The organism is uncultured Litoreibacter sp. (assembly GCF_947501785.1).
In the GTDB taxonomy this organism is placed as follows: Bacteria; Pseudomonadota; Alphaproteobacteria; order Rhodobacterales; family Rhodobacteraceae; genus Litoreibacter.
Genome location: NZ_CANMXB010000001.1, coordinates 333,252 through 447,765, shown reverse-complemented (window position 1 = coordinate 447,765; position 114,514 = coordinate 333,252). Strand labels below are relative to the sequence as shown.

Annotated in this window: 106 protein-coding genes, 2 tRNA genes and 1 pseudogene (2 of these 109 only partly in view); 53 read left to right on the top strand and 56 right to left on the bottom strand. The window is 59.6% G+C overall.

The features are described 5' to 3' along the window. Positions 1–286 carry the 3' end of a type I glutamate--ammonia ligase gene (glnA, locus tag Q0899_RS02245; RefSeq protein ID WP_299190995.1) on the top strand. 1,121 nt of this gene lie to the left of the window's left edge, so 286 of the gene's 1,407 nt are visible here — the last part of the coding sequence; its start codon lies beyond the left edge, outside the window; it ends in the stop codon at positions 284–286. A 99-nt stretch (positions 287–385) separates the two neighbouring features. On the opposite strand, the gene Q0899_RS02240 is transcribed toward glnA, so the two are convergent. From Q0899_RS02240 to Q0899_RS02220, 5 genes are all read right to left on the bottom strand, one after another. After that, on the bottom strand, positions 386–1,321 hold the full coding sequence (locus Q0899_RS02240; protein ID WP_299190994.1) for a FliM/FliN family flagellar motor C-terminal domain-containing protein: 936 nt from the start codon (positions 1,319–1,321) through the stop codon (positions 386–388). A gap of 129 nt (positions 1,322–1,450) precedes the next feature. Beyond that, on the bottom strand, positions 1,451–4,114 hold the full coding sequence (locus Q0899_RS02235; protein WP_299190993.1) for an ATP-binding protein: 2,664 nt from the start codon (positions 4,112–4,114) through the stop codon (positions 1,451–1,453). A gap of 3 nt (positions 4,115–4,117) precedes the next feature. After that, positions 4,118–4,378: a hypothetical protein gene (locus tag Q0899_RS02230; RefSeq protein ID WP_298292128.1), complete on the bottom strand. Its 261-nt coding sequence runs from the start codon at positions 4,376–4,378 to the stop codon at positions 4,118–4,120. Beyond that, positions 4,375–4,761 (bottom strand): response regulator, encoded by a 387-nt coding sequence (locus Q0899_RS02225; protein ID WP_298292131.1) that lies wholly within the window; start codon positions 4,759–4,761, stop codon positions 4,375–4,377. Before Q0899_RS02225 ends, Q0899_RS02230 begins: the two co-directional genes overlap by 4 nt. A 93-nt stretch (positions 4,762–4,854) precedes the next feature. Further along, on the bottom strand, positions 4,855–6,144 hold the full coding sequence (locus Q0899_RS02220) for a helix-turn-helix domain-containing protein (protein ID WP_299190992.1): 1,290 nt from the start codon (positions 6,142–6,144) through the stop codon (positions 4,855–4,857). Positions 6,145–6,363: 219 nt separating this feature from the next. Between Q0899_RS02220 and Q0899_RS02215 the strand changes: the two genes are divergently transcribed. From Q0899_RS02215 to aat, 10 genes are all read left to right on the top strand, one after another. Next, on the top strand, positions 6,364–7,713 hold the full coding sequence (locus tag Q0899_RS02215; RefSeq protein WP_298292134.1) for a substrate-binding protein: 1,350 nt from the start codon (positions 6,364–6,366) through the stop codon (positions 7,711–7,713). Between the two features lie 125 nt (positions 7,714–7,838). Next, complete coding sequence (locus Q0899_RS02210; protein ID WP_298292135.1) at positions 7,839–8,870, top strand: branched-chain amino acid ABC transporter permease; 1,032 nt, start codon at positions 7,839–7,841, stop codon at positions 8,868–8,870. A gap of 4 nt (positions 8,871–8,874) precedes the next feature. Then, positions 8,875–10,074, top strand: coding sequence for a branched-chain amino acid ABC transporter permease (locus Q0899_RS02205; protein WP_298292138.1), 1,200 nt, complete (start codon positions 8,875–8,877; stop codon positions 10,072–10,074). A gap of 12 nt (positions 10,075–10,086) precedes the next feature. Further along, positions 10,087–10,845: an ABC transporter ATP-binding protein gene (locus tag Q0899_RS02200; RefSeq protein WP_298292140.1), complete on the top strand. Its 759-nt coding sequence runs from the start codon at positions 10,087–10,089 to the stop codon at positions 10,843–10,845. A gap of 12 nt (positions 10,846–10,857) precedes the next feature. Further along, positions 10,858–11,613, top strand: coding sequence for an ABC transporter ATP-binding protein (locus Q0899_RS02195; protein WP_298292142.1), 756 nt, complete (start codon positions 10,858–10,860; stop codon positions 11,611–11,613). 52 nt (positions 11,614–11,665) lie between these two features. Continuing rightward, positions 11,666–13,615 carry an acetate--CoA ligase gene (acs, locus tag Q0899_RS02190; protein WP_299190991.1) on the top strand — a complete coding sequence of 650 codons (1,950 nt, stop codon included), beginning with the start codon at positions 11,666–11,668 and terminating at the stop codon, positions 13,613–13,615. A 144-nt stretch (positions 13,616–13,759) separates the two neighbouring features. Next, positions 13,760–14,077 (top strand): hypothetical protein, encoded by a 318-nt coding sequence (locus Q0899_RS02185; RefSeq protein WP_299190990.1) that lies wholly within the window; start codon positions 13,760–13,762, stop codon positions 14,075–14,077. 114 nt (positions 14,078–14,191) lie between these two features. Beyond that, positions 14,192–14,695 carry an acetyl-CoA carboxylase biotin carboxyl carrier protein gene (accB, locus tag Q0899_RS02180; RefSeq protein WP_298293307.1) on the top strand — a complete coding sequence of 168 codons (504 nt, stop codon included), beginning with the start codon at positions 14,192–14,194 and terminating at the stop codon, positions 14,693–14,695. Positions 14,696–14,698: 3 nt separating this feature from the next. Then, positions 14,699–16,042: an acetyl-CoA carboxylase biotin carboxylase subunit gene (accC, locus tag Q0899_RS02175; protein WP_298292148.1), complete on the top strand. Its 1,344-nt coding sequence runs from the start codon at positions 14,699–14,701 to the stop codon at positions 16,040–16,042. 73 nt (positions 16,043–16,115) lie between these two features. Then, entirely contained in the window at positions 16,116–16,742 is a 627-nt protein-coding gene (gene aat / locus Q0899_RS02170; RefSeq protein ID WP_299190989.1) for a leucyl/phenylalanyl-tRNA--protein transferase, read from the top strand. On the opposite strand, the gene Q0899_RS02165 is transcribed toward aat, so the two are convergent. The 7 genes from Q0899_RS02165 to Q0899_RS02135 form a co-directional block, all read right to left on the bottom strand. Further along, complete coding sequence (locus Q0899_RS02165) at positions 16,645–17,115, bottom strand: DUF2155 domain-containing protein (protein WP_298292151.1); 471 nt, start codon at positions 17,113–17,115, stop codon at positions 16,645–16,647. The genes aat and Q0899_RS02165 overlap by 98 nt on opposite strands. A 29-nt stretch (positions 17,116–17,144) precedes the next feature. Next, positions 17,145–17,594 (bottom strand): outer membrane lipid asymmetry maintenance protein MlaD, encoded by a 450-nt coding sequence (gene mlaD / locus Q0899_RS02160; RefSeq protein ID WP_299190988.1) that lies wholly within the window; start codon positions 17,592–17,594, stop codon positions 17,145–17,147. Between the two features lie 23 nt (positions 17,595–17,617). Continuing rightward, positions 17,618–18,004, bottom strand: coding sequence for an NADH:ubiquinone oxidoreductase subunit NDUFA12 (locus Q0899_RS02155; RefSeq protein WP_299190987.1), 387 nt, complete (start codon positions 18,002–18,004; stop codon positions 17,618–17,620). Positions 18,005–18,087: 83 nt separating this feature from the next. Continuing rightward, positions 18,088–18,471 (bottom strand): RidA family protein, encoded by a 384-nt coding sequence (locus tag Q0899_RS02150; RefSeq protein ID WP_298292157.1) that lies wholly within the window; start codon positions 18,469–18,471, stop codon positions 18,088–18,090. Between the two features lie 11 nt (positions 18,472–18,482). Next, positions 18,483–19,016, bottom strand: a complete 534-nt coding sequence (locus Q0899_RS02145; protein ID WP_299190986.1) for a hypothetical protein — start codon at positions 19,014–19,016, stop codon at positions 18,483–18,485. Between the two features lie 10 nt (positions 19,017–19,026). Continuing rightward, positions 19,027–20,292 carry an ATP-dependent Clp protease ATP-binding subunit ClpX gene (gene clpX, locus Q0899_RS02140; RefSeq protein WP_298292161.1) on the bottom strand — a complete coding sequence of 422 codons (1,266 nt, stop codon included), beginning with the start codon at positions 20,290–20,292 and terminating at the stop codon, positions 19,027–19,029. A gap of 180 nt (positions 20,293–20,472) precedes the next feature. After that, entirely contained in the window at positions 20,473–21,099 is a 627-nt protein-coding gene (locus Q0899_RS02135) for an ATP-dependent Clp protease proteolytic subunit (RefSeq protein WP_298292163.1), read from the bottom strand. A gap of 393 nt (positions 21,100–21,492) precedes the next feature. On the opposite strand from Q0899_RS02135, the gene Q0899_RS02130 reads away from it, so the two are divergent. Next, on the top strand, positions 21,493–22,806 hold the full coding sequence (locus Q0899_RS02130) for a cytochrome c peroxidase (RefSeq protein WP_298292165.1): 1,314 nt from the start codon (positions 21,493–21,495) through the stop codon (positions 22,804–22,806). 9 nt (positions 22,807–22,815) lie between these two features. Here Q0899_RS02130 and Q0899_RS02125 read toward each other — a convergent pair whose 3' ends face one another. Then, the gene (locus Q0899_RS02125) at positions 22,816–24,303 is read right to left on the bottom strand and encodes a CRTAC1 family protein (protein WP_298292167.1); all 1,488 of its coding nucleotides are present in this window, start codon (positions 24,301–24,303) and stop codon (positions 22,816–22,818) included. After that, a complete protein-coding gene (locus tag Q0899_RS02120; protein WP_299195185.1) occupies positions 24,300–25,559 on the bottom strand; it encodes an ROK family protein in 1,260 nt (419 codons plus the stop codon). The genes Q0899_RS02125 and Q0899_RS02120 overlap by 4 nt, the downstream gene beginning before the upstream one ends. A gap of 263 nt (positions 25,560–25,822) precedes the next feature. On the opposite strand from Q0899_RS02120, the gene Q0899_RS02115 reads away from it, so the two are divergent. The 6 genes from Q0899_RS02115 to Q0899_RS02090 all read left to right on the top strand — a co-directional run bounded on the left by Q0899_RS02115 (position 25,823) and on the right by Q0899_RS02090 (position 33,076). Further along, positions 25,823–26,854 (top strand): substrate-binding domain-containing protein, encoded by a 1,032-nt coding sequence (locus Q0899_RS02115; RefSeq protein WP_298292170.1) that lies wholly within the window; start codon positions 25,823–25,825, stop codon positions 26,852–26,854. 138 nt (positions 26,855–26,992) lie between these two features. Further along, positions 26,993–28,306, top strand: a complete 1,314-nt coding sequence (locus Q0899_RS02110; RefSeq protein ID WP_298292172.1) for a sugar ABC transporter permease — start codon at positions 26,993–26,995, stop codon at positions 28,304–28,306. Continuing rightward, positions 28,303–29,055, top strand: coding sequence for an ATP-binding cassette domain-containing protein (locus tag Q0899_RS02105; RefSeq protein WP_298292174.1), 753 nt, complete (start codon positions 28,303–28,305; stop codon positions 29,053–29,055). The genes Q0899_RS02110 and Q0899_RS02105 overlap by 4 nt, the downstream gene beginning before the upstream one ends. A 1-nt stretch (position 29,056) precedes the next feature. Further along, a complete protein-coding gene (xylB, locus tag Q0899_RS02100; protein ID WP_299190985.1) occupies positions 29,057–30,493 on the top strand; it encodes a xylulokinase in 1,437 nt (478 codons plus the stop codon). Next, positions 30,490–31,782, top strand: coding sequence for a xylose isomerase (xylA, locus tag Q0899_RS02095; RefSeq protein WP_298292178.1), 1,293 nt, complete (start codon positions 30,490–30,492; stop codon positions 31,780–31,782). The genes xylB and xylA overlap by 4 nt, the downstream gene beginning before the upstream one ends. 76 nt (positions 31,783–31,858) lie before the next feature. Beyond that, on the top strand, positions 31,859–33,076 hold the full coding sequence (locus tag Q0899_RS02090) for a DUF4147 domain-containing protein (protein WP_298292180.1): 1,218 nt from the start codon (positions 31,859–31,861) through the stop codon (positions 33,074–33,076). A 108-nt stretch (positions 33,077–33,184) separates the two neighbouring features. Here the strand turns inward: Q0899_RS02090 and Q0899_RS02085 are convergent, their stop codons facing one another. From Q0899_RS02085 to Q0899_RS02040, 10 genes are all read right to left on the bottom strand, one after another. Continuing rightward, complete coding sequence (locus tag Q0899_RS02085) at positions 33,185–34,354, bottom strand: HlyD family efflux transporter periplasmic adaptor subunit (RefSeq protein ID WP_299190984.1); 1,170 nt, start codon at positions 34,352–34,354, stop codon at positions 33,185–33,187. Then, the gene (locus Q0899_RS02080) at positions 34,354–36,789 is read right to left on the bottom strand and encodes an ATP-binding cassette domain-containing protein (protein ID WP_299190983.1); all 2,436 of its coding nucleotides are present in this window, start codon (positions 36,787–36,789) and stop codon (positions 34,354–34,356) included. Before Q0899_RS02080 ends, Q0899_RS02085 begins: the two co-directional genes overlap by 1 nt. Then, positions 36,786–38,096 carry a TolC family protein gene (locus tag Q0899_RS02075; RefSeq protein ID WP_299190982.1) on the bottom strand — a complete coding sequence of 437 codons (1,311 nt, stop codon included), beginning with the start codon at positions 38,094–38,096 and terminating at the stop codon, positions 36,786–36,788. The genes Q0899_RS02080 and Q0899_RS02075 overlap by 4 nt, the downstream gene beginning before the upstream one ends. 127 nt (positions 38,097–38,223) lie before the next feature. After that, entirely contained in the window at positions 38,224–41,484 is a 3,261-nt protein-coding gene (locus Q0899_RS02070) for an Ig-like domain-containing protein (RefSeq protein ID WP_299190981.1), read from the bottom strand. Between the two features lie 204 nt (positions 41,485–41,688). Further along, on the bottom strand, positions 41,689–42,660 hold the full coding sequence (locus tag Q0899_RS02065; protein WP_299190980.1) for a cupin domain-containing protein: 972 nt from the start codon (positions 42,658–42,660) through the stop codon (positions 41,689–41,691). Positions 42,661–42,744: 84 nt separating this feature from the next. Continuing rightward, on the bottom strand, positions 42,745–43,251 hold the full coding sequence (locus Q0899_RS02060; RefSeq protein ID WP_299190979.1) for a GNAT family N-acetyltransferase: 507 nt from the start codon (positions 43,249–43,251) through the stop codon (positions 42,745–42,747). A 13-nt stretch (positions 43,252–43,264) separates the two neighbouring features. Continuing rightward, positions 43,265–44,860, bottom strand: coding sequence for a dipeptide ABC transporter ATP-binding protein (locus Q0899_RS02055; RefSeq protein ID WP_299190978.1), 1,596 nt, complete (start codon positions 44,858–44,860; stop codon positions 43,265–43,267). Next, on the bottom strand, positions 44,857–45,669 hold the full coding sequence (locus tag Q0899_RS02050) for an ABC transporter permease (RefSeq protein WP_298292196.1): 813 nt from the start codon (positions 45,667–45,669) through the stop codon (positions 44,857–44,859). Before Q0899_RS02050 ends, Q0899_RS02055 begins: the two co-directional genes overlap by 4 nt. Continuing rightward, positions 45,666–46,613, bottom strand: coding sequence for an ABC transporter permease (locus Q0899_RS02045; protein WP_298292198.1), 948 nt, complete (start codon positions 46,611–46,613; stop codon positions 45,666–45,668). The genes Q0899_RS02050 and Q0899_RS02045 overlap by 4 nt, the downstream gene beginning before the upstream one ends. A 21-nt stretch (positions 46,614–46,634) precedes the next feature. Then, entirely contained in the window at positions 46,635–48,107 is a 1,473-nt protein-coding gene (locus Q0899_RS02040; protein WP_299190977.1) for an ABC transporter substrate-binding protein, read from the bottom strand. A 149-nt stretch (positions 48,108–48,256) separates the two neighbouring features. On the opposite strand from Q0899_RS02040, the gene panB reads away from it, so the two are divergent. The 3 genes from panB (at position 48,257) to Q0899_RS02025 (ending at position 50,176) form a co-directional block, all read left to right on the top strand. Further along, positions 48,257–49,093, top strand: a complete 837-nt coding sequence (gene panB / locus Q0899_RS02035; protein WP_299190976.1) for a 3-methyl-2-oxobutanoate hydroxymethyltransferase — start codon at positions 48,257–48,259, stop codon at positions 49,091–49,093. Further along, entirely contained in the window at positions 49,093–49,938 is an 846-nt protein-coding gene (panC, locus tag Q0899_RS02030) for a pantoate--beta-alanine ligase (protein ID WP_298292204.1), read from the top strand. Before panB ends, panC begins: the two co-directional genes overlap by 1 nt. A gap of 61 nt (positions 49,939–49,999) precedes the next feature. Next, the gene (locus Q0899_RS02025; protein ID WP_298292206.1) at positions 50,000–50,176 is read left to right on the top strand and encodes a hypothetical protein; all 177 of its coding nucleotides are present in this window, start codon (positions 50,000–50,002) and stop codon (positions 50,174–50,176) included. Positions 50,177–50,279: 103 nt separating this feature from the next. Here the strand turns inward: Q0899_RS02025 and Q0899_RS02020 are convergent, their stop codons facing one another. Further along, positions 50,280–51,569 carry an acetylornithine deacetylase/succinyl-diaminopimelate desuccinylase family protein gene (locus Q0899_RS02020; protein WP_299190975.1) on the bottom strand — a complete coding sequence of 430 codons (1,290 nt, stop codon included), beginning with the start codon at positions 51,567–51,569 and terminating at the stop codon, positions 50,280–50,282. A 124-nt stretch (positions 51,570–51,693) separates the two neighbouring features. Between Q0899_RS02020 and Q0899_RS02015 the strand changes: the two genes are divergently transcribed. From Q0899_RS02015 to Q0899_RS01995, 5 genes are read left to right on the top strand one after another with little or no spacing between them, the layout of a single operon-like run. Beyond that, positions 51,694–52,290 carry a TetR/AcrR family transcriptional regulator gene (locus Q0899_RS02015; RefSeq protein WP_299190974.1) on the top strand — a complete coding sequence of 199 codons (597 nt, stop codon included), beginning with the start codon at positions 51,694–51,696 and terminating at the stop codon, positions 52,288–52,290. A 32-nt stretch (positions 52,291–52,322) separates the two neighbouring features. Then, positions 52,323–52,958, top strand: coding sequence for a paraquat-inducible protein A (locus Q0899_RS02010; protein WP_299190973.1), 636 nt, complete (start codon positions 52,323–52,325; stop codon positions 52,956–52,958). After that, positions 52,955–53,599 carry a paraquat-inducible protein A gene (locus Q0899_RS02005; RefSeq protein ID WP_299190972.1) on the top strand — a complete coding sequence of 215 codons (645 nt, stop codon included), beginning with the start codon at positions 52,955–52,957 and terminating at the stop codon, positions 53,597–53,599. Before Q0899_RS02010 ends, Q0899_RS02005 begins: the two co-directional genes overlap by 4 nt. Beyond that, a complete protein-coding gene (locus Q0899_RS02000) occupies positions 53,600–56,014 on the top strand; it encodes an MlaD family protein (protein WP_299190971.1) in 2,415 nt (804 codons plus the stop codon). A gap of 4 nt (positions 56,015–56,018) precedes the next feature. Continuing rightward, the gene (locus Q0899_RS01995) at positions 56,019–56,576 is read left to right on the top strand and encodes an ABC-type transport auxiliary lipoprotein family protein (protein WP_299190970.1); all 558 of its coding nucleotides are present in this window, start codon (positions 56,019–56,021) and stop codon (positions 56,574–56,576) included. 265 nt (positions 56,577–56,841) lie between these two features. Here the strand turns inward: Q0899_RS01995 and Q0899_RS01990 are convergent, their stop codons facing one another. Next, positions 56,842–58,413: a hypothetical protein gene (locus Q0899_RS01990; protein ID WP_299190969.1), complete on the bottom strand. Its 1,572-nt coding sequence runs from the start codon at positions 58,411–58,413 to the stop codon at positions 56,842–56,844. 155 nt (positions 58,414–58,568) lie between these two features. Between Q0899_RS01990 and Q0899_RS01985 the strand changes: the two genes are divergently transcribed. From Q0899_RS01985 to Q0899_RS01975, 3 genes are read left to right on the top strand one after another with little or no spacing between them, the layout of a single operon-like run. After that, entirely contained in the window at positions 58,569–59,801 is a 1,233-nt protein-coding gene (locus tag Q0899_RS01985) for a phosphatase PAP2 family protein (protein WP_299190968.1), read from the top strand. Continuing rightward, complete coding sequence (locus Q0899_RS01980; RefSeq protein ID WP_299190967.1) at positions 59,798–59,998, top strand: hypothetical protein; 201 nt, start codon at positions 59,798–59,800, stop codon at positions 59,996–59,998. Before Q0899_RS01985 ends, Q0899_RS01980 begins: the two co-directional genes overlap by 4 nt. Beyond that, a complete protein-coding gene (locus Q0899_RS01975; protein WP_299190966.1) occupies positions 59,995–61,716 on the top strand; it encodes a hypothetical protein in 1,722 nt (573 codons plus the stop codon). Before Q0899_RS01980 ends, Q0899_RS01975 begins: the two co-directional genes overlap by 4 nt. 68 nt (positions 61,717–61,784) lie before the next feature. Here Q0899_RS01975 and Q0899_RS01970 read toward each other — a convergent pair whose 3' ends face one another. The 8 genes from Q0899_RS01970 to Q0899_RS01935 form a co-directional block, all read right to left on the bottom strand. Then, on the bottom strand, positions 61,785–63,266 hold the full coding sequence (locus Q0899_RS01970; protein ID WP_299190965.1) for a mannitol dehydrogenase family protein: 1,482 nt from the start codon (positions 63,264–63,266) through the stop codon (positions 61,785–61,787). Beyond that, a complete protein-coding gene (locus tag Q0899_RS01965) occupies positions 63,266–64,030 on the bottom strand; it encodes an L-iditol 2-dehydrogenase (RefSeq protein ID WP_299190964.1) in 765 nt (254 codons plus the stop codon). Before Q0899_RS01965 ends, Q0899_RS01970 begins: the two co-directional genes overlap by 1 nt. Then, entirely contained in the window at positions 64,027–65,031 is a 1,005-nt protein-coding gene (locus Q0899_RS01960) for an ABC transporter ATP-binding protein (RefSeq protein WP_298358628.1), read from the bottom strand. The genes Q0899_RS01965 and Q0899_RS01960 overlap by 4 nt, the downstream gene beginning before the upstream one ends. An 11-nt stretch (positions 65,032–65,042) precedes the next feature. Beyond that, the gene (locus tag Q0899_RS01955) at positions 65,043–65,879 is read right to left on the bottom strand and encodes a carbohydrate ABC transporter permease (RefSeq protein ID WP_298292237.1); all 837 of its coding nucleotides are present in this window, start codon (positions 65,877–65,879) and stop codon (positions 65,043–65,045) included. 11 nt (positions 65,880–65,890) lie between these two features. After that, positions 65,891–66,829, bottom strand: a complete 939-nt coding sequence (locus Q0899_RS01950) for a carbohydrate ABC transporter permease (RefSeq protein WP_298292239.1) — start codon at positions 66,827–66,829, stop codon at positions 65,891–65,893. A gap of 146 nt (positions 66,830–66,975) precedes the next feature. Then, a complete protein-coding gene (locus Q0899_RS01945; protein ID WP_298292242.1) occupies positions 66,976–68,277 on the bottom strand; it encodes a sugar ABC transporter substrate-binding protein in 1,302 nt (433 codons plus the stop codon). Between the two features lie 107 nt (positions 68,278–68,384). Next, complete coding sequence (locus tag Q0899_RS01940) at positions 68,385–69,428, bottom strand: LacI family DNA-binding transcriptional regulator (protein ID WP_298358634.1); 1,044 nt, start codon at positions 69,426–69,428, stop codon at positions 68,385–68,387. A 219-nt stretch (positions 69,429–69,647) separates the two neighbouring features. Further along, a tRNA-Ser gene (locus Q0899_RS01935) sits at positions 69,648–69,737 on the bottom strand. A 234-nt stretch (positions 69,738–69,971) separates the two neighbouring features. Here Q0899_RS01935 and Q0899_RS01930 point away from each other — a divergent pair. Genes Q0899_RS01930 through Q0899_RS01900 form a run of 7 tightly spaced genes read left to right on the top strand, consistent with a single transcriptional unit; the run spans position 69,972 to position 76,320 of the window. Beyond that, complete coding sequence (locus tag Q0899_RS01930; protein WP_298292246.1) at positions 69,972–70,877, top strand: SPOR domain-containing protein; 906 nt, start codon at positions 69,972–69,974, stop codon at positions 70,875–70,877. Positions 70,878–70,902: 25 nt separating this feature from the next. Next, positions 70,903–72,072, top strand: coding sequence for a D-alanyl-D-alanine carboxypeptidase family protein (locus Q0899_RS01925; protein ID WP_298292249.1), 1,170 nt, complete (start codon positions 70,903–70,905; stop codon positions 72,070–72,072). Continuing rightward, positions 72,073–72,684 (top strand): dTMP kinase, encoded by a 612-nt coding sequence (gene tmk, locus Q0899_RS01920; protein ID WP_299190963.1) that lies wholly within the window; start codon positions 72,073–72,075, stop codon positions 72,682–72,684. It begins immediately after the preceding gene. Continuing rightward, positions 72,681–73,802, top strand: a complete 1,122-nt coding sequence (locus Q0899_RS01915; protein WP_299190962.1) for a DNA polymerase III subunit delta' — start codon at positions 72,681–72,683, stop codon at positions 73,800–73,802. Before tmk ends, Q0899_RS01915 begins: the two co-directional genes overlap by 4 nt. A 9-nt stretch (positions 73,803–73,811) precedes the next feature. Then, on the top strand, positions 73,812–74,603 hold the full coding sequence (locus Q0899_RS01910; RefSeq protein ID WP_299190961.1) for a TatD family hydrolase: 792 nt from the start codon (positions 73,812–73,814) through the stop codon (positions 74,601–74,603). Then, positions 74,600–75,394 carry an MBL fold metallo-hydrolase gene (locus Q0899_RS01905; RefSeq protein ID WP_299190960.1) on the top strand — a complete coding sequence of 265 codons (795 nt, stop codon included), beginning with the start codon at positions 74,600–74,602 and terminating at the stop codon, positions 75,392–75,394. The genes Q0899_RS01910 and Q0899_RS01905 overlap by 4 nt, the downstream gene beginning before the upstream one ends. Continuing rightward, entirely contained in the window at positions 75,391–76,320 is a 930-nt protein-coding gene (locus tag Q0899_RS01900; RefSeq protein WP_299190959.1) for an AEC family transporter, read from the top strand. Before Q0899_RS01905 ends, Q0899_RS01900 begins: the two co-directional genes overlap by 4 nt. Here the strand turns inward: Q0899_RS01900 and Q0899_RS01895 are convergent. The 6 genes from Q0899_RS01895 to Q0899_RS01870 form a co-directional block, all read right to left on the bottom strand. Next, the gene (locus tag Q0899_RS01895; RefSeq protein ID WP_299190958.1) at positions 76,317–77,357 is read right to left on the bottom strand and encodes a Hint domain-containing protein; all 1,041 of its coding nucleotides are present in this window, start codon (positions 77,355–77,357) and stop codon (positions 76,317–76,319) included. The genes Q0899_RS01900 and Q0899_RS01895 overlap by 4 nt on opposite strands. 144 nt (positions 77,358–77,501) lie before the next feature. After that, the gene (locus Q0899_RS01890; RefSeq protein ID WP_298292262.1) at positions 77,502–78,413 is read right to left on the bottom strand and encodes an ABC transporter permease; all 912 of its coding nucleotides are present in this window, start codon (positions 78,411–78,413) and stop codon (positions 77,502–77,504) included. A gap of 4 nt (positions 78,414–78,417) precedes the next feature. Continuing rightward, entirely contained in the window at positions 78,418–79,734 is a 1,317-nt protein-coding gene (locus Q0899_RS01885; RefSeq protein WP_299190957.1) for an ABC transporter permease, read from the bottom strand. Further along, the gene (locus Q0899_RS01880) at positions 79,735–80,022 is read right to left on the bottom strand and encodes a DUF1330 domain-containing protein (RefSeq protein WP_298292267.1); all 288 of its coding nucleotides are present in this window, start codon (positions 80,020–80,022) and stop codon (positions 79,735–79,737) included. A gap of 67 nt (positions 80,023–80,089) precedes the next feature. Continuing rightward, on the bottom strand, positions 80,090–81,160 hold the full coding sequence (locus Q0899_RS01875; RefSeq protein WP_299190956.1) for an ABC transporter substrate-binding protein: 1,071 nt from the start codon (positions 81,158–81,160) through the stop codon (positions 80,090–80,092). A 63-nt stretch (positions 81,161–81,223) separates the two neighbouring features. Beyond that, the gene (locus Q0899_RS01870) at positions 81,224–82,300 is read right to left on the bottom strand and encodes an ABC transporter ATP-binding protein (RefSeq protein WP_298292271.1); all 1,077 of its coding nucleotides are present in this window, start codon (positions 82,298–82,300) and stop codon (positions 81,224–81,226) included. A gap of 239 nt (positions 82,301–82,539) precedes the next feature. Here Q0899_RS01870 and Q0899_RS01865 point away from each other — a divergent pair, with 239 nt between their 5' ends. Further along, positions 82,540–83,430 carry a fatty acid desaturase gene (locus tag Q0899_RS01865; protein WP_299190955.1) on the top strand — a complete coding sequence of 297 codons (891 nt, stop codon included), beginning with the start codon at positions 82,540–82,542 and terminating at the stop codon, positions 83,428–83,430. A 70-nt stretch (positions 83,431–83,500) separates the two neighbouring features. Further along, positions 83,501–85,588 carry a hypothetical protein gene (locus Q0899_RS01860; protein ID WP_299190954.1) on the top strand — a complete coding sequence of 696 codons (2,088 nt, stop codon included), beginning with the start codon at positions 83,501–83,503 and terminating at the stop codon, positions 85,586–85,588. A gap of 95 nt (positions 85,589–85,683) precedes the next feature. Here the strand turns inward: Q0899_RS01860 and Q0899_RS01855 are convergent. Both Q0899_RS01855 and Q0899_RS01850 read right to left on the bottom strand, forming a co-directional pair. Then, positions 85,684–85,770 (bottom strand) — tRNA-Leu (locus Q0899_RS01855). A 118-nt stretch (positions 85,771–85,888) separates the two neighbouring features. After that, on the bottom strand, positions 85,889–87,256 hold the full coding sequence (locus Q0899_RS01850; RefSeq protein ID WP_299190953.1) for a peptidoglycan-binding protein: 1,368 nt from the start codon (positions 87,254–87,256) through the stop codon (positions 85,889–85,891). A gap of 71 nt (positions 87,257–87,327) precedes the next feature. Between Q0899_RS01850 and lipB the strand changes: the two genes are divergently transcribed. Beyond that, positions 87,328–87,981, top strand: coding sequence for a lipoyl(octanoyl) transferase LipB (lipB, locus tag Q0899_RS01845; RefSeq protein WP_299190952.1), 654 nt, complete (start codon positions 87,328–87,330; stop codon positions 87,979–87,981). A 75-nt stretch (positions 87,982–88,056) separates the two neighbouring features. On the opposite strand, the gene Q0899_RS01840 is transcribed toward lipB, so the two are convergent. Next, positions 88,057–88,467 carry a hypothetical protein gene (locus Q0899_RS01840; protein WP_299190951.1) on the bottom strand — a complete coding sequence of 137 codons (411 nt, stop codon included), beginning with the start codon at positions 88,465–88,467 and terminating at the stop codon, positions 88,057–88,059. A 265-nt stretch (positions 88,468–88,732) separates the two neighbouring features. Here Q0899_RS01840 and Q0899_RS01835 point away from each other — a divergent pair, with 265 nt between their 5' ends. Together Q0899_RS01835 and Q0899_RS01830 are read left to right on the top strand one after the other, a co-directional pair. Further along, positions 88,733–89,275: a sigma-70 family RNA polymerase sigma factor gene (locus Q0899_RS01835; RefSeq protein WP_299190950.1), complete on the top strand. Its 543-nt coding sequence runs from the start codon at positions 88,733–88,735 to the stop codon at positions 89,273–89,275. Continuing rightward, entirely contained in the window at positions 89,272–89,985 is a 714-nt protein-coding gene (locus Q0899_RS01830; RefSeq protein WP_298292285.1) for an anti-sigma factor, read from the top strand. The genes Q0899_RS01835 and Q0899_RS01830 overlap by 4 nt, the downstream gene beginning before the upstream one ends. A gap of 81 nt (positions 89,986–90,066) precedes the next feature. On the opposite strand, the gene Q0899_RS01825 is transcribed toward Q0899_RS01830, so the two are convergent. Together Q0899_RS01825 and Q0899_RS01820 are read right to left on the bottom strand one after the other, a co-directional pair. Continuing rightward, the gene (locus Q0899_RS01825; RefSeq protein ID WP_299190949.1) at positions 90,067–91,077 is read right to left on the bottom strand and encodes a glutathione S-transferase C-terminal domain-containing protein; all 1,011 of its coding nucleotides are present in this window, start codon (positions 91,075–91,077) and stop codon (positions 90,067–90,069) included. Further along, on the bottom strand, positions 91,074–91,712 hold the full coding sequence (locus Q0899_RS01820; RefSeq protein WP_299190948.1) for a TetR/AcrR family transcriptional regulator: 639 nt from the start codon (positions 91,710–91,712) through the stop codon (positions 91,074–91,076). Before Q0899_RS01820 ends, Q0899_RS01825 begins: the two co-directional genes overlap by 4 nt. A gap of 87 nt (positions 91,713–91,799) precedes the next feature. Between Q0899_RS01820 and Q0899_RS01815 the strand changes: the two genes are divergently transcribed. Both Q0899_RS01815 and Q0899_RS01810 read left to right on the top strand, forming a co-directional pair. Then, complete coding sequence (locus Q0899_RS01815; RefSeq protein WP_299190947.1) at positions 91,800–92,558, top strand: SDR family oxidoreductase; 759 nt, start codon at positions 91,800–91,802, stop codon at positions 92,556–92,558. Further along, positions 92,555–93,196, top strand: a complete 642-nt coding sequence (locus tag Q0899_RS01810) for an NAD(P)H-dependent oxidoreductase (protein WP_299190946.1) — start codon at positions 92,555–92,557, stop codon at positions 93,194–93,196. The genes Q0899_RS01815 and Q0899_RS01810 overlap by 4 nt, the downstream gene beginning before the upstream one ends. Positions 93,197–93,235: 39 nt before the next feature. On the opposite strand, the gene Q0899_RS01805 is transcribed toward Q0899_RS01810, so the two are convergent. Next, entirely contained in the window at positions 93,236–94,444 is a 1,209-nt protein-coding gene (locus Q0899_RS01805) for a multidrug effflux MFS transporter (RefSeq protein ID WP_299190945.1), read from the bottom strand. Between the two features lie 61 nt (positions 94,445–94,505). Here Q0899_RS01805 and Q0899_RS01800 point away from each other — a divergent pair, with 61 nt between their 5' ends. Then, positions 94,506–95,153: a TetR/AcrR family transcriptional regulator gene (locus Q0899_RS01800; RefSeq protein WP_298358699.1), complete on the top strand. Its 648-nt coding sequence runs from the start codon at positions 94,506–94,508 to the stop codon at positions 95,151–95,153. Between the two features lie 638 nt (positions 95,154–95,791). Here the strand turns inward: Q0899_RS01800 and Q0899_RS01795 are convergent. Beyond that, complete coding sequence (locus Q0899_RS01795; RefSeq protein ID WP_299190944.1) at positions 95,792–96,745, bottom strand: DMT family transporter; 954 nt, start codon at positions 96,743–96,745, stop codon at positions 95,792–95,794. A 459-nt stretch (positions 96,746–97,204) separates the two neighbouring features. Between Q0899_RS01795 and ctaD the strand changes: the two genes are divergently transcribed. Both ctaD and Q0899_RS01785 read left to right on the top strand, forming a co-directional pair. Then, the gene (gene ctaD, locus Q0899_RS01790) at positions 97,205–98,872 is read left to right on the top strand and encodes a cytochrome c oxidase subunit I (RefSeq protein ID WP_298292300.1); all 1,668 of its coding nucleotides are present in this window, start codon (positions 97,205–97,207) and stop codon (positions 98,870–98,872) included. After that, positions 98,873–99,403 (top strand): DUF2244 domain-containing protein, encoded by a 531-nt coding sequence (locus Q0899_RS01785; RefSeq protein WP_299190943.1) that lies wholly within the window; start codon positions 98,873–98,875, stop codon positions 99,401–99,403. 416 nt (positions 99,404–99,819) lie between these two features. On the opposite strand, the gene Q0899_RS01780 is transcribed toward Q0899_RS01785, so the two are convergent. After that, entirely contained in the window at positions 99,820–100,278 is a 459-nt protein-coding gene (locus Q0899_RS01780) for a GatB/YqeY domain-containing protein (protein ID WP_298292304.1), read from the bottom strand. 182 nt (positions 100,279–100,460) lie between these two features. On the opposite strand from Q0899_RS01780, the gene carA reads away from it, so the two are divergent. Together carA and Q0899_RS01770 are read left to right on the top strand one after the other, a co-directional pair. Continuing rightward, positions 100,461–101,615, top strand: coding sequence for a glutamine-hydrolyzing carbamoyl-phosphate synthase small subunit (carA, locus tag Q0899_RS01775; RefSeq protein WP_298292306.1), 1,155 nt, complete (start codon positions 100,461–100,463; stop codon positions 101,613–101,615). 45 nt (positions 101,616–101,660) lie between these two features. Then, positions 101,661–103,274 (top strand): annotated as a pseudogene (locus Q0899_RS01770) (glycosyltransferase family 2 protein); the annotation flags it as partial. Positions 103,275–103,550: 276 nt separating this feature from the next. On the opposite strand, the gene Q0899_RS01765 reads toward Q0899_RS01770, so the two are convergent. Then, entirely contained in the window at positions 103,551–104,189 is a 639-nt protein-coding gene (locus Q0899_RS01765) for a GntR family transcriptional regulator (protein WP_298292308.1), read from the bottom strand. 108 nt (positions 104,190–104,297) lie between these two features. Here Q0899_RS01765 and Q0899_RS01760 point away from each other — a divergent pair, with 108 nt between their 5' ends. Together Q0899_RS01760 and Q0899_RS01755 are read left to right on the top strand one after the other, a co-directional pair. Further along, positions 104,298–104,942: a pyrimidine 5'-nucleotidase gene (locus tag Q0899_RS01760; protein WP_299190942.1), complete on the top strand. Its 645-nt coding sequence runs from the start codon at positions 104,298–104,300 to the stop codon at positions 104,940–104,942. 37 nt (positions 104,943–104,979) lie between these two features. Then, positions 104,980–106,167: a UbiH/UbiF family hydroxylase gene (locus tag Q0899_RS01755; RefSeq protein ID WP_299190941.1), complete on the top strand. Its 1,188-nt coding sequence runs from the start codon at positions 104,980–104,982 to the stop codon at positions 106,165–106,167. A gap of 58 nt (positions 106,168–106,225) precedes the next feature. Here Q0899_RS01755 and Q0899_RS01750 read toward each other — a convergent pair whose 3' ends face one another. From Q0899_RS01750 to Q0899_RS01735, 4 genes are all read right to left on the bottom strand, one after another. Further along, positions 106,226–107,350: an aminotransferase class V-fold PLP-dependent enzyme gene (locus tag Q0899_RS01750; protein ID WP_299190940.1), complete on the bottom strand. Its 1,125-nt coding sequence runs from the start codon at positions 107,348–107,350 to the stop codon at positions 106,226–106,228. A 132-nt stretch (positions 107,351–107,482) separates the two neighbouring features. Continuing rightward, positions 107,483–107,851: a hypothetical protein gene (locus Q0899_RS01745; RefSeq protein WP_298358712.1), complete on the bottom strand. Its 369-nt coding sequence runs from the start codon at positions 107,849–107,851 to the stop codon at positions 107,483–107,485. Beyond that, positions 107,848–108,306 (bottom strand): Lrp/AsnC family transcriptional regulator, encoded by a 459-nt coding sequence (locus tag Q0899_RS01740; RefSeq protein WP_298292316.1) that lies wholly within the window; start codon positions 108,304–108,306, stop codon positions 107,848–107,850. The genes Q0899_RS01745 and Q0899_RS01740 overlap by 4 nt, the downstream gene beginning before the upstream one ends. Beyond that, positions 108,303–108,758: an Lrp/AsnC family transcriptional regulator gene (locus Q0899_RS01735; RefSeq protein WP_298292318.1), complete on the bottom strand. Its 456-nt coding sequence runs from the start codon at positions 108,756–108,758 to the stop codon at positions 108,303–108,305. Before Q0899_RS01735 ends, Q0899_RS01740 begins: the two co-directional genes overlap by 4 nt. A gap of 136 nt (positions 108,759–108,894) precedes the next feature. Between Q0899_RS01735 and ilvC the strand changes: the two genes are divergently transcribed. From ilvC to Q0899_RS01720, 3 genes are all read left to right on the top strand, one after another. Continuing rightward, positions 108,895–109,917 (top strand): ketol-acid reductoisomerase, encoded by a 1,023-nt coding sequence (gene ilvC, locus Q0899_RS01730; protein ID WP_299190939.1) that lies wholly within the window; start codon positions 108,895–108,897, stop codon positions 109,915–109,917. Between the two features lie 81 nt (positions 109,918–109,998). Next, on the top strand, positions 109,999–110,913 hold the full coding sequence (locus tag Q0899_RS01725) for a DMT family transporter (RefSeq protein WP_299190938.1): 915 nt from the start codon (positions 109,999–110,001) through the stop codon (positions 110,911–110,913). 71 nt (positions 110,914–110,984) lie between these two features. Beyond that, the gene (locus Q0899_RS01720; protein ID WP_299190937.1) at positions 110,985–111,905 is read left to right on the top strand and encodes a DMT family transporter; all 921 of its coding nucleotides are present in this window, start codon (positions 110,985–110,987) and stop codon (positions 111,903–111,905) included. On the opposite strand, the gene glmM is transcribed toward Q0899_RS01720, so the two are convergent. The 3 genes in view from glmM to Q0899_RS01705 are tightly spaced (at most 4 nt apart) and all read right to left on the bottom strand, a layout consistent with a single transcriptional unit that may run on beyond the window. Continuing rightward, the gene (glmM, locus tag Q0899_RS01715; protein ID WP_299190936.1) at positions 111,902–113,242 is read right to left on the bottom strand and encodes a phosphoglucosamine mutase; all 1,341 of its coding nucleotides are present in this window, start codon (positions 113,240–113,242) and stop codon (positions 111,902–111,904) included. The two genes, Q0899_RS01720 and glmM, sit on opposite strands and share 4 nt — an antisense overlap. Before the next feature lie 4 nt (positions 113,243–113,246). Beyond that, positions 113,247–114,266 carry a dihydropteroate synthase gene (gene folP, locus Q0899_RS01710; RefSeq protein ID WP_299190935.1) on the bottom strand — a complete coding sequence of 340 codons (1,020 nt, stop codon included), beginning with the start codon at positions 114,264–114,266 and terminating at the stop codon, positions 113,247–113,249. Positions 114,267–114,270: 4 nt separating this feature from the next. Next, on the bottom strand, positions 114,271–114,514 hold the 3' end of the coding sequence (locus tag Q0899_RS01705; RefSeq protein WP_299190934.1) for a dihydroneopterin aldolase. The gene runs 674 nt beyond the window's last position; 244 of the gene's 918 nt are visible here — the last part of the coding sequence; its start codon lies off the right edge, out of view; its stop codon occupies positions 114,271–114,273.

The window sequence follows — 114,514 nt, the reverse complement described above, 5'->3', positions numbered from 1 at the left end:
GCTGATGGCTGGCCTTGACGGTATCAAGAACAAGATCGACCCGGGCCCATCCTCCGACAAGGACCTGTACGACCTGCCGCCAGAAGAGCTGGCAGAGATCCCAACGGTCTGTGGCTCATTGCGCGAAGCTCTGGAAGCCTTGGAAGCTGACCACGAGTTCCTGACAGCGGGTGACGTGTTCACCAAGTCGCAGCTGGAAGGCTACATGGATCTGAAGTGGGAAGAGGTTTACGCCTACGAGCACACGCCGCACCCAATGGAATACAAAATGTATTACAGCTGCTAAGCGGTCCAAAAAATTTCGGAAAGAGGCGCTCCTTCGGGGCGCCTTTTTTTGTCCGCCCCTTTGAATTGGCCCGATCCCCGCCAATCGCCAGGCTTGGGGTCAGCTTGCCGCGCTTTCGTCAACGATTGCGGCTGCACGCTCTGTTGGCGCGGCATCAGTCTTTTCGGGCGCAACACGGCCTTGGTCCGTGGCGGCCAGTGCGGCGGTTTCCACCAACGCAATTGACGCCGGCTGCGGCGCAGGGGGCAAAGAGGCGGGCGCGTGGCTTAACGAGGTCAGCCGCACCGCGCGCGCGCCGTCAAGCTGACCAAGCCGGCCTTTGCCAAAGACCTGCCCGCTGCAATCGGTGAGCTCAACATCGGTTAGCGCGGCCTTCGGCAATGACAAAACGCTGCCGACATCCAGCGACATCAACTCCTTGCCCGTGGGCGCGCATCCGTGCAGATAGGCGGTCAGTTCGACCTCGCAATCCTGCAGCATGGCGACCATATCGGCATTCCGCTCCCCTTTGGCCTTCGGCTTGGTTTCAACCGCCGCGGCTGGCACCCATATCTCGAACCGGCCTGTCTTTACGCCCGGCCCCATGTCCATTTCGGCGCTTAGGATATCGTAGGCCCCTTCCCCCAAGGCCAAACGTAGCGCGGCGCGATCCTGTTCGGGACCTGCGACCGACAAACCGGCCAGCTGACCATGCGCCTCCGCGCAGATCGCGGCGATTGCGGCCACGACGAACCCTTCGCTCAACCCCGCATCAATCTTTGTGACCGGACGGTCAATGCGTTCCATGGGCATGACTTTCCCCAGGATTTGCTGTTCGATCAGACCATCAATCAAGGTACCGTCCAACACAAAAAGAGCGGCCTCACCACCCGCCTTTCGGAGAAGAAAAGGCAACGCAATTTTGGGCATTTCATCTAGCGCCGCAGGGGCATGCGCCTGCCTGCCCACTAGGCCGGACAGTTTCACATCGAGGTCAAACTGCTGTTTGCAGGCTTTTCGCACAACGCGGTCAACATCCCCTTGCCACCAAGCCAAGCATGGCCCCACCACGCCCGCGCGTGGTCGCATTTTCTTGCGGAGGATGTCGCCGGTGCTGCTCAAAATTCTGGGTGTTTTCTGTCGCTTTGGTCCCGGCCAACATCGCCCAGATTGGTTTACAATTGGTTATGCCGCCGCCGCGAGCCGCTCAATTGGGAGGCTGACGCGGAATGCAGCGCCGCCTTGCCCCGGCAGATAGGTTATCGTACCGCCCAACCTAGACATGACCTCTCGGCAAATGGCCAATCCCAGGCCGGCGCTGCCGGCTGAGGAATGGTCGCTAAGTCGCGCAAATTTCTCAAAAATAATCGATTGCTGGTCGCGGGGGATGCCGGTGCCGTTGTCGACGAAATCAATCTCGACCTGATCCGGCTTCTGCGAGACCGATATGGTCAGGCTTGGAGACGCCGCATCACAGTATTTCTGCGCATTGGAGATAAGATTGATAAACACCTGACTGAGCCTGTCCGTGTCGGTCCGCAGCGTAACCTGTTCGTCGGCCTGCGTGCGTTTGACCGCCATCCCGTCTTTTACGGCCCCAGCCGAGGACAGCGCGCGGTCCAGTATGTCTTGCAACGACGCCAGCTGATCATTCAAAACCACCTGCCCGCTTTCCAGAAAGCTGAGGTCCAGAAGGTCGTCCAACAACCGCGTCAGGCGAATGCTCTCGTCATGAATAATCTTGGAATAGCGCACCCTATCCGCGGATTTCATCCCCTCTTCCATCAGGAACTCCGAGAAGGAACGGATCGAGGTCATCGGGGTGCGCAGCTCATGGCTGACCTGACTGAGAAATGCGTCTTTCTGGACGGACAATGCAGTCAGCTTTTCATTGGCGTCTCGTAGCTGACGCGCGGTTTGTTCGAGCTCGCGGGATTTGTCCTCCAGCTGACTGGAATATTCCAGCATCTGCGCAGATTCGTCGGCCACGGCCAAAAGGTCCTGAACCGACACCGCCGCGTTTCCGTCAATCTGGCGGACCATCGCATGAGCGGTTGCCGCGCCCACCGAACCTGCCAGCTCGCGTTCGAGCGTGGAAACAAACTCAGGGGTCGGGTCAGGAAGATAGCCAGTTTTGCCCTGCAACTCGGCGCTTTTCTGGAACAGGGTTTGCGCTTCACGCGGGCCCAGCAACCGCTGCGCCATGACCAGCAGATCTTCGCTTTCCGCAACGCCGCCCAGATACCCAGCGCCACTTTCGCCGCGGTTGAAAACGTTGACAAAGGCCGACCCTTGCAGCCGCTCAATGGGACTGGGGAAGGTGATCAAAGACAGCGCCAGAAACACCACCGAGTTCAACGCGATTGACCAGAATATGGAATGCACCAGCGGATCAAGCCCCGCCAACCCGAACAGCGCCTGCGGACGCAACCAGTCGAGCCCAAACAGCCCGTCTTGCATGATGGTATCAGGCAACAAGCCGATCGCCGGCACAAACAACGTGTAGCCCCATACGACAAAACCCACGACCAACCCGCCCAGCGCCCCACGCCGGGTGGCACCGCGCCAATATATCGCTCCCAGCAACGCCGGCACAATCTGGGCCACACCCGCGAAACTGACCAACCCGATGGACGACAGCGCCGCCGTGCCGCCGGTAATTCTGAAATACGCGTAGCCCAACGCCAGAACCGCCCCGATGGAGATGCGGCGCGACAAGATCATGACGTCGCGCACATCGCCCGAAATGCTGGCTTTGGGCCCTTGCAGGGACAGCCAGATTGGCAGCACGATGTGGTTTGACACCATCGTGCTAAGCGCAATCGCCGCCACGATCACCATCGAGGTCGCCGAGGAAAACCCGCCCAAAAACGCCAACATGGCAAGCAATTCCTGATCCAGCGCCAGTGGCAGGGTTAGCACGAAAAGGTCGGGGTTCGCGCCGTCCGGCAGCACCGCAAGGCCCACGACGGCGATGGGCAGGACGAACAGGCTCATCGCCATGAGGTAGAGCGGGAAGGCCCAGCTGGCGATGGTCAGGTGGCGCTCATCCTCGTTCTCGACGACCATGACCTGAAACATGCGCGGCAGGCAGATGATGGCGGCCGCGGACAGGAAGGTCATGCCGATCCAACGCCCCGCGTCGGGGCGCCATTCGGCGACGGGGCTGGCCTCGATGATTTGCAACGTGTCAGACAGCCCGCCGGAGACGCCCCAGACCACGAAGATACCCACGGCAAGCAAGGCAATCAGCTTTACAATTGCCTCGACCGCAATGGCGGTGACCACGCCATGATGGCGCTCGTTCGCATCCAGATTTCTGGTGCCGAAAAGGATGGTGAAAATTGCCAGCCCTGCGGCGACCCAAAGCGCCGTTGCGTTCAGGTCGGTGCTGCCGCCTTCCGGTACGAAGGCCGCAAAGCTGAGCGTCACGGATTGCAGCTGAAGTGCGATATAGGGGGTCGTTCCGGTGACCGCGAGGCATGTCACCAACACCGCAAGCGCACCGGATTTGCCGTAGCGCGACGAGATAAGGTCCGCAATTGAGGTGATCCGTTCAGCGCGGCCAATGCGCACCAATTTGCGCAGCAGAACCCAGAAGCCAAGAAAGACCAGCGTGGGGCCCAGGTAGATGGTGAGGTACTCCAACCCTGAGCGCGCCGCGTTGCCAACCGCACCATAAAACGTCCATGCCGTGCAGTAGACGCTCAGCGACAGGGTGTAGGTCAGCGGAGAGCGCAGCCATTTGGTCCCACCCCGCTCGGCGCTGCGATCCGCATAAAAGGCAATCGCAAACAGGGCAGCAACGTAGACCAGAGCAACGGCCACCAGGATGTTGAAGGTCACCATGCGTTACCCCTCCTCATCGCTACGTGACAACGCCCGCACCAAAACGGCGCAAATCATGATCAACACCACCCAAGTAAAGAAGAAATAGACCAATCGCATGGCCGTCGACCCGGCCCCGTCCCCGAGGATCAATGCCGGCAGCAGAAACAGGCATCCGCCGAGGACAGGCAACAACTTTATTGCGTCGATCAACCTGCGCCTGCGGTAGACGCTCTGCTCCAGAAACTCTGGTGGCTTGCGGTTGGATGCCGGCCCGTCTTTCATGCGGCGGATGGGTCACGGCCTTCGGCCAGGTCGCGCACCGTTTGCAACATCTCCGCGTTGGAGAATGGCTTGGTCATGAAGCAGCTGACGCCGTAGCTTTCTGCCAGCTCGCGATCCTTTGTCTGCCCGCGCGCGGTGAGCATCAGGACTGGCAGATCAGCGCGGGCCGCGCCTTGGCGCAGCTCGCGCAATATGTCGAAACCGCTCCGCCCCGGCAGCATGACGTCCAAGACCACCACATCCGGATCGGCGGTCGTTACCGCCTCAACCGCGCCTTCCCCCTGCGTGTGCAGACGCACCGTCCAGCCGTCGCGTTCCAGCAAAAAGCTGATAGCCTCGATGATATTGGGTTCATCTTCTATAAGAAGAACAGAATTTCCCATTTTGCCTCTCCTCCCCAAGAGTGGCCCGCAATCAGACGGGCCGGCAAAGGTTGCAAAACAGTAATGACCAGAAACGCCGCGCTGTCAAAAGCCTTAGGCTTTGCGTGACAAGATTGATGGCTCGCGCCGCGCTTGGCAATTGCGGCGTGGGCAGACCCGGCAGGTGGAGCCAATGGGCGCAGCCGGCTCTTCTTCGGTGGCAACCAACAGCATGGCCGCGCGGATCACGGGCACCGCGTCGAAGTTGGATTGGGACACCGGCCCCGCAACGCTATATGCGATGAAAGAAGCCCCCTCGCTGCTTTGCACCACCTGACGCGTCGGCAGGCCCGGAGTGCGCAACGCCGCAAAGAGCGGCCAAAGCGGACACGCGGCCCCAAAGCGCGGCAGCGAAAACCCGGCGGGCGGTTTGCGCAACAAGATGGCGCCTGCCGCATCGCAGGTCACCAACCCGATCTCGGGCGCATCAGGTTGGCGTGGCAAGGTTGCTAACCTTCGAAATACCGATTGCAAATCAACGCCGTACCGTTGAGCAAGCGCAGCAGGGTCATAGTTCAGGTATGCGGCGGCTTCCGCGAATGCCTTCAATGGCAAGGCGCGGGCGTCGTCAGCATAGAGCGACAGGACTGCCCGCGCCATTTGCCGCGCAGAGGTCCCGGAGATCTCGGACGCGGCGCGGATCAAGGGCTCGATTGCCGCCGCCCCTTTCTGCTCAATTTCTTCAACATGAAATCCGCGCCGCTCGAAAAAGGCCGAGATCGCTTCTAGAGGGGTCGTAAAACCGGCGTCATCGCGCGTCAGCCGATCAAAATGTGCTGCCATAGCTGCCGAGGTCTCAGCCAGGCGGCGGCTTTCTGTGTCGATATTGGCATGAAACCGGGCCCGCCAGTCCGCGTCGATATTTGGTGTTTCCACCAGGATGGAGGATGTAGACCTGATGGCGGCAACCGCGCCTAACACTTCGTGCATTTTTTCCGACAGGACAGGGTCATGGGTCAGCCGGTCATTTAACCCCCTTAACGTCTGCTCCAAGGCCTCAATGCGGTCACCCTGCTCCGCCAGTTTCGCGGCCCACCCCGGAAACCGGCCAACCAGTTCTTCGACGCGGTCTGCCTCCACCCTAACGTCGCCTGCCTGCTCTGCGACCGCTTCTAGGGCCTCTAGCATTGCGCTGTCCGCCCCTTGGCTCAGGGTCGTCGGCTCCGTGTCAAGCGTGGACGCTATCTGGACCAACAGTTTGCCCCCGATTCTGCGGCGGTTATGCTCGATCAGGTTGAGATAGCTGGCCGAAATCCCGGCCTTCGCGGCGAGATCAGCCTGTTTCATGCCTACCGACAGCCTGCGATCGCGAATTCGGCTGCCTGTCAAAATTGCGCGCGACATGTTGATTCCTAACCTAAATTCCCGCCCCCGCTGCGGCGCTTAGAAAATTACTTTACTATTTCTGCGCCCGCAAAGTCCATAAATTTACAGAAAAAATGCGATAATCCAGTGCTTTGTTGCCAGTTTTGCTAATCTGCCGCGATAGTAGCGCATCTCGAAAAATCGAGGCGGGGGTGTCCTGAGGAGGTCCACCCCCAAAACCACCTAGGGAGGATATTAATGTCCAAGTCTAACTTCACACGCCGTGGGCTGCTGAAGACGTCTGCCGTTGCCGGCGGCGCCGCACTGGCCGCACCACAGTTTTTCAGCCCATCCTGGGCCGATGGCCACGCAGGCTATCTGAACGCGCCACAGGGTGACACCGTTACTCTGGGCTTCAACGTGCCACAGTCTGGCCCCTACGCTGATGAGGGCGCTGACGAGCTGCGCGCATATGAGCTTGCGGTTGAGCACCTGAACGGTGGCGGCGACGGCGGCATGATGAGCACGTTCTCATCGAAAGCCCTGACCGGCGCCGGCATCCTCGGCAAAAAAGTCGAGTACGTCACAGGCGATACGCAGACCAAGCCTGATGCCGCACGCGCATCCGCGAAGTCGATGATCGAAAAAGACGGCGCAATCATGATCACTGGCGGCTCGTCCTCCGGTGTGGCTGTTGCTGTGCAAGCGCTTTGCCAAGAAGCTGGTATCATCTTCATGGCGGGCCTGACCCACTCCAACGACACGACAGGTAAGGACAAGAAGGCCAACGGTTTCCGTCACTTCTTCAACTCCTACATGTCCGGTGCGGCGCTCGCGCCGATCTTGGGTGACAACTACGGCAAAGACCGTAAAGCTTACCACCTGACGGCCGACTACAACTGGGGCTACACAACTGAGGAAGCCGTTCGGACGTCCACAGAAGCCATGGGTTGGGAAACTGTTGCAGCTGTTAAGACACCGCTAGCACAGACCGACTTCAAAGACTACGTGGCACCCGTGCTGCAGTCCGGCGCTGACGTTCTGGTTCTGAACCACTACGGCGGCAACATGGTGAACTCCCTGACCTCGGCAGTTCAGTTCGGCCTGCGTGAAGCGCAAGCCAACGGCAAGAACTTCGAGATCATCGTTCCGCTCTACTCCCGCCTGATGGCGAAGGGTGCTGGCGAAAACGTTAAGGGCATCTTCGGGTCCACCAACTGGCACTGGTCGCTGACAGACGAAGGCTCCAAAGCGTTCGTTAAGTCCTTCGGCGAAAAGTACGGCTTCCCACCCTCGCAGGCGGCGCACACATGCTACGTGCAAACGCTGCTCTATGCGGATGCTGCTGAGCGTGCTGGCACGTTCAACCCATGCGGCATTGCAGAAGCCTTGGAAGGCTTCGAGTTCGACGGCATGGGCAACGGCAAGACGCTGTACCGCGCCGAGGACCACCAGTGCTTCAAAGACGTGCTGGTTGTGAAGGGTAAAGAGAACCCGACATCCGAGTTCGACCTTCTCGAAATCGTGGAAGTCACACCTGCGGCGCAGGTCACCTACGATGCCTCCATCTTTGGCGGCGAGCTGGGCACCTGCAACCCAGGCGCCTAAGAGGCACCACTCACGACGTGCGGCCCCCTCTCGCAGGGGGCTGCACACCTTAAACTTCATCCGGACTACGCGAATACCCTGCTCTTCCAGAGCCACGGACGCGTCACATCTTTGGGGTCGGCAAGATGGAAGCAATTGTTCTTCAACTTCTCAGTGGATTAGACGGGGGCTCCGCATATGCGTTGATTGCCCTTGGCCTGACGCTGATCTTCGGCACGCTCGGCGTGGTCAATTTTGCGCATGGCGCGCTGTTCATGATCGGGGCGTTCTGCACCGTGACGCTGCAACGCATCCTGACGCTCAGCCACACCGTCATTGACGACACCCAAAAAGACTTTCTGGGCAACCCGCTGAAGGTGCAGGTGCCCTATATTCAGGACTGGCTTGGCGAAAGTGCGGCCGCTACAATCATCGACTGGTCCGTCCCCCTTGCCATTCTTTTCGCCATTCCCGTCATGCTGGTCATTGGCATCGTGATGGAGCGCGGGCTGATCAAGCACTTCTACAAGCGCCCCCATGCGGACCAAATTCTGGTGACCTTCGGGCTGGCCATCGTGCTGCAAGAGATCATCAAATACTACTTTGGCGCCAACCCAATCCCGGCCCCTGCCCCAGACGCGTTCAAGGGCAGCTTTGATTTCGGTGTTCTGCTCGGGTTTGAGCCGAACCGGATCATCTACCCCTACTGGCGCTTGGTGTATTTCGGCTTCGCGGCCTTCATCATCGCGGGGGTGTTTGCCTTCCTGCAATTCACCACCTTCGGGATGGTAGTGCGCGCCGGGATGGCCGACCGCGAAACCGTGGGCCTGTTGGGCATCGACATCGACAAGCGCTTCACCATGATGTTCGGGCTCGCGGCGGTGGTCGCGGGGTTGGCCGGGGTGATGTACACCCCCATCAACTCACCCAATTACCATATGGGCATGGACTTCCTCGTGATATCCTTCGTGGTGGTGGTTGTGGGCGGCATGGGATCGCTCCCCGGAGCGGTGTTGGCAGGCTTCGTCCTAGGCATCCTGCAGAGCTTTGCCTCCATGCGCGAGGTGATCGAGTTCCTGCCCGGCATCAACCAGGTCGTCATCTATCTGGCAGCCATCGTAATTCTACTAACCCGTCCACGCGGCCTTCTGGGTAAGCGCGGCGTGATGGAGGACTAAGCGTATGTTAGGCCTAAGCGCAAAGAACACCCGGCTTCTTTTCTTCGTCGTCTTTTTGGTCGCCTTCGCGCCCTTCTTGATGAACCCCTTCCCCACGGACAGCGCCATGGCGCAGTTCAACGCGGGCTATCCTGACCTGATGCAACGCTTCGTCATCTTTGGCATCTTCGCCATCGGGTTCAACATCCTGTTCGGCCTCACCGGCTATCTCAGCTTCGGCCACGCCGCCTTCCTGGGTGTGGGCTCCTACGCGGGGGTCTGGATGTTCAAGCTTCTGGGCATGAACATCATCCCGGCAATCATGGCCTCCGTCGTGGTGGCAGGGCTCTTGTCGGTGATCATCGGCTTCGTGTGCCTGCGCCGGTCGGGCATCTACTTCTCTATCCTGACGCTGGCTTTTGCGCAGATGATGTTCTCGCTGGCGGCCTCCGTGCTGACGCCCATCACGGGCGGCGAAACCGGGTTAACGCTGTCTTTGAGCGATCCGCGCATCTTTGGTGCAGGCGCAGTTGACGGCAACATCCCTGTCCCCGGCTTCTTCGGGTTGGAGATGCGCAGCACCTATGAGCTGGTCCTGGGCAGCTGGTCCTTCAGCTTCAACGTGGGCTACTATTTCTGCGCCCTAATCATGGTGTTGGCCTTCTACGCCTCTATCCGCATCTTTCAGTCGCCTTTCGGGCTGATGCTGCGGGCGATCAAGACCAACCAGACGCGTTTGAACTACACCGGGTTGAACTCGCGCCCCTACACGTTGGCGGCCTTCGTGATCTCCGGCATGTATGCCGGTCTCGCAGGCGGCTTGATGGTGGCAATGGACCCGCTGGCCGGTGCGGAGCGGATGTTCTGGACGGCCTCAGGCGAGGTGGTCATCATGACCATTCTGGGTGGTGCAGGCACGATGATCGGTCCGGTGCTGGGCGCAGGCGCGATCAAATACATGGAAAACATCGTCTCCAAAATCAACAAAGCGATCTTGGAGCAGTGGTTCGCCTTCATGCCCGATGGGATGCAGGACGTGTTCGTTACGTTGGTCTACCCCTTCATCGGCAAGGGCTGGCACCTGACGCTTGGCGTGGTGTTCATGCTGGTCATCATCTTCCTGCCCGGCGGGCTGGTTGAAGGCGGGCAGCGCATCAGGTCGATTTTCTCGCGCAAGAAAACCGAAGACACGCCCGCTGACGGCGCCAAGACACCTGCAGAATAAGGAGCATCAGACATGGGTATCCTAGAGATCAAAAATGTCGGCAAACGCTTCGGCGGGTTGCAGGCGCTGGGCGACGTCAACCTCAGCATCGAGGAAAACACCGTCCACGCCATCATCGGGCCGAACGGGGCGGGCAAATCCACGCTGCTCAACTGCCTCGTCGGCAAGCTGATCCCCGACACAGGGTCGGTGACTTTCCAAGGCCAAAGCCTTCTGGGCCGCAAACCGCATGAGATCAACCAGATGGGGGTCTCCCGCGTGTTTCAAACGCCCGAAATCTTTGCCGATCTCACCGTGCTGGAAAACATCATGATCCCCTGCTTTGCGCACCGCGACGGGGCCTTCAAGATGAACGCCTTCGCCACCCTGCGCGGCCAAAGCGACATCACCACCCAAGCCGAGCAAATCCTCGACGACGTCAACATGCTGGAGAAAAGCCACATGCACGCGGCCTCGCTGTCGCGCGGTGACAAGCGGCGGCTGGAAATGGCGATGTGTCTGGTGCAGGAACCCAAGCTGCTGCTTCTGGACGAGCCAACAGCGGGCATGGCGCGGGCCGACACGAACAACACGATCGACCTGCTGAAAGAGATCAAGGAAAAGCGCGACATCACCATGGCGATCATCGAGCATGACATGCACGTCGTCTTCTCGATGGCAGAGCGGATCACCGTGCTGGCCCAAGGCACGCCGCTGGTCGAAGACACGCCGGAAAATATCAAGGGCCACCCGAAGGTACGCGAAGCGTATCTCGGTGAAGCTCAGGTTTAAGGAGGCGCTCTGATGACCGTCAAACCCGACTTCAACAAGAACGCCAACAACGCGGCCACCCAACCGGCCTTTCTAAGCTTGTGGGATGTCGAGGCCTACTACGGCGAAAGCTTCATCGTACAAGGCATCAGCTTCAACGTGCATGAGGGCGAAATCCTCGCCCTTCTGGGCCGCAACGGGGCGGGCAAAACGTCTACCCTCCGCGCGATTGCGCGGATGGACGACCCACAGGTCAACCATGGCGAGATCTGGCTGGATCACGAACCGCTGCACAAGATGAAATCCTTTCAGGCCGCACAAGCGGGCATTGCGTTGGTGCCGGAAGATCGTCGCATCATCCAAGGCCTGACTGTTGAGGAAAACCTGAAGCTTGCACAAATTGCGCCGCCAATCGGCTGGTCGCTGGAGCGCGTCTACGAGCTGTTTCCGCGCCTCGAAGAGCGTCGCAAGCAAGACGGCTCTACCCTATCGGGCGGCGAACAACAGATGTTGGCAATCGCGCGCGCGCTTTGTCGGGACATTAAAGTGCTGCTTCTCGACGAGCCTTATGAAGGCCTCGCACCGGTTATCGTGCAAGAGATTGCCAAGACGCTTGGTATCATTCGTGACCAAGGCATCACCACCATCATCGTTGAACAGAACGCCGTCGCCGCGCTCAAGCTTGCCGACCGGGCGGTGATCCTCGATACCGGCTCCGTCGTCTATGACGGCTCGGCCCAAGAGGTTCTGGACGACGAAAAACTCAGGGCGGAGTATCTGGCGATCTAGCGCGCCCTGCCCTAACCTACCCAAAAGACCTATAAAATCCCGAGGGACTGACATGACCGACAAGACCTACGCACCTTCGAAAGAATTTGCGGCGAACGCGCATGCCGACAAGGCAACCTATGACAAGATGTATGCAGACAGCATCGCGGACCCGGTGGCGTTCTGGGGCGAGCATGGCAAGCGCATCGACTGGATGACGCCGTATACGAAAGTCAAAGACTCTACTTACGAGCACGGCAAGGTCGATATAAAATGGTACGAAGACGGCACGCTCAACGTCTCTGCCAACTGCATCGACCGCCATCTGGCGACCCGCGGCGATCAGACCGCCATCATCTGGGAGCCCGACAGCCCCACCGACGACGCGCTGCACATCACCTATAACGAGCTGCACGCCCGCACCTGCAAATTTGCCAACGTGCTGAAAGCCATGGGCGTGGGCAAAGGCGACCGCGCGGTCATCTACATGCCGATGATCCCCGAGGCCGCCGTTGCAATGCTCGCCTGCACGCGGATCGGGGCTATCCATTCCATCGTCTTCGCGGGTTTCTCCGCCGACGCTTTGGCAGCCCGTGTGAACGGGTCCGAGGCGAAGGTGGTTATCACGGCAGACGAGGCCCCGCGCGGCGGCAAGAACACCCCGCTCAAGGTCAATTGCGACAAGGCGTTCGAGGGCGTGACCCATGACGCCCAAATGCTAGTCGTCCGCCGCACTGGTGGCGACGTCCCCATGACCAAAGGCCGCGACCACTGGCTGCACGAGATGGAGGCCACCGTCCCCGCCGACTGCCCGCCCGAGGAAATGGGGGCCGAGGACCCGCTGTTCATCCTCTACACATCTGGATCAACCGGCATGCCCAAAGGCGTGGTCCACACCACCGGCGGCTACATCGTCTACGCGTCGATGACGCATCAATACACGTTCGACTACCATGACGGCGACGTCTTCTGGTGCACCGCGGATGTGGGCTGGGTCACCGGCCATAGCTACATCGTCTACGGGCCCTTGGCCAACGGCGCGACCACGCTGATGTTCGAGGGCGTGCCCACCTACCCCGACGCAGGTCGGTTCTGGGCCGTCTGCGAAAAGCACAAGGTCAACCAATTCTACACCGCCCCCACCGCCATCCGCGCGCTGATGGGTCAGGGTGACAGCTTTGTCGAACCTTACGACCTGTCCTCCATCAAGGTCCTGGGCACCGTGGGCGAGCCTATCAATCCCGAAGCCTGGAACTGGTACAATGACGTGGTTGGCAAAGGCACTTGCCCGATCGTCGATACATGGTGGCAGACGGAAACCGGCGGCCACCTTTTGACGCCCCTGCCCGGGGCCACCACCACCAAGCCCGGCTCCGCCACCACCCCGTTCTTCGGCATCGAGCCCGTGATCCTGGAACCCACCTCTGGCGAAGAAATCACATCCATGGAGGCCGAAGGTGTGCTTTGCATCAAAGACAGCTGGCCCGCGCAGATGCGCACCGTCTTTGGCGACCATGACCGCTTCATGAAAACCTATTTCGACGACTACAAGGGCTACTACTTCACCGGTGACGGCTGCAAACGCGACGCCGACGGGTATTACTGGATCACGGGCCGGGTCGACGATGTTATCAACGTGTCAGGGCACCGGATGGGCACGGCCGAGGTCGAATCCTCGCTGGTCGCGCACCCCAAAGTCTCTGAGTCTGCGGTGGTCGGCTACCCGCACGATATCAAGGGCCAGGGCATCTATGCATACGTTACTCTGATGAGCGGCGAAGTTCCTTCCGAGGAGTTGCGCAAGGAGTTGGAAGTCTGGGTCCGCAAGGATATCGGCCCTATCGCCAAGCCCGACCTGATACAGTGGGCGCCTGGCCTGCCCAAGACCAGGTCTGGCAAGATTATGCGCCGTATTCTTCGCAAAATTGCTGAGAATGATTACGGCGCGCTTGGGGATACCTCTACATTGGCAGATCCCTCGGTGGTCGACGACCTTATCGACAACCGAATGAACCGAGCATAGCCGGGCAACAGGCTGGCGCGGTCAAACTTGCCGCGTCATTTTAAGAAAACTGCTGCCATCCAAGCCTGACGCCTTAACCATTTGATAACCTCTGGACGAGAATCTCGGCTCCGGTGGGGGCCTTGTTTCTAGGGGTTATTTACAATGCTCACCAACCAACTGATAGGCGCCGCCCACAACATAGCCACCCACACGCCGCGCTACGGCGTTGCGGAAACTGCCGACGCCCAGACATCGCCCGTGTCCGCGGAAGTGACTTCGGGCGACCAATTGACCACGCTAGCCGTGACCCAAAAATCCAACGCAAATGGGGCCGACCTCCCCAACGAGGAAAGGCCTCCACTGGAGGTCCCGAAGCGCGCAGAATTGTCAGTTGCGGTGCCAGATTCGATTCCAGATGCGCAGCCGGAAAGCATCTATCATGCCAATGCGGCTGAACCCATCGAGACGCCGCAACCTTAGGCCAGATGTAAATCCGACAATGCTCACTTTTCACCCTGCCGCGCTTGGCCTATAAGCGTTGCAATGACAGATCCCGGTCAGCCGGGGCGCGAAAAGGGTGAGGAGTATTCCCTGATGGCAAAGACGCCACACGACACCGACGTCGCCTTCATCAAGGCACTTGCAGAGCTTCTAAACGAAAATGACCTGACCGAATTGCGCGTGAAGCGCGAATACGCGTCAGATGACAGCCTTGATGTCCGGGTGTCCAAAGGTGGGCAAGCCGTTCAAATGGTGGCAGCGGCTGCGCCCGCGGCGGCTGCGCCTGCCCCAGCAGCGGCTCCTGCCGCGGTGCCCACAGCTGCGCCCGCTGCAGCATCCGACACGGATGATCCGGCACAACACCCCGGCGCGGTAACTTCGCCAATGGTCGGCACCTGCTACCTGCAGGCAGAGCCCGGCACGCCCGCCTTCGTCAGCCAAGGCGACAAGGTCAAAGAGGGTCAAACCATCCTGATCATCGAGGCGATGAAAACGATGAACCAAATCCCCGCGCCGAAATCGGGCACGGTGAAGCGCATTCTTGTCGAAGACGGCTCTCCGGTCGAATTCGGCGCTCCCCTGATGATTATCGAATAAGCCATGTTCAACAAAATCCTGATCGCCAACAGGGGCGAGATCGCCCTTCGCGTTATCCGCGCAGCGCGGGAAATGGGCATCGGTTCGGTCGCCGTTCATTCGACCGCTGACGCTGACGCCATGCATGTGCGTATGGCCGATGAAGCCATCTGCATCGGCCCCGCCCCCGGCACGCAAAGCTATCTGAACGTGGCGGCCATTATTTCGGCCGCCGAGATCACTGGGGCAGAAGCCATTCACCCCGGCTACGGGTTCCTGTCCGAGAACGCGAATTTCGTGCAAGCCCTGCAAGATCACGGCATCACCTTCATCGGCCCCACAGCCGAGCATATCCGCGTCATGGGTGACAAGATCACCGCCAAGGACACGATGAAAAAGTTGGGGGTGCCTTGCGTGCCCGGCTCTGACGGGGGTGTGCCTGACCTGGAAGCCGCTCTGAAGGTCGGTGAAGAGATCGGATATCCGGTCATCATCAAGGCCACGGCAGGCGGCGGCGGCAAAGGCATGAAGCTCGCCAATTCGGCGGCAGAGATGGAAAACGCGTTCCGCACCGCGCGCTCTGAAGGCAAATCGAACTTCGGCAATGACGAGGTCTATATCGAGAAATATCTCGGTCGCCCGCGTCACATCGAAATTCAGGTCTTCGGCGACGGCAAGGGCCGCGCGGTTCACTTGGGGGAACGCGATTGTTCCTTGCAACGTCGCCACCAGAAGGTCTTTGAAGAGGCCCCCGGCCCCGCCATCGACGAAGCCACCCGCGCCAAGATCGGCAAAGTCTGCGCTGACGCGGTTGCCACGATTGACTACGCTGGCGCCGGCACGGTCGAATTCCTGTATGAAGACGGCGAGTTCTATTTCATTGAGATGAACACCCGCCTGCAGGTCGAACACCCCGTAACGGAGGCCATCTTCGGCGTCGATCTTGTGCGCGAACAGATCAACGTCGCCGCCGGCCTTGGGATGTCGTTCGAGCAGGACGATCTGCAAATCAACGGCCACGCCATCGAGGTGCGGATTAACGCCGAGAAGGTGCCGCAATTCACGCCATGCCCCGGAAAAATCACACAATACCACGCCCCCGGCGGTTTGGGTGTGCGGATGGACAGCGCGCTTTATGACGGCTACTCGATCCCGCCCTATTACGACTCGCTGATCGCCAAGCTGATCGTGCATGGCCCTGATCGCCCTGCCGCCCTTGCGCGGCTGAAACGCGCCTTGGGCGAATTGATCGTTGACGGCATCGACACCACGACGCCGCTCTTCCATGCGCTGCTGGAAGAGGACGCGGTGCTGACCGGCGAATACAATATCCATTGGTTGGAAAAATGGCTGGACGAAAACACCTGACCCAGCCCGGCACTTTATGATTGGAGGCTTTGCCACTAGATTGTGGCAAAGCCTTTTCTAGTTTCTGGACAACATGCCCAAAGACCTGAGCCCAAACTTGATCCTCAACGCTTACGCGCGCGGCATCTTTCCAATGTCGGAGGCGCGTGATGATGAGGGTGTGTTCTGGGTCGATCCCGAGCGACGCGGCATCATCCCGCTGGACGCATTCCGCATGTCACGATCCTTGCGAAAAACCATTTTGCGCGAACCATATGATATCCGCATCGACACAAATTTTGCTGGCGTCATTGAGGGGTGCGCGGACCGCGACGAGACATGGATCAACGATGAGATCGTCGCAATCTACATGGACCTTTTCGACGCGGGCCATGCACATTCGGTGGAAGTCTGGGACGGTGACGCATTAGTGGGCGGCGTTTATGGCGTGACGCTACGGGCGGCCTATTTCGGGGAAAGCATGTTTTCGCACCACCGCGACGCGTCCAAAATCGCACTTGCCTATTTGGTCAGCCGATTGAAATTCGGGGGCTATCAGCTGTTTGACACCCAATTCCTGACGGACCATCTGGCGAGCCTCGGCGGCATCGAGATAAGCCGCGCTAGTTACCACCAAGCCCTTCAGGCCGCATTATCGGGCGAGGCGAGCTTTCTCCGGCAACCACAGACGGTGTCCGGTCGTCAAGTTTGCAGCGAATAACCCAAACATCATAACGCGGGTGGTCCAGTGCGCTGAGCGCCGGACTGGACGCGACCATCCACCCATCAAACACTGGCTTTTCGAGACCCCGGTCCAAAATTGTCAAACGCACATAGGCATCCCCGGATGGGTTGTCCTTGGGGTACCGGCAATCATGCATCGTAATTTCAAGCGCGCCGAATTCCACAGGTTTGAGGTTGGTTGATTGTAGATCGACACTCGCCCCTGACAGTTTATCCAGCCCCCGCAGCTGCGCGGCGGGCGCACTGGAGACCTGCGCCCGTGTCTGCGTGGTAATATCTTCGGTGTTGCCCAGCTGGATCGTGGTGTTGTCCCCCTCGATCGTGGTCTGCGCAGAAAGCGGCGATGCCATCACCGCCAGAAGGATCAAAGCCGAAAGCCTCACTCGTCGCTGCCCGACACGAATTTCAGCAACAAGGTCACCAAGCTAACGGAGCTTTGGGTGTCTTCTATCTCACCATCGGGGTCGATGTTGAATGGCGATCCGCCCGGAATAATCTCGACAAAGTTGCCGCCCAGAAGCCCTTCGGAGGAGATTGAGATCGCGCTGTCATCAGGGATCTCAATGCCTTGATTCATGGTGAAGGTCGTGTCGGCACGAAACGTTTCAGCGTTGAGGTCCAGCCCGGTAACAGTGCCCACCTTGACCCCGGCCATACGCACCTCGGTGCCGACCCCGACCCCTTCGGCCGAGCGGAAGCTGGCATTCAGATTGTAGCTGTCCGGTGTGGTTGCCGCAAAACCGGTTAGTCCCGCTGCGTAAATCAAAAAGCCTGCAGCGACCGCAAGAACGCCGGTGCCGACAAGTACCTCTGTAGTGTTCTGTGCCATTGTGCCCAGCCCCGCAGCCTGCCCTAACCTTCCGGCGACCACGCCTCATAGTCGCGCTTCTCATTGCCACCCGATTTGCGGATAGACCCAGATGGCGCATAGGCCATGGCCGTGCCGGTCAGGTTCTCGTGATGCGGCTTTTCCCAGGACTTGTGGGCCAGCGGCGCGTCGGTTGGCGCGTCCTTGTATGTGTGATGCAACCAGCCGTGCCAATCAGGGCTCACGCGCGACGCCTCGGCCTCGCCGTTGTAGATAACCCAACGCCGCTTGGCGTCCTTGGACTGGTAAAAGATATTGCCTTCGGCATCCTCCCCCACTTTCACGCCATTGCGCCATGTGAAGAATTGCGTGTTCAGCGTCTGCCCATCCCACCAGGTCGCAGCGCGCAGGATAGAGTTAAGAATGCCCATGAGGTGCCTCCGAATGCGTTGGGTTAGATATGGCCCATGGGCGCGACAAGGTCCAGTGGCAAGCCGTACGAAAGCTGCGGAGATCAGCCGCCGATATAGGCCGTTACCTCAATTTCGATGCGGTATTTGGGGTCAATCAGCCCGCATTCAAGCATTGTGGCGGCTGGCGGGTTGTCACCGAAGGCAGCGCGAAGTGCGGGCCAGCATTGTTCAAACTCTTCGGCGGCCGGCAACATGTAACTCACGCGGACAACTTTTGAGAAGTCCGCGCCTGCCTCCTCCAATGCACTGGAGATGATGTTGAGCGCGCTGTCACATTGTGCCGCGGCTCCCATTGGCGGTTCGCCATCCGGTCCCGGCGCGGCAACTGTCCCGGCAACATGGACCCAGTCGCCCGCAACCACTGCCCGGCAATAGCCGACTTTGGGTTCAAAAGCGCCACCAGAATGGATGCGTTTGATGGTCATGTGGTCTCTCCTCAATCGCCAAATCGGACCCGCGCCGCGATTTTGTAGGGTTTTGAATACAAATGGACGGATTCGCCACTCGGCCCGATGATGACAAAAGACCCCGGCTGCGCAAGCGCCTTTCCGATGCGATCAGCGACAAGCGGAGCCCAGTTATGCGCGCATGATCCAATGGCATCGCGGGTATTTGTAGGAAGTGGTGCGGCAGGTGTCGGGCGCCAATCGTTTCCACCCCACTCTAGTTGCCAACTCGTCCAGGTGTCCGCTCGTTTGCGTTGTGGCGGGCTATCCGGGACCGTCTCAGGCAGGCCCACGATTGCGAAGGTGCAATCCCATCGAAATTGTCCACCTATCGGGTGCCAGCGTCGGCTTTCGAGAACAGCAAACTCGTCAAGGAACTGCTCAAAGACTTCTGCGGCATAACGAGGGTTCGCGAACAAGACGTTGTTAATGTGCCAAGCGAAGAGAAGAACGAACGGCAGGGCGGCCACCATCAATACAAAAAGGCCGACCCGAAGGGCCGACCTTTTCAAATCCTTAAGCATTTTGCCCGCCTTAGCTGGCTTCGGCTTCCGCCTCTTTCTTCTGCTCGCCGTAGATGACCAATGGCTTGGCCTCGCGGCCAACGGCCTCTTCATTGACCACAACCTCGTCGACACCATCCAGCCCCGGCAGGTCGAACATCGTGTCCAGCAGGATGTCTTCCAAGATCGACCGCAGCCCGCGTGCACCGGTCTTGCGCTCGATCGCCCGCTTCGAGATAGCCGACAGGGCGTCTTCGGTGAAGTTAAGCTTGGCGTCTTCAAGTTCAAACAGGCGTTGATACTGTTTGACCAACGCGTTCTTCGGCTGCGTCAAGATCGTGACAAGCGCTTCTTCATCGAGGTCTTCAAGTGTCGCGATAACCGGCAGACGGCCCACAAATTCGGGGATCAGACCAAATTTCAGCAGGTCTTCAGGTTCCAGATCCTGGAAGAACTCACCGACGCCTTTGTTGTCTTCGTCACGCACGTCGGCACCAAAGCCCATGGCAGAGCCCTTGCCCCGCTGTGCGATAATCTTTTCAAGACCGGCAAAGGCCCCACCGCAGATAAACAAGATGTTTGTGGTGTCGACCTGCAGGAATTCTTGCTGCGGATGCTTGCGTCCGCCTTGCGGCGGCACGGAGGCCACGGTGCCTTCCATAATTTTCAGCAACGCCTGCTGCACGCCTTCGCCCGACACATCGCGGGTTATGGACGGGTTGTCGGACTTGCGTGTGATCTTGTCGACCTCATCAATATAGACGATGCCACGCTGCGCGCGTTCCACATTGTACTCGGAAGCCTGCAATAGCTTCAGAATAATGTTTTCAACGTCTTCGCCCACGTAACCGGCTTCGGTCAGCGTCGTGGCATCTGCCATGGTAAACGGAACATCCAAAATCCGTGCGAGAGTTTGTGCCAACAATGTCTTACCGCAGCCCGTCGGACCGATCAGCATGATGTTTGATTTGGCGAGTTCGATATCGCCGGACTTCGCCGCATGGTTCAGCCGTTTGTAATGGTTGTGAACGGCGACAGACAGAACCCGCTTCGCGTGCCCCTGCCCGATCACATAGTCATCCAACACATCACAAATTTCCTGCGGTGTCGGAACCCCGTCCGAGGACTTCAGACCAGCGGTCTTCGTTTCCTCGCGAATGATATCCATGCAGAGCTCGACGCATTCATCACAAATGAAAACGGTCGGGCCCGCGATCAGCTTGCGCACCTCGTGCTGCGACTTACCGCAGAATGAGCAGTAGAGGGTGTTTTTGCTATCACCGGAATTATTCGCCATCACACCACCTCATCTGGGGTATCGCCAGTATTTGCACGCAAATTCATGCGCCCGCTTCGTCGTTGAGATTCAGGTTAGGCCAGCCGCTAGGGAGGTACAATCCGAAAAACAACCTTGCGGGCGGCCCAGAGTCTTTACCGCAACGCCCGCAAGAAACAATGAACGCCCAGCGCTCAAATTTTACGACTTCTCGTCTTCTTTCGTCCGATTGGTCACGATCTCGTCAATGTGGCCCCATTCGAGCGCTTCTTCTGGCGACATGAAGTTGTCCCGCTCAAGCGCCTTCTCGATTGCCTTAACCGTTTGACCCGTGTGCTTTGCATAGATTTCGTTCAATTTCTGCTTCAGCTTTTTGGTCTCTTCTGCGTGGATCAGAATGTCCGTTGCCTGACCCTGATAGCCGCCGGACGGCTGGTGCACCATGATCCGCGCGTTTGGCAATGAGAAACGCATCCCGGCCTCGCCGGCGACCGCCAGCAGCGACCCGGCCGACGCCGCCTGACCCACGATCAACGTGGACACTTTCGGCCGGATGTATTGCATCGTGTCGTAAATGGACAGTCCAGCCGTCACCACACCGCCAGGCGAGTTGATGTACATTGAAATATCCTTGGTCGGATTTTCTGCTTCCAGATGAAGCAATTGCGCAACGATGAGCTGGCTCATGCCATCATGTATCGGCCCGTTCAGAAAGATGATCCGCTCCTTCAACAGGCGCGAGAAAATGTCGTAAGCGCGTTCGCCGCGGCTTGTCTGTTCGACCACCATCGGGACGAGGTTCATGTAGGTTTCAACTGGATCGGTCATAGCGCTGCCTGCCTGTATATGTGTCTGCACCGGGTGCGGTTATGGCGCGTGATACGCGCGAATTGTGAAGATGACGTTAGTTGCGGAAGAATCCGGCTGCAAGGGGGGCAAACCGCCCTCACCGATGAGCCAGACGCCTACCTTGAATTGGGGGGTGCCGCCGCTACCGTCAAGAGCAATTGAAAATTGAGAGACCGAACCCCACAGTGTTTTAACCAACCCGCGCCGCCGCGCGCACCACGCTGGCAGAATTCGTGCCAGATGCGGGACAGGAATCCACAATCGGTCGCAGCCCTATTTTCTGAGTGAAATCTGATAGTTTCGCGGCTTTCCTCTTGTCGTTTTCAAGACGTTAGGTAAGCTTCCTTTTGAGTTATTCGGAGAGCCAGTGTGATGAAATTTGAAGCCTTCGCAATCGCCTCTCTTGTGGCGTTTCCGTTGTCGGCGGCGGACCTTCCGTCGCCTGCCCTGGACACCGACTATAGGCCAGTAGACCGCACCGAAGCCGAATTGGGGCAATTGCTCTTTTATGATCCGATACTATCGGGCAACCGCAATATTTCTTGCGCGATATGCCACCATCCGAATTTTGCCACGGGTGACGGAGTGTCCCTGTCGCTGGGCGAAGGTGGGGTTGGTCTGGGGCCCGAACGCCGGTCCGACCCGAAGAACATGCCGGAACAACGCATCCCGCGCCACGCCCAGGCCCTTTTCAACCTTGGGGCACGGGAATTCACCGTGATGTTCCATGACGGCAGGATCGAAGAGGATCCGACGAAGCCTGGCGGCATTCGCACGCCGATGGATGAGGACATGACGCAGGGTTTCGCGTCGCTGCTGTCGGCCCAGACCATGTTTCCGGTCCTCAGTCCGGACGAAATGGCCGGCCATTACAGCGAAAATGACGTCTCCAAAGCTGTACGTTCCGGACGCATCACTGGGGATGGCGGGGCATGGGACATCATCTCGAAGCGGGTGTCCTCGATTGAGGAATACCGAAATAAATTCAAGGCAGTATACCCCGATATTGAAGGTGGTCATCCAATTGCGTTTACCGATATTTCCAACGCGATCGCAGCATTCATTGAGCTTGAGTGGCGTTCCGACGACAGTCCGTTTGACGCGTTCCTGCGTGGCGGCACGCTGCCGGCAGATGCGACGGCCGGGATGGAACTGTTTTATGGTGACGCCGAATGCGCGACCTGCCATTCCGGCACGTTCCAGACGGATCACGGATTTCACGCGACTGGCGTTCCCCAGTTCGGTCCCGGCAAAGCCGCGCGCTTTGAGAGCCATAGCCGCGACATTGGCCGGATGCGGGTAACCGGCAAAGACGGTGACGCCTACAAGTTTCGTACACCATCCTTGAGAAACGTGACCAAAACCGCGCCCTATGGGCATACGGGGGCCTATGCTGATCTTGGCGACTTTATCCGGGCGCATGTTGATCCCTATTTCGCACTCGCCAATTTTGCGCGCGACACCGCCATTCTGCCGCCTCTGGACACAGATGATTGGTGGGTCATGGACCGGCCAGCGGAAGTCGCGGCCATTCGAGACGCCGCAACGATCTTCACAAGTCATCTGAACGATCTGGAAGTTGCGCAGCTGGTGGCCTTCCTCCACACATTGGAAGACCGCGTTGCGTTAGAGGGGCGTCTGGGCATCCCGCAATCGGTTCCAAGTGGATTGAAAGTAGACCGATAAGGTCGGCCTCTATCTGTCGAAATTGATCACCTGGCCGGATGTCGCGTCTATCCAATCTGATGTTTCCCCATCAGGCCAAAGAACGCGAAGGGAGGCTGATGTTTGCGTTCCGAGCCCAAAGTGAAGCATCCCGGATTGGCCTCCGGCGTGGCCCCCGCCAACGGTCACTTCCTGAGTCTGGGTCACCCCGCCGGAAGACATCTCAACCCAGGCCCCAACGGCTTGTGTGTTGGACCCCCTTTGACGAAGGGCAACCCCGACCCAGCCTCCGGCATTAGGCGTTAGGTTTTGGTACAGCTCGGCCGGTGCCCTTCGGTTTACCACCACGATGTCCAGCAGACCGTCGCGGTTGAGATCACTCAGCGCCGCGCCGCGCGACCTCACCACGCTGGCGACACCTGCGATGTCGCCCCGCTCGACAAATGTCCCGTCCTCTCCTTGGATCAGCAGATTGTTGGGGTCCTTCGTTGCCATGCCGGGCATTTGATCCACGTTGCCCTTCGCTATGAACAGGTCGGCCCGAGCATCGTTGTTCACATCGGCGAACTGTGCGTGCCACCCGGTCGAAGGTCGCCCCTCGTCGCCGATGTAGGGACGCTGGGCATAAGTTCCGATGCTGAACGGTGCAGCAGAATAACCGGACTCACCGGAAATCTGCATCAGTTGGTCGCCCATCGATGTCAGGACCACCTCCGGCCGCCCATCGCCTGTGAAATCACGCGACGCAATGCCCATTCCCCAAATGCTAATCGGCTCCCAGCCGTCGCCGTTCATAAGCGTCAGCCCGGGCATCGCCCACATCTGCTCTGACCCGCCACTGACATAGTAATGGCGATCGTTTGAGACACGCAAATCCTGGGTGCCATCTCTGTTCCAATCCGAAAAGAGCATGGAAAGGGCGCAAAATCCGGGCTGCAAGACGGTCTTGACGAAAGTCGATCCGTCGTGGCGGAACAAGGCGTTGCTGTCGCAGGCCTCGAAAGGGCCGTCCGGATCATCACGATCCACGTAATTGCCGAACGCCAGTGTCGGCCAATCCTGTCCAGCCTCCCAGGTTGCAGAAAATGCCGTGGTCCAGCGGTCGCCCCCATCCAACCCCCATTTTTCATTGGCTCTGGAAAAGCCGCATGCGCCGTCGTTTTCCAAGATGATGTTCTCGCCTACACGCAACACCATCAAATCCAGGGTGCCGTCACTATCAAAGTCCAACGGGTACGCGCCGGTCACCCCGGAGCGCAGCGACACAGGATGCTGCCGAAAGGTGATATCGGCACCCTGCGTCTTTGTAGTGTTGATCAACAATGAAGACTGCGCCGCCCCCCCGGCCATGAAGAGGTCGTCGAACCCGTCACCATTGCAATCCAGAACCGCAACACCGCCGCCAACGAAATGTTCCCAGCCGCCAGAATACACATGTTCGATCGGCAACGGTCGGGGCTCAAACGCAGGGTCCGCCAAGGCGACCCCGGGCACGAGGCAAAGAAAAAGAGCCCTCACGCTTCTGCCCAGCCGTCGCCAAGAAGCTCATCAGTCGTGGCCGAAAGCGCCAGAGCTGCCGCGCCGCGGGCCCAAACGAAGCCACCCCAGACATTGATGTCAATTTCCGGCCCGTCGCGGCCTTTGTCCAACGTCAGGGCCTTCATTTCCGACAGCACGTCTTCGGCATAGAGGTAGTCATACTGCATCCGCTCACCCGACAGAATAATCAGGCTGGGATCAAACAAATGAGCCACATTGCTCAAGGCCACCGACAGGTACCGACCAGCCCGCCTGAATATGGTGCGCGCCCTTTCATTTCCGGCCTTGGCCTGATCGTAAAGGGTTTCCAGCATGACTTGTACCGGACCGAATTGTTCTGCCTTCATGTCAAGCGCGATGCGGGCCTCCCGGACCAAGGCATAGTCCGCCACATAGGCCTCCAAGCAACCTCGGTTTCCGCACCTGCACAACGCACCATCCAGTTGAACCTTCGTATGCCCCAGCTCCATCCCCAGCCCGCCCGAGCCGCGGTACAGCCTGTTGTCCAGCACCAACCCCATGCCGACACCATATTCGATGGTCACAACCGCAAAGGACTGCTTGTTACGCCCCGCCCCGAACCAAAGCTCGGCAAGGGTCAGCATATTGGCGTCATTGTCTATGTAGACGGGAAGTCCCAGCCGCTCTGTCAAAAGATCGCGCAACGGAACATTGCGTGACGACAGCAATGGCGACCAGGGGACAAGGCCGGCATCATGGTCCACCATCCCGGCAAGGCCGACGCCAACTCCCGAAATCTGGTCATGGGTCATGTCAGCGGACTTGATTAACCGAGCCAACAGCGTCTCCGCTTCAACAAGCAGTCCGTCCACTTCGTGTTTTTGGGCCGCTGCGGCACAGTCGAGCTCGGCAACCTGCTTGCCTGCGAAATCAACAATGACGGCGGAGTGATTGAAGTCGCCCAGCTTGATACCGACGACGTACCCCGCGTCCGGAGCAACCTCCAGAGCCACTGGCGGGCGTCCGCGCGTGCTCGTTTCGTGAGACGTTTCAGCTTCCACCACCAGGTTGTGGGCTATCAATTCTGAAGTCAGTTGGGTCACCGAGCCGGGTGAAATTCCCAAATCCTTCGACACATCTATGCGTGGGGTTTGCCCTGCTGCGCGCACACGCTCAAATATTTGCTGGCGTAGCGGCTTCGGAGCGCGCCCGCCGGACGGCAGAACTGGGCCGCATCCCTCCAGCGCGGAGCCATGCTGTGTTGCGGCATTCATGCTGCGTTGCGGCTTTTCTTTCACGTCCAAAACTATTTCCTATTCGATTCTCTGAAATCTGGCTTCTCTCTTGCCGAAATGAACCCAAAAATCGGAAACTCCCGAGCGCCTCCGATGTCAAACCTGCGCGATTTGCGGTTTGCGGTCAAATTAATTTTGACAGCTGAATTAATTATGTCCATGTTGATACTGCCTCGATTCGAGTCGGGGCTGTCAGGTCCGTGCAGGAGGCACCCCTGACAAGAAACTTTGGGAGGATATTCATGCGCAAGGCATTGACCGTAGCCGCGATTGCATTCGCCGGCTTCACAACAACAGCAGCATTGGCCGACGGCCATGCGAAAACCATCGGCGTCAGCTGGTCCAACTTTCAAGAAGAGCGTTGGAAAACTGATGAAGCAGCGATCAAAGCCGCTTTGGACGCTGCTGGCGCGAAATACATTTCCGCTGACGCGCAATCTTCTGCGTCCAAGCAGTTGACAGACATCGAAGCGCTGATCGCACAAGGCGCAGACGCTCTGATTATTCTGGCGCAAGACAAGGACGCCATCGGCCCGGCACTGGATATCGCCGAAGCTGAAGGCATCCCAATGATCGGCTATGACCGCCTGATTGAAGATCAACGCACCTTCTACCTGACATTCGACAACAAAGGCGTGGGCCGCATCATCGCGGAAACCGTTTTTGCTGAAGTGCCAAAGGGCAACTACGCAGTGATCAAGGGGGACAAGGGCGATCCAAACGCAGGCTTCCTGCTGGAAGGCATGATGGAAGTCATCCAGCCTGCAATCGACAGCGGCGACATCACAATCGTGGGTGAGGCCTTCACCGATGGTTGGAAGCCAGACAACGCCCAGAAAAACATGGAACAGATCCTGACTGCCAACAACAACAACGTTGACGCGGTTCTGTCCCAGAACGACGGCATGGCTGGCGGCTCGATCGCTGCACTGGAAGCTCAGGGTCTGAACATCCCAATCGGCGGCCAAGACGGTGACCACGCGGCGCTGAACCGCGTTGCACGTGGCACGCAGTCCGTGTCGGTTTGGAAAAACAGCATCGATCTGGGCACAGCCGCTGGCGAGATCGCTGTGGCACTGGCCAATGGCACAGCCATGGACGCCATTGAAGGCGCAGGCAAGTTCTCCGGCGGCGCAAAAGGCGTCGAGATGAACGCAATCCTGCTGGACCCAACTCCGATCACTCAGTCCAATATCAACCTGGTGATCGAAGCGGGCCACATCGCGAAAGACAAAGTCTGCGAAGGCGCACAGGACGGCGTAGCCGGCTGCTAGGCTTTCACTGACCACAAGGGCACCGGCGGGCTTCCTCTCGCCGGTGCCACCCTACCCTTCTAACCTTTTTTCTGCGCATCTGGCCCCGCCTCACCTAGAGACGGCTCTCGACGCGCAAACTGTTTCGAGGCCAAGTCAATGTCTGACACATCCAATGCCAGCGACCAAAAACCCGACGGAGCGGTGACGCGCTTCTTGCGCGAGACCGAGGTCGACACGCGCCTTCTGGGCATGCTCGCGGCGCTTGCCTTGATCTGGGTCGGCTTTCACGTCTACGGTCAGGTCGTCAACGGCTTCGGCGCATTCCTGACACCGCGCAACTTGTGGAACTTGTCGGTGCAGACCTCGTCCATCGGCATCATGGCCACGGGCATGGTGCTCGTCATTGTCACCCGTCACATTGACCTGTCGGTCGGGTCAATGCTTGGCTTCATCGCCATCGTCATGGGGACCCTGCAGGTCAACATCCTGCCCCAATACTTAGGCCTCGGGCACCCGATGATCTGGGTCATCGCCATTTTGGCTGGCTTGGTCGTCGGCACGATCATCGGTGGTTTTCAAGGCTACATGATTGCCTACGGCACTATCCCGGCCTTCATCGTTACACTTGGCGGCCTGCTTGTCTGGCGTGGTGTCGGCTTCCTCGTGGCGCGTGGCGAGACCATCTCGCCGGTGGATGCGACGTTCAAATTGCTGGGCGGCGGACCCTATGGGGCCATTGGATATGCCGGAAGCTGGATCGTTTGCGCCCTGGCATGCGCCGCGGTTCTCGGGCTGATCGTCATGGGCCGACGCAAGCGCAAGCATTTTGAGCTTCATCAGCGCCCCGCATGGGCCGAGGTTTTTCTGGCCATTGTCGGGTGCGGCGCAGTCATCGGAGCCACGCTTCTGGTCAACGCCTACCCATGGCCAAAAGGTATCGTCAAAAGATACGTAGAGGCCAATGGCATCACGACCCCGGTCGAGGAGATATTTATCTCGCACGGCTACGCGATCCCGGTGCTGATATTGGTGGGCGTCGCGATTGCAATGACCATCTTGATGTCGCGCACCAAGTTTGGTCGCTACGTCTACGCGATTGGCGGCAATCCCGAAGCCGCCGAGCTGGCGGGCATCAACACCCGCTGGATGACGGTCAAAATCTTCGCGCTGATGGGATTCTTGACGGGCCTGTCGGCGGTCGTGGCCTCTGCCCGCCTCGGCTCGGCGACGGCAGCACTTGGAACGCTGGATGAGCTGTACGTCATCGCAGCCGCGGTCATCGGTGGCACATCACTGGCTGGCGGCGTCGGCACGATCTACGGCGCAATTCTCGGGGCAATCGTGATGCAAAGTCTGCAAACGGGGATGGTGCTGATCGGCTTTGATGCAGCTATTCAACAGGTCGTCGTGGGCTCAGTGCTGGTCATCGCCGTCTTCCTCGACATTCTATACCGGAGGAACTCGAAATGAGTGAAACCCCGCTCGTTCAACTCAAAGACATCTCGATTTCGTTCGGCGGTATCCGTGCGGTGGATCATGTCAGTCTTGATCTGTATCCAGGTGAAGTCGTTGGACTGCTCGGCCATAACGGTGCCGGTAAATCGACGCTGATCAAGATCTTGTCGGGGGCCTATCAAAAGGACGGCGGCGAAATCTTGATCAACGGCAAGCACGCCGAGATCAATTCGCCCCGCGATGCCCGCGACCACAATATTGAGACAATCTACCAAACGCTGGCTCTGGCCGACAATCTTGATGCCGCTTCAAACCTTTTTCTGGGGCGCGAACTGACCTCACCTATTGGCTTTGTGGATGACGCCAAGATGGCGGCAGAAACCGCCAAGATCATGGCGCGCCTGAACCCCAACTTCAAGAAACTGAAGGAGCCGGTCAGCGCATTGTCGGGCGGGCAGCGCCAATCCGTCGCCATTGCACGCGCAGTGTATTTCAACGCCAAAATCCTGATCATGGATGAACCGACGGCTGCCTTAGGTGTGCATGAGACCAAAATGGTGGCCGACCTGATCCAAGAGCTCAAAGCGCAAGGGCTGGGGATCTTTCTAATCAGCCACGACACCCGCGAAATGCTGGAGCTGTGCGACCGTGTGTCGGTGATGAAAAACGGCGCGTTGATCGGGACAGAACGGGTTGAGGACGTGACCGAGGATGACATCCTGTCGATGATCATCATGGGCAAAAACCCCAAACGGGCGGCGTGATATGTATCTCGGCCTCGACCTGGGGACATCTTCGGTAAAGGGGCTGCTGATCGGCGCGGATCAAGAGCCCATTGCCGAGGCCAAAGCGTCCCTGACCGTTTCCCGCCCCCATCCCGGCTGGTCAGAACAAGCCCCCGCAGACTGGCTGGCGGCGACCTCTGCGGTTATGGCCGAATTGCAGGGCAAGGCTGACCTGTCGGCAATCAAGGGCATAGGCTTGTCGGGCCATATGCATGGGGCCACCCTGATCGACAAGTCAGGCGACGTGCTGCGCCCCTGTATTTTGTGGAACGACACGCGCAGCCATTCCGAGGCCGCCGAAATGGATGCGGACCGGCATTTCCGCGAGGTCACGGGCAACATCGTCTTCCCCGGTTTCACGGCGCCCAAGCTCGCTTGGGTGCATAACAACGAACGAAAAATTTTTGACCGTACAGCGAAAGTGCTGCTGCCCAAGGACTACTTGCGACTTTGGTTCACCGGCGACGCCGTTTCAGAGATGTCGGATGCCGCTGGCACATCTTGGCTCGATGTCGGCGCGCGCGATTGGTCGGATGTGTTGCTGTCAGCCACCGGCTTGTCACGCGACCACATGCCCAGCCTGGTCGAAGGCTCCGCCCCCTCCGGAGGTCTGAGACAGGCCCTGGCCGACAACTGGGGCATCCCAGCCGGAACACCTGTTGCAGGCGGCGGCGGAGACAATGCGGCAACCGCAGTCGGCTGCGGCGTGACCCGGCCCGGGCAGGCATTCCTGTCGCTGGGGACTTCCGGCGTGCTCTTTGCGGCCACGCCGTCATACAGCCCCGACGCGGCGAGCGCAGTTCACACGTTCTGCCACGCACTCCCCGGGACCTGGCATCAGATGGGTGTCGTCCTTTCCGCCGCGGATAGCCTCGAATGGTACGCGCGGCTGACCCGGTCAAACGCCGCTGACCTGACTTCAGCGCTCACGGGTATTGAGGCCCCCGGCCGTGCCTGCTTCCTCCCCTATCTCGGCGGGGAGCGCACGCCACATAATGACGCCCAAATCCGAGGTGCACTGATCGGGTTGGAACACGAAACTGACCTTAAGGCAGGAACCCGCGCGGTTCTGGAGGGGGTTGCTTTTGCTCTGAAGGACTCTGCCGACGCCCTTGCACAAACCGGCACCCAAATCGACACGCTCATTGCCGTTGGCGGCGGCTCCGCGTCCCGCGTCTGGTTGGAGATCATGGCAACGGTTCTGGGTCAGCCGATCCAAATCCCCGTCTCGGGCGATTTCGGCGCCGCTTTCGGGGCTGCACGTCTCGGCATGATGGGCGCGACAGGCGACACCACACTGGCAACTGCACCGAAAGTCGCGGCAACGATTGAGCCGGATGCGTCTTTGCAGGATGCTTTCTCCGCCGCGCACCAACGCTACAGACAAACCTACAACGCCTTAAGGACCCTTTCATGACCGACTTTTTCCAAGGCATCGACAAAGCAACCTTTGAGGGCGCAGACAGCACCAACCCGATGGCCTTCCGCCACTACAACCCGGACGAAATGGTGATGGGCAAACGGATGGAAGACCACCTGCGTTTCGCCTGCGCGTGGTGGCATTCCTTCGCGTGGCCCGGCGGCGACCCCTTCGGCGGGCAAACCTTCGAACGCCCGTGGTTCGGCGACACAATGGAGCTGGCCAAGCTCAAGGCTGACGAGGCCTTCGAGATGTTCGATATCCTTGGCGTCCCCTTCTACTGCTTCCATGACGCCGACATCCGTCCCGAAGGTGCCAATTTCGCCGAGAACACCAAGAACCTAGAAGAAATGGTCGACTACCTCGGCGAGAAGATGGCCGCCGGAGGACCAAAGCTGCTTTGGGGGACCGCCAATCTGTTTTCGCACCGCCGCTACATGGCGGGTGCGGCCACCAACCCGGACCCGGATGTGTTCGCGTTTTCGGCGGCCACTGTGAAAACCTGTATAGATGCGACCCATAAGCTGGGCGGCGAAAATTACGTGCTCTGGGGCGGTCGCGAGGGGTATGAAACACTGCTCAATACCGACCTGAAACGCGAACGCGAACAGGCTGGCCGGTTCCTGCAGATGGTCGTCGACTACAAACACAAAATTGGCTTCAAAGGCGCAATCCTGATCGAGCCCAAGCCGCAAGAGCCAACCAAGCATCAGTATGATTACGACGTTGCCACGGTCTACGGCTTCCTCAAACAGTTCGGGTTGGAAAACGAGGTTCAGATGAACATCGAACAAGGGCACGCCATCCTCGCCGGCCATAGCTTTGAGCACGAGCTGGCCATGGCCTCCTCGCTTGGCATTTTTGGATCCATCGACATGAACCGCAACGACTACCAATCGGGGTGGGACACGGATCAATTCCCCAACAACACGCCCGAGGTTGCATTGGCCTACTACGAGGTTTTGAAAGCGGGCGGGTTTATCACCGGCGGGACAAATTTCGACGCCAAACTGCGCCGCCAGTCGCTCGATCCGCAGGATCTGATCGCCGCCCATATCGGCGGCATGGATATCTGCGCGCGTGGTCTGAAAGCCGCCGCTGCACTGCTGGAAGACGGTCAGCTCGAAGCCAAGCGTGCGGCGCGATATGCTGGGTGGGACAGCTCGGACCATCTCGATGGCACGCTCGAAGGCATTGCCTCCAAGGTCGCAGCTGATGACATCAACCCGTCCCCCCGCTCCGGCCAGCAGGAAATTCTGGAAAACCTCGTCAATCGCTTCACCTGACCGTCGCTCCCCAGCTTTGGGTATTTCAGCCCGCACCAGTCTTTGCCATAACATGCCCCATCACAAGGGAGGGGCAATGAGCGACACAATCAAAGACCTGCGCGCCGAGGCCTTGCGCCTTTTCGACGTCGCAATCGAAGCTGCTGACCCGGCCAAAGCGCTCGCCGCGCAAGTCACTTCTCCCTTCAGCGCGCCCGAGAATGGCCGCCTGATCCTCATCGCCGTCGGCAAGGCGGCCTGCCCCATGATGGAGCAAGCCTTGGCCATGACGGAAGGACCCGCCGAAGCACTGGTGGTCACCAATTACGAAAACGCGCGCGACATCGAAGGCGCAACGGTCTTGGCTGCGGGCCACCCAGTGCCTGATGAGAACGGGCTGGCTGGCGCGACTGCAATGGCGGAGTTGCTCAAAAGCACCTCGGCAAGAGACCGTATTGTCGCGCTGATTTCAGGTGGCGGGTCGGCTCTGCTTCCTCTGCCAGTCGAAGGTGTCTCGCTTGCCGACAAAGCCAGGACGTCTGAAGTCCTGCTCGGTGCGGGTTTCGACATCACCGAGATGAACCTTGTCCGTCAGCAACTGAGCCAACTCAAAGGCGGCGGCATGGCGTGCATGGCGGCCCCGGCCAAGGTTGAGGCCTACATCCTCTCTGACGTCGTCGGCGACGACCTGCGGGTGATCGCCAGCGGCCCAACCGTGGCCCCGATCGGCACCAAAAGCGATGCGCGAAAACTGCTCGCATCGCTCTGGGAACAACTGCCCGCCTCGGTGCAAAGCCATCTTGATACGGACAGCAACGACGACGGACCGCCCGAAGCTGAAAACATGCTGATCTGCTCCAACCGCAAAAGCTTAGAAGCGATGCGGGACGCTCATGCGGGCGCGGTCATCGTCGATGACCGCCTTGAAGGCAACGTGGCCGATGTCGCCCCACGCCTCGCACAGATCGCCCATGAGACAGAGGGCCCCGCAGCGCTGTTGTTCGGCGGCGAGACCACGGTCACGCTAACCGGCACCGGCAAAGGCGGCCGCAATCAGGATCTCGCCCTGCGTATGGCTCTTGCGGGCATCGGAGGCGACTGGGTGTTCCTGTCCGGTGGTACCGATGGGCGCGACGGGCCAACGGATGCGGCAGGCGGTCTGGTCGACGCATCAAGCGCGGCCCGCATGACGGACCCCCACGCGCGGCTGGCCAACAATGACGCATATGCCGCGCTCGCATCCTCTGGCGATCTGGTCATCACAGGTGGCACAGGTACCAACGTGGCAGACGTTCAAATCCTGCTCAAACGCTAAGCCTCTTTCCATGTTCTAAAATATCCCGGGGTTTGGGGCAGAGCCCCAAGAGAAACGGGGTGTGGGGCGGAGCCCCACCATCGCGACGCGCAATGCGCGGCGCAAACCCTATCTTTCGCGCAGCGCCTCGCGGGATTTGTAGAGCGGCTTGGTCAAATACTGCAAAACCGTTTTCTCACCAGTATGCAACTCGACGGAGGCCTGCATCCCGGGCCGCAGGGCCACGTTGCGCTGCCGGTGGGTCATCGCATCCGTGTCCAGCTTCAACGTCACCTTGTAATGGGGGTCACCATCCGCAACGCGTTCGTCTTTGAACGTGTCGGCAGAGATCACCATGACCTCCCCCACTAGTGAGCCGTAGATCGTGTAGTCGTAGGCCGACAGCTTCACTGTGGCGGCCTGCCCCAGGCGGATACTGCCAATGTCTTGCGGTTTGACCTTGGCCTCGACAAACAGCTCCTCGTCCAGCGGGATGATCTGAAAAATCTCTTCGCCAGGGCGGATCACGCCGCCAATGGTGGAGACGGAGACGTTGTTCACAATCCCCGCCATCGGAGAGCGGATCACGGTGCGTTCCAACTGGTCGCGCGAAATCTTCTGGTTTTGCCGCAGTGTCGCCAATTCCTTCAACGTGTCGGAATACTCCCCCGCCCGGTCCAACTCGGCCTTGGTCACGATGTCGTTAAATTTAGCCTCGGCGTCGCCATGCGTTTTGCGGGCGCGGGTCACCTCGATCAGAGATACGATTTCTTCGTCCAGCAGCCGTTCCAGCAAGGCAAGCTCCTTGGCGGCCTGCTGCAGGACGTTTCGTGCACCGGATGTGCGGCTCTCAAAATCGGACTGGCGTGCATGCAGCAACGCCATCTCGGACGCCACCATGTTGGGCTGGCGTTGCGCCAGATGCGACGGAACGTTGAAGTCAAACCGCCCTTCCAGCTCTGCTTCCAGCCGGATCTGACGCACCTCCAACGTGTCAATCTGGTCCTGCAGGTCATCCACGGCGGTCGAGAATTGCGTGCCATGCAACCGTGCCAGCACGTCGCCGGGCTTGACCGTGTCGCCTTCGCTGACCAGCATCTCGGACAGAATGCCGCCTTCGAGGTTCTGAATGATCTGCGGGCGCGACGAAGATACCATCTCGCCATCCCCGCGCACGATTTCGTCGAGGGAGGCAAACGCCGCCCAAACCACAAACAACGCGACGGTTAGGATCACCATGCGGATCGTCCAGCTTGGCGCACGCATCTGCGCGCTGAACCCTGCATCGATGACAGCCATTATGCGGTCTCCTTCTTGCCTTGCGCCTCGGCGCGCGCCGATTTCATGTGTGACAGCACCGCGTCGCGCGGGCCGTCTACCGCCAGCTTGCCGTTTTGCAAGATCAGCACCCGGTCGGTCAGTGACAAGATCGGCATCCGGTGGGTCGCGATCACGGCCGTGCGTCCTGCCAGCCATGTTTCCAGCCGTGACACCAGTGTGGTCTCCAGCGTCTGGTCCAAGGCTGCCGTCGGCTCGTCCAGCAACACAACACGCGGATCCGCCAGCCAGAGGCGTGCCCAGCCGATGGATTGACGCTGGCCAATCGACAGCCCTGCCCCGCCGTCATGGACCGGCAGGTCCAGACCTTTGGGATGGTTCTGCACAAACGAGCCAAGACCGGCAAAGAACAGCGCATCCATTAATCTGGTGTCGTCCCGCTCCAGCTGGCTAAGGTTCAGGTTGTCGCGCAACGTGCCCTGGAACAGGCGCACGTCTTGGGCGAGATAACCGATGCCGCGCCGCAGGTCGCGATTGTGCAACTGTCCCATATCAATGCCGTCAATCGTCACGCGTCCGGCATCCGGCGACACAAGACCGGTCAGCAGTTTCAGCATTGTTGATTTTCCGGACCCGTTGGCCCCAAGCACCGCAACCCGCTGGCCCGGCTCAATCGCCACCCCGGAGATATCAAGCACCGGCGCGCTGTCATCGTCATAGCGATGGATCAGGTCGCGCATTTCAAAGCGGCCATCCAATGTCTCCCGGCGCATATAGGTCCGCGTGGCGTCATGGTCCTGCTCGGATACGGCGACCGCTTCCAGACCGGTCAAAGCCGTCTTCACATTCGACCAACGCGCCATGGTGCCCGCCAGTTGGGTAAGCGGCGCCAATGTCCGCGACGTCAGGATACCGACGGCAATGATGGAACCGACAGTGAATTCACCCGCAAACACCAGGAATGTTCCAACTACGACCGCGGTCACATAGGTGGCCTGCTGCACGCCTTGCGACCAGAAGGTCAGTGTTGCCGCCAGTTTGCGTTGTTCAGAGGACTTGACCGCCGACAGTGTGGTCAGCTCTTCCCAAATGCGGGCGAAACGGTCTTCGCCACGGTTGGCTTTTACCGTGTCGGCCTCGTAAATCGCCTCCTGCAGCAACCGGCTGGCCTTGACCGAGGCACCTTGGGTTTCTTCAGTCAGGCGTGTCATCTTCCTTTGCAGAAAGAACCCTGGCAGAACCATCAGGATGCCGCCAAGAACCAGCACCCAAACAAGGTTGCCAGCGATAGACCCCACCAGCAGCAGGAATACGAATATGAACGGGATGTCAGTCAGCGACCCGATGGTCGAAGCCGTAAAGAACTCCCGTACAGACGAGAACTCGCGCATGGCTGAGAACGTGCCCGACGGCGTCATGTTCTTCTGTCCGCCGCGCATACCAAGCAAACGGCTCATCAGGGTTTTCTGCACCGCCAGTTCGACCTGACGGCCTGCCCCATCCATAAGCCGGGACCGGGCGATTTTGATGGCAGCTTCCATCACCAGCGCGCCGACAGCACCGATGGCCAGCACCCACAGGGTGGCTTGAGATTGGTGCGGGATCACACGGTCATAGACCTGCAGGGAGAACAGCGCCACGGCGACCGCCAGGATGTTCGCCACGAAAGAGCCAAGCGCAATCTCGGCGATATAGCGGCGGTACTTGGTGAACTCGCCCCAGAACCAATGTGACTTGACGTTGGCGATCTGATAGCGGTCTTCAACCTGCTCAATCGTTGTCACCGCGCAGAGTATTTTTGCGGTCGCAACTTTGGCGAATTCCGCGATGTCGACCTCAGTGCGTTTGTCGGGAGTGGTGGCGTCCAGCAGCGTCAACATTGTGCCGTCTTGGCTGATCACCAGAACCATTTGGCCTGTCGTCATTTCCACCATGGCCGGCCAAAGGTCGGGGGCCGGTTTTGACTTGCTGACCCGTGCCGTCAACCCAAGGGCCGTCAATGCCTCTGCCAAAACGTCCGTGGTCAGCTCGGCGGCGCCAGCCCCGGTGTCGGCCGCCGCATCAAGGATGTCAGCAGCCAGCAAATCGACGCCCAGCAGGCCGGCATATGTCGCGGCCAGATCAGCCCGGGCGCGCTGCCGCTTTGGCGGATTGGTGTCTCTTGGTGCGGCATCATTCGCAGCCTGAATGTCCGGCAGAACAATTGGCGAAGGTGCCTTTGGCGCAGGTTTTACCTTGGTGGCGGGTGACGGCATCACAATGACGGGCGGTTTGCCGCTCTGCGCGTCTGGCGTCACCTCAAACCCCGGCTTGGGATCGGTCAGTTTCGGCGGTTCAAACCGGATGACCGGCACCTTCTTGTGCTGGGTCTGCGTTGCCTCGGACTTGTCCAATGGCGCCGGTGCAGCGGCGGCTTTGGCCCGCGCCATGTCAAACGCAACTACAGGAGCGCTCATATGTCCGCTCCATCCACAAGAACACCTAGCTCAGCGGCGACCTTCAACCGCACAGCCGCAGCTTTGAAAGCGTAACCAATCTGCTCGCGCTCTACCCGCACCTTGGTTTCATATACCCGCACAACGTCCATCACCGGGCGGACGCCCGCCTTATATTGCCGCTCAAACAGAGCGAGGTTTTCATTGGCCTGCGAGACCAGCAGTTCAGAGCTGGCCTGCTTCTGCTCAAGGGCGATAAGCTGCTGTTCCAGTCGGCGCAGTACCCGCGCGCTGTCTTCATCGGCCTGATCAACCTTCCGGCTGGCCGCTTCGCGAGCGGCCTCAATGGCCTTCAGGCTGGCTCCGGTGCCAAACCCGATGGGATTTTCGGCGGCCACGTCAATGCTGGCTGACGAACCGCCCTTCGCAACATTGCCGCGCGCCGAGACGGTGGGCAGGAAGCCAGAGCGGTCGATCGTGGCCTGCGCTACGGCGCGTTCTCGCTCCGCCTCTGCTTTCAACACAGCCAGGGGCTTCGCCGTCGCCGACGGCGTCTTGATGGCGGCAAGGCCACGCACCCCGTCCAGCGGGGTCAGCGACATAGCGTTCAATTCTGCAACGGCGGTCGCTGCAGCTTGGGCATCCGACGCCCGGTTGCTTTCGATCTCAGCCAGCTTCTGGCGGGTGACCTGAAGGTCAGCCCGGTCGGATACGCCACCTTCAACGCGACGCTGCATGATGTAGGCAAAGCGTTCCATCTGCGTCAGAACGTCATCGCCTGCCCGCGCCTTTGCTCGCGCCTCTTCAGCTGAAATGTAAAGATCCAAGGCGGTCAGCACCCTGTCATTGGTGTCCTCAGCCAGCACGACGGCGGCCACCTCGACATCGGCCTTTGCGAATTGGCGCTCGGCCTTCTTGCGCCCGTTGGCAAACAGCACTTGATCTATCAACATGCCCGCAACCACCTCCCCAAGGGAGGTCAAAGACAGGTTCGGCCCTATCGTCGGCAACCAGTTCTTGGACGCGGCCTGCGCGCGCAGTTTCGCGCTGCGCAGTTCAGCCTCGGCCGCGCGGGAGTTGGCCGCCAGGACGGCGCCCGCGACCTTCGAGTAACTGTTGCCCGAGCCCAAGACAGACTGACGGTCCAACAGACCGTCGATGATGAGAGAGCTGGCATTCTCGCCCGTACCACCCGTGCCTCCAGCTAATGCCGGTTGGGCCTTCGCTGCGTCCGATGTCGCTTGCTTGTCTGGTGACGCGCCCGAAAAAGCGTTGCGCGTCGTTTCTGCGAGATCGGTCCCCATGCAGCCTGCAAGGATTGCAGACACGCCGACACTCAGCATTATGTTCTTTGTTAACCGCCCCGTATTCACACCACTTACCCAGATTATTCTGTTGTTTTTTGTTGGTGGTTCGCCCGCCAAATCAGAGACTTGGCGGGCGATCTTCGTGTTTTTAGATGACTGGGTTGACCGTGATCTCGCTGTCAATGATCAGGCTGCCCTCGCCAAGCGAGTAGACGTTATAAACCTGATTGCCGATCACTTCGGTCGCCCCGGTAAAGGTTGCACCGGCCGCGTTAACCACATCGTCTGTGCCGCCATGGACAATCAATGTGTCGCTGACGCCAGACATAGCCAGAAGATCGCTTTCCGAGATGGTGAGACTGCTGTCTTCCGCAATGCTGAGGTCAATCGCGCCGATGTCGAACTGATCCAGCGCGGGAGACGAAATGTTCACGGTGTTCGTCCCCGCATCCTCCAGAACAAGCAATGTGTCATTCTGGTTGCCGACAGAGTCTTCCGCCTGGATAACCAGGCTCGCGCCGTTCGGGATGGTGTTGTCAAACTCGAAGTCCAAACGACCGCCGCCAAACGCGGATGTCTGCGACTGGTAGCCGACGTTGGACACTTGACCAGCAGCGTTGATCTGGCTGATGCCGCTGATGTCGTCCGTCAGCTCCGTGGAAATGCCTTGCAAGCCATCGTTGATGCCGTTCGTCGATTCGACGTAGCGAATGACGATTGGCGCCTCTGGCACCTCGGTATCAACACGAACCGGGCTGGTGACACTGTCGACGTTGTCGTTGATATCAACCGTCGTAACGGTGATGTCGGTGTCGTACTCCCCTTCGGGAATGTCGCCCGGGGCGAATGTGATCGACCAGTTGCCCGCCGCATCCACAACCGCATTGCGCGGCTGACCTGACCCGAAGGCGACCGTTACGCTTTGTGCGCCCTGCTCAGTTGTGCCGGTCAGGGTAAAGCCTGCGCCTGCCTCCTGCGCGTCAATGACGCCGTCGCCGGTCGCTGCTGACACACCTAGATTGCGCACGATCGTGTCTACGCCGACCGTGCCGGTCGCCGTGGCAGTATTGCCTGCTGCGTCCGTGAAGCTGGCGGTGATTGGCAAGGTCGTCTCCACACCCATCGGGATATCGGAGGACGAGAACGTCGCCGCCCAATTGCCTGAACCATCGGATTGCACCGTCCGCATGCTGCCCGCAAAGTTCACGCTGACAACTGAGTTCGGATCGGTTGAGCCGGTCAGGGTCACACCGTTGCCTGCCTCGACAATATTGATGACACCGCCATCGTCGCGGGAGCCGTCATTGACAGAGATATCGGCAACCGTGTCGACCTGGAATGTCGATGTGTCAGTCGCGGTATTTCCTGCTGCATCAGTGGCTTGCGCAGAGACATTCACGCCGTATTCACCACCAGGCAAACTGCCCGCAGAGAAGTTGGCCGCCCATTGCCCAGCACCGTTTGCAACGACCGTTGTGGTTCCAAGGAACGCGCCGGTGTCACTGGTCAGCGTTACCTCGACAGAGGCATTTGGTTGCGCGGTGCCATTCAACGTGACCGTGCGCCCGGCCTCGGTGTTGTTATAGACACCGTCTGTGCCAGCATTGTTGCCAGTGATATCAACGGTGGTCACGGTATCGATGACCATGTTCTGGGTTGAAGAGGCGGTATTGCCCGCCGCATCGGTGATACTGACACTTACAGGGACAGTGGTTTCGCCCGCCGGGATATCGCCCGCCGCGAAGTTCACAGACCACTGGCCGTTGCTGCCAACGGTGGTCGTGGCCGTGCCGCCGCCTGGAACCGTAACGACAACCGCACCGCCCGGCTCGCCAGTGCCCGACATGGACACGCCGTCGGCCCGCTCCGCCGCGTTGATGACTGCGCCAGAATTCACCAGATCGCCGTCAATCGCGGATAGCTCAACATTTGTCAGGGTGTCGATCGGCAATGTCGCCGAAGTGGAAGAGCTGTTACCCGCGCCATCGGTTGCGACAGCGGTAATGCTGACATCATACTCGCCGCCCGGGAAGGTGCCCGCCGCATAGCTGGCCTGCCATTCACCTGAAGAATTTGCGGTAACTGTTTGAGTACCCAGCACATTTCCATTTGGTCCCGTTACCGTTACAACCACGCTGGATCCGGCCTGCGCCGCCCCCACGATGGCCGTTGCCGCGGTGTTCTCGACAGAGTTGACCACCCCATCCGCACCTGCAGAATTACCGGTGATCGATACATTGCTGATCGTGTCGACAACCATCGTCTGCGTTGTGGTTGCAGAATTGCCTGCCAGATCAATTGCGGTGACTGTAACGCCCGCCTCGTATTCGCCAGTCGCGATCTCGCCCGGCGTAAAGTTGATAGCCCAAGTGCCATCATCCGCAACTGTCGTGGTTGCTGACGGCCCGCCAGCCACTTCAACTGTGATTGACGCGCCGGGCTCACCAGCCCCGCTCATCGTGACGCCGTTGGCATGACCTTCGGCGTTGATCACCGTGTTGCTGGATGCAACAGCGCCATCAATCTCGCTCAGCTCAACCGTGGTGATGGTGTCCAGCCGGATTGTGTCCGTCAGCATCGTGTAGTTGCCGGTTGCGTCCGTCGCCGTAACCGTAATTTCCTGATCGCGCTCACCGCCGGCCACATCCGCCGTTGGGAACACGACAGACCAAGACCCATCGTCAGCGACGACCGTTTCCTGCTCGGCATCGCCGATAACCACGACAATTGCCGCGCCGGGCTCGCCCGTACCGGCAATCTCAACACCGTCGCCATGGTCTTCACCATTGAAGACGTGATTTACGGAGATGGTGCCTTCAGTCACGGCCACATCAGGGGGCGTGGTGTCGCCAAGGCCGCCGCCTCCGCCGCCGCCTCCACCACCGCCGCCGGTGCCAACAAGGCCAACACCGACAAGCGCGGCGCCTGCGGCAAGACCGCCGCCACCCAAACCGCCTAGACCAGCGAGAATTGGGGCTGCAAGCATCGTCGGCTGTTCGTTCACCGCTGCGGCATCTGCCGCAATGATCGTGTCGACATCAGGCCCGCCTGTGAAAAACAGCGCGTCGTCCGGGCTCCACTTACCGAAGGCTTGCGCCTCTTGATACACAGCATCAATGCCACCGGCATGTTCGGACAAGGCCACCTCTGTCAGTTGACCATCTGCCGAAATATAGAGCTCGTTATTGCCCTCGAAAAATCCATTCAGCCGCAGGCTGCGGCCGTCAGCAAGAGCAACCACCAAAGTGTTGCCCTCTCGCGTGTAGCCCACTGCTTGATACCGACGAATGTTAAGCGAGACATCCTCGCCCACACCGACGTTCATTGCAGATTGGCCATCAATGTCTTGAAAAACGCCGCGACGGATGTTGCCATCCTGTCCGCGGACTACGAACTCAATCGCATCCATTACTACTACTCCGCCTCAATGGCCGCGCATTTTTACGCGTGCCTTATTATGATTGAAGGGACAGTAACCTGACGTGAGGTCAGAAACCAAGCAAAAAATGGCCTATCTAGTGGTGGCAGTGCGGGGAAAACACAGTTACTGACGTCCCCCACTACTTTGATACCGCGCGGTGAGTCTTTAATGTTACGGTTTGTGATGCTGGCCCTAGGTTGAAAGCGTCATCGTGGCGCCCGCAGGGTCGTCTGTTCCCAAAATGCGGAAACAGGATGCCTCGCCGGTCATTGACGGTGTCAGGCTGTGGGGCAGATCAGCAGGCACCGCGCAGGTATCGCCTGGGTTCAGCACGGCCTCCCCCTGCTCCCAGGTCAGTTTCCAGTGTCCGCGCATCGGCATCAGCACCTCATTGGTTGGCACGCTATAGCGATCTGCCCCCAATGAACCGCGCGACAGCAATTCGACGTCAAACCCGGGTCGGTCACGCAACATGGCATCGGGCCCGATGACCTTGGCTGGCTGGCGGTCGGACAGCGCCATCATGTCGTAATACCGCGCGACGTAATGTGGGACGACGTCGAGGGTCGTTGGCTCGGGATAGTCTTTCAGCTGGGCGTCCGACAGTAACGGCATGGGCGACACACCGTCGGGCAGCGCCACACCTTGCTTTGTATCGTACAGCTTGCCGTTCTCACCCAGAACAAGGCCGTGATCCTGCGCGTCTTCGATCACCTGCGGCGCCCAAATCACACCGCCGCCGGCATCATCCCCGCCGAGAATGGCCATAATCATCCCGTAATCCGTGCCGATATTTTCGAACCCACGGAAAATGCCGGTGGGGATGTTGATGATGTCACCCTCTTCAAGCGTGACCTCACCCGCATCCCCCCAACGCCCCCAGAAAAAGTGCCAGCGACCCTTTAGGACGAAGAACACCTCTGCCGTGCGATGGGAATGCAGCGAATTGCGGCATTTGGGCGGCTGTCCGGCCGCGCCGATATTGAACCCAATCTTGTCTGCTATGTGAACGTGCTGATCTGGGCTCTCTGACACGCCCCCGCCGATTATGGTAAAATTCTCTTTCTGGTCGCTGCCGGGCGTGTGCGCGTCAATGAACGCCGTCTTGCATGGAATCAGATCGCCATAGCGGACGATGCGGGCATTCATTTCATCAGGCGTCATAACAGTTCTTCCTTGAGCGCAAGCAGCAGATTACAGGTACCCTACGCTCACAGAATACGTATTCAAGCCAATTCTTCTGGCAAATCAGAGCCGACGCTGCAGAACAACCCGGTCATGGCCATCACCCTGTCCGTCATCGGGTGCGTCCCGCAGGTGTTCGAACCCGTGCCGTTCCCAAAACCGTAGGCCTGCCGCGTTCTTTGTCAGCACCGCAACTTTCAGGGTTTGAGCACCTGACGCTTTTGCAAGTGCCACGACTTCCTTCAAAACGGTCGCGCCAAGGCCGTTGCCCCGCTCCGATTCTGCCACCAACAGCAGACCGATATACCACTCGGATTGTGTCTCATATCCCGGTGCCATGCCAAGCAGCCCGGTAAGCGAGCCGTCTACCTGTTCGATCCCGAGAACCAAAATATCCTCTTTGGTTCGACCTGGCGGGATATCGTTGAAATATCCGGTAACCCAGGTTGCATCTGGCTCCCGTCCGGCCTCAAGCAAGATGTAGTCGCGTGCGCGCTGCGCACAATCTAGGACCCGTGCGCCGTCCGCAGCTTCGTTCAGAAGCGCCAATTGCCAATTATCTGCCACCATTAACCTCAGTATTTCAGGGTGTTACACCTTGCATATCATCCATATCCGGCAATCTTGGTGCCGCCGCAATCAACGACTTGGTATAGGGATGTGCAGGGTTTTCAAAGACCGTTTCCGTAGACCCTTCCTCCACAAATTTGCCGGACTTCATGACCAGCACCCGGTCTGTGATGGACCGGACAACAGACAGATCATGGCTAATGAACAAATAGGTCAGTCCAAACTGCGTAGAAAGATCTGCGAGCAGATCCAAAATTTGCGCGCGGATAGAGACATCCAGGGCTGAAACAGCCTCGTCCAAAATGATCAATTCGGGTTTGATGATAAGCGCGCGGGCTATCGCAATTCTCTGCCGCTGCCCGCCCGAAAACTCATGTATATACTTATGCTTATCGTGCGGAGCTAAACCAACTGACACAAGCGCTTCGTCGATTTCGACAGCACTTGCCTTGCGTCCGTGCAGAAAGAAAGGTTCGCTCACCAACCGGCCGACCCGGTGACGAGGATTGAAGGAGCCGTATGGATCTTGAAAGACGACCTGCATCTTGCGTCGCACCGAAGTTTGCACCCGCCCACCAGAGAGAACCGGCACACCTTCCATGAAAATCTTGCCCGCCTGCACTCTTTCAAGGCCCAAAATGGCACGCGTCAACGTCGACTTGCCGCATCCGCTTTCGCCCACAAGGCCAAGACTCTCGCCCTTCTTGACCTCGAAGCTGACGTCATCAACCGCCTCGAAGCTCTGCGCGGGGCCAAAGAGCGATTTGCGCGGCAAAGAGTATCTGCGCACAAGCCCCTCCACTTGCAACAAAGGCGCCTCACCGGGCCGTTCGTTGCGATCGGGCTGATGAGCGGACGCGGCAAATAACGCTTTCGTATAGGGGTGGGTCATGTCGCGATGCAGGGTGGCAGCCGCGCCCTGCTCAACCACGCAACCATCTTTCATGATGCTGATACGGTCCGCCAAACCGGTGACCACGGCCAGATCGTGGGTGATCAACATCACCCCCATGCCGTCTTCATCCACCAGTTTGCGAATGAGGTCGAGAATTTCGGCCTGCGTCGTGACATCCAGTGCCGTGGTGGGTTCATCGGCGATCAGCAACTTCGGGCGCAGCGCAATTGCCATGGCAATCACGACGCGCTGCCGTTGACCTCCCGACAGCTCGTGGGGGAAGCGAGCCATGGGGAACTTGTGAGCAGGCAGCTCGCACCGCTCCAATGCAGCCTGAGCGCGTGCCATAGCATCAGCCTTCGAGACGTCTTCATGGATCAAGATGGTCTCTGCCACCTGATCACCAATGGACATGACCGGGTTTAGCGCGGTCATCGGTTCCTGAAAGACCATGCCAACGGCATCGCCGCGCATCGCACAAAGATCGGCCTCGCCAGCATCGAGCACGGACACATCGTCCAACAGGATTTGCCCGGAGCATGCCGCCCCATCCGGCAGCAGCTGCATGACGGAGAACGCCGTCATCGACTTGCCGGAGCCACTTTCACCAATCACGCCATGGATTTCGCCTGCTGCGATCTCCAATGAGACATCTTTCAGGATCGGGGTCCCGTGGATTGCCATACTCAGCTTGCGGATTTGTAGAAGGCTCATCTGGCAACCTTCCGCAGTTTCGGGTCGATCAAGTCACGCAGTCCGTCGCCCGCCAGGTTCAAACCCAGCACCGTCAGCAAGATCGCAAAGCCAGGGAACAGGGTGATATGCGGGGCCAGCATGAATAGCGTTTGGCTATCTGCCAGCATACGCCCCCAACTGGGCGTCGGCGGCTGAGCGCCAAGGCCGACATAGGACAGCGCCGCTTCTGCCAGTATGCCCAGCGAGAACTGAATGGTCCCTTGCACGATCAGCAGGTTCATGACGTTTGGCAGAATGTGCTCTACCGAGATACGCGCGCCGTTCTTGCCTGCGACCCGTGCGGCCAAAATGTAGTCACGCGTCCAAAGCGACAATGCCGCGCCACGTGTGACCCGCGCGAAGACCGGGACATTGAAGATGCCGATCGCGATGATGGCATTGGTGGCAGAAGGCCCCCAAACGGCTGTGATCATGATGGCGATCAAGAGCGACGGAAAGGCGAAGATCAAATCGTTGGACCGCATGATGATCTCGTCAAGGATGCTGCCCCGCCACGCCGCCGCCGTCAGCCCCAACGGCACGCCAAGCCCCATACCGATACCCACTGCCACAAGTGCGACAGCAATAGATGTGCGCGCGCCGACCATAATCATCGACAGGATGTCACGCCCCAGATGGTCCGTACCAAACAGATGCGCCGCCGTCGGGGATTTCAGCTTGTTGGTGATCTCAAGCGCGGTGTGGTCATATGGCGTCCAGAAAAAGGACACCAAAGCTGCAACCACAAAAACGGCCGTGATGCCAAGGCCTAAGACGAGAGTCTTCATGTTCTCCCCCGCAACCTTGGGTCCACCCAGACATAGGCCAGATCAACCAGGAAATTGACGACGATCACCGCAAATACCAGCAACATCACCACGCTTTCGACGACAATTAGGTCGCGCTGGGAAATGGCCTGAAACACCAGCCTCCCCAGCCCCGGAAGGAAAAACACGTTTTCAATGATGATCGCGCCCGCCAGCAGGAAGGAGAACTGCAGCCCGATGATCGTCAGCACCGGGATAAGCGCGTTGCGCAGCGCGTGCCGGCGCAAGGCCTGCCGCTTCGTCAGCCCCTTGGCGCGGGAGGTGCGGATGTAATCTTCTGACAAAGTATCCAGCAGCGAGGACCGCATCACCCGCGCCAGGATCGATGCCTGCGGCAATGCCAATGAAATGGCTGGCAAGGTCAGCGCCTTCATGGCCGGAAAGAACCCAGCCTCCCACCCTGGAAAGCCGCCCGCCGAAAACCAACGCAGATTGATCGCGAAGATCAGCACCATGATCATGGCAAACCAGAAGTTTGGAACCGCCACGCCCAGCTGGGTGCCACCCATCACCGACATGTCGGTCAGCGAGCCGCGTTTCGTTGCGGCGATGATCCCTACCGGAAACGCAATCAACACTGTCAGGCTGAGCGCATAGAGCGCCAAAGGCAATGAAATCACCAACCGCTCGGCCACAATCTCGGACACAGGCGAGCGGTATGTGTAGGAGGTGCCAAGATCGCCGGTAAGCAAACCGCCGACCCAGCTGGTATACCGCTGCCACCGTCCTTCGTTCAGTCCCAGCTCGTCGCGCAGGGCATCCAACGTTTCCGGCTGCGCATTGATCCCAAGCATGAAGGAGGCCGGGTCCCCGGGCACCACCTCAAGCGTGAAGAATATGACAAGGCTCGCCACGATCAATGACACGCAAAGCGAGACCAGCCTTATCAATGCGTAGCGCAGCACCTGGTGCAGCCACGCCCGCCTCTAGTCGGACCAACTCACAGCGGTCAGGTCAACCGCTTGCGTGGGCGCATCGACCCAGATGCCGTTCAGCTTTGCGTTCACCACTGACGTTTGCGCCAGCTGGAACAGATAGGCGTTCACGTAATCCTCGGAAATGATAGTCTGCGCCATATGCAGCATTTCTGTGCGCTTGGCCGGGTCATTCTCGGCATCCAAATCTGCAATCAGCTTCTGAAAGTCAGCGTTGTCATACTGGAAATAATATTCCGGCCGCGCATAGATGCCGATATCCATGGGCTCCGTGTGGCTGACTATGGTCAAGCCGTAATCGTAGCCTTTGAATGCCTGCTCAAGCCACTGCGCCCATTCCAGGTTGCTGATCTCTGTCTCGATCCCCACCTCACGAAGCTGGGCGGCGATGATCTCTCCGCCGCGGCGCGCGTATGACGGCGGGGGCAGCTTCAACGTCGTGGAGAACCCATCCGGGAACCCGGCCTCTGCCAGCAAAGCCTTTGCTTTCTCGGGGTCGTATTCCGAATTGCCGGTCAGGTCCAAATAGGCCGGGTTATGCGGCGCAAAATGCGTCCCGATGGGAGTGCCATAGCCAAACATCGCTCCATCGATAATAGCGGATCGGTCGATGGCGTGGCTCACCGCTTGGCGCACCAGCTTATTGTCGAAGGGCGGCAATTTGTTGTTCATCGCCATAATCGTTTCGCCCTCGGTGTTGCCAGCAAGAACGGTGAACCGCGGGTCCGCCTCAAACTGCACCAGGTTTTCCGGCGCCGGGTAGACGTAGAAGGCGTCAATGTCTTCGGCCATCATTGCAGCGAAGGCGGCGGTTGGGTCAGAGATGAATTTGAATGTTGCGTTATCCAGCTTGGCGGGTTCGCCCCAATAGTCAGCATTCTTCTCGAGGGAAATTGAATCTCCCTGCTTCCAATCCCCGAATTTGAATGCGCCGGTGCCGACCGGGTTCGATTTGATGGTGTCGATGCTTTCCGGCGCCACGATAACGGCGTCGCCCCACGCCATATTGAACAGGAAATTCCCCTGTGGCTTGGCAAGCGTGACTTTGACCGTTGTTGCATCCACGGCATCGACGCCGGCAATATTGGCAAACAACGCTTTTTGCGCATTGGTCGAATCCTCCGCCCGCGCGCGATCAAGCGAGAACACCACGTCCCCCGCATCCAGATCAGAACCGTCGTGGAACTTCACCCCCTCATGCAGCTTGAACGTATATTCCAGCCCATCATCTGATATGATCCAGCTCTCGGCCAGCCCGGGGTTCACCGACCCGTCAGAGCCAAACCGCGTAAGCCCTTCGAAAACATTGGAATAAAGCACTTGGTCAATTGCGCCCGCAGCGGCAGATGTTGGGTCGAGATGGGGCGGCTCCAGTTGCAACCCGACTGTCACATCAGCCGCCTGCGCGGCAAACCCGACCAGCAATGCCGCAGCCGCAGCGCTTCCAAACAATGAACGGTTCATGACAATTCTCCCAGGCAATCAGCGCGCAGCCCCGCGCCACGGGTTCAAGACTGACGGGGAAACGGACCGTAATCAAGGCAGTTAAGCTGGCATCCCGCGCCCGCAATTGCTAACCGCTGCGTGTTATCAAACCTGACGGAGCCCCCGAGATGAGCGCAACCGCCCGAAAAACGGCCCCAATGCCCCAAGATATCAAGGCCAGAAAGGGAGGCACGCCGATCGTCAGCCTCACGGCATACACCACGCCAATGGCCCAATTGATGGATGGGGTGTGCGACTTTGTGTTGGTGGGTGACTCGGTGGGCATGGTGCTGCATGGCCTAAGTTCCACTCTCGACGTGACGATGGAGATGATGATCCTGCATGGCCAAGCGGTGCGTCGGGGGCTGAACAGCTCAATGTTGGTGATCGACATGCCATTTGGTTCCTACGAGGAAAGCCCCGAGCAGGCCTTTCGCAACGCCGCCCGCCTGATGAGCGAGACCGGGGCCGGCGCCGTCAAACTGGAAGGCGGGAGCACCATGGCGCAAACCATTGAATTCTTGAGCAAACGCGGGATACCAGTGATGGCCCATATCGGGCTGACCCCCCAATCCATCCACACCCTGGGCGGCTACAAGGTCCAGGGACGCGGACCTGCGGCGGATCAGATGATGGTTGATGCAAAGGCCGTTGCGGCCGCAGGTGCGTTCGCCGTGGTTTTGGAAAAAGTGCCCGAAACGCTCGCCGACCGGATCACCCAGGCAATTGATATCCCCACCATCGGCATCGGGGCCTCCGCCTCCTGCGACGGGCAAATTCTGGTCGTTGACGACATGTTGGGCCTGTTTACCGCTTTCAAAGCCAAATTTGTCAAACGTTACAGCCATTTGGGTGACGACGCTAAATCTGCAATCGATACCTACGCACGGGAGGTTCAGGCACGCACGTTCCCTGCGCCCGAACATGTCTTCGCGGACGAGGCTCCAAAACAGAAGGCCCCATAATGACCCCACCTATCATCCGGAAACGGTCCGCGCTGCGCGACCTTGCGACACGCTGGAAACGAAGCGGCGAAACAGTCGGAGTTGTGCCAACGATGGGCGCGCTGCATCAAGGGCATCTCAGCCTCGTGCGAGCCGCGAAAAAGGAGTGCGACAGGGTGATTGTCACCGTGTTCGTCAATCCCAAGCAGTTCAACTCCCCCGAGGACTACGAAAACTACCCACGGACCGAAGAAGAAGACGCCCGCAAACTGACCCCTTTCGAAGTCGACGCGGTCTATGCCCCGGATGGCGCGGAAATCTACCCTGATGGATTTGCAACGACTGTTTCTGTCTCCGGGCTTACCGATGCGCTCTGTGGGGCCCATCGGCCGGGCCACTTTGACGGGGTCGCGACGGTTGTCACCAAGCTCTTCACACAATCGATGGCCGACCGCGCCTATTTCGGGGAGAAAGACTACCAACAGCTGCAGGTCGTCACTCGGCTGTCGGCGGATCTGGATTTGGGCACTGCCGTTGTTCCGTGCCCCACTATCCGCGAGGAAGACGGCCTGGCCATGTCATCGCGCAACCTGTTGCTGTCCGACCGCGCCCGGACATGGGCGCCCGAGCTGAACCGTGCAATGGAAGAAATGGCTGACGGCCTCCTGAGAGGAGGAGATTTTGAAACCCTGAAAACAGAGGCTATTTCCCGCATCGACCGTGCCGGCTTCACAGAGGTCGAGTATCTCGAATTGCGCTCCGCTGACACGCTGGAACTGTTGCAGACAGCTGATCGCCCGGCCCGCCTGCTGGCCGCGGCCTGGCTGGCCGGGGTCAGGCTGATCGACAATATTGCGGTTGGTTAGCGTTTGGCGCACAGATCACGGCGCATTGCGCATTCTATTTTCAATGCCTAAGCTCGCTCCCATGAAACATGTCCCAAAACCCACCACAGATGATGCGCTTATTCAGGAATTTCTGAACAAGGGAGGCGAGGTCAAAGTTGGAAAGACCAAACCGCTCAAGCCTGAATTGGGCCTCAGCAACAACGTGTGGAACAATAAGCTGACCAAGGAAGAGAAAGCCGCGCGCGATAAGAAATAAGCCTGCGCCCAGCTTCTTTCTGCCCGAAATATGCGCGGGGTTTTGCCCGCGTGGCGAAGGGGTGAAACCCCTTCAAGAACGCAAAATTGTCGTGCGCGTTAGCTCAATCAGGTAACAGCAAGTCCATCAGGCAATGGCCCATGACTTTGGCGCTGTCCAACATGTCGTCCACGCCCACATATTCATCCGGCTTATGCGCAAGCTCCAGCAGCCCCGGACCATAAGCGATACAGTTCTTTAGCCGCCCTATCCGATCGATATGCTTTTGATCATAGGTCCCCGGGCTGACCACATATTCCGCTTGCTTGCCAAGCACAGCTTGTACAGCCGATTGCACTGACGCGACCACAGGGGCGTCCTTTTCGGTCATTGTCGGGGCGACGCTCCACAATTCGTTGATAGCGTAGCTGAAATTCGGTCGTTCTTCTTTCAGCTTGTCCAGCAGTCCCACGACTTCAGCCCTAACCTCCTCTTCGCTTTCCTCAATCAAGTAGCGCCGGTCGATGATCATCTTGGCCCTGTCCGGTACGCAAGCCGATGGCAATCCGGTGAAATCAGGTTCCGGCTCGGCCTGCCCGCCATGGAATGAGTTGATGTTCATCGTCGATTGTTTTGCGCCCTCCGGCACAACCGGCATGTCCGTACGTTTGGAGGCCAGAAGTGGGTAAAGGCTCTCTTCCATCTCGGCAAGCACAGCCCCCATATGGCGCACGGCACAATCGCCCAGAAACGGCATCGAGCCATGCGCGATCTCGCCATGGGTTTCGATCTCTGCCCACCACACGCCGCGATGCCCCAGGCAGATGCGGTCTTTTTGCAGTGGCTCGGGAATGATGACGTGGTCCACGTGTTTGTAATGGCCCTTCTCGGCCAGGTAGGCGACACCGCCATAGCCGCCCGTTTCCTCGTCAGCCGTGCCCGAAATCTCGATAGATCCGCTGTAATCTGGAAATGCCTCTACAAACGCCTCCACTGCGATGATCGAGGCCGCAAGACCACCTTTCATATCGCAGGTCCCGCGCCCGTATATCTTGCCGTCAATCAATGCAGCGCCGAATGGATCGGTGGTCCAACCCTGCCCCACCTCGACAACATCCGTATGGGAATTGAAATGCACACATTCGCCGGGATGCGCACCGTCGCGGCGCGCAACGACGTTCCAGCGCGGATATTTCTTCGAATCTCCTGGCGTTCCCTCGGCGCGGATCAGCGCGACCTCAAACCCGGACTTGGCCATTCGCTCAGCCAAATATCCGCAAATCTCACGATAATTTTCCCCAGGTGGGTTCAACGTAGGAATGCGCACCAAATCCTGGGTCAACGCAATGAGATCATCGCGTTTGCCCTCAATTCGAGCGGCCAGACTGTCAAACTGCGAGGGGGAAACTGCCATGAATACGCCTGTGTTGGATGCCGTCGAAACGCTAGACCGCTTTGCCCCGTGCGACAATAGGGAGACCCCGGTTGTCGCTCAGGCAATTTGGCGTATTCATCCCCATTGCAGACCCTTACACGACATGCCTAATATCGATGTCATGACCAAGCCGATTGATACCAAAACCGCCCTCTTGGACGCCGCCGAGCAGGTGGCCCGCGCACGCGGGCATGACGGCTTTAGCTATGCCGATCTGAGCGAAGTCGTAGGCATCCGCAAAGCCTCCATCCACCACCATTTCGCTTCCAAGGCGGATCTGATCGCCGCACTGATGAAGCGCTACCGCGAACGGGTCGAGGCGCATTATGCGACAATAGACGCACAATCCGCATCCGGTGGAGAGCGGCTAGAAGGGTTTTTGGACATGCACCGCGACGCGGTAAACGGCTCTAAAACGTTGTGCCTTTGCGTGGCCTTGGCAATGGGGCGAGACGGCCTGACCCCAGATGTTCAACGCGACATCGCGGCGTTCCGCGCGATGACATTCGACTGGCTGGCCTCCGTATTTGAGGCCGGCGCCGCCGATGGGACAATTGCTGCTCCAAACGACCCCGCGCAAGAAGGTCCGGCAACGCTTGCCTTGGCAGAGGGCGCACAAGTCAGCGCGCGGGCAGAGGGTGACATGTCCCGCTTCGAGGCCGCGGTCGCCGGCCTCCGGGCGCGGATCAAACCCCTATAGATCATTACGACCGGCTGAATTAGTCTTGCCCAATGACCAGCCTGCCGCCGCCACAGCCAATCACCGACCTTATCGTCTGCCCGCATTGCGATGCAGCCTATAAGCTTGAGCGGCCTCGTACTGGGGAACGGGCGGTGTGTGTGCGTTGTCACACCGTGCTGATCGCCCCGCGCGCCAAGGCCGGACTGCAAATCATAGCGGTCTCGCTGGCGATTGTGGTGCTGGTCATCGCGGCGACAGTTTTCCCATTTCTGACACTCAGGGCGGCGGGAAACTCCAACTCGGTTTCAATTCTTGATGCGGCCCTCGCCTTTAGTGATGGGCCACTGGTGGCGCTTGCGCTGTCAACTGCGGCGCTGATCATTTTCATACCGCTGCTTCGCGTGCTGTTGGCGCTTTATGTCTTGGTTCCTGTTGTGTTGGATCGGATGCCTGCAAGGGGATCGCGTCAAGCGTTTCGCCTGGCCGAGGCGCTGCGGCCCTGGTCCATGGCCGAGATTTTCGCCATTGGCTGTGCCGTGGCATTGGTCAAACTGACCGATTTGGCGGATGTCACTTTTGGCCCGGCGTTTTGGATGTTCGCGCTGCTTGTGTTGCTGGTCGTTGCCCAGGACCGGTTCATGTGTCGCTGGACTGTCTGGAAGTCGCTGGACGGGCTGCGAAAATGAGCCTTGCACCAGACATGTTCGACGTGGCCACGGCGCGCGAGCTGGGCGTGGTGGGGTGCCGTCGCTGCACTCAGGTTTGGCCCACAGGGACAACCACCTGCGGCCGCTGCGGCAAAACACTCATCTCGCGTGACCATAAGAGCCTTCAGCGGGTCTGGGCGTGGTGGTTTGTCGGCTTCATGTGCTACATCCCTGCCAACCTGTTTCCGATGCTGCGCACCCGCACCCTGTTTCAGGTTCAAGAGGATACGATCGTAGGCGGCGCGGTCGAACTTTTGACCCATGACGCGGTCGGTGTGGCGCTGATCATTTTGTTTGCCAGCGTGGTCATCCCGCTTGGGAAGTTCTTCGCAATCGCCTATCTGGCCATCAGCGTCAAACGGGTCGATACCGCAACCCGCCGCCAGCGTCAGATACTGTACGAGGTTGTGGAGTATATCGGTCGCTGGTCGATGATTGACATCTTTGTGGTTGCGATCATGTCCTCGCTTGTGCAACTCAACACGCTCGCGTCGGTCACCCCCGGTCCGGCGAGCCTGTTCTTTGCGCTCTCGGTGATTTTCACCATGTTGTCTGCGCAGAGCTTTGACTCGCGCCTGATTTGGGATGCTCAAAAGGCTGATGTCGAGGGGGAGGAATAGATGGCAAAGACGCCCACAGAGGTGAAGATCGAGCCTGCCCGCAGCGGCGGCGTCTTTTCGCAGGTCTCTTTTGTCTGGTTCATCCCGCTGATCGCCCTCGCCATTGCCCTGGGCGTGGCATGGCAAAGCTATTCCAACCGCGGACCGGTGATCACGATCGAGTTCGAGAATGGGGCCGGGATTTCAAAGGATGAGACCTTACTGAAATACCGCGACATTGCCGTGGGCGTTGTCGAAGATGTTAGCTTCACCGACGGGTTGGGCACAGTTCTGGCGACAGTGCGGTTGGACAAGAACGTCGCGCCTTACGTCGACAACGGGTCCACATTCTGGGTGGTCCGTCCCGAACTGACAGCGCGCGGGGTCAGCGGGCTGGACACTGTTCTTTCAGGTGTCTTCATCGAAGGCTCGTGGGACAGCGAGATTGGCGAGGCCGCATCTGAATTCCGCGGGCTTGAAGATGCACCGCTGTTTCGGCCCAGCAAACCGGGCCTTGAGATCGCTTTGCGGGCCACTGCCAACGGTCAGTTGACCGAAAACGCCCCGATTTTCTTTCGCGGCATCGAAGTTGGGCGCGTCGGCAAGGCGCGTATCTCACCGCGCACCAACTATGCCATTGCCGAGGCCATCATCTATGAGCCGCACGGGCGGTTGATCACCGCATCGACCCGTTTCTGGGAAACGTCCGGCTTCAGCGTATCCATTGGTGCCTCCGGCGCGGAGATCGACTTTACCTCGTTGGCCACGCTCATCTCTGGCGGCATTTCATTTGATACGTTTGTGTCCGGTGGGGAGCGGGTCCCCGATGGCGAAACTTTCTTGATCAACGTTGACGAGGAAACCGCGCGAAATTCTGTCTTCAACGCCTCTGAGGTGGAAACGCTGCAGGTCAACGCGATCTTTGATGACAACGTGTCGGGTCTGGCCGTGGGCGCCGCCGTAGAGCTCAGCGGGCTGAAGATCGGCGAAGTGCAAAGCGTGTCGGGCATTGTCGACCGGGCGCAGTTTGGCGACGGGCGCGTGCGCTTGAACGCGACACTGGCCATTCAGCCGGCCAAGCTTGGCTTGGAATCGACCCCATCCCCCGCCGCGGCGCTGAACTTCCTTGCCGGGCGGGTGCGGGAAGGCTTCCGCGCACGGTTGACCTCTGCCAGCCTGTTGACCGGCGGGCTGAAGGTAGAGTTTCTTCAGATCGAGGATGCGGCAGATGCGGAATTCGACATGAACGCGGAGATCCCGCAGCTACCTACGACGGCCGGGCAGATCACAGACGCGGCAGGTACCGTCGAGGGCGTCATCACGCGCATTAACAATCTGCCAATCGAAGAATTGTTGGACTCCGCCATTGGTTTTCTGAATGCGGCGCGAACATTCGTTGGCAATGAAGACCTGCAAGACGCGCCTGCCGAAGTTGTGGGTCTGTTGGGCGATGTCCGCGGCCTCGTGACCTCGGACGAAATTCAAAACGTGCCTGTCGTGTTAAACGCCACTTTGGAACGGATCGAAAAAATCGTCGCCCAATTGGAGCAGGAGCAGCTGGTCACCCGCCTTGGCAAGGCGGTAGACGCTGCTACAGTGGCCGCGGAAGGCGTTGATACAGCCATTGTTGGTCTGCCCGCGCTGCTGACTTCGGTCACCGCGCTCGCTGACAAGGCCACAGCCCTGCCAGCGGAAGAATTGATGGCGGAACTGGCGCGCGTTGCCGCAAGCGCGGACACGCTTCTCAAAAGCGAAGCCACGCAAGCATTGCCCGGTGACCTCAGTGCCGCCCTTGGCGAAGTTGAAAGCACCCTTCAAGCATTACGCCAGAACGGCGGATTGCTCGAGAATGCCAACAAGCTGCTCACCAGCATCGAGGAAGAGCAGCTCGTTCAACGCCTGCGTGACGCCGTGGACCAGGCTGGCAACGCTGCAAAAGGCGTCACCAGCGCGGCAGAAGGCGTGCCGGAGTTGCTCGCGTCATTCCAAGCAGTCGCTGACAAGGCCGAAGCCCTGCCCGTCGATACGCTGGTTCAGGAACTGACCGACCTAGCCGCAACGGCTGATACGGTCATTGGCACCGATGCGTTCAAGGCCTTGCCAGCTGATCTGAGCGCCGCATTGTTGGAGATCGAGGCAACCCTGAAAGCGATCCGCGAAGGCGGCGTTATCGAAAATGCCAATGCCACGTTGGCCTCCGCCCGCTCTGCCGCCGATGCTGTCGCCGTTGCGGCAGACGACCTGCCGGCGCTTATGACGCGGATGTCCAGTGTGCTCAATCAGGCCAGCACCACGATACGCGGTTTCGACAAGGGCGAGGAGATCAGCCGCGATGTTGAAGCCGCATTGCGCGATATCCAAAAAGCCGCCAAGGCGCTTGCGTCTCTGGCCAAAACAATTGAGCGTAACCCAAGCTCGTTGGTCAGAGGACGCTAGTTTCATGTTTAGGACCCGATTTGCTCTAGCCGCCGTCATGGCCCTTGGTGCGTGCGGCGGAGATGCTGACCGCTACACAGCGGCGCCGCCCGCCGTCACGGAAACCATACGTATCGGGTTTGGGTCGGTGGAAATTCGCGATGTGACCCTACCCAGCTATGCCGCAGCCGATGAGATCACCCTCGAAGGCGAAGGTGGCGTGCTGAAGAGTTCAACAAGCGTGTTGTGGGCGGATGCGCCCGAGCGTGCAATCGCGCTGGATATGACCCGCAACCTGTCAAAATTGACCGGTGCCCGCATTGCGTCGGACCCGTGGCCATTTGAAGCCTTCCCCGACGCACGTTTGGAAATCCGGTTTGAGGAACTGTTGGCCGGGTCAGACGGGATATTCCGCGCCTCAGGTCAATATTTCGTTGCGGTCGAAGAAGGTCGGGAAAGATCAGGCTTGTTTGAACAGTCGGCGCCCTTCGATTTGGAAGGCGGTCCTGCCGCCATAGCAGCAGCCCGCGGGCAGGTTGTTCTCGACTTGGCAAAATTCATCGCACGTAACGGCCTCAAATAAGCTGCAATCCGCCTAAAATGGGCAAACCCGCCAATCGTAATGCGATTGACGGGTTTTCTGGGAATTATGGCCGACGACACGGGGATAAATTGCTAGGTAATAAAATACTCGTACCGAAGTACTGGGTAACAAAAGTGTCGTCGGCCTCATCAACCGTAATTGCTGACAAGACCAGCATCTCTCATCGCCGTGAATGGGTTGTGAATTTACCTTGGGTAAACCGTTAAAAATCCGTAAATGGAAAATTAAATTACCCCATATCGCGTCAAATCAGCCCTGATGTGGTCACTTGGAGCAGTCCAGCGGCCCGGAGAGAGGGTACAGGGTACGAATCGGTCGCCATCAGTTTTAGCGAAAAATCGGGTTCGAGCTGCTGCAGACGGGTTAAGGCTCTCACAGTCGCCTCCTCATCACCGTTTCTAAAATGCAATGCCGCCATGGCGCGCAGCGCTGGTCGGAACTCTGGCGCATAGCCATGCGCTGTCGTGGCATATCGCAGCGCCTCTTCCAGTCGGTCGGCGCGGACGGCGGAAACAGAACATCCCATAAGCCAGATTGCGGGGTTGAGCGCGGTGAGCGGGCTGGACAATGCAAGTTTTGCTTCCTGAAAAGCGGTTTCATGCTCTCCATTGCCGGTATAGGCGCTCGCCATGCTGTAGCGGCTCAGTGGGTTTGCAGGGTTGGCTCGTACCGCTTGGGTGGCAAGGTCAAAGGCCAGCTCCAACTGCTTTGTTCTAAATGCGAGAAGAGAGCTAACCGCCAGAACCACTGAATTTTGCGGCTCCAGATCGTAAGCCTCGCGGCAAAACGCGGTCGCTTCATCCAGAAGGCTTTGCCCGTCATCGGTCAAACGTTCGAAATAGATGGTGTTGTGTACAAACGCGCGGAGGGCCAGCCGGGTGGCCCGGCTACGCGGGTCGCCCTCGTCGATGCGCAATGCGCGTTCGGCGCGGAACAACCGGTCCGGCTCGAATGAGAAGATGTCGCGCAGTGAGGCGCGGTCCTCATGGGCTCCCCCTGCCCCGAATTCGTAATTCAACAGCGCCAAAGTCAGTTCTGCTGACAGTTTCTGCCGCTGATCGACTGCGTCGCTGGCATCAATGTTGATGCTTCTTCCCCAAATTTGGCGCCCCGTCGCCAGGTGGCTGACATCCACCTGCATGGAAAGCACATCGCCAAAACCTATCGCCTTGCACGACAGGCGCAGCGCTTGTTGGGTTGTCCCCGTGTATTGTGCTTCATCATATATCAGTGCCGACAAAAACTCCGCGGCCTGCTGCGCGCCGTCGCGCACCACCATGTCGCTCATCGCGTCCAGCTCGGGGCGCCCCGTTGCCGTTGGCGCGATGATGAAGACGGGCACAGGGACATCGTCCAACACAATCTCAGAGCCGAGATTTGGCGGCGCCGATGTCTGCTGGCTGGTAAATTGCAGCCGCGCCTGCCGCAGCCAGTCCTCAAATTCCGGGTCCCGGATATCAAGATCTTCGGCAAACTCGCTGGCGCCGATTTGGTCGGCCTCGACCGGGCGTAACACAACGTCAATCAGATCGGGGTCGAGCCAGGCAAGCCCCCCGGATGACTGCAACGCATCACGATGTATGCCGAAGGAGCGCCGAATTTCAGTCAAACATTGACGCAGGCTGTTGCCGCCTTGTTCTGGCGGGCTGGCGCTCCACAAGCGGTCTTGCAGCTTCGAGCGGTTCATCCGCATATGGCGCGACGTTCCGAGCGACGCCAGCAAACCACGCGCTTTCATACTGCCCGGGGTCAAATCCGCGCCGTCAGGTCCCCTGACCGTAACGGGACCGACCAGATCAAGTGTAATTTTGGCCATAATAGTCCCAATATATCACAAAACAGGGCAAATGGCCCGTACCGTGCACTCTACATCCACGATTGATTTGTTTTCCAAAACAGCGCTACGCTCGCGGCATTGACGGTAATACCGACAAATTGACTTATAAAGTAATTTTAAGTGGGGGACGAAAAGTGTCGTTTTTTAACACCGGGAATACCGGCAACACAGGCAATACGGGTAACACAGGCAATACGGGTAACACCGGTAACACCGGTAACACCGGTAACACCGGAAATACGGGAAACACCGGTAACACGGGCAATACTGGGAATACGGGAAACACCGGTAACACAGGCAATACCGGAAGCAGCCATGCCGGCAGCTTTGCCTCACCCCTCTTGTCGACAGCCCTGTCGCGCGCCCGCGAAGGCATCATCGGGACAGAGACAATTGCTGGCATCGGCGGTTCGTTCACACCGCTCTCCAAGTTCGAGCGTTATGCCCGACTGACCGGGGACCACAAACGCGCCGTTATGGCGTCCGAACTTCTCAATGATCTGAAATTCGTCAAAGACCCGGACTGGCCTAAGGGCGATTTGGCGTCCTCAACCCTATATTGCGCCACGAAGTCCAAAAAGAAGAAGGATGACTTTGAGATTACCTTCTCAAGGCTGGTGGGGCTGTCGCGCCCGTCGGATGATGACTTCAAACGGGATCTTTCGATGGTGGCCAACTACGCCGAGTTGCGCGGCGACCGCTTGCCGGAAATTCACACCCAACTGGACGACATCATGTCCTACTTCGGGGCGATATCACAGCTACACCCCAACCGGTCGTCGGCGACGATGGAATTGCTGTTCACCGGCATTTATCTTGCCTCCGTTGTCGCAATGGAAATGAAGCTGACCTTGGGCTGCCCGCGCCCAGTGGCGTTTTCAGACCGGCTGCAGCCAATGATCCAGACGCCGGATCATGCCACCTTCCCCAGCGGGCACTCGACGCAATCTTTCCTGGTGGCGACGCTGATGACCGAGCTGGCGGCGGGCGACACAAGCCCTGCTGAGATCGACCCGGAAAGCCAATACTACCGGATGGCAGCGCGCATTGCGGCGAACCGGACAGTCGCGGGCGTGCACTTCCCATCTGACAGCGCCGCGGGCGCTGTTCTTGGCATCACTTTGGGCCAATACCTGGCGTCGCGCGCACGCGACGGGGCGCAGACCGTCACCCCACGTAGCTTTGGGGGCCATGACTACCATGACGGCAAAAACACACGCGACTTCCATTTTGGCGAGCTGCACAAGTTGATGGGCGGCAACGACAAAAGCGTCGCCGAGCTGAAACCTATCACTGTCACCCCTGCCCCTATGCTGCAAAACATCTGGGACGGCGCCGTCAAAGAGTGGGACAGCAGATGGACGTGAGTTGGAAAGACCCCGCCCCCGCTGACCGTAAGAGCTTTGACAATGACACGTCGCCCTATGCGCATTACTGGCTCGATGATCAGGAGGGGACTTGCCCCGCCTGCGGACATGAGGTCAGCCGCAAATGCCTGATCGAGGTCACAACGGCCCTGAGCACCAATGTGGATGAGCTTGTGGAACGGGCGTTCAAACGATGAGCGCCAGATCCATGGCAGGTGCGTTTGGCGATATGCTGAAACATCTGGACGGGATCGCGGTCAGCGACACGCTGAACCTCGCCCCCAAAGCCTATGACCCGACGTCCGAGTCCACTGATGAGTTCGCATATCTCAGCGATGACGCCATTCCAAAGAAGCTCGGCAAAGCGGTGGTGATTGGCGTGATTGATGACGCCATGCCATTCGCGCATCAACGGCTGACCCTGAAGGGCAAAACCGCGCGCGTCGCTTCTATCTGGATGCAAGGGGCTGCAACGGACCCGTCGCCACCCGGCAGCGTCGGGGCGGACCTCCCCTTCGGGCGAGAGCTGCGCGGCGCGCAGATTTCGAACCTCCTGGGCAAGTTGAACACGTCCGAATTGCCAGATGAAGACAGCCTCTATCGCGCGACAGGCGCAATAGACTTCGGCCGCGGCAGCATTCAAAGCGGCGCTTTTTCTGCAAACCACGGCTCGGGCGTGGTCGATCTTGCCGCCGGATTTGAGCCTGACGACAAAGACGCGCCCAACTTTCCTGTGATGGCCGTCAGCCTGCCGCCAGAGGTGACCCGCGATACCCTCGGCACATTCTCCCCCATCTACATCATCATGGGCGTCCTGCATCTGGTGCATCGCACCCGCAGGCTCTGCCGTTGGCTGGAGAAGAAGCAAAAGCTGGCGGAAGGGTCTGTCAAACTGCCGTTGGTGATCAACCTCAGCTATGGGCTGAGCGCCGGTCCCAAAGACGGCTCCGGTGCGATCGAGGCATTCATGGACGCGGTCTCCGCCCAAACCGGCACGGATATCGGGCCGGTGACCTTTGTGCTGCCGATGGGCAACCAGCGGCTCAATCAGCTGCACGGGGTCCTTGATCCCGGCACAGACGCCACCTTGGGATGGCAGCTGCAACCAGACGACCCGACTCCCAGCTTTGTTGAATTCTGGGGCTCGCATCTGGACGCGCAGCCAAAGGACCCGATGCAGCTAGTGGTGGATCTCCCCAATGCCCCCCGCCCGGAACGGACCGATTTCGAAAGCCACGGCAGTTATCAGGTTCTTCAAATCGACGGACAGGAGGTTGGCCGGGCCTATCTGCAATGGCACCCCTCTGACGCAGGCGGGAGAGAACTGATCACCTTGGTTGTGCCGCCCACAGTCCCTCAAGAGGTCGGTGCGCCCTATATCAGCGCCGGGACCTGGCAGGTATCAGTCGACACGGCGGATCGAGGGTTGGTGCATACATATGTCCAGCGCGATGACGCCGTGCGTGGCTTTGGCGGCGGCGGGCGGCAGTCCAATCTCCGCGACGATGCATATCGGGTCTATGACGAAACCGGCCGAAAGATATTGCATGATCCTCCCGGAACGGCAACGGGCGTGCAGCGCACCGGCTCGGTCAATGCCTTTGCCAATGGCGGGCTTCAGATCAGGGTTGGCGGCAGCTATGACAATGCCGATCAGCCCCCTGCCCCCTATTCCAGTTTGGGCCGGCCTGATCAGGGCAGACCGCTGGAGGGCGACAAGGTTGCGCCCTCGGACCGCAGCCCCGAGTTGCCGGGCATGGTCTGCATGGGTTCGTTGTCAGGAAGCCGGCAGGCCCTGGATGGCACCAGCGTCGCCTGCCCGCAAGTCACGCGAGAGATTGCCATGTTGCTATCGAAGGGCAAATTGCCGGCGACCAGTCCCAAGGATCTCAGGGATGCATATCTGAACCTGTGAAGCAAAACGCCCCGTGTCTTGATGGCCGCGGGCGTTTTCATTTCACAACGATTCCGCCGGGCGTTCCGTCATCCGTCAAGATACGCGCGCAGCGTCGCCTCAAGCCCGATTGACCAAATCTGCGACAGCCAATGGTTGAACCGATCCTGGAACACCGAATTCTCTGCCAGATCGCCATAGAGTTCCCGCTGCTCAAGCCATGCTTGCGGATCAGACTTGGCCAAGCTGGCAGCAAGGGTGAGTTTGTCCCAGATTGGGTCGTTTGGCGCTATGGTTGATCCGTCCTCGCGGGTCCCGGCGCACATCCGCGCCCAGATGGCCTGGGACAGAATAAGCCCCTCCACAGGGTCGCCCTTCGCCAATGCATCCCGCAAAGTAGGCAGGATGAATCCAGTCTGCCGAGACGAGCCGTCGAAGGCCACGCGGCGCACCGTGTCGATGATCTCCGGGTTGGAAAATCTTTGATCAACCAGATCAGCGTAGGCATCCGGCGTCATGCCCGGAACGGCGTCAACCTGATCGGCGATTTCGGTCTTGGCCACCTTGCGGAAAAAGTCGCCAATCAACGGATGCTCCATACAGTCCGAGATCGTTTCCACCGAGAGGACCTCCCCCGCATCTGCGATCAACTGGTGGCCGCCGTTCAGGATACGAATTTTCATTGCCTCAAAGGGATGCACATCCTCCGTGAAGGTCGCGCCGACCTTGTTCCAATCAGGGCGACCTGCGCAGAAATCATCCTCGATGACCCATTGGCGGAAGTTTTCATGGGTAACCGGCGCGGCGTCTGCAATGCCAATGCTTTCCACAAGCTTCAGCTCCTTTGGCCCCGTTGCGGGAACAATGCAATCGACCATGGAGTCAGGGAATGCGCAGTTGTCGTCTATCCATTCCGCCAGATCGGGATCGGACAGCCGGGCCAGCGAGACCAGCGTTTGGCGCAGGATAGAACCATTGCCCTGCAAGTTGTCGCAGCTTTGCGCCGTAAACGGGCCGGTCCCTTTCGCCCGCCGTATCTTCAGCGCCGCAATCATTGCGCCAAAAGCGGTGCGCGGGCTATCTGGCCGCGCCGCGTCGTGCTGAATGTCGGCATGTGCCACGTCAAAGGCCTGCGTGACCGGATCAATGTAGTACCCCCCCTCGGTCACCGTCAGTGACACGATCCGTATCGCGGGGTCTGCCATCTGGGCGATCAGGGCGGCGTTGTTATCCTCGACGGGGACAAATCCGATCATCGATCCAATGATTTCGGCCGATTGGCCCGCCGGGTCCAGTTCGATCAGGGTCGTCAGGTAATCCTGGGCCTCAAGCCTTTGCCGCTGCGCCTCATCCGGAGCCCGCACCCCGGCGCCGATAATGCCCCAGTCCAACGCCTCTCCCTGCTGCATCAGGCGATGCAGGTACCAGGCCTGATGGGCGCGGTGAAAATTGCCCAAACCGATATGTACAATCCCGGGTGTGATCGCCATGCGGTCGTAGACGGGACCGCGCACGCCCTTGGGCAAATCGCCCAGCATCGCATTCGAGAGTTTCTGCAGTGTGTTCAGCATCAGCTCATCCAATTGCCGCCATCGACGTTAAGGGTTTGCGCCGTGATGTAGCGCGCCGCATCCGAAGCGAGGAACACGCAAGGGTCAGCCACGTCACGCGGATCCCCCATGCGTCCCAATGGCACGGCCTCGCCGACCTCACGCTTTTTTTTGCCCTTTGGTTTGTTTTCATATTCCGCAAACTGCGCGTCCACGCTGTCCCACATTGGCGTGTCGATCACCCCGGGGGCCACGGCATTGACGCGGATGTTGTCACTCGCCAACTCCAGCGCCAATGACTGGGTCACGGAAATCACCGCGGCCTTGGTGGAGCAATAGATGGAAATGTTGGGTTCACCCCTACGGCCGGCTTGGGACGAGAAGTTGATGATCGACCCGCTGCCGCGCCTTTTCATAGCCGGAACAACGGCTTGGCAGGCAAAGATCGTGCCGCCGACATTGACGTCATACTGGCGGCGGTAGTCTTCGGGGGTCACCTTGTCTATCGAAGCCATGTTGAAGATACCGGCGTTGTTGACGAGGATATCAACCCCGCCCAATGCGTCCTCGACCTGCGCGACGCAGCGCGCGGCATCTTCAAAATGCGCGACATTCATCACGACAGCCATGCCGCCAATCGCCTCTGCGGTTTCGATCGCATCGGCTTCGTTCAGGTCGGCAACAGCCACCTTGGCGCCGGCCTGGGCCATGGCCTCGCAAATCGCGCGGCCAATGCCGCGCCCCCCGCCCGTCACCAGTGCAACTTTGCCAGCAAGCGCCGTCATGACATCCGCAACCCATCGGGGCCGAATTTGTGGATTTGGGCGGCGTCAGGTGTCAGGAAAACCGTGTCCCCATGCTTGACGTCAATGTCGCCACCGGCGCGCACGGTGAACGGATCACAGCCTGCGATGCCGTGAACATGGATAAATGTGTCCGACCCCAGCCGCTCGGCGACGCCAACGGTGCCCTGCCACTGGCCTTTGGTGGTGGACACGGCGACATGTTCTGGCCGAATGCCAATTGTCTTCGCGCCCAACTTGTCGGCCTCCGGTCCCTCGATGAAATTCATCGTGGGGCTGCCAATAAAGCCCGCCACAAAGAGGTTACGCGGTGTGCGGTACAGATCCAGCGGGCTGCCAACCTGTTCAATCACGCCTGCCTGCAACACAACGATCTTGTCGGCCATGGTCATGGCTTCGACTTGGTCATGCGTCACGTAGACCATGGTGGTTTTCAGTTTGTTATGCAGTTCGCCAATTTCCATGCGCATGCCAACCCGCAAGGCCGCGTCAAGGTTGGACAAAGGTTCATCAAACAGAAATGCCGCCGGCTCGCGGACAATGGCGCGGCCGATGGCAACCCGTTGGCGTTGCCCGCCGGATAACTGCCCCGGCTTGCGGTCCAGGTAGTCGGTCAGGTTCAACGAAGCCGCCGCGGAAGCCACGCGCTTGTTCTGCTCTTCTTCGCTCATTTTGGCCATCCGCAAAGGGAAGGCGATGTTCTTGCGAACGGTCATGTGCGGGTAAAGCGCGTAGGACTGGAACACCATCGCCAGCCCCCGTTTCGACGGTGGCACCTGCGTGGCGTCTTCACCGTCAATTTCAATCGCGCCGGATGTGGTGTCCTCGAGACCCGCGATCAGTCGCAGCAAGGTTGACTTGCCGCAGCCCGACGGGCCGACAAAGACAACAAACTCGCCGTCTTCAATCTCGAGATCCAGCGGAGGAATAACTTCCGTATCGCCGAATTTTTTCTGAACCTGCTTAAGTTGAATGCGTCCCATATCCCTATTCCTTACTTCACGGCGCCGAAGGTGAGGCCCTGGACCAGTTGTTTTTGACAGAACCAGCCGAGCACCACGATAGGTCCAACAGCTGCCGTAGAGACCGCCGAAAGGCGCCCGAAGAATAGCCCCTCAGGGGCGCGGTTGCCTTCGATCAACTTGGACAATGTTGCCGCGTCCGTCGTCGTCAGGCGCACAGTCCAGTAGGCTTCGTTCCAGCAGAAAATGAAGGTCAGCAACGCAGTGGATGCGATGCCGCCCCATGCCAGCGGTATCAGGATTTCCTTGATCTCGCCCCATGTGTTGACCCCATCCATCTTGCCCGCCTCGATGATCTCCTTGGGGATTTCTTTGAAGTAGGTGAACAGCATCCAGATCGCGATAGGCAGGTTGATGAGGCACAGGACCAGGATCAGCAGGAAATGGGTGTCGAACACCCCCAACAGGTTCTTGGTCAGGAAGGTCATCGGATAGAGCACTGCCGCTGCAGGCAACATCTTGGTCGACAACATCCACATCAGGATGTCTTTGGTCCGCCGCGTGGGGTTAAAGGCCATGGCGTAAGCCGATGGAATACCGACGAAAAGCGCGAATATCGTGGCAAAGACCGATGTGATGACCGAGTTCGTGGCGAACCGCCAGTAGTCGTAATTCTCGGTCATGTTGAGGTAGTTCTCCAGCGTCGGCGTGAAGAAGATCAGATATTCCGGCTTCACCGCGTCGGCGTCCGTCTTGAAACTGGTCAAGACCATCCAGAAGATCGGAAAGAAGAAGATCAGCCCAACGATCCACGCCAAAACGGGGCGAGCGTAGGTTTTGAATTTTGAGGATTCCGCGACAATTGCCATGATGATGTCCTCTATTCCATGAGTGTCTTGCCGACGATCCGCAGCAGGAAGATCGCGACAATGTTGGCGAGAATGACGGCGAAGATGCCAGTGGCACTGGCCGCGCCAATGTTGTTATTGGCGAATTCGCCAATCAGATACGGCAGGTTCTTGTTGCCGTTGCCACGGCTTACAATCTCGATCTCCGCGTATAGCGATAGATGGAAGATGGCCTGGATCATCACGACAATCGCGATGGATCGGCCCAGATGCGGCAAGGTCAGGAACCGGAATTGCGACCAAGCGCTTGCGCCATCCAGAATGGCCGCTTCTTTTTGCTGCTGATCCTCAGATTGCAGCGACGTCATGAAGATCAGCACCGCAAAGGGCGTCCACTGCCAGGTGACCATCATGATCACGGCATATGATGAGGTCTGCGTCGCTCGGAAAGATATCGGTTCGAACTCGGGCCACAGCGAGAAGAAGCCCCCGATTATCGGTGCGCCCCGCAGGCCTGCAATCATCTCGTTGATACCGCCCACGGCAACGCCCTGAAGCCCCAGCACCGGATCAAGGATCATGTTGATCCACAACACAGCGTTCACGGCGGGCATCACAAAGAAGGGGGAGATCAGCAAGACCCGCACAATCCCCTGCCCCGGGAAGGACTTATTGATGAGGACGGCGATCAGAATGCCCAATGTGACCGTGAGAAACAGGATACCGCCGACAATGAAGAGGCTATTTTGTACGGCGAACCAGAAATCCTTGGAGTTCAGAACGAACTCGTAATTCCCAAAGCCGCGCCAGTTGCTGGGCAAAGGCTTGGTCCATTCCGGCCTGCGCAAGTTATTCAGCACGTAGCGGATGAACGAGAAATACAGCGTCATGCTGAGCGGAACCAACATCCAGACCAAGAGCAGCAGGACCGCCGGGGTCTGTAGAAGACGAGGAATTGTTCTGTCGGACATAGCTGTAGAACCCTTGCAAAGCGAGACTTGCGAAGTGCGATAGTGTGGCGGTGGTCGAACTCTAGTGTAGCGGCCGAAGAAAATCAGGCGCTAGGGTAAGAGGCCCGACACTGCGCCGGACCTCTTTGATTTTTCAGCAAAGCGGCTTAGTAGCCTGCTTCATCCATAACCGAGACAGCTGCCGCTTGGGCTGCTGCCAGAGCGTCTTCGACCGATTTGGCGCCGGACAATGCCGCTGCCATTTCCTGACCGAAAGCAGAACCGATCTCTGGGAATTCAGGGATCGCAACAAACTGAACACCTACATATGGCTTCAGCTCTGTGGCTTCTGGCGCTGCGGAGTTGATCGCAGCCAGTTCGGCATCAGCGAATTTCGCTGCGGCTTGGAACTCAGGGATCGCGTAGGTGGACGCACGCTGACCGGTTGGTACTTTGCCCCAACCGAACTCTGGGTGGTTACCAACGGCTTGGACGTACTCTTTCGAAGTTGCCCATTCGATGAACGCCTTGGCTTCTGCAGCGTTCTCGGTGCCGGCTGGAACAGCCATGGCCCAAGCCCACAGCCAGTTCGCACCCACTGGGTTACCAGCGTTTGGCGACTGAGCGTATGCAACATTCTCGTTCTCAAGGAAGGAGGCCGCGATTGTCGCGTCGATCCACAGACCGCACTTGTCCTCGTTGTACAGAGCGAGGATCTCGTTGAAGGAGTTCCCTTCCGAGCCTGGAGGGCCGTAGGACTGCAGCAGGTCTACGTAGAAGGTGACTGCAGCGTTCCATTCAGCGGAGTCGAGCTGTGGTTTGTAGTCTGCGTCGAACCAAGCCGCGCCAAAGGAGTTCGCCACAGTTGTGATGAACGCACCATTGTCGCCCCAGCCGGGCTTGCCGCGCAGACATGCGCCGTAAACGCCGTTATCGGGGTCGTGCATTGCAGCGGCAGCCGCTTTCACATTTTCCCAGCTGTCATTGTCAGCGATGGTTACGCCAGCAGCGTCTGCCAGGTCCTTGCGGTACATGACCATGGACGATTCACCGTAGAACGGTGCAGCGTACAGGGTGCCTTCGTGGGACAGACCAGCGCGCATAGCGGGCAGGATGTCTTCAACGTCGTAGTCAGCGCCGAATTCCAGTGGCTCGATCCAGCCAGCAGCGCCCCAGATGGGTGCTTCTTGCATGCCGATGTTGATGATGTCGTACTGGCCGCCGCCGGTTGCGGTGTCAGATGTGACCTGCTCGCGCAGGACGCCTTCTTCCAGCGAAACCCAGTTCAGCTTCACACCGGTTTCTTCGGTGTAAGCTTCAGCAACTTTTTGCATGTTGATCATGTGACCGTTGTTCACGATCGCGATTGTCAGTTCTTTCGCGTGGCCGTCAGCCAGAGCGGTCGTTGCGATACCAGCCGCAAAACCGAGGCCAACTGCTGTGCTCAGCAGTGTGCGTTTCATAGACATGACTGTCCTCCCATTTTTTACACGTGTAAAGATTGCCAATAAGATGTCGCCGCGTCAACAAAAAAAGATTCAACCAAAAAAATGCTACATTGCGGCGTACCGCAACCTCAGGCAGATTCACGCAATTTGAGCGCGCCAGGAAGCAGTGTTACTTCCGGCTTTTGCGGCTCGCCTTTGCTGGAGATCAGTTGAAGCAACCGAAAAACTGACTTCTTTCCAATGGCTTCAAAGTCCTGCGCGACTGTGGTCAAGGCTGGGTAGGTGAATGGGCAAAGCGGGTAATCGTCATGGCCCGCAATGCGCAAACCACCCTCTGATTGCCCCCCTGGCTTGACGCCATGCCGCGCCGCAGCGCGCAATGCGCCAATAGCAACGCGGTCATTTGCACAGAGAATCGATCTGTCCAAATACTCGCCTCGCGCAAAGTGATGATCGATCACAGCCTCGCCATGCGCCTCATAATGCCACTCAGGTTCGAGCGCTTCTGTCCCAATCACCTCCGGCTCGAAACCAAGATCGGTGACTGCGTTCACATAGGCACGCTCACGCTCCACAGCGTTGAAATTCACGCGTGGCATGGCAAGAAACACAGGTGGCCGGCCCAAACGACACAAGTATTCCGTAATTAATCCAGTGCTTTGCGCGTGGTCGGTGCCAACAAAATCAACATCCGGCATTGTCGCCGGGCGGGAATCCACAAGCACATATGGGAGCTGAGATTGCAATCGCTGGTGCGCGGCCTGATCACTTTGGTTCCCAAGGGGCGCTACAAGCGCGCCATCAACGCTCATCGACATAAAGGTTTCCACTGCCCGCGCCTCAATCCGGGGATCCGAATGGGAACATTGGGTGATGACGGTGTACCCCGCCTCCATCGCCGCGATCTCAATCGCTTCCAGCAGCTTGGTGAAGAACAAATCGTTTAGATATGGGATGATAACGCCAATCATCCCCGTCGCCTTGCGGTTCATCCGTGTCGCAAAGAAATTGGGAACATAGTCAACCGTCTCCAGCAATCGCTGGATTTTTTGCGATGTCGCGGGCCGGACGAGCGCGGGATCCTGGAAATAGCGCGACAGGGTCGGTCGGGAGATGCCTATTGTATCGGACAGCTCCTTCATCGTGGCGACTTTACGTTTGCTGCTTGCCATGACCCAGCATCCTTTCCTTGCGACTGCGGCGCCTATCAGTCGGCACCCGCAACATCCTCGTCAAACTTTGACACATGTAAAAGATTTGTCCACACCTTCCTCTATGCAGCAAAAAATCTTCGCAACAATTTACCTGCTGCGGCGCGCGGTGAAACCCCGATGAATCGCTCCACTTGAATTGTCCGGAAAGGCAGTGCCATCGGCCGCTTTGGGGCCAAGTGGCGGAGGAGGTGGGATTCGAACCCACGGTAGACTTTCACCTACGTCGGTTTTCAAGACCGGTGCATTCAACCACTCTGCCACTCCTCCGACGAGCGCGGTCTAACCGCAGCATCGCGATTCTGGAAGCCACAAAGCGCTTGTCACATTCGTATTATCAGCGCGCTAAATATTGCCGAAACCGCGCCGCAGGCTTTGCAAAACGGCCACGATTCCCTAGAGTGCCCCCGAGGGTAAGGGCCGCAGGGCCTTCCGGGAACGGGCAAACCGCAAAAATGGCGGAACAAGATGCGTCGAGAACGCACGTTGAGAGGGGCGAAACAAATGACAAATGCAGGTAAACTGCTCTATGCAAAACGCTCGGCGTTGATGCTGGGTGTCGCACTGATTGTCGCAGGCTGCGAAGAGGGCAAAGGCCCCAAATTTGATTTCCTGAAGAAAAAGCCAAGCGCTGAGGCATCCTCAAGCGCAGATGCAGGGGCCGCCGTGACCGCCGGAGAGCGGGACGTCGAAGCGCCAGAGGTGTTTTCTGCAAACGAAGATGCGCTTTGGGACGGCAGACCGTCACTGGGCGGCGTCTGGGTCGCCTACCCTGGCATCAAAGATCCGGAGCGGGTCATCATCCGCAACGAGTCCAACGGGAAGTTCGTCATTGGCGCGCTCTTCCGCCGCGAACGCGACAACCCCGGACCGAAACTGCAAATGAGCTCGGACGCTGCAGGTGAACTCGGCATGCTGGCCGGCCAACCAGTCAAAGTCAGCGTGGTTGCGCTGCGCAAGGAAGCTATCGTGGTTGAGCCTGACGTGCCGCTGCCGGCACCTGGGGACGCCATCGACGCAACGCTTCCCCCTGCCACAGATATTGAGGCCAGCACATTGGATCCGGTCGAAGCCGCCTCCGCCGCCATTGATCGCGCCGCCGACCCAGCGCCTGCCGCCGCCGCACCGGCGCCCGCTCCGAAACCTGCCGCGCCCAAGCCGCAGCAGACATCGAGCCTGAGCAAGCCGTTCATTCAGATCGGCATCTTCTCGGTCAAATCTAACGCAGACAACACTGCGACATCGCTCAGAGGAGTGGGCGTGCTGCCGATCGTCAAAGAGCAGACCAGCCAGGGCAAGAAATTCTACCGCGTCCTTGTGGGGCCAGCCGGCACCAGCGGGGAGCGGGCAACATTGTTGAAAAAGGTAAAAGGCTTGGGCTTCAACGACGCCTATTTCGTGACCAACTAAACCCTCAAAAGGAGCACTTTGTCCCGTGATCCGCGCTGCCTCGTTTCTCGCCGCCCTTCTGGTCGCCGCCCTGCCCGCTTGGGCGTTCGACACGCCCGCCAAGTCGGCCATCGTCTTTGACGTCAACACCGACCAGACCCTGATGGAAAAGAACGCGGATATGGCCCTGCCGCCTGCGTCCATGTCCAAGCTGATGACGCTGAACATGGTGTTTGAGGCGTTGGAAGACGGACGGCTCAGCTTGGATGAGCCCGTGCCCGTCTCCACCCATGCTGCTTCCTACGGCGGCTCAACGATGTTTCTGGAAACCAAGGACCGCCCAACCGTGGAACAGCTGATCCGCGGGGTGATCGTGTTGTCCGGCAATGATGCCTCGACCGCTTTGGGGGAGCGCCTGTCACCCGATGGATCGGAAGCAGGGTTTGCGCGCCTGATGACCCAACGCGCGATTGAGTTGGGGATGACCAATTCCACCTTTGCCAATGCCAATGGCTGGCCAGCCGCCGGGCACCGCATGTCGATGCGCGACCTGGCGATCCTGGGGAAGCGGTTGGTCACCAAGTTCCCGAAATATTATGGCTACTTCGCCGAAAGGGAATTTCAGTACGATGACAGCCCCGTTGCCAACCGGTTCAACCGCAACCCGCTGCTGAAGCTCAATATCGGCGCGGATGGCCTCAAGACCGGCCACACGCAGGAAGCAGGCTACGGCCTCGTCGGATCGGCTATTCAAAATGGCCGCCGCATCATCTTTGTGTTTTCCGGGCTCAACTCCGAAGAGCAGCGCGCGCAAGAGGCCGAGCGCATCACCAACTGGGCGTTCAACCAGTTCGTGGAAAAGCAGCTCTTTGAGAAAGGCGTGCCGCTCACCAAGGCTGAGGTCTGGATGGGTGAAGCCGCCAGCGTGAACATGGCCACCACACAAGACGTCAAGGCGCTTATCCCGGTACTGGGCCGCGACGGCGTCTCTGCCAAGATCAACTATGTAGGACCTCTGGACGCGCCCATCGAGAAGGGGCAGGAAATTGCGACCTTGATCGTGACCGTCCCGGGCTTCGCCGATGTCGAACACCCTTTGGTGGCCACTGAAACCGTCCCCGCGGGCGGCTTCGTGGTCAAGGTGCGCACGGCGGCCACCGTTTTGTTCCGCCAGTTGACGGGCCGTTTGCAAAGCCAAGCCGGCACGCTGTTCTAGGTGTTCATTTCGTTTGAGGGCATTGACGGGTCGGGCAAATCGACCCAATCGCGCTTGCTTGCGGGCAAGCTGGAGGCGGACGGCCACACAGTAGTGCTGACCCGCGAACCCGGCGGCTCTCCTGGCGCAGAGGACATCCGTCGCTTGCTGGTTGAGGGCGAGCCGGACCGGTGGTCGGCGGAAACAGAAATCCTGCTCTTCACCGCCGCGCGCCGAGACCATCTGGAACGCCGCATTGCGCCCGCCTTGAAAGGCGGCAAGATCGTGGTGTGCGACCGCTTCGCCGACAGCACCCGCGTCTATCAAGGGGCCACCCGCGGCGAAAATCGCGCGATGGTCGACAGTCTTCACGCGCAGATGATCGGCACGGAACCAGACCTGACGCTGATCATCGACATGGACCCTGACACGGCGCTCGAACGCGGGCTTGCCCGCGACAGCGGCGAGGACCGGTTCGAGGAGTTCGGCGCGGATTTTCAACACAAGTTGCGAGGGGGGTTTCTGGCCTTGGCCGAAGAATACCCCGACCGCTGCGTGGTAATCGACGGCGGGCGCAGCGCGGATGAAGTGGGTGCAGACGTGCTGAAGGTTGTGCTAGACCGCCTTGCATGAGCGATATTGACGACATCCCCCAACCTGACCAGATCGACGGCGCCCCACACCCGCGGGAGACCGCGCGCCTGATCGGCCAAAGCCCGGCGGAGTCCGCATTTCTTGATGCGTTCAACGGCGACCGGCTGCATCACGCATGGCTGATCACCGGGCCCAAAGGCGTGGGCAAGGCCACGCTGGCTTGGCGGCTTGCAAAGTTTCTGATCGCAACGCCCAAGGATGATGCCGGCATGTTTGCGACCCCTGCCCCTGAAACGCTGGATATCTCTGAGGACCACCCTGTCACATCGCGCATCGCAGCGCTGTCGGAACCCGGGTTGTTCCTTCTCAGACGGGGTTGGGACGAGAAAACCAAGAAACTGAAATCCGTCATCACCGTTGACGAGGTGCGCAAGCTCAAAGGCTTCTTCTCCATGTCCAACCCAGATGGCGGCAAGCGTGTGGTGATCGTGGACGCGGCGGACGAGATGAACGTCTCCGCCGCCAATGCGCTGCTCAAAGTGCTCGAAGAGCCGCCTGCCGATTGCATCCTCTTGCTGATCTCTCACCAGCCGTCCCGTTTGTTGCCCACCATCCGGTCACGCTGCCGCGAATTGCGCTGCCAGCAGTTGAACGCCGATGATATGGCTGTCGCGCTGAATGCCGCTGGCGCAGACGCCAACCAACACGCTGTCGCCTTGTCGGAGCTTTCCGGCGGATCCGTCGGCGAGGCGCTCCGCCTCCTCAACCTCGATGGCCTGACTCTTTACAAAGAGCTGATGTCGGTCATCGACACTTTCCCCCGCCTCGACCGCGCCCGCGCGATTGCGCTGGGCGAAAAGGCCGCTGCACGCAATGTGGACGGGCGGTTAGACCTGATGCTGCGACTTTTCGACGTGGCGCTCTCACGTCTGTCCCGCGCAGGCCTCGGCATGGTCGAAAACCAAGCCGCATCGGGTGAACTCCTTACACTCGCTCGCTTGTCCCCCAACGAGGACGCGGCCCGCCGATGGGCCACGCTGTCCGCCTCCAGTTCCGCTCGCGCGCGGCATGGTCAGGCGGTGAACCTTGACCCCTCCTCGCTGATCCTTGATATGGTTCTGACGATGAACGAAGTGGCGGGCAAAACCGCAGCGTAAGAGGCGGGAATGACTCCAGAAATTCCAGAGATCACAGACAGCCATTGCCACCTCGACTTTCCCGATTTTGACGAGGATCGCGACGGCATCGTCGCCAGCGCGCATGAGGCAGGCGTGACCCGCATGGTCACCATCTGCACCAAGCTGCGACTGGAACCGCAGGTGCGCGCCATTGCGGAGAGCTATGACAGCGTGTTCTACGCCGCAGGCACCCACCCAATGAGCGCCGCGGACGAGCCATTGGCCACGGTGGACGAGCTGGTGAAGTTGGCCGAGCACCCCAAATTCGTGGGCATCGGTGAAAGCGGTCTGGACTACCACTACACAGCCGACAGCAAGGCCATCCAACAGGAAAGCCTGCGCGTGCATATCGAGGCTGCACGCCAAACCGGCCTGCCCCTGATCATCCACGCCCGCGCGGCGGATGAGGACATGGCGCGGATCCTCAGCGAAGAACACGCCAAGGGCGCATATTCTTGCGTCATGCATTGCTTTTCGTCGTCTGCCGAGCTGGCTACAGCCGCACTTGATCTGGGCTTCTATCTGTCCATGTCCGGCATCTCCGCCTTCCCCAAAAGCCAAGAACTGCGCGACATCTTCGCGTCTGCCCCCGTGGACCGCGTGTTGGTCGAAACCGACGCCCCCTACCTCGCGCCCCCGCCCTATCGCGGCAAGCGCAACGAGCCTGCCTACACGGCCCACACCGCGAAAGTCGGCGCGGAGGTGTTTGGCATGAACTACGCCGATTTCGCAGCCCAAACGCAGGCCAATTTCAACCGCCTGTTCACCAAAGCGGCATGACCCGCCGCTTCACCATATTGGGCTGCGGCTCCTCCGGCGGGGTGCCCCGCCTCGGCGGCCATTGGGGCGATTGCGATCCCGAAAACCCAAAGAACCGCCGCCGCCGGTGTTCGTTGCTGGTGGAACAGGACGGCCCTGAGGGCACCACCACGGTGCTGATCGACAGCTCGCCCGACCTGCGCGAACAGCTGCTTGGCGCGGGTGTCGGGCGGCTGGATGGCGTGATCTACACCCACCCACACGCGGACCATGTGCACGGCATTGATGACCTGCGCATGGTGGTGTTCAACATGCGCGAGCGGGTGAAGGTCTGGGCAGATGCGCCGACATCAGAGGCGCTGCTCGCCCGCTTTGGCTACGTGTTTGAAACGCCGCCCGGGTCAGGCTACCCGCCCATTCTGGACCTCAACGCTATTGAAGGTGACACGACGATCACCGGCCCCGGCGGGCCGATCACCTTCACGCCCTTCGAGGTGCAGCACGGGACGATCCGCTCGCTCGGCTTCCGCATAGATGATGTGGCCTATTTACCCGACGTGTCTGATCTGGACAGCGGAAGGAAAGCCATGCACGGGCTGGATGTATTGATCATCGACGCGCTCAGACGCACGCCGCATCCCAGCCACTCGCATCTGGAAAACACGCTCGGCTGGATCGCGGATCTGGAGCCGAAACAGGCCATCCTGACCAACATGCATATCGATCTGGACTATGACACGGTTGAGGCCGAAACCCCCGACCACATCACCCCAGCCTATGACGGCATGGTCATCGAGGTCCCCACCGCGTGAGTGTCCTTCTCGAGATCATCTTGCCGGTCTTTCTGGTGATCGGCGCAGGGTATCTCGCAGTCAAATACAAAGCCTTCCCAACTTCTGGCGTCGACGGGCTGATGAAATTCACTCAGCAATTCGCGATCCCTTGCTTGCTGTTCAAGGCCATTGCCGGGCTGGAACTGAGCGCCTATTTCGAGCCGCGGCTGCTGTCCTCCTACTATGGCCCCACCATCTTGATGTTCTTCCTCGGCATGATCGGCGCGCGCATTCTGTTCAAACGCCCGCTGGAGGACAGCGTCGCCATCGGGTTTTGCTGCATGTTCGCCAATTCGGTGCTGTTGGGCTTGCCCATCACCGAACGCGCCTATGGCGCGGAGGCGCTTGATCCCAACTATGCCATTGTCGCGCTAAACGCCCCGATTTGCTACGGGCTGGGCATTTTGGTGATGGAGACGGTCAAACATCGTGGCGAGGCCCCGCTTGCCACCATCAAAGCCGTGATCAGCGCCATTTTCCACAACGTGCTGATCCTCGCGATTGCGTTGGGCTTTGTCGTCAACCTGATGGACCTGACCATCCCCAAGGTCGCCGATGATGCGCTTGGGTTGATGATCCGGGCGGCTCTGCCTGCCGCGATTTTCGCGCTGGGCGGGATGCTGGCGCAGTATAAATTCGAGGGCGATCTGGGTCCCGTCATCATGATTTGCCTCTTGGCGCTCTTGCTGCGCCCGGCGCTGTCTTTCGGGTTGTCGGATCAACTGAGCCTGAGCACCGAGGCCATGCGGTCTTCCGTCCTGACGGCCGCAATGGCGCCGGGCGTAAACGCCTACATTTTTGCCAGCATGTACGGTGTCGCGATGCGCGTCGCCGCGTCAGCCGTGCTGGCGGCGACGGCGCTTTCGGTGCTGACCATTACAGGCTGGCTGCTGGTGCTGCCTTAAAGGTCCAGCAAAACCCTTGCTTCAGGCGCCTTTAGCGTTTTCAGCACGGTCCGCGCGTGCATGTCGACCCCCTGCTCTAAGTCGGGAAACAGCAGCCGCAGCTCCGCCCTTGTGTCCTCATCCATCGCACGCAACGTGGTGTCACCGGCGAAGAAGCTTTCGGTTGGTACACCTTCCGAGAAGATGATCTCGTGACGATCAAACATCACGTGGAAATAGGTAACAAAGCTCCCTTCGACCCGGCGCACCGTGCGGCCGTCCACAAAGCTATGCGCAGCCACCAGAACAGCGCGCTCCCCAAACAGGTAGTCCGCCTGCCAGCCCTTGAATTGCACCCGGTGCTGCGGTGACAGCCACAAGGCCCGGCTGTTGCCCAGCACCCCCGCGTCAAAGCGGATCGGCGCAAACCGGCCCGCCGCAGGATAAGTGCAGGTCCCCGTCCAAACTATCGGGCGGGCGCCGTGTTCCAGCGTTTCAACCAAGTCACCGACCCGTAGCTCTTCTACAGGCCGCTCCCCATCCGGAGTGCGGATCATAGTGCCCTTGCCAAAACAAGGTGGGGACGCGTGGTCTTCTGATGGGTTGGACGGTCCTTCCTGATTGGAGACAACAGTCAGCGGCACCCCAATGGGCGGGAAACCGGCCACTGGGCCGATGAAGGCCAATGCCTCAACCGTGCCATAGGCGGGTGACCCGGTAGAGATGTTGAACGCGATTACGGTGTAGGTGTTCGTCCCATCCGTCACCGTCAGCGCGTATTCGGCTTCCACATTGGTGCCGGCCGCAAAGGTCTCGGGCACGCCTGTCACGGGGTCATCCAGTGTCACCGCATCGGTCAGCGTCTGGTTCGATCCCTGACTGTCGGCGAAATTGTTATTGTTGTCGGTGATCCCAACCGCCTGCCACATATTCGAATTCAGCGTGATGGTTTCGCCCACAAGGTGAGAACCGTCGCCCTGAGTGACGCCGTCAAGCTGCTCTCCCCCCGAGATCGAAATCTCGGATTCGGGCAAAATATATATGTCGTAATTGGGCATCCGGACCACAATTTAAGAGCTCAGTAAGGCTCTTTCGCGGGGAAACCGGGCGTCGGAGTGACCGCATGCCAGCTTTTTCGGGGCAAAACCCAAGGCAAATGCGCCAAAACCACCTGTAAATACTGGTCGTTCGGCGTGAGGACCTTAACCTGGGGAAATGCCGCGTAGCCGCTCGGAGCGGCGGCGCAATATCTCCACCGTGGTCAGCAGCAGGATCGAGATGATGACCAGAATGGTCGCGACCGACAGGATCGCCGGGCTGATCTGTTCGCGGATGCCGTTCCACATCTGGCGTGGAATGGTTTGCTGGTCATGGGCTGCGACGAACAACACCACAACAACCTCGTCAAAGCTTGTCACAAAGGCGAAAAGCGCGCCGGAGATGACGCCTGGCAGGATCAGCGGCATGGTGATCTTGAAAAACGTGGTGGTCGGGTTTGCCCCAAGGTTGGCCGCCGCACGGGTCAGCGAATGGTCAAAACCCACCAGAGTGGCCGTGACTGTGATGATCACAAAGGGGATGCCCAGCGTCGCATGCGCCATCACGATGCCGGGGTAGCTATTGGCAAGCCCCACGGCCGAGTAGAAGAAGAACAGCCCCGTCGCAGTAATGATGATCGGTACGATCATCGGCGAGATCAAAATGGCCATGATAGCGCGGCGATAAGGCATCTCGGGACGCGACAGGCCCAGCGCAGCAATCGTGCCCAGAACGGTGGCCAGCAGGGTCGAGAAAAAGCCGATGACAATCGAGTTCCAGGCCGCTCCGATCCAGGCCGAGTTCTGCCAGGCATCCGCCCACCAGCTGCCGTCACGCGTGCTATCAGGCTCTTGCATCCCGAAGGTTAGAAGCAGGTCGTACCAGCGAGACGAATAGCCCGTTGGATCCAGCTTCAGCATTTTCTCGGTGAAGGTGAAATAGGGCTCGGCGTTGAACGACAACGGAATCACGATCAGGATTGGCGCGATCAAGAACAGGAAGATCAGCGCGCAGATGATCAGGTAAGCGTAGTGCCAGACGCGCTCAAGAGTATCGGCATGTGTTGGTAAGGCCATGGCGTTATCCCAGCTTCAGATTGTCGATGCCCACGAGCCGGTCGTAGAGCCAGTAGAGAACAAGCACCCCAAAGAGCAGGATCGACGCGAGCGCGGCCGCCAGCGACCAATTCAGCGATTTCTGCATGTGGAATGCGATGAGGTTCGAGATAAGCTGCCCGTCAGCCCCGCCAACCAGCGCCGGCGTGATATAGTAGCCCACAGCCAGGATGAACACGAGCAGCGCCCCTGCCCCGATACCCGGGACGGTCTGCGGAAAATAGATACGCCGAAACGCGGTCCAGCTGGTGGCCCCCAGCGAGCGCGCGGCGCGCACATAGCTCGGGTTGATGGGTCGCATCACGGAATAAAGCGGCAGCACCATGAAGGGTAGCAGGATATGCACCATCGCCACAATGGTTCCGGTCTGATTGTACATCATCTGTATGCGGCTCTCGTCGGCCAGCACGCCTGACCCCACCAACGCGTCGTTGACCACGCCTTGCGATTGCAGGAGCACCATCCAACTGGTGGTCCTCACCAAAAGCGATGTCCAAAAGGGCAGCAGCACGAAAATCATCAACAGGTTGGAGTAGCGCAAGGGCAGCGTCGCCAGCAGATGCGCGATTGGGTAGGCCAGCACGAAGCAGACGAAGGTGATCAGCAGCGACAGGAACAGGGTGCGCTGAAACAGCTTCACATAGACTTGCCGTTTGGGGTCCACTTGTGTGACGCCGCCGTCCAACCCAATGGTCCGGTCCAAAGCCGCGTAGTAGAAATTCCCCGTATAGGCGGATGACGCGCCGCGCATGGCGGACCACATTTCGGGGTCGGCCCAGTCTTCATCCAGTTCCAGCATCGCCTCCTTGAAGGGCGGCTCCAATTTCGCCGCGCGACGGGCCGCTTTGGTGAACATGGACCGGGAGCCGGAGCGCTCGTAGTTGATCCGCGTCCCCACCGAACCCGGGGCCTTCATCTCCCGCAACACCACCAGGTCGCTGACCAGCGCGGCATAGGCCGCCTCGTCCGGTTCAGTGCCGCGCGGGTTGTCTTTGAACCACGCGCGCAGGTCCACCATGATCGGCGTCTCCACCTTGGTGCTCAGGTCGGTATGGGTGGTGAAGCCGGGGTTGTGGACGGAGCGGTGCAACAGCTGGCCAATCGGGGCCACAAAGGTGAACAGCACGAATATGAACAGCGGGGCCACCAGGAAGAACGCGCGCCAGCGGGCCTTGGATTGCGCCGCGTTCAGCGCGGCCTTCAACGGCTTCCCATCAGCGGTGGTCAGGGTGCCCGCGGCCCCCTCCGTGCCCATGGGTCCGGCATAGGTAGCGTCAGCCATTTATGTCCCCTCGACAACGACAATGTCGCTGTCCGAATTGGCGATGCGGATTTTGGCCGCAGCAAGGTAGTCGTCCGAGTTGTAGCAATCGAGTGCGGCTTGGTAGCTGGGGAATTCCACCACGACATGGCGGTCCTTCTGCGGGGCCTCAGGGGCCTCCGATGTGCCGCCGCGCACGAGGAATTTGCCGCCGAACCGCTCCACAATGGGGGTATCAAGGCGCACATATTCCGCATAATTTTCCGGGTCGGTCACGGTGACATGCACCATCCAGTAACCTTTGGGCATCTTGTTCCCCTTGTCCAAGATGTGAAAGTGCGGCGCCCTCCTCCCAAAGGGCGCCGCGAAGGTTGGCTTATTGAGCCAACCAAGCGTTGAAGCGCTCGTTCAACTCGGCGTCCCGGTCAACCCAGAACTCGAAGTTGTTGACCAGGGCGTTGCCCAGGTTGGCTGCAGCCGTTGGCATGTGAGGTGCCATGTCGGTTTCGCCGTCCGAGTATTTGCCAACCAGCGCGCCGGAGGACTTACGGGCAGGCCCGTAGGAAATCCAGGACGCTTGGTCTGCCAGACGCTGTGTGTCTGTCGAGAAGGAGATGAACTTCAGAGCTTCTTCTTTGTTCGGCGCGCCCTTCGGGATCACGAACAGGTCGAAGTCCAGAATTTGGCCGTCCCAGACAACTTCCAAAGGCTGACCTTCGGCAACGGCTGCGTTGAAGATACGGCCGTTATAAGCAGTGGACATGGTGACTTCGCCATCAGCCAACAGCTGTGGAGGCTGCGCGCCGGCTTCCCACCAGACGATGTCGTCCTTGATGGTGTCGAGCTTGGCAAATGCCCGGTCCACACCTTCGTCAGTTTCGAGGATGCCATAGACTTCATCAGCCGGAACGCCGTCCGCCATCAGGGCCATTTCCAGCGTTGCTTTGGCCGACTTGCGCAGGCCGCGCTTGCCGGGGAAGTCGGCAATGTTGAAGAAGTCGTCGATGCTGTCAGGCGCGGTTGGGTTGTTGTCCTTGTTGTATGCAAAAACAGTGGACCAAACGATGTTCGCCACGGCGCAATCCTGCAGCGCGCCTTCGATGAAGTCGTCAGCGGCAGGTGTGCCATCAGGTGCCGCTGGCAGCGCGGAGGTGTCGATTTCTTCCAGCAGGCCTTCGTCGCACAGACGCACGGCGTCGGAGAATTCAACGTCCGCCACGTCAACGGTCACGTTGCCGGCTTCCACTTGCGCCTTGATTGGGGTCGCAGGGTTGTCGCTGTCCACGGAGTTTACGGCAATGCCGGTCTCAGCAGTGAACGGTTTGTGATACGCTTCGACTTGCGACTTGGTGTAGGCGCCGCCCCAGCTCATGACGGTCACTTCGGCAGCGTTTGCTGCGAAAGCCGTGCCGACAAGCGCTGTCGTCAGGATAAGTGTCTTTTTCATTTGGTAGTCTCCCAGTTGGTCTTCTTTTGTGCCGCGCACCATAGCGCGGCGGTCGTTTACTGATCAGAGGGCATCAAGCGCGCGGGCGTCTTCCGCCGCCCACGAAATCTTGGTGGTTTCCCCCACTGACAGGTGTTCGTGGCCCGCCGAGTTCGGCACTTTCACCACAAATTCGTCATTTCCATGCACATCCAGTCGGCAGCGGATGTGGTCGCCGAGATAGATCAGCTCTTTCACATGCGCCTCGGTCACATTCGCGCCCTTGCCGCCGATATTCACCCGCTCTGGCCGGATCGAGATCAATGTCTCGCTTCCCGCAGGCCCGCAATTGACGGCCAATGCCTTGGTGGTCTTGCCGCTGGCCAATTCTACTGTGGCGATGTCGCGCGCAACCGACTTAACTTTGCCTGCCAACTTGTTGTTTTCGCCAATAAACTGCGCAACAAAGCTGTTGTCGGGACGTTCATACAGGTCTTCCGGCGGGGCCAGCTGCTGGATGCGCCCGTCTTCAAAAACGGCGACGCGGTCCGACATAGTCAGCGCCTCCGTCTGGTCGTGGGTCACGTAGACCACCGTCACGCCCAGCTGGTGCGAGATGTTGGTGATCTCAAACTGCATCTGCTCGCGCAGCTGCTTGTCCAGCGCGCCCAGTGGCTCGTCCATCAGCACCAGCTCAGGCTCAAACACCAATGCGCGGGCCAAGGCCACACGTTGCTGTTGGCCGCCGGAGAGTTGCGCGGGCCGGCGGGCGGCGAAATCGCCAAGCTCAACCATCTCCAGCGCGCGTTTCACTTTGGTTTCGCGCTCGTCCTTGCTAAGACCACGCACTTCCAGTGGGAAGGCAAGGTTCTCCCCCACCGTCATATGCGGAAACAGCGCGTAGTTTTGGAACACCATGCCGATGCCGCGCTTATGTGGGGGGATGTTGTTGATCTCCCGCCCGTCCAGCCGGATTTCGCCATGGGTCGCGGTCTCAAAGCCTGCCAGCATCATCAGGCAGGTGGTCTTGCCAGAGCCGGACGGCCCAAGCATGGTCAAGAACTCGCCTTTCGGCATTGCAAGGTTAAGGTCTTTGACGACTAGTGTTTCGCCGTCATAGCTTTTTTGCACGCGGTCAAACGCCACGAAGGCGTCTGTCATATCAGTGTCCAGCAAGTAGGACTCTCCCCAGGTTGTGTGGCCACCCTGTTTGGTCGGGCCGGTCCGTCGCAAACTAAAGCGCGAATTGTCATACGTTTCAACCAAGTTCTGTCTCATTTTTTGGAACCAGCCGGAAAACGCAGAATTGGCGCTGTTCGCGGCGTTTTGGTGCCTGTTTTGTCCATTAGAGCAGCAGATTTGGGGTTTTCATCTTCTCGCCGCTGCGCTCATTTTGGTGCATGGATCACAAAGCCGCCCTCGCCCGTATCCCAGCCGACGTCACCTCCGCGTTGAATGAGCGAGAGAATCGCGCGGGGCTGATCCACCTCGCGGGTCATGTCGGGCTCATCTGCCTCGTGGGTCTGTGGATTGGCCTCAAAGCGCCGTTATGGCCGCTGCTGCTGCCCGTTCAAGGCATCCTCCTTGTTTTCCTCTTCACACTGGAACACGAGGCCACGCATCAGACCCCCTTTGCAAACGCCACATTCAACGACTGGGTCGGTCGCGCCTGCGGGCTGGTGCTGCTGCTGCCCTTCGAGTGGTTCCGCTATTTCCACCTCGCCCACCACCGCCACACCAATGACCCCGAGAAGGACCCAGAGCTTCTGTCCGGCGGCAAACCCGAAACTTGGAGCGCCTATCTCATCAACGTCTCCGGCTACACCTACTGGACCAAGCTGCCCCTGCAGCTTTTGGCAAATGCAACGGGCAATGCCGACGCCCCCTACATCCCTGATCGCGCCAAACCGCGCCTGCAACGGGAGGCCCGCATGATGCTGGGTCTTTATCTGCTCGCCGCGATCAGCCTTTTCTTGACGCCATTGCTCTTCTGGGTCTGGCTCCTGCCGATGCTTTTGGGCCAGCCCTTCCTGCGCTTCTACCTTTTGGCCGAACACAGCCGCTGCGCCTTTGTGGCCAATATGCTGGAAAACACCCGCACCACTTACACAAACCGCGTCATCCGCTTCATCGCCTGGAACATGCCCTACCATGCGGAACACCACGCTGCCCCGCAGGTGCCGTTCCACAAGCTGCCCGCGTTGAATGCGCATCTGCGCGACCAGCTGGCGGTGACAAGCAAGGGGTACGCAAGTTTCACCCGCGACAGCATTGGGCGCCTCAATCGCTAAACACTGATTTGCATCCTGAAAACAACCCTCTACAAGGTTCGGCGGGGGCGTCATTTAGGGATTCGTAACGATGATCGCGCATTTTGTTTTGGCCGGCCAATCCAACATGGACGAATGGTTCAACGCAGATAACGGGGCGGCGCTGGACGCATTTCGCGCTGAATTCTTGGCCCGTAATCCGCAATACACGGATGTGCAGTTCTTCGATGCCGCGCGCGGCGGGTCGGCCATACTCAGCGGGTCGGCCTCTGACTACGCCGATACCCGCGCGCCCGACGACCCCGAGCTGAATGCCCGCATCGCGGCGAATTACTGGTATGATGAGGACACCGGCACTGGCGGCCCCAATCTGGACCTGTTCACCGGCCGCATTGCCGCCGAGGTTGCAAATGGAACGGAATTTCTAGGGGTCATCTGGGCGCAGGGCGAGGCCGACACCACATATGTCGGCGCAAACGGCGCGGCGGACTATGCCGAGGGGCTGCAATTCGTGCTCGACGCGTTGGTGGAGGCCAGCGGCGCGCCGTCCGTGTTCATGCAGGCTTTGGGCGATCGCGCCTTCTATTCTGAGGCCTTGCATGGAGGCACTGCCGCGATCCGCGCCGCGCAAGAAGCGATAGCCGACGCGTCCGACGCGGTCACACTCGCGACCACGATCTTCGATCTGCCATTGCGCGACTCGGTGCATTTGACCGACGCCGCCTACGAAATCGCAGCCATCCGCATGGCAATCGCCATTTCCACCGGCGAAACGTCACCGGCGGCGGGAGAAGCTCTTTTGCTCAATGACACGACCCTGCTGATCCAGCTCGACCTGGCCCCGGGGCAAACCGTAGGCGGCACCTTTGATCTCGGTGGCTTCGTGGTGACTGACAACGGCTCCGAGGTCGGCACCCAGTCTGCGACCGTCACGCCCGAAGGGTTGCTGCGGATCATCACTGTCGACCCGGTCACCCAACCCACTGTCAGCTACGGCGGCGTCGCCCAAAGCTCCGAGATGGAGCCAGGCGATTTCCTGTTCGCAACCGGACCAAATGCGACGGTCCCCGTCCTGCCCTTCATCGTCAGCCCTGCGCCCCCGGCATTAGACGTGGTTGAGCAAGGCACGGGGCTGCAAATTGACGGCAGCCATCTCAGCGAAACCGTCACCGGATTGTCCAGCGATGACACGCTTTACGGGAATGCCGGCCATGACATGTTGGTCGGCGGCTGGGGCGCGGACCAGCTTCATGGAGGCGCGGGCCAAGATACGTTCGTGATGGGGCCCGACACCGCGACTGACACTGTTCATGACTTCAACGTTGCGCAGGACAGCGTTGGTTTGCTTGGCTTTTCCGCAGCCAACCTCACGATTACCGCGGTAAACGGCACCGATCTCAGCATCACGACCGAGGGTGGCCAAAGCATTGTCCTGCTCAATGTCGACATCGCGGATGCAGGCAACCTGAGGTTTCACATGCTGGGCACGGCTGGCGACAACACGCTTCACGGGTGGGACGGCGCAGACCGGATCTTCGCCTACGGCGGCGACGACATCATCGACAGCGGAGCGGGCACGGATCGCATCACCACCGGCGAAGGTGCCGACACCGTCATCTTCGGCACCGGCTACGACACCAATGTGGTCTATGATTTCAACCTGGCCGAAGACGCCATTGCGCTGCGCGGGGTCACAATTGATGAGCTGACATTCAGCCAGTACAATGGAAGCGACCTTGAAATCCGGACGCCGGATGGCGACCGGTTGATCCTGCGCAATGTGGCGTTGGAGGATGCGGGGCTCGTCGCCATCACCAACCCCATCGCCACCGTAGGCATCCTGACGGGCACTGAGGGCAGCGACACTTTGCGCGGCACCGCGCTGGATGAGCTGTTTGAAGGCGGTGCTGGCACAGACCGGCTCTATGGCGGCGGCGGGGCTGATGTCTTTGCCTTCCGCGACGGGTCGGGTCTGAACATCATCTACGACTATGAGGACGGCCTGGACCGCATCCTGGTTGACGGCGTCGACTTCAACGACCTGACCATTTTGGCCTATGGCAGCAACGACGCCGAAGTCAGATTGGGCAATGGCGAACGCATGGTGATCCGCAACCTTGATGTGGCGGACCTGACGGAGGATGACTTCGTGTTTGAAATGCCGGAGGCGTTTGTCTAGGGCGCGCGTGCTCTCGGTAGGTCTGCGACCGACCTGCCGCGAGATGTCTGTTATGGAAGTTTGGCGCTGGTCGACTTTTTGCGAGGCAAAAAGCCTGGTGCGGTCGGAGGGACTCGAACCCTCACTCTTGTTACAGAACAGCGACCTCAACGCTGCGCGTCTACCAATTCCGCCACGACCGCAAGTCTAGGCTGGGGGCGGTTTAGCCGAGGGCCTCGTCCTTGTGAAGGGCAAAATGCAGGCAAAAGAAAAGGCCGGAGGCAACGCTGCCCCCGGCCCTTCTGTTTGTGGTTCGAAAACCTAGTTCTGGATGCTGAAGGTCGGCAATGCCGCCCCTGCAGGCTGGACCAAAGGCTGGGTCCCATTCTGCGACTGGCTGGTGCCCGAGAACACGGCCTTGCGGATCAGCGCGCTGCGCTGCGGGTCGCCCGGGTTGAAGACCGGCGTCGCGCCTTGCTCGACGGCGTTCAGCCCCATCTCGTACCATGCCGTGGACAAATCGGCCCGCTTGGTCACGCCGAAGCCCTGCGCCAAGTGGTGGCCCATCAGCTCGCCGTAAGCTTGCTCGCCCAAAACGCTCAGGATCAGCGCGGACCCGATGGCCACATCCATGTTGTCGGTGCGGTAGCCCACGGACAGGCAAATCTTCGCGGTGCCCGCCAATTGTGCGGGGGCCATGCCCGAGTTCAGAACAAACTTGCCCACATCCGCAGAGACCTGATCAGACGGTTTGACCGACAGCGCGGCCACATGCGGCGCCATTGCCGGGCCGAAGCCTGCACATTGCTGTTCGATCTGCTGCGGGGTGAAGCCTTGTACCGAGGCCACCAGCTGTTCACCTTCTGCAATCGCATAGGTGCGTGCCAGGCAGAACTGCTCGTTCAACGCGAAGGACGCGTCAACGATGTTGGCCTCCGTGGTGAAGCCGCCATTGGTCGAGGTGATCAGCGACACCTGATTGCAATGTGACGCCAACGAGGCGACTTCGGTCGTGCCAAGAAAATTCGGCAGCGCCGCGCCAGTTGTCGCCGCCGCGCCGGTGCCCGACACGGTGGTCGTCGTTGTGGTTGTCGTTCCGCCCTGCAGTGGCAGCACTTGCGGTTGCAGCGCCACCACGGTGGTGGTGGACGGCGCGGCCTGAACGGTCGGCGCGGCTGCGGTCACCACCCCTGCCGCCTGGTCGCGGTAGGTATTCAGTAGACCGCGTGGGCCAAGCGGGTTCGCGGCGATCTGCTGCGTCGTCGTGGGCCCGCCAGCCAAGGCGCGGCGGTAGGATTGCAGCAGGAAGTCCTTCTCGTAGGATGTCAGCTGGCCCGTCGCCGCGTATCCCAGATGCACCTGGTAGTTGGACACCGCGGCGCGGGTCTTTTTGCCGAACACCCCGTCGGGGGAACCTGACGGGAAACCAAAATAGTTCAATGCGGTTTGCACTTCGCGGTTCTCGGCGCGTTGGGCGCTCGAAATACGAGGCTTGGCGGCGCGGGTTGACCGGGTCGACCGGCGCACGGTGCGCTTGGGTTTGTTGGCGTTGCGGACCACCGCGCTGCCAATCACGCCGGCCACGATGCCAGCGGCAAAGTCGCCTGAGTCGGCTTTTGCGGGCGTCATCGCCGGCACCGACATGACCGCTGCCGCCGCGCAAGCCATTGTAAATTGTTTGATAAACATGCCATTCCTCCGAAGTGTAAAAACCAATTGCCTCAGCGTAACATGGGGTATTGCCGCAAGGGAACGAAAAATTGCCCGAATGGATTACCTCTCAAGGGCTGACCCAATACTCCGACGCGGTGACCTGGATGGAGACCCGCGCCGCCGCCATTGCCGCGGGCACCGCGCGCGAGGCGATCTGGCTGGTGGAGCACCCGCCGCTCTATACTGCAGGCACCTCCGCCAAGCGCGAGGATTTGACCGATCCGGACCGGTTCGAGGTGCACGAAACGCGGCGCGGCGGGCAATACACCTATCACGGGCCCGGACAGCGGGTCGCCTATGTGCTGTTGGACCTCAACACCCGCGGCAAGGATGTGCGCAAATTTGTGCAAAATCTGGAGGCCTGGGTCATCGCCACGCTGGCCGAATTCAACGTCACCGGCGAAATCCGTGAGGGCCGCGTCGGTGTCTGGGTCCCCCGCCCCGAAAAGCCCCCCCTGCCCGACGGCACCCCGCGCGAAGACAAAGTCGCGGCCATCGGGGTGCGTTTGCGCAAATGGGTCAGCTTTCACGGGCTGTCGATCAATGTCGAACCTGATCTGGACCATTTCAGCGGTATCGTCCCTTGCGGCATCTCCGATCAGGGGGTGACCTCGCTGGTCGATCTGGGGCTGCCGGTGACAATGGGCGATGTGGACGACGCGCTGAAACGCACTTTCGGCGCGCATTTCCCAGCCCCATAACCTGCCCGCCCCACGAAAAAGAGGCGGCCCCTCTCCCAAAAGGCCGCCTCTCTCACAGCTCAGGGATTGATCCCCTTATTGAGCGGTGATGACCGTCATAACCAGTTTCCCATCGGGCTTGATCGGGCCGTCTTCCTTGGCGCCTAACGTGTATTCAAAGATGCCGGTCTCGGTGCCGCCTGCCTCCGAATGCACCATCAGCATCAACATCTCGCCGGGGTTGACCTCCTCGGTCAGGATCGCCGCGACATCCGCCGTTTCACCTGCGCGGATCGGGGCATGGCCCACCACGAGGCCGGGGGTCATCTCGGCATCGGTGCGATGCACCACCAACCAGCCGTTTTCACCGGCAACAATCTTTTCGGCGCTCACAACGCCATTGGCCACGGATTGGTCGGTGGCCATGACCATCGGGGCGGCATGCCCGTCCGCAAAGGCGGCGGTTGCCACTAGACTTAGCGCCGCAGCAATTCTCAACGTTTTCATGTGATCAGTTCCTCCATTCAAGGCCACGTTTTGCGGCCATTGGTGAAGATACGGAGCCAGCCCCCGCAAAGTTTCAGCCCGGTTCAATTTGTTGTGGAAAAAATTGACTTATCTAGGTTTTTCGCCACTTTAGGGGACAACATTCGCCTCTCCCAGCTTGTGTCAGCCCCAACGGCGCAGGTCGCAGACGAAGAACATCCCCGCGCCGTGCGCCAGATGCGCTCGGTCCGGGGGTCGGGGACATGAGAACTGGAGAGCCGCGCGCATGACCACCATGGCAGATATTGACCGGATGATATCCCGGGTCGCATTGGGCGACCGATCCGCCTTCTCGGAACTTTATGATGCGACAAGCGCGAAACTTTTTGGGGTGGCGCTGCGTGTGTTGAACAATACCGCCAGTGCCGAGGACGTCTTGCAAGAGACCTACATGAAGATCTGGCGCTACGCGGATAGATACGCAAGCAATGGGTTAAGCCCGATGACATGGCTAATCACAATCGCGCGGAACACGGCGATCGACCGTCTGCGCGCCACCAAGCAGGCCGACGACATCGCAGATGTCGAGGACCGCATGGCTGCATCCGGCCCCACGCCGGAGCAATCGGCCATTGCAGGCTCTGAGGCCACGCGCATCATCGGCTGTCTGGACCAGTTGCCCGACGACCGCAGGGCTGCCGTCCGCGGCGCTTATCTGGAGGGGGACAGCTACGCCGATCTCGCGGCGAAATTTGACGTGCCGCTGAACACGATGCGCACATGGCTGCGACGCTCGCTGATCGCGCTCAGGGAGTGCATGACCCAATGACCGACAGCCCAGACACCCCACTGACGCCGGAAGAAGAAAACCGAGTGCTCGCCGCCGAATACACGTTGCGGCTGATGACGGCGGATGAAGAACGCAGCTTCGAGGCCCGTTTGGCCCAAGACCGCGCGCTCGAGCGCGACGTCGCCGAATGGGTCGCGCATTTCTCAGACCTGGCAGAGGATTTTGCGCCCGTGGTGCCACCCAAAGCGCTGAAAGCCCGCCTGACGAATGATTTGTTCGGTGCGCCCGATAAGCCGGCCTCTCTCTGGGGGCGGTTGGGGCTGTGGCAGGGCTTTTCCCTCGTCGCGACGGCGGCTGCTGCCGTTATGGCTGTAATGCTTGTCACCCAAACGGCGCCTGAAGCCCCCGCCTCCGGCCCGCTCTTTGTCAGCGAGATTGCGGCTGAGGATGACAGCCTGCGCGTGCTGGCCGTCTATGACGGGTCCACTGGCGGGTTACGCGTCACCCGCACTGCAGGCGAGCCGGCCACGGGCCGCGACTTTGAACTTTGGGCCATCGTGGGCGACAATCCCCCCCGCTCGCTCGGCGTGCTTACCGATGACGGCACCGGCAACATCGCGTTGCCGGAGGACCTGCAAGGCGTGGTTGGCGGCATGGTGTTGGCGATTTCCGACGAACCTGACGGCGGCTCCCCCACCGGCGCGCCCACAGGCGCGGTGCTTGCGGTGGGTGAGGTGACGGATATTTAAGCTATCTAAGCCGATGCGCCCCTGACGGGCAAAGCCCGATGTCACTGAACTCCCTCAATTTCTGGATTGCCTCCCTCGTTCTTATGGCTCCTCCAGCTGCATGTAGGCGTTTGGGTATTGCATGGGCTTAATCGGCCCTGCGGGAATGACGCCATTCCAAGACCGCCCAAAATAGCCTTGGCGGCAATGAATCAATGATCCCGATTGGGCAACACCATCCAGGGCGTAAACCCGGCATACCCAACGCCATAGATTTGGGTAGTCGTAAATATGAGCCCCATTTAGTTTCATCCTTACGTAATAGACCGGGTCATGACGGTAGAGGGTGGGAAACAGCCGCAGGTCGGCTTCGGTGAAATCATTGCCCGTCAGAAACAACCGACCGTCCGAGAGCAACTCATCTAGAAAGCTCAACGTTTCAAAATAGGCATGAAAGGCGTTTTCATAGATTTCCTGATCCGACGAGAAACCAGCTTTGTAGGCCCCGTTGTTGATGGTGACGTAAATGCGTTCATTGAGCGCATCGATCTCATCGCGTTTGCGTGTGTCGTCGGGCAAAAGCCCGGGGTCGGACGGGGTGCCGCCAAGAGCACGGGCATGGCGGTTGAGCATACGGAGGATGTCAGCGCTTTCATTGTTTACGATGCGCTTGGCGAGTTTGTCGTAAAGGATCGGGACTGATTGCTCCGACGACCCCTCCTCCCGGTAGATGTCTCTGGTCAAACGCAGTTCTTTCCCCGTCCCGGTTTCACCCGTGCATTCGGGCAGCGGTTCTCGCGTTAACGATGCCACACGGTCCGGCGCGAATTCCCATAGGTTGGGCCCCTCGGGATCGTCCTCATTTGTCCGGTTGGGAAATGCGACATCCATAGTGATGCTGTCTTGCAATCCAAGAATGCTGCGAGCCAACGTCACGCGGTGACACCAGGGGCAATTGAGGGCAACAAACAGGTGATATCGGCCTGCCTCAGGGGGAAACTCCGGGTCTCCTATGGAATGGCGGAGGCCGCTGACGCCGCGCACGAATTCCCCACTTTCGCGCCGTTCTTTGATCCCCGTTTGCGCCTCTTGGGTCGCTGCATCTTTCGTCATGTGAGTGACCGCTCGGAATTGTCTTGCGCCCCAAGCACCGCGTGAACTTTCATATCCAAATCTTCCATCAGTTCGTCCTGTGTCGCACCGGAGCGGGCGCGGATTGCCTGCGCGTTCATGAAATCAAGCATCATCGCTGCGCGGCTGCGCGCCGAGAAATGCCCAGGTAGCTTCGGTTCCGCTTCGAACCGCTTGGCCAGACGGCTTTGCGTATCTGACAGCAATTGGTTCAAGCGCCTGCGGACATTCGGGTCGGATTCAGCGGCAGTTGCGGCGCAACACCCGATCAGACATCCGCAAGGGTTGCCTGGCGTTGTGTTGCCAGCGGCTGCCTCGCTCAGAAACGCGCGTACTGCCTTCGATATGTCTGGCTCTGCCTCAAATGCAGCCATTGGCGCGCTTCCGATTGTTTGCGCGTATCGCATCAGGGCTGCGTCAAAAAGCTGGGCTTTGTCCCCAAACCCGGAATACAGCGACGGCCGCGACAGGTTCATCGCGTTCGTCAAATCTGTCAATGACGCCCCCTCATACCCCTTTTCCCAAAAGGTCAGCACAGCGGCATCAAGTGCCGCGATACGGTCGATTGACGGCGGGCGGCCTTTGCCGCGCCGTGCGGGAGAGCTGGGTTTTGCCATTATTTTACCGATCTGCATTTAATTGTGGACAGTGGTCTATTTCGCATTTACCTAACCGATCAGTAAATTAAATTCAAGGAACAGACTATGCAACTCAAAGACAAGATCGCAGTCATAACGGGGGCGACGTCTGGCATCGGTTTTGCCGCTGCCGAACGGTTCATTGCCGAGGGTGTAAAAACCCTGATCATCACAGGCCAAGATGAGGCCCGCCTTGACGCGGCGCGTTCAAAATTGGCCAACGGCGACACAAATGTCGTGGCCATCCGCTGGCGCGCTGAACATTCAGAAGACAGTCTTGCCCTATCGCAGCATTTGAAGGCGGAATTTGGATCAATCGACATTCTGTTTGCGAATGCTGGCGTCACGTGGCCGGCCCCTTTGGGTCAAATCGACGCCGCTCGGGCGCAAGCACAGATCATGATCAACTTTACCGCACCGCTGATGTTGGTGCAGTCGTTGGCCCCACTTATGAACGCAGGCGGGTCAATCGTTATGAACACCTCTTGCCTTGATGAATTGGGGATGCCTGGAATGGCGGTGTATTCAGCCTCCAAGGCGGCCTTGCGCTCGGCAACACGTACTCTTTCTGCAGAGCTTGGAGAGCAGCAAATTCGGGTGAACGCCGTTGCTCCGGGCCCGATTGAAACACCGCTTTATGGCAAAATCGGCATGACAGAAGAACAGCTGGAAGAAATGGCATCTGGCATCGTGGCGCAGGTGCCGGCGGGCCGGTTCGGCACAGCAGAAGAGATCGCGAACGCCGTGCTGTTTCTTGCTTCGGATGCATCTTCCTACATGCGTGGTGCTGAAATTGCCGTCGATGGTGGGTGGACCTCGCTATGAAAATCCTTCGCATCGACTGCAGTGCACAAACAGAAACAGGGCAAAGCCGCCACCTGGCGGATCGCATCATCGACAGGCTCACCGACACGGGAAAACCGTTCGATGTGACCGTGCGGGACCTGAACAATCCCCTACCACTTCTGGATCACGCTTGGATCAATGCCAATTCGACGCCAGAAGAAGACCGCACCGACCAACAAAAGGATGTGCTGGCCCTATCCGATACGCTGATCGCCGAGATTGACGCCGCCGACACGTTGATCATCGGGGCCCCCGTTTACAACTTTTCGATCCCGGCAAGCCTCAAGCTTTGGATTGATTTGATCTGCCGCGCGCGAAAAACCTTCGCATATTCCGATACCGGCCCCAAAGGGTTGTTGTCCGGCAAAACGGCAATCGTGTGCTTTGCCTCGGGCGGGACGGACTTTGGATCCGACATTGATTTTGCAAGCGGCTACCTACGCCACATATTGGGCTTCGTGGGAATTACGGATGTCACATTTGTCGCCGCCAATAGGCACTTCATGGACGACACGGCCATTGCACGTGCCGAAGGTGAGGTTGACGCGTGGGTGGATCAGTTAGGTCTGCCAAAGGATGATCGCCTGCGCCCTGCTACAAAAGCTGGTGTGAACTGACCCGGCGGGTCGAAGACCAACAAGACGTTAGCGCGGTTCTCAACTGGTTTGAGAACCGCGTGATTTTGACCCGGGCTCGGACGCTCTGTCGAAGAAAACCAACCGGACCGCACACAACAACACAGCCAATCCGCTTGCGGCCATTACAATGGCAAGCGGAACGGCGTTGGTCGATGCCAGTGTGCTGACCAGCATGCTCGACAGCCCCCCAATGCCAAATTGCAACGCCCCGTTGAGCGACGCGACTGTGCCATTCTCCTCCTGCAGGACTGAGAAGGCGACAATGGCGGCGTTGGTTTCCACCAATGCCAAGGCGGCGAAGAACACAATGGCAATGGCGACGATCATCACCAATCCCTGACCAAGCAGCGCTGCTGCAAGCATCGCAACGCCCGCCAGTGCCAGGAAAACCGCTCCGACAGCAATTTTTCTGATGGCCGGAAACTTTGCGAGCATGGATGCATTGGCCAAGTTTACGATGATCATGGCGGCGGCATTCAAACCGACCAGAAGGCCGTAACGCTCTTCGGGTACGTCGAAATAGGTAATGTACACGAAAGGCGACCCCGCTACGAAGGCGAACAGGCCTCCGAACGCAAAGCTTCCTGTCAGGATTGCCAAGACAACGCGCCGCTCCTTGAGGACGGTAGCGTATTGGCCGGAAAGCATGCGGAGCGTGATCCGGCGGCGTGGTTCGGTCGACGGCGGCGACGCCTTGAACGCGAGCAATAGCGACACAACTCCAAGGGCCGACAAGAGCAGGAAGATCGTCGGCCACCCCGCGAAGATGAGAATGTATCCCCCGAGAAGCGGTGCAACGAGCGGGGCGACAATGATCAACGCCATCAGGATCGAGATCACACGCGCTGCGTCCTGCTGCCTGAACCGGTCCTGCACCATGGGGAACACAGTCACCGAACCTGCGGCCCCGACCGCTTGGACAAAGCGCCACACAAACAGTTCGTTAACACTGTCGACAGTCGCAATGATGCCGGACGCGACCGCAAAAACGGCCAAGCCCCCTACGAGAACCCGCATCCGTCCGATGGCATCAGAGAGAGGGCCCAATACGAGCTGACCTGCTGCAAATCCGATCAGGAAGATCGCGACTGATGCTTCAAGTTGGTCGATCTCCGTCCCAAGCTGATCACTGATCGTCGGCAAGGCCGGCAAGTAGAGGTCGATCGCGAAGGGGGCCAGCATCATAACCAACCCAAAGGTGAAGATGACTGAAATCTGATTTTTCACCTTAGTACGAGTGTCCTAATTGTTTGCTTGACGGTTAGGACAGATGTACTAACCTGTCAATATGAGTTTGGATGGGAACAGTTCGAAGGTCAGCGCGCGAAGCAGCAACCGTCTGGGACGCGCCTCACGCGACCAGATCATCGAAGCAGCAGAGAAGCTGCTGCTTGAGGACGGCTACCATGAGCTGAGCACACGCAAAGTCGCAGCGGCCTGCGGCATCAGCCCAGGCAATTTGACCTACCACTTCCCAAGCAAGATCCTTCTGGTCGAAGAAGTGATGCATGACGTCTGCGAACGATATGCCAAGGTCAGGCCGGAGGTTCCAGTTTTCGGAAGCGACGCCGATCCCATCAGCGAGCTGCGCCGCATTCTCGCTTGGATGATTGATGATGCGATGGTGCCGGAAACAAATGGGCTGTTCCTGGAGTTCTGGATTCTCGCAAAGCATCATGGCTTTGGGACACAGATCATCGAACGCTCGTATGAGTTGGCGATCGCATGGCTGGTTGATGTACTGGCCGCCCTGTTTCCGACATCAACCGATGAGCCGCGTCACCAGGCGGCATATCTGATGTTAACGGTGACGGAAGGAACCATCCCGGTGTTCGCCAGAAAGCACGCGCGCCCATCAAGACCCGCCGACCTCGTAGATCCAACCGTTCAGGCGGTCGTCTCAATCCTCACGGATGAATTGCAGCGAGCCACCTAGCAACCGGGAAAGACTTCGATCAGAGCAACACCGGGGAACAAACAGACGTCCAGAAAAAGCTTGCTCCAGTTTCAACAAACTATCGTCAAATCTGTCATGGGCACATCAAGCGGGCGACCCGTCTTAGGCTGAGACGCCCCCCCCCCTCTCCTGTTGCCGTATTTGAAGTTCGAAACCGGAGCGGCACGAACAAGGCTTCGTACCAATGTGCCCGCCTGCGGCGCGCCAAGTAAGCAGGCACTTTCTTGCATTGCAGCATTTCGAAGACTGGGTTTTTGGCAAAACATTGGCGCCTTGATCGACCGTTGCATACCTTGGTCAACATGTTGGAGCGTTAAGTTAATGTCGGTTGTGCGGGACAAACGGAGCTTTCGCTGCAGTTGCGCCAAAGACCGCTTTCAGGAATTGGTCACTTCTAATCGTATGTGCCGCGCAGCATTCAGGCTTTACATGACCCAGCGAGCAATTTGTTCGACGCTTTCAGTTCCTTCAACGACAGGTTTGATCGGAATCTGGCCACGCCCGGCAGTCGGCGCAGGCAGGCCGCAGAGAAAATGAGAACGAGCCGGATGTGGCAGATTTATTTCTGCTTGCGCCGCACTAGGTCAAAAGCATTGTACCGTCGTCGCCACCTTCAACTAGCTGCCGGCACCAAGCGGTTCCGGTTGGCGTTCCGTCGCTCTCTTTTTCTGTGCAAGTACAACACCAAGAGCGAGCAGGGCAGCACCGAGAGCGCGTCCCCAATCCCAACCCCCGCCTGCAACTAAGAGGATCAGCATCACATAGAAAGGGGCTGCGTTAAGGTGGAAAGACGCAATGCCGATGCCCAATCGAGAGACGCCAAGGATCCAGAAGGCTTGGCTCAACGCCATAGCACCCCAAGCGTAAGTCAACATCATTGACCAGCCCCAAAGCCCCAGCTGGGCCGACTGAGTTCCCTCCCAGCCCATGAACTTGAAAAGCGCAAAGGTCGCAACGCAAAAGATCATCGCACCAATGAATGTTGAGGTGGCTTGCCCGAGCGAGGTCATTTCTGGCAACCCTTTTACCGTCTTGCGAGACCCCCAAGCAAACATCACCGAAGCGGTGCTACCAAGGACAATAGCGCTTCCAAACGTACCGCCTCGCAAATCTGCACCTGCCGCAAGAAACCCGCCGATCAGGACAAGTATCGCTCCTCCAGCAAAGTTCAGCGTCAACTTTCGACCATCAAACATGATTTCAAGAACCACTGCACTTATGGGCATTGTTGCCGCAATTAACGCTGCGGAAACCGGGTCCGTCATGTCTTGGACAACCAGCAGAAGTATTGTGCCAGTGCCGAAACCTAATGCGCCAATAGCAAGAGCGCGCGACCAGGGTGCGTTAATGACCCGCATGGGACCATCAATGATCAACCACAATGGCAACATCAATGCGCAAGCGAGGACGATCCGCGCAGTGATGAGCGAGATAGGCCCCCAAGTCTTCAACAACACATCAGCAGCCGGGAAACCGGTCGCAAATAGCGCAATTGCCGTGATGCAAATGACGTTGCTATGCAGCGCCCTATCAGTGCCAACTGGAGTATTACTTGTCGTTATTTTGCTCACAGGAAGCATCCCCTACCTTAGGTACATGCTTAGTGTTCGCCTCTTTGCCATGCAGTGTCTCGCCGGGAATCGACGCAGGTGTCGCTTTTGCTCTCATGGCTTCTGGTTAGAAGACGTGGTTTTTAGAAACGCTGCTAAACCCCGCGACTTGGTCCAGCATTTTTGGTCCAAAGCGGAAGTTCAAGCAAGCCGCTACAATCGACACATTGGGCTCAAAGCAAACATTCAGATACGAATTTCTCAAATCTGCGCGCTGTGGCCTATCCCGACCGTGGAACGCAAGCCCGGATGTTCCGCAAAAAAGGGGATATCTCGCCGCCCCGCGACATTTTTTCCACCCCTGTTGCCCCTTGCAACATTGCCCTGCCCGCCCCAAGGCACTAAACCGTCACCCAACGGGCGGATTCTGTCGCCTGCGCAAATGTCGAGACTTAACTACATAAGAATTGGGAGACACCCATGGCCGACGCCGCCATCGAGGGACACGATCACGACGAACGGGGCTTCTTCACCCGTTGGTTCATGTCCACCAACCACAAAGATATCGGTATTCTGTACCTCTTCACCGCCGCGCTGATGGGGTTCATCTCCGTGGCGTTCACCGTCTACATGCGGTTGGAGCTGATGGAACCCGGTGTGCAGTACATGTGCCTTGAAGGCGCACGTTTCACCGCTGCGGCAACCGCAGATTGTACGCCAAACGGCCACCTCTGGAACGTTTTGATCACCGGCCACGGCATCTTGATGATGTTCCTCGTCGTGATCCCCGCCCTGTTTGGCGGCTTCGGCAACTACTTCATGCCATTGCAGATCGGCGCGCCTGACATGGCGTTCCCACGCATGAACAACCTGTCCTACTGGATGTATGTGGCCGCCTGTGCGCTTGCTGTCGCGTCGTTGTTGGTTCCCGGCGGTAACGATCAGGCCGGCTCCGGCATTGGCTGGGTGCTCTACGCGCCGCTGTCGACGACGGAACAAGGCATGTCGACCGACTTCGCGATCTTCGCGGTGCACATGTCGGGGGCGTCTTCGATCCTTGGCGCGATCAACATGATCACCACCTTCCTGAACATGCGCACGCCGGGCATGACCCTGCACAAGGTGCCGCTGTTCTCGTGGTCGATCTTCGTGACCGCGTGGCTGATCCTGTTGTCCCTGCCGGTTCTGGCGGGCGCCATCACCATGCTGCTGACCGACCGTAACTTCGGCACAACCTTCTTCGACGCCGCTGGCGGCGGTGACCCGATCCTGTACCAGCACTTGCTGTGGTTCTTCGGGCACCCCGAGGTGTATATCGTGGTTGTTCCGGGCTTCGGCATCATCTCCCACGTGATCGCCACCTTCTCGCGCAAGCCGGTCTTTGGTTACCTGCCGATGGTTTACGCGATGGTCGCCATTGGCGCGCTGGGCTTCGTGGTCTGGGCGCACCACATGTACACCGTGGGCATGTCGCTGACGCAGCAGTCCTACTTCATGCTGGCCACGATGGTGATCGCGGTGCCGACAGGCATCAAGATCTTCTCATGGATCGCGACAATGTGGGGCGGCTCGATCGAGTTCAAAACCCCGATGCTGTGGGCCATGGGCTTCCTGTTCCTGTTCACCGCAGGCGGCGTAACGGGCATCGTGCTCAGCCAAGCGGGCATCGACCGCGCCTATCACGACACTTACTACGTGGTGGCTCACTTCCACTACGTGATGAGCCTCGGGGCCGTGTTCTCGATCTTTGCGGGTATCTACTTCTACCTGCCGAAAATGTCGGGCCGCATGTATCCTGAATGGGCGGGCAAGCTGCACTTCTGGACGATGTTCATCGGCGCAAACATCACCTTCTTCCCGCAGCACTTCCTCGGGAGGCAAGGTATGCCACGTCGCTACATCGACTACCCTGAGGCGTTTGCCTACTGGAACTACGTCTCCTCCTGGGGCGCGTTCCTCAGCTTCGCGTCGTTCCTCTTCTTCATCGGCGTCATGGTCTACACCCTGACCAAAGGCCGCCGCGTGACGGAAGCCAACCCGTGGAACGAATATGCGGACACGCTGGAATGGACCCTGCCGTCCCCTCCACCGGAGCACACGTTCGAAATCCTGCCAAAGCAGGAAGACTGGGACAAGGCGCACCACTAGGTGCCCATCCAGCACATAGACCTTGCAGGAAGGGCCTCGGATTATCCCGAGGCCCTTTCTACTTACAACGACAAAACGCCTGAATGGCGGGTGCTGCTGTACCCGCACCGGTCCCTGCCCGCGACGGGCTTTGTCTGGGTGATCGCCGTCCTGTGCTGCGGCCTGTCCGTCCCGCTTTTCGGCGTCTTCGGCACCGCCGCTTTCTGGGGCGTTCTCCCCTTCCTGATCATCACGGTCGCCGCTCTGTGGGGTTTCATCATGCGCAACTACCGCGACGGCCATATCGTGGAGGAGCTGACCCTGTGGCAGGACCGGCTGACGCTGGTCCATATCGACCCCAAGGGCACCCGCAAGGACTGGCAAGCCAATCCCTACTGGGTGCAGGTGGCAGAGCATAAAAAGCCGGTGAAGCACTACCTCACGCTGAAAGGCGGCCCGCGCGAGGTCGAGCTGGGCGCGTTCCTCTCCGCCGAAGAGCGCATCGCGTTGAAGCACCAGCTCGAGGACGAGCTTAAAAACCTCGCCGCTTAGGGTCCCTTTCCTTCGTTCATAAGTATCCCGGGGGTTTGGGGGCAGAGCCCCCATGCCTGCGCGGCGAGCGCGAAACAATCATGCGCGGCTGTTGCCGCACAATCAGATCACCGCACGCATCGTTAACCAAATACAACCCCGCGCCCGCTATACCCGCAGCCGTTCGAACCTTCGGCGCATCAAGACGTGTCGTCGTATCCATTCGTGGTTTCTTGGGAGGGCGCAGCCGTCAGATTGCTCTGATGTCTCCCGCGCCCTTCTCCGAAGTCACCGGTGATTTCAGGCGAAAGGGCATACCAACCCTCAAGCAAGGCGTGAACCACATCTCGGCGGCGCCGCCTCTCTATGGAACTCTTTCAAGATCGAGCAGGATGATCCCGCCAGCCCAAGGCTCGCGCGGGTCAAATGTGCGCGCGTTATCCCAGCCGCGCCTTCACCATCGGGCCAACGGCCCCGAAATCCATCTGGCCGGTGTATTTGCCCTTCAGGATGCCCATGACCTTGCCCATGTCGCGGATGCTTTGGGCGCCCACTTCGGCAATCGCGGCGTCCACGGCCGCCTCCGAGGCGGCGGCGTCCAGCTGCGCGGGCAGGAAATCGTTGATCACCTTGATCTCCGCCTGTTCACGCTCCGCCAGTTCCAGCCGCCCGCCCTCTTCATAGGCTTTGGTGCTTTCCTGCCGCTGCTTTACCATCTTGCCCAGGATCGCCAGAATTTCGTCGTCGCTGACCTCGCGGCCCTCGCTGCGCAGATCAATGTCGCGGTCCTTGATGGCGGCGTTGATCAGCCGCAAAGTGCCCAGACGGTCGGCGTCCTTGGCTTTCATGGCCTCTTTCAGCGCGTCGGTGATCTCGGTGCGTTTGTCTTTCGACATCAAAAGTGCCTCACAGCGGTTTCGGAACGCAGCTAACTATCACAAATGGTCAATATCACAAGTCACCATAACCCAACGTCGTTCTCAGGCCAAAACAACCCCTAGTGGCGGTTGACCCCACCTGCCCCACTCCTTAGGTTCCGACAAATTTTGCCCATAGCAGCTTCAGAGGGAATCGCCACATGTCCTCCAAACCCACCGCATGCCTTGTTCTGGCCGATGGAACGGTCTTTTATGGGATGGGCTTCGGCGCGACGGGCCGCACCGTGGCCGAGCTGTGTTTCAACACCGCGATGACCGGCTACCAGGAGATCATGACCGACCCCAGCTACGCGGGCCAGATCGTGACCTTCACCTTCCCCCACATTGGCAATACCGGCGTCAATCCAGAAGATGACGAGACCGCCGATCCAGTCGCTGACGGCATGGTCGTCAAGTGGGACCCGACCGCATCCTCCAGCTGGCGCGCCACTGAAGAGCTTGGCGCATGGCTGGCAAAACGCGGACGCATCGCCATGGGCGGCGTTGATACGCGCCGCCTGACCCGCGCCATCCGCGCCCAAGGCGCGCCGCATGTTGCAATGGAACATAACCCCGACGGCGAATTCGATCTCGAAGCTCTGGTCAAGGACGCCCGTGCCTTCAAGGGTCTCGAAGGGCTGGACCTCGCCAAAGAGGTCACCTGCGCACAATCCTACCAATGGGACGAAACCCGCTGGGCCTGGCCCGACGGCTTCGGCAAACGGGCCGAGAAGGGCCACAAGGTGGTTGCCGTGGATTACGGCGCCAAGCGTAACATTCTACGCTGTCTGGCCTCGGCTGGCTGCGACGTCACTGTGCTGCCTGCGACCGCCACTGCCGAAGACATCCTGTCGTACAACCCAGACGGCGTGTTCCTGTCCAACGGCCCCGGCGACCCTGCGGCTACCGGGGAATATGCCGTCCCCGCGATCAAGGGCGTGCTAAAGGCAAACATCCCGGTTTTCGGCATCTGCTTGGGCCACCAAATGCTCGCTTTGGCCTTGGGCGCCAAGACCATCAAGATGAACCACGGCCACCATGGCGCGAACCACCCGGTCAAGGATTACACCACCGGCAAGGTCGAAATCACGTCGATGAACCACGGGTTCACGGTCGACACACAAACCCTGCCAGCAGGCGTCAGCGAAACCCATGTCTCGCTGTTTGACGGATCCAATTGCGGTATTTGTGTGGATGGCAAACCCGTGTTCAGCGTGCAGTACCACCCCGAGGCGTCGCCCGGACCGCAAGACAGCTATTACCTGTTTGAACGCTTCGCCAAAGCCATGGCCGACCGGGCCTTGGCAACAGCCTAGGCATTAACCTGCGTTTAACCCTGGTGGGGGCAATTTGCCCCTGACATGAACGCGCTCAATTTCCACTTCCGGCAACGCCGGTCCGCCGGTCTGCCCGACCTGCCCCGCAAGACGGGGAAGTTGCGCCTTGGTGACCTGCTGATCCGCGACGGCGCCCTGCGCCCTGACCAGGTCGCCGAAACGCTGCGATTGCAGACCGGGGTCGAAGCGCCGTTGGGCGAGATCATCGCCGATCGCGGGATGCTCAGCCGCAACGCGATCACCCGGGCTCTTGCGCGGATGCATGACACCTCGACCGTCGATCTGGCCCGCGACCGGCCAGATCCCCGACTTGCCGAACTGGTCAACCCCGCCGATTGCCTGCGCTATCAGGCCATCCCGTGGCAGCGGCGCGGCGGGATCACGGTTCTGGCCTGCACCAGCCTCGATCAGGCGGCCCCGCTTGCGCGCCAGCTATCTGAAACGGCGGGCCCAATCCGGTTTGTGGTGGCCAACCGGGACGCCCTGCATCACGCAATCGCCGCCATGCATGGGCGCGCCCTGGCCGCTTTGTCGGAAACCCACACGCCGCTCCACCAAAGTTGCCGCGACTGGTCGGGCAAACGGATGCTTGGCGTTGTGATCGTGTTGGCCTTGCTCGCGGTTGCAATGCTTGCCACGGCCCCGGCGTTGCTGGGCGCGGTGCTGTTCTGGACGGCGACCGCGACCCTTTTGGTCAACACAGCACTCAAGGCCGTCTGCGTCGTGATCTCGCTCAGGAAGGCCGCCGCGCCGTCTTCATTTAGGCATTTGAGCACATCGACCCCCTCGAAATTGCCCAAAATCTCAATCCTGGTGCCGCTCTTCAAGGAGGCCAACGTCGCCGCCAACCTGATCAAGCGGCTCGACAGGATCGACTACCCCGCCCCACTGCTGGAGCTGTGCCTGGTGGTGGAGGCCGATGACATGCTGACCCGCCGCGCCGTGCGCGACGCCACCTTGCCCGACGGCATGAAGGTGATCACCGTGCCGACCGGGCTGCTGAAAACCAAGCCACGGGCGATGAATTACGCGCTGGATTTCACCTCCGGCTCGATCATCGGGGTCTATGATGCCGAGGACGCGCCGGACCGGGACCAGCTGACGCGCGTTGCCGCCAAGTTCCGGCGCGCGGACCCCAAACTCGCCTGCATTCAGGGCGTGCTCAGCTTCTACAACCCGCGCGCCGGTTGGCTGGCGCGGTGTTTCACCTTTGAATATGCGGGGTGGTTTCGGGTGATGTTGCCCGGCCTGCAGGCGCTGGGCTTCGCGATCCCGCTGGGCGGCACCACGCTGTTTTTCCGGCGCGATGCTTTGATCCGCCTTGGGCGGTGGGACGCGCATAACGTGACGGAGGATGCCGATTTGGGCATGCGGCTGGCGCGTCATGGCTACCGCTGCGAGATGCTCGACACGATCACCGGGGAAGAGGCCAATAACCGGTTCTGGCCCTGGGTGCGGCAAAGGTCCCGCTGGCTGAAGGGCTACGCGATGACCTATTGCGTGCATATGCGTAACCCGCTGGTTTTATGGCGGGATCTGGGTCCAAGGCAATTTGTGGGCTTCCAGATATTGTTCCTTGGCACATTGCTGGCCTTCTGCCTTGCCCCGGTCTTGTGGTGGACCGCCGCGCATTTTCTCAGCGGCGGCCGGGTCCCGGCGGTCGCGGGGCTCAGCGGTGGTCATATGTCGAGCCTGTCCATGCTCTTCCTCGCCTGCGAGGCGGTGACCCTGTCCTTGTTTCTTGTTGCTGGCTGCAAATTGGATCACAGGCCCGCCTTGGCGTGGATCTTCACCCTGCCCGTCTACTTTATGCTGGGCACCCTCGCCGCCTACAAAGGGGTGGCAGAGATGACGTGGAAACCGTTTTTCTGGGACAAGACCGAACATGGCGTCAGCCCTGCAGAGGCACCAGCCTCAAAGATCGCCGGCGGCGTCGATCTTGAGCCTGACCTCATACGCGATGGAAAGGTGGTCTTTCAGCGCCTTGGACGCGGCGACAGCATCCCGCGCCTCGATCGCGCGGACAATCGCGTGGTGCTCGTCCAAAGCAACCGCGCCGCGCCCGTCAGCCGCCAAAGAGGTCGAGGCCAGCAGCGCCATCGAGCGGTAAACGAGGTCTAGCTGCTGCACCAGATAGCGGTTATGCGACGCGCGGTGCAGCTGCCGGTGGAACCTGCGGTTCGATTGGCTCAGCTCCGCAGGCTTGTCCAACAGCTCGCGGTCCCGCTCGACCATATCGTAGAGCACCTTGATTTCTTCAGGCGCGGCGTGTTGCGCTGCCAGCTCAGCGGCGAGCCCCTCCAGCGCGCCGCGCACCGTGTAAAGTTCGGCCATCTGGTCGTGGTCCAGCGAGGCCACGATCAGGGATCGGCCATCCCGCGCAAGCAAGGATTGCGTCTCAAGCCTTTGTAAAGCCTCGCGAATTGGGGTGCGGGAGCCGCCAAACCGATTGGCCAGCTCGCTTTCCACCAGCCGGTCACCGGGTTTGTAGACGCCAACATCGATTGCATGCAGAATTGCCTTATACGTGTTGCTTTCCACCGGTTTGGCCATGTCAGTCTTGTCCCCGCATTATGCTGTCAGAAAAGCTAGACACTTGCCGCAAGGCACACAAGCATTTCCCGCTTTCGGCATGGCTTCCAACGGGTTAGCGTCCGCGACATGAAAGACGGCTTCGATCATGTCGACACCTGGGTGTTTGACCTCGACAACACGCTCTACCCGCCAGCGATGCGGCTGTTCGACCAGATCGAGGCGCGGATGGTGGCCTATGTGATGGATGTGCTGAATGTGGACCGTGCGAAGGCTGACCGGCTGCGCCGCGACTACTGGCACGCGCATGGCACCACTTTGGCGGGGCTGATGGCCGAGCATGACATCGACCCGGAACCGTTCATGGTCGACGTACATGACATTGATTTCACCGTTCTTCGCCCCGATACGGCGCTGCGCGGCCAGATATCGAAGCTGCCGGGGCGCAAAATTGTCTACACCAACGGCTCAGCGCCTTACGCAGAAAACGTGTTGCTTGCCAGAGGGTTATCCGGCCTCTTTGATGCGGTTTATGGCGTGGAACATGCGCAATACCGCCCCAAGCCGGAGGCTGCCGCCTTTGAGCGGGTCTTCGGGTTGGACGGGTTGGATGGCACCACGGCGGCCATGTTCGAAGATGAGGGGCGCAATCTGGAGGTGCCCCATGCAATGGGGCTGCGCACCGTGCATGTTGCGCCCCAGCCGGACCCGATGCCCTACATCGACCACCACACGAAAGACCTCAGCGGCTTTCTGGCGCAGGTGGTCGATTGAGCCTTGGAACGCGGCGTTAAGGGCTTAGGTTTGGCGTATGAGTGAGAACACCAAAATCCTGATCTCCGGCGGCGGCGTGGCGGGCCTGACGGCCGCGTGCCTGTTTGGCAGCAACGGCTTTGACGTCGTCTGCGTGGACCCCGCCCCGCCCATCACGGATCGCGACACGGATGGCGCAGATTTGCGGTCCACGGCGTTTTTGCAACCCTCAGTTCATGTGCTGGAACGTGCCGGCGTCTGGCACCAGCTCAGCAACCATGCGACCGCGCTGCAGACCATGCAGATTGTGGATGCCGGCGAGGACGGGCAGCCGCGCATCGCGCGGGCCTTTGACGCCTCCGACATTTCTGAACTGCCCTTTGGCTGGAACCTGCCCAACTGGCTGATCCGGCGCGAATTGGTGAAGCGGATTGAGGCATTGACCAATGTCGATTTCCGCCCCGGCGTGGCGACGCAGCGGATGCTGGCGCGTTCTTCCGGTGCGAAGGTTTGGTTGAGCAATGGGGAACAAATACAGGCCGATCTGGTGATCGCCGCCGATGGGCGCGGGTCGCCGTTGCGGCAGGCGGCGGGGATCGAGGTCAAAACCAAGCGCTACGGGCAAAAGGCCATGGCCTTTGCCGTGACACACCCGATCCCGCATGACCATGTGTCGACCGAAATTCACCGCACCGGCGGGCCGTTCACACTGGTGCCGCTGCCCGATTACGAGGGCGTGCCAAGCTCTGCCGTCGTGTGGATGGAGGACGGCCCCAAAGCGCAAGACCTGTTCGCCTTGGATGACGCCGCGCTAAACGCCGCCATGTCGGAACGGTCCTGCCACATGTTCGGGCCGCTAACGCTGGCGTCCAAAAGGTCGATCTGGCCTATCATCAGCCAGGTGGCCTCGCGCTTTTCCGACCGCCGCTTGGCCTTGGTTGCCGAAGCCGCACATGTGGTGCCGCCGATTGGGGCGCAGGGGCTGAACATGAGCCTTGCCGACCTGCAATCGCTGTTGGAGCTGAGCGGCAAACACCCCTTGGGCAGCGACGACATGCTGGACGCCTATGACAAAGAGCGGCGCCGCAATGTGGCTTTGCGGGTGGCCGGCATCGATCTGCTGAACCGCACCTCGCAGTCAGAGGCCGATTGGGTCCGCGAATTGCGCAGCTGGGGCATTGGCGTCATTCACGACGCCAAGCCAGTGCGGACCACATTGATGAATATGGGACTAGGCTTGCGCTAGGCGGAGCCAAACTTTCGAGGAAAGTTTGAATTCAAATTCTCGATGAGAATTTGGCGCCTCAAAGAACCTTGTCCGCCGTGGCTTTGAACCGCGCCAAAGTGCCATCCACGTCATAAAGCTTGTCGACCCCGAAGAGCCCGATGCGGAAGGTCCTGTAGTCATCCGGCTCATCACATTGCAGCGGCACACCGGCGGCGATCTGCATCCCCTCACCGGCGAATTTCGACCCGTTCTGGATCGCGGGATCATCCGTGTAGCTGACCACCACGCCCGGCGCGCCAAACCCGTCGGCGGCGACAGACACGATGCCCTTGGACTTCATGTAGTCCCGCACGCCATTGCCCAGCGTCCACTGCGCTTCGCGCAGGCGTTCGAACCCGTAGTCGCGCGTCTCGATCATTGTGTCGCGGAAGGCTTTCAGCCCGTCCGTGGGCATGGTCGCGTGATACGCGTGGCCCCCGCCCTCGTAGACCTCCATGATGTCGAGCCACTTTTTCAGGTCGACCGCGAAGCTGTCCGAGGTCGTCTCGTTGATCCGCTCACGGGCAAGCGCGGACATGCACACGATCCCGGCGCAGGGCGTGGCCGACCACCCCTTTTGCGGGGCGGAGATCAACACATCCACACCCGTGGCCTTCATGTCCACCCAAGCGCAGCCCGACGCGATGCAATCGAGCACCATCAACGCGCCGACCTTGTGGGCCGCGTCAGCCATTTGCGTGATGTAGTCATCGGGCAGGATCACCCCTGCGGATGTTTCCACATGCGGGGCGAAGACCACGTCGGGTTTTTCTTTGGCGATGCGGGCCACCACGTCCTCGATCGGCGCGGGGTGGAAGGGCGAACGGGTGTCGTTGCCGGTCTGGCGGGCTTTCATCACGACCGCCTCGGAGGTCAGGCCACCCGATTCAAAGATTTGCGACCAGCGGTAGGAGAACCAGCCGTTGCGCACGACCAGCGCCTTCTTGCCGCGGGCGAACTGACGCGCCACGGCCTCCATCCCGAAGGTGCCGCCGCCCGGCACCAGGGCCACGGATTGCGCGTTGTAGACGTCTTTGAGCATGCTGGAGATGTCGGTCATGACGCCCTGAAACGCCTTTGACATAGAGTTGAGCGAGCGGTCGGTGAAGACCACGCTGAATTCTTCCAAGCCGGTTGGGTCCACAGTGTCGAGCAATGCCATTTGAAGTCCTCCAATGTCTTTGGGTGTTTGATATGGGGCCGGCACGGGGAAGGCAAAGTCTATCTTGGTATACTGTGGCGGTCGCGCCGCCCGTCGCGTGGCCGATGATCGCTAGACGTTTCCTTTGGTGGACTACCCCGCCCGAATAGCCGCGATCTTGTCCCTGATCTCTTCCCATTCCGGCAGCATCCTGCGCATATGCCGCCTACGAAACGGCATCCAGAGCCACAACAGCGGGAATTTGCGCGCATTGCGGCGGGTGATCGCCGCGACCAGCTCCGCCTCATCAAAGCCTGACCAGATGCCCGCAATGGAATGCAGGTTTGGGATGCAGACGGGGTAGACCTCTTCAAGCAAGATCCGGTCCAGCTCCGCCTCATCGAAAGGCGACGCCGCCAGAGCGCTTGCGATGTAGTCCAACTCATCGCTGATATCGGTGTCGAGAAACAGCTCGGACATGTTGATCCACACCCGTTCCCGCGCTGATTGCGTGTCGTTCATCCCAGCGGCCCCGCCAGACGTTCTTCGCTGAGCAGCACGTTGGCTTCCACATTACCGACGCCCGGCAATGTCATGACGCGGCGCCTGAGCACACGTTCGAAATCGGATAGGTCCCGGGCAACCACGCGCAGGCGGTAGTCGTAAAGCCCAAGCACGTGCTGCACGGTTTGCACCTCGGGGATGGCGGTGACGGCGCGCTCAAAATCCTCCAGCGACACGCGGCCCTTGGTGGCCAGCTTGACGCCCAGAAAGACGGTCACGCCGAAACCCAGCTTTTCGGCGTCGAGGTCCACCCGCCTGCCCGTCAGGATGCCATCCTCTTGCAGCTTGCGGATGCGCCGCCACGTGGCAGGTTGGCTGAGGCCGAGGGCTTTGCCCACCGCCCCCGCGCTTTGGGTCGCATCCCGGGCCAGCGATTTGAGGATCGCGAAATCGGTAGTGTCGAGATCGGTCATATCGGCAGCGTCTCGGAGGATTTGATGGTGGCGACATGCATCAGCGCCTCAAGTTCCGCGATATGGGGCAGCGTCAGGATGTGGTCGCGGTAGAGCGTCTGGTAATGCGCCATGTCGCGCGCCACGACAGAGAGACGCACATCGACGACACCCAGGAAGGTCTGGATGGCGATGACTTCGGGGATTTGGCGGGCGGCGGCTTGGAAGTCGTCAAAGGCATTTGATTGGGTCTTGTCCAAAGTGAAGCGCAGCGAGACCTCAACCGCATACCCCAAGGCGGCCCAGTCGATGGTGGCGTGCTGGCCTTTCAGCACCCCTTGGCGGGTCAATTTATCCAGCCTGCGGGTTGCGGTTGCGGGCTGCATGGCACAGCGTTCCGCCAGCTCGGATATGGGGGCCAGCGGGTCGGCCTGAAGCTGCCGCAGAAGGCGTCGATCGGTATCGTCTAACATGATTTTTGCATATCACGGAATTTTTGCGAATAACACTGTCGATTTTTTGTAGATTTCACATCGCTTTAATCTGTTTTCTCAGTGCATGCTGCGTAAATTGCCGTCAGGACTTCAACCCAAAAGAGGAGCGCCTAATATGCGCGTTTACTACGATCGCGATTGCGATGTTAACCTGATCAAAGACAAAAAAGTAGCGATCCTGGGCTATGGCAGCCAAGGTCATGCCCACGCGCTGAACCTGCGCGATAGCGGCGCGAAAAACCTGGTCGTGGCACTGCGCGAAGGCTCTGCCTCCATCGCGAAAGCGGAAGGCGAAGGCCTGAAGACCATGGGCATCGCCGAAGCCGCTGCTTGGGCCGACGTCATCATGTTTACCATGCCCGACGAGCTGCAGGCCGAGACCTACAAGAAATACGTGCATGACAACATCCGTGAAGGTGCGGCCATTGCATTCGCCCACGGGTTGAACGTGCATTTCGGGTTGATCGAGCCGAAAGAAGGCATCGACGTCATCATGATGGCGCCCAAAGGCCCCGGCCACACCGTGCGCGGCGAGTTCACCAAAGGCGGCGGCGTGCCGTGCTTGGTTGCGGTCGACAAAGACGCATCGGGCAAGGCGCTGGAAATCGGCCTGTCCTACTGCTCCGCCATTGGCGGCGGCCGTTCCGGCATCATCGAGACCAACTTCCGCGAAGAGTGCGAAACCGACCTGTTCGGCGAGCAGGCAGTTCTGTGTGGCGGTCTGGTCGAGCTGATCCGCATGGGCTTTGAGACACTGGTGGAAGCCGGCTACGCGCCTGAAATGGCCTATTTCGAGTGCCTTCACGAAGTGAAGCTGATCGTGGACCTGATCTATGAAGGCGGCATCGCCAACATGAACTACTCGATCTCCAACACGGCTGAATACGGTGAATACGTCTCCGGCCCGCGCGTGTTGCCATATGACGAGACGAAGGCCCGGATGAAAGCGATCCTGACTGACATTCAGACCGGTGCTTTCGTGCGTGATTTCATGCAGGAAAACGCCGTCGGCCAGCCCTTCTTCAAGGGCACGCGTCGTCGCAATGACGAGCACCAGATTGAAGCGACAGGTGAGACCCTGCGCGGCATGATGCCTTGGATTTCGGCTGGTAAGATGGTCGACAAAACCAAAAACTAGGTGCCACGCCGCGCGACTGCGCGTAGACAAAAACAACAAAAGGCATCGCTTGCGATGCCTTTTTCATTTAGGTCACGGCTTATGACGTCTTCCAAGTCTCCCGGTCTCATTAACTGGCTCACGCTTGGCCTTCTTGGCCTGATTTGGGGCGCGTCCTTCATGTCCACTGCCGTGGCGCTGCAGGGGGCCGGCCCGCTGAGCGTGTCAGCCATCAGGCTGGCCATCGGTGCCTTGGTTCTGTTCGCCGTGGCCCGCGCGATGGGACACCGGCTGCCGCCTCGATCCGACCGCAAGCTTTGGTTGTGCATCATTGGCATGGGCGTCTTTTCCAACGCCGTGCCCTTCACGCTGCTGGGGTTGGCGATCCAATATGTGCCCTCCGCCTTTGCGGGTGTGACCATGGCTGCGGTGCCGCTGCTGGTCTTGCCATTGGCACATTTTCTTGTGCCGGGTGAGCGCATGAGTTGGATTAAGTGCGCAGGCTTTGCCATTGGTTTCGTTGGCGTTTTCATTCTCATCGGTGGACTGTCGATCTTTGAGGCTGGCGGGGACACATTGCCCAAGCTGGCCTGCATCGGCGCCGCGTTTTGTTACGCCATCGGGTCGATCATCACCCGGCTTGCCCCGCCCGCGCATCCTATCGCCTTCTCCACCGGCGGGCTGGTTATCGGCGCGCTCATCATGGTGCCGCTTGCCTTGATGTTTGAAGGCCTACCCGGCGCCATGCCCGCCAATGCGATCGCCGCGCTGCTTTATCTGGCGCTCTTGCCGACCGCATTGGCCACGATCTTGCTGGTCCGCGTGATCCAGTCCGCGGGGCCCAGCTTCATGAGCCTTGTCAACTACCAGGTGCCGGTCTGGTCGGTGCTCTTCGGCGTTGCCCTGATGTCTGAGGCCTTGCCCGCCAGTTTCCTCTTGGCTCTCGGGCTGATCCTTGGGGGGCTGGCGCTGACCCAGGCCGCCCAGAAGCGCCTTGGCCGTTACCCGTCCGCATGAACGATACGGTGCCGACCGAAGCATGCGTGTTCCCCCTCGCCGCGCCGACCAAGAGCGGATAAGCCAGTGACATGAGCACCCCTTCCCCCGAAAACCCCGGCCTGGCCAACTGGATATTGATCATCAGCCTCGGCGTCATCTGGGGCGCGGCCTTTATGCTGGTGCGTCTGGCGCTGGACGGGTTTGGGCCATGGACCGTTGCCGCCGGGCGGACGCTGGTGGGCGGGCTGATCTTATGGGCCGTTGGCTCCGCTATGGGGCAAGGGCTGCGCAGCCTGCCATCCGCGCGGGCCTGCGTTTTCTCCGCCATTATTGGCGCGGGCGCCGTGGCCCTGCCCTTCGCATTGCTCAGTTGGGGCCAGCAGCACGTGCCGTCCGCCTTTGCGGGCGTGGCAATGGGTGTGGTGCCGCTATTGGTGCTGCCGCTGGCCGCGATATTCTCCAAAGAGGAAGGCATAGGGCCGCGCCGCGTGATCGGGATGATCATGGGGTTCATCGGGTTGGCCATCTTGTTGGGGCCGGAGGCGTTGAACCCTTCCGGTGCGCCTTTAGAGACCTGGGGCCGCATAGCCTGCATGGGGGCCGCCGCGTGCTACGCTTGCGGATCGATCATCACCCGCCGCGCGCCGAAGATGCCGCCGCTGGCCTTCGCCACCGGGTCCTTGCTGGTCGCGTCCCTGATATTGGTGCCGATCGCATTGGTGAAAGAAGGCCTGCCCGCCGCATTTCCTGCCGGCCCCGGCCTCGCGCTCCTGTTGGCGGCCTTACTGCCCACAGCAGCCGCTGCCGTGATCCGCGTGCGGGTGATCACGACGGCGGGCAGCGTGTTCATGTCACTGACCAGCTACCAGGTGCCTGTGTGGTCCGTCATCTTCGGGGTCGCGTTGCTGGGCGAGGACCTGCCGCCGCAACTGTTCATCGCCTTGGCGTTGATCCTGTCGGGCATTGCGATCAGCCAATCGCGCGCATTGAGGGCAATGTTTGCCCGCTAAACCGCCGCTTCGACCGCCTGCACGACCGAGGCGACGACGGCATTCAGATGCCCCTCATCTTCGCATTCGGCCATGACGCGGATCAACGGCTCGGTCCCGGATTTGCGGATCAGCAGCCGGCCATTGCTTTGCAAATCGGCCTCCGCCTGCGCGATTGCGGCCTGCACTGACGCCTCGTTCAACGGCTGCTTGCCCGCGCCGAAGCGCACATTTTCCAGCTTTTGCGGCACGGTTTCGAACTGCCGCACAAGGGTCGAAGCCGCCTGCCCCGTTTGCACCATTGCGGCCAGGAATTGCAGGCCCGCCATCAGCCCGTCGCCAGTGGTGGAATGGTCGGTCATCACGATATGGCCGGATTGCTCACCACCCAGATTGTAGCCCTTCTCACGCATCGCGGCGACCACGTAGCGGTCGCCCACATTGGTGCGTTCCAGTCGCAGGCCCTGGGCCTGCATGTGACGCTCCAGCCCGAGATTGGACATGACCGTGGCCACCAAAGCGCCGCCTTTCAAAAGGCCAGCCTCGTGCCACCGGGTCGCCAGCAGGGCCATCAGCTGGTCGCCATCCGCCACCTGCCCCGTCTCGTCCAGCACCATCACGCGGTCTGCATCGCCGTCGAGGCAAATGCCCACATCCGCGCCATGCGCCACCACGGTTTCGGCAGCCAGTGACGTATTGGTCGAGCCGCAGCCTTCGTTGATGTTGAACCCGTTGGGCGAGACACCGACCGGGATCACCTCTGCGCCCAATTCCCACAGCACTTCGGGCGCGGCCTTGTAGGCGGCCCCGTTGGCGCAGTCGATGACCACTTTCAGCCCGTCGAGCCGCAGCCCGCTGGGGAAAGTGGCCTTGGCGCGTTCCACATAGCGGCCGCGGGCATCGTCGATCCGCTTGGCGCGGCCGATGTTTTGCGGCTGCGCGGGCAGGATGTCACCATCCAGCAGCGCCTCGATCTCGTGCTCAGCCGCGTCGGACAGCTTGAACCCGTCGGGGCCGAAGAATTTGATGCCGTTGTCGTAATGCGGGTTGTGGCTGGCGGAGATCATCACGCCCAGATCAGCGCGCATCGACTTGGTCAGCAGACCGATGGCCGGCGTGGGCATTGGCCCCAGCAAGAACACATTCATCCCCGTCGAGGTCAGCCCCGCCGTCAGCGCGTTCTCCAGCATGTAGCCTGATAGCCGGGTGTCCTTGCCGATGACAACACGGTGCTCGTTGCCGTCCTGGCGGAAGTAGCGGCCCGCCGCCGCGCCCAGTTTCAGCGCCAATTCGGCGGTCATTGGGAAGGTGTTGGCGCGACCGCGCACCCCGTCTGTGCCAAAAAACTTGCGTGCCATGTGCTTAGTCCTGCTTGTTATTATTGACCGCGTGCCAAAGGGCGAATGCCTGCGCGTGCTCCTCTATATCATGTGCCCGGATGATCTGAACACCCTGCATAAGCCCATGCAGCGCAATTGCGATCGACCCTGATGCACGTTTGTCAGCCTGCGGCTCATCCGCGATGGTGCCAATGAAGCGTTTGCGCGACACGCCCAGCAGGATCGGGCAGCCAATGCCGTGAAACAGGCTGAGGCCCTGGATCAGCGCCAGATTATGCGCGGCGGTTTTGCCAAAGCCGATGCCCGGATCGACGATAATCTTGGAGCGGTCAATGCCCGCCTGTTCCGCCGCCGCCACGCGCGCGGCGAGGTAGTCATACACATCGAGCAGCACGTTGTCGTAGCTGGGGTCATCCTGCATCGTTTTCGGATCGCCCTGCGCATGCATCAGGCAAATCGGCGCGCCGGTTTTTGCCGCGGTGTCAGCCATTTGCGCGTCAAAGCTGAGCGCCGAGACATCATTGAGCAGCCCCGCCCCCGCCTGCACCGCCGCATGGGCAACCGCGGCCTTGCGGGTGTCGATGGAGACGGGCGTCGTCACCTGCGCCGTTTTCAGCGCGGCGATGACTGGTGCTGTGCGGGCGATTTCCTCGTCTACCGGCACGAAGGCCGCGCCGGGGCGTGTGGACTCGCCTCCGATATCAAGTATGTCGGCCCCCTCAGTGACCATGCGTTGGGCATGGACTACCGCGGCCTCCGTCGTAGTGAAGCGCCCGCCATCGGAAAAGCTGTCGGGCGTTGTGTTGAGCACCCCCATCAGCTTGGGCGCGGCCATGTTCAGACCCGCAATATCCGCGCGCGGGGCGCTGAGGCGGACCAGAACGTCGCTTGGCACATCGCGCAGGCCTATCAACTCTGGCGGTTTGCCGCGCTTGAGCTGCTCGACATGGGTGAACCACACGCGCGGGTTGCCTGCCAGCGGCAACGCGCCGTCTGGGCGGTGATGATCGGTCTGGGCCAGCGGGCGGAAATAGGTCGTCATGGCGCTACAGTGGAAGCGCATCCCCCGCCAGTAAAGCCGAAACTGGCATGGCGGTGCCGGGCGCGTGCAGGCCCTCCCCCAACGAGATGGTGCCTTTGGCACCGAATTCCTGCGCAAACCAATCCGTCAGGGCGGCGGCGTCCATCTCGCTCAGGTCAGGGCCGTCGGTGGCATCCAGCACGATTTTCGAGGGCGCCCAGACGCTGATCTGGCCGTTTTTCATGGCCCAATCCAATTCCGTGCGGGTG

Bases quoted from the DNA above. Each gene is read 5' to 3' on its own strand.
- Q0899_RS02235 (WP_299190993.1), bottom strand. From the start codon at position 4,114: ATGGTGACCTTCAACATCCTGGTGGCCGTTGCTCTGGTCTACGTTGCT.
- Q0899_RS02230 (WP_298292128.1), bottom strand. From the start codon at position 4,378: ATGAAAGACGGGCCGGCATCCAACCGCAAGCCACCAGAGTTTCTGGAG.
- Q0899_RS02225 (WP_298292131.1), bottom strand. From the start codon at position 4,761: ATGGGAAATTCTGTTCTTCTTATAGAAGATGAACCCAATATCATCGAG.
- Q0899_RS02220 (WP_299190992.1), bottom strand. From the start codon at position 6,144: ATGTCGCGCGCAATTTTGACAGGCAGCCGAATTCGCGATCGCAGGCTG.
- Q0899_RS02215 (WP_298292134.1), top strand. From the start codon at position 6,364: ATGTCCAAGTCTAACTTCACACGCCGTGGGCTGCTGAAGACGTCTGCC.
- Q0899_RS02210 (WP_298292135.1), top strand. From the start codon at position 7,839: ATGGAAGCAATTGTTCTTCAACTTCTCAGTGGATTAGACGGGGGCTCC.
- Q0899_RS02205 (WP_298292138.1), top strand. From the start codon at position 8,875: ATGTTAGGCCTAAGCGCAAAGAACACCCGGCTTCTTTTCTTCGTCGTC.
- Q0899_RS02200 (WP_298292140.1), top strand. From the start codon at position 10,087: ATGGGTATCCTAGAGATCAAAAATGTCGGCAAACGCTTCGGCGGGTTG.
- Q0899_RS02195 (WP_298292142.1), top strand. From the start codon at position 10,858: ATGACCGTCAAACCCGACTTCAACAAGAACGCCAACAACGCGGCCACC.
- acs (WP_299190991.1), top strand. From the start codon at position 11,666: ATGACCGACAAGACCTACGCACCTTCGAAAGAATTTGCGGCGAACGCG.
- Q0899_RS02185 (WP_299190990.1), top strand. From the start codon at position 13,760: ATGCTCACCAACCAACTGATAGGCGCCGCCCACAACATAGCCACCCAC.
- accB (WP_298293307.1), top strand. From the start codon at position 14,192: ATGGCAAAGACGCCACACGACACCGACGTCGCCTTCATCAAGGCACTT.
- accC (WP_298292148.1), top strand. From the start codon at position 14,699: ATGTTCAACAAAATCCTGATCGCCAACAGGGGCGAGATCGCCCTTCGC.
- aat (WP_299190989.1), top strand. From the start codon at position 16,116: ATGCCCAAAGACCTGAGCCCAAACTTGATCCTCAACGCTTACGCGCGC.
- Q0899_RS02165 (WP_298292151.1), bottom strand. From the start codon at position 17,115: ATGGCATCGCCGCTTTCTGCGCAGACCACGATCGAGGGGGACAACACC.
- mlaD (WP_299190988.1), bottom strand. From the start codon at position 17,594: ATGGCACAGAACACTACAGAGGTACTTGTCGGCACCGGCGTTCTTGCG.
- Q0899_RS02155 (WP_299190987.1), bottom strand. From the start codon at position 18,004: ATGGGCATTCTTAACTCTATCCTGCGCGCTGCGACCTGGTGGGATGGG.
- Q0899_RS02150 (WP_298292157.1), bottom strand. From the start codon at position 18,471: ATGACCATCAAACGCATCCATTCTGGTGGCGCTTTTGAACCCAAAGTC.
- Q0899_RS02145 (WP_299190986.1), bottom strand. From the start codon at position 19,016: ATGCTTAAGGATTTGAAAAGGTCGGCCCTTCGGGTCGGCCTTTTTGTA.
- clpX (WP_298292161.1), bottom strand. From the start codon at position 20,292: ATGGCGAATAATTCCGGTGATAGCAAAAACACCCTCTACTGCTCATTC.
- Q0899_RS02135 (WP_298292163.1), bottom strand. From the start codon at position 21,099: ATGACCGATCCAGTTGAAACCTACATGAACCTCGTCCCGATGGTGGTC.
- Q0899_RS02130 (WP_298292165.1), top strand. From the start codon at position 21,493: ATGAAATTTGAAGCCTTCGCAATCGCCTCTCTTGTGGCGTTTCCGTTG.
- Q0899_RS02120 (WP_299195185.1), bottom strand. From the start codon at position 25,559: ATGAATGCCGCAACACAGCATGGCTCCGCGCTGGAGGGATGCGGCCCA.
- Q0899_RS02115 (WP_298292170.1), top strand. From the start codon at position 25,823: ATGCGCAAGGCATTGACCGTAGCCGCGATTGCATTCGCCGGCTTCACA.
- Q0899_RS02110 (WP_298292172.1), top strand. From the start codon at position 26,993: ATGTCTGACACATCCAATGCCAGCGACCAAAAACCCGACGGAGCGGTG.
- Q0899_RS02105 (WP_298292174.1), top strand. From the start codon at position 28,303: ATGAGTGAAACCCCGCTCGTTCAACTCAAAGACATCTCGATTTCGTTC.
- xylB (WP_299190985.1), top strand. From the start codon at position 29,057: ATGTATCTCGGCCTCGACCTGGGGACATCTTCGGTAAAGGGGCTGCTG.
- xylA (WP_298292178.1), top strand. From the start codon at position 30,490: ATGACCGACTTTTTCCAAGGCATCGACAAAGCAACCTTTGAGGGCGCA.
- Q0899_RS02090 (WP_298292180.1), top strand. From the start codon at position 31,859: ATGAGCGACACAATCAAAGACCTGCGCGCCGAGGCCTTGCGCCTTTTC.
- Q0899_RS02085 (WP_299190984.1), bottom strand. From the start codon at position 34,354: ATGGCTGTCATCGATGCAGGGTTCAGCGCGCAGATGCGTGCGCCAAGC.
- Q0899_RS02080 (WP_299190983.1), bottom strand. From the start codon at position 36,789: ATGAGCGCTCCTGTAGTTGCGTTTGACATGGCGCGGGCCAAAGCCGCC.
- Q0899_RS02070 (WP_299190981.1), bottom strand. From the start codon at position 41,484: ATGGATGCGATTGAGTTCGTAGTCCGCGGACAGGATGGCAACATCCGT.
- Q0899_RS02065 (WP_299190980.1), bottom strand. From the start codon at position 42,660: ATGACGCCTGATGAAATGAATGCCCGCATCGTCCGCTATGGCGATCTG.
- Q0899_RS02060 (WP_299190979.1), bottom strand. From the start codon at position 43,251: ATGGTGGCAGATAATTGGCAATTGGCGCTTCTGAACGAAGCTGCGGAC.
- Q0899_RS02055 (WP_299190978.1), bottom strand. From the start codon at position 44,860: ATGAGCCTTCTACAAATCCGCAAGCTGAGTATGGCAATCCACGGGACC.
- Q0899_RS02050 (WP_298292196.1), bottom strand. From the start codon at position 45,669: ATGAAGACTCTCGTCTTAGGCCTTGGCATCACGGCCGTTTTTGTGGTT.
- Q0899_RS02040 (WP_299190977.1), bottom strand. From the start codon at position 48,107: ATGAACCGTTCATTGTTTGGAAGCGCTGCGGCTGCGGCATTGCTGGTC.
- panB (WP_299190976.1), top strand. From the start codon at position 48,257: ATGAGCGCAACCGCCCGAAAAACGGCCCCAATGCCCCAAGATATCAAG.
- panC (WP_298292204.1), top strand. From the start codon at position 49,093: ATGACCCCACCTATCATCCGGAAACGGTCCGCGCTGCGCGACCTTGCG.
- Q0899_RS02025 (WP_298292206.1), top strand. From the start codon at position 50,000: ATGAAACATGTCCCAAAACCCACCACAGATGATGCGCTTATTCAGGAA.
- Q0899_RS02020 (WP_299190975.1), bottom strand. From the start codon at position 51,569: ATGGCAGTTTCCCCCTCGCAGTTTGACAGTCTGGCCGCTCGAATTGAG.
- Q0899_RS02015 (WP_299190974.1), top strand. From the start codon at position 51,694: ATGCCTAATATCGATGTCATGACCAAGCCGATTGATACCAAAACCGCC.
- Q0899_RS02010 (WP_299190973.1), top strand. From the start codon at position 52,323: ATGACCAGCCTGCCGCCGCCACAGCCAATCACCGACCTTATCGTCTGC.
- Q0899_RS02005 (WP_299190972.1), top strand. From the start codon at position 52,955: ATGAGCCTTGCACCAGACATGTTCGACGTGGCCACGGCGCGCGAGCTG.
- Q0899_RS02000 (WP_299190971.1), top strand. From the start codon at position 53,600: ATGGCAAAGACGCCCACAGAGGTGAAGATCGAGCCTGCCCGCAGCGGC.
- Q0899_RS01995 (WP_299190970.1), top strand. From the start codon at position 56,019: ATGTTTAGGACCCGATTTGCTCTAGCCGCCGTCATGGCCCTTGGTGCG.
- Q0899_RS01990 (WP_299190969.1), bottom strand. From the start codon at position 58,413: ATGGCCAAAATTACACTTGATCTGGTCGGTCCCGTTACGGTCAGGGGA.
- Q0899_RS01975 (WP_299190966.1), top strand. From the start codon at position 59,995: ATGAGCGCCAGATCCATGGCAGGTGCGTTTGGCGATATGCTGAAACAT.
- Q0899_RS01970 (WP_299190965.1), bottom strand. From the start codon at position 63,266: ATGCTGAACACACTGCAGAAACTCTCGAATGCGATGCTGGGCGATTTG.
- Q0899_RS01965 (WP_299190964.1), bottom strand. From the start codon at position 64,030: ATGACGGCGCTTGCTGGCAAAGTTGCACTGGTGACGGGCGGGGGGCGC.
- Q0899_RS01960 (WP_298358628.1), bottom strand. From the start codon at position 65,031: ATGGGACGCATTCAACTTAAGCAGGTTCAGAAAAAATTCGGCGATACG.
- Q0899_RS01955 (WP_298292237.1), bottom strand. From the start codon at position 65,879: ATGGCAATTGTCGCGGAATCCTCAAAATTCAAAACCTACGCTCGCCCC.
- Q0899_RS01950 (WP_298292239.1), bottom strand. From the start codon at position 66,829: ATGTCCGACAGAACAATTCCTCGTCTTCTACAGACCCCGGCGGTCCTG.
- Q0899_RS01945 (WP_298292242.1), bottom strand. From the start codon at position 68,277: ATGTCTATGAAACGCACACTGCTGAGCACAGCAGTTGGCCTCGGTTTT.
- Q0899_RS01940 (WP_298358634.1), bottom strand. From the start codon at position 69,428: ATGGCAAGCAGCAAACGTAAAGTCGCCACGATGAAGGAGCTGTCCGAT.
- Q0899_RS01930 (WP_298292246.1), top strand. From the start codon at position 69,972: ATGACAAATGCAGGTAAACTGCTCTATGCAAAACGCTCGGCGTTGATG.
- Q0899_RS01915 (WP_299190962.1), top strand. From the start codon at position 72,681: ATGAGCGATATTGACGACATCCCCCAACCTGACCAGATCGACGGCGCC.
- Q0899_RS01910 (WP_299190961.1), top strand. From the start codon at position 73,812: ATGACTCCAGAAATTCCAGAGATCACAGACAGCCATTGCCACCTCGAC.
- Q0899_RS01905 (WP_299190960.1), top strand. From the start codon at position 74,600: ATGACCCGCCGCTTCACCATATTGGGCTGCGGCTCCTCCGGCGGGGTG.
- Q0899_RS01895 (WP_299190958.1), bottom strand. From the start codon at position 77,357: ATGCCCAATTACGACATATATATTTTGCCCGAATCCGAGATTTCGATC.
- Q0899_RS01890 (WP_298292262.1), bottom strand. From the start codon at position 78,413: ATGGCCTTACCAACACATGCCGATACTCTTGAGCGCGTCTGGCACTAC.
- Q0899_RS01885 (WP_299190957.1), bottom strand. From the start codon at position 79,734: ATGGCTGACGCTACCTATGCCGGACCCATGGGCACGGAGGGGGCCGCG.
- Q0899_RS01880 (WP_298292267.1), bottom strand. From the start codon at position 80,022: ATGCCCAAAGGTTACTGGATGGTGCATGTCACCGTGACCGACCCGGAA.
- Q0899_RS01875 (WP_299190956.1), bottom strand. From the start codon at position 81,160: ATGAAAAAGACACTTATCCTGACGACAGCGCTTGTCGGCACGGCTTTC.
- Q0899_RS01870 (WP_298292271.1), bottom strand. From the start codon at position 82,300: ATGACAGACGCCTTCGTGGCGTTTGACCGCGTGCAAAAAAGCTATGAC.
- Q0899_RS01865 (WP_299190955.1), top strand. From the start codon at position 82,540: ATGGATCACAAAGCCGCCCTCGCCCGTATCCCAGCCGACGTCACCTCC.
- Q0899_RS01860 (WP_299190954.1), top strand. From the start codon at position 83,501: ATGATCGCGCATTTTGTTTTGGCCGGCCAATCCAACATGGACGAATGG.
- Q0899_RS01850 (WP_299190953.1), bottom strand. From the start codon at position 87,256: ATGTTTATCAAACAATTTACAATGGCTTGCGCGGCGGCAGCGGTCATG.
- Q0899_RS01840 (WP_299190951.1), bottom strand. From the start codon at position 88,467: ATGAAAACGTTGAGAATTGCTGCGGCGCTAAGTCTAGTGGCAACCGCC.
- Q0899_RS01835 (WP_299190950.1), top strand. From the start codon at position 88,733: ATGACCACCATGGCAGATATTGACCGGATGATATCCCGGGTCGCATTG.
- Q0899_RS01830 (WP_298292285.1), top strand. From the start codon at position 89,272: ATGACCGACAGCCCAGACACCCCACTGACGCCGGAAGAAGAAAACCGA.
- Q0899_RS01825 (WP_299190949.1), bottom strand. From the start codon at position 91,077: ATGACGAAAGATGCAGCGACCCAAGAGGCGCAAACGGGGATCAAAGAA.
- Q0899_RS01820 (WP_299190948.1), bottom strand. From the start codon at position 91,712: ATGGCAAAACCCAGCTCTCCCGCACGGCGCGGCAAAGGCCGCCCGCCG.
- Q0899_RS01815 (WP_299190947.1), top strand. From the start codon at position 91,800: ATGCAACTCAAAGACAAGATCGCAGTCATAACGGGGGCGACGTCTGGC.
- Q0899_RS01810 (WP_299190946.1), top strand. From the start codon at position 92,555: ATGAAAATCCTTCGCATCGACTGCAGTGCACAAACAGAAACAGGGCAA.
- Q0899_RS01800 (WP_298358699.1), top strand. From the start codon at position 94,506: ATGAGTTTGGATGGGAACAGTTCGAAGGTCAGCGCGCGAAGCAGCAAC.
- ctaD (WP_298292300.1), top strand. From the start codon at position 97,205: ATGGCCGACGCCGCCATCGAGGGACACGATCACGACGAACGGGGCTTC.
- Q0899_RS01780 (WP_298292304.1), bottom strand. From the start codon at position 100,278: ATGTCGAAAGACAAACGCACCGAGATCACCGACGCGCTGAAAGAGGCC.
- carA (WP_298292306.1), top strand. From the start codon at position 100,461: ATGTCCTCCAAACCCACCGCATGCCTTGTTCTGGCCGATGGAACGGTC.
- Q0899_RS01765 (WP_298292308.1), bottom strand. From the start codon at position 104,189: ATGGCCAAACCGGTGGAAAGCAACACGTATAAGGCAATTCTGCATGCA.
- Q0899_RS01760 (WP_299190942.1), top strand. From the start codon at position 104,298: ATGAAAGACGGCTTCGATCATGTCGACACCTGGGTGTTTGACCTCGAC.
- Q0899_RS01755 (WP_299190941.1), top strand. From the start codon at position 104,980: ATGAGTGAGAACACCAAAATCCTGATCTCCGGCGGCGGCGTGGCGGGC.
- Q0899_RS01750 (WP_299190940.1), bottom strand. From the start codon at position 107,350: ATGGCATTGCTCGACACTGTGGACCCAACCGGCTTGGAAGAATTCAGC.
- Q0899_RS01745 (WP_298358712.1), bottom strand. From the start codon at position 107,851: ATGAACGACACGCAATCAGCGCGGGAACGGGTGTGGATCAACATGTCC.
- Q0899_RS01740 (WP_298292316.1), bottom strand. From the start codon at position 108,306: ATGACCGATCTCGACACTACCGATTTCGCGATCCTCAAATCGCTGGCC.
- Q0899_RS01735 (WP_298292318.1), bottom strand. From the start codon at position 108,758: ATGTTAGACGATACCGATCGACGCCTTCTGCGGCAGCTTCAGGCCGAC.
- ilvC (WP_299190939.1), top strand. From the start codon at position 108,895: ATGCGCGTTTACTACGATCGCGATTGCGATGTTAACCTGATCAAAGAC.
- Q0899_RS01725 (WP_299190938.1), top strand. From the start codon at position 109,999: ATGACGTCTTCCAAGTCTCCCGGTCTCATTAACTGGCTCACGCTTGGC.
- Q0899_RS01720 (WP_299190937.1), top strand. From the start codon at position 110,985: ATGAGCACCCCTTCCCCCGAAAACCCCGGCCTGGCCAACTGGATATTG.
- glmM (WP_299190936.1), bottom strand. From the start codon at position 113,242: ATGGCACGCAAGTTTTTTGGCACAGACGGGGTGCGCGGTCGCGCCAAC.
- folP (WP_299190935.1), bottom strand. From the start codon at position 114,266: ATGACGACCTATTTCCGCCCGCTGGCCCAGACCGATCATCACCGCCCA.